At 50.4% G+C, this 115,343-nt stretch carries 88 protein-coding genes, 1 tRNA gene and 1 riboswitch (1 of these 90 cut by a window edge); of the genes, 46 read left to right on the forward strand and 43 right to left on the reverse strand.

Translation table 11 applies throughout. The features are described 5' to 3' along the window. Positions 1–2,328: the 5' portion of an FAD-binding and (Fe-S)-binding domain-containing protein gene (locus tag B4W65_RS01665; RefSeq protein ID WP_088653359.1), read on the reverse strand. 600 nt of this gene lie to the left of the window's left edge; the window shows 2,328 of its 2,928 coding nt (coding positions 1–2,328); it begins with the start codon at positions 2,326–2,328; its stop codon lies off the left edge, out of view. Between the two features lie 108 nt (positions 2,329–2,436). On the opposite strand from B4W65_RS01665, the gene B4W65_RS01670 reads away from it, so the two are divergent. The 7 genes from B4W65_RS01670 to B4W65_RS01700 all read left to right on the forward strand — a co-directional run bounded on the left by B4W65_RS01670 (position 2,437) and on the right by B4W65_RS01700 (position 8,574). Continuing rightward, entirely contained in the window at positions 2,437–3,249 is an 813-nt protein-coding gene (locus B4W65_RS01670; RefSeq protein ID WP_088653360.1) for an ABC transporter substrate-binding protein, read from the forward strand. Positions 3,250–3,321: 72 nt separating this feature from the next. Next, on the forward strand, positions 3,322–4,338 hold the full coding sequence (locus B4W65_RS01675; protein WP_088653361.1) for a FecCD family ABC transporter permease: 1,017 nt from the start codon (positions 3,322–3,324) through the stop codon (positions 4,336–4,338). Beyond that, on the forward strand, positions 4,328–5,158 hold the full coding sequence (locus B4W65_RS01680) for an ABC transporter ATP-binding protein (protein WP_088653362.1): 831 nt from the start codon (positions 4,328–4,330) through the stop codon (positions 5,156–5,158). The genes B4W65_RS01675 and B4W65_RS01680 overlap by 11 nt, the downstream gene beginning before the upstream one ends. A gap of 40 nt (positions 5,159–5,198) precedes the next feature. After that, positions 5,199–5,993 carry a cation transporter gene (locus B4W65_RS01685; protein ID WP_088653363.1) on the forward strand — a complete coding sequence of 265 codons (795 nt, stop codon included), beginning with the start codon at positions 5,199–5,201 and terminating at the stop codon, positions 5,991–5,993. Positions 5,994–6,057: 64 nt separating this feature from the next. Further along, complete coding sequence (locus tag B4W65_RS01690; RefSeq protein ID WP_088653364.1) at positions 6,058–7,383, forward strand: serine hydrolase domain-containing protein; 1,326 nt, start codon at positions 6,058–6,060, stop codon at positions 7,381–7,383. Positions 7,384–7,430: 47 nt separating this feature from the next. Then, positions 7,431–8,012: an NAD(P)H-dependent oxidoreductase gene (locus B4W65_RS01695; RefSeq protein WP_088653365.1), complete on the forward strand. Its 582-nt coding sequence runs from the start codon at positions 7,431–7,433 to the stop codon at positions 8,010–8,012. 31 nt (positions 8,013–8,043) lie between these two features. Beyond that, positions 8,044–8,574, forward strand: a complete 531-nt coding sequence (locus B4W65_RS01700; protein WP_088653366.1) for a DUF2867 domain-containing protein — start codon at positions 8,044–8,046, stop codon at positions 8,572–8,574. Positions 8,575–8,600: 26 nt separating this feature from the next. Here the strand turns inward: B4W65_RS01700 and B4W65_RS01705 are convergent, their stop codons facing one another. After that, entirely contained in the window at positions 8,601–9,476 is an 876-nt protein-coding gene (locus B4W65_RS01705) for a pirin family protein (RefSeq protein ID WP_088653525.1), read from the reverse strand. Positions 9,477–9,646: 170 nt separating this feature from the next. On the opposite strand from B4W65_RS01705, the gene B4W65_RS01710 reads away from it, so the two are divergent. The 11 genes from B4W65_RS01710 (at position 9,647) to cbiB (ending at position 22,407) form a co-directional block, all read left to right on the forward strand. Then, positions 9,647–10,870 (forward strand): ATP-binding protein, encoded by a 1,224-nt coding sequence (locus B4W65_RS01710; RefSeq protein ID WP_088653526.1) that lies wholly within the window; start codon positions 9,647–9,649, stop codon positions 10,868–10,870. A gap of 60 nt (positions 10,871–10,930) precedes the next feature. Beyond that, positions 10,931–12,445, forward strand: a complete 1,515-nt coding sequence (locus B4W65_RS01715) for an ATP-binding protein (protein ID WP_205741191.1) — start codon at positions 10,931–10,933, stop codon at positions 12,443–12,445. 62 nt (positions 12,446–12,507) lie between these two features. Further along, positions 12,508–12,716: riboswitch (cobalamin riboswitch) on the forward strand. A gap of 85 nt (positions 12,717–12,801) precedes the next feature. After that, on the forward strand, positions 12,802–14,712 hold the full coding sequence (locus B4W65_RS01720) for a TonB-dependent receptor plug domain-containing protein (RefSeq protein ID WP_088653368.1): 1,911 nt from the start codon (positions 12,802–12,804) through the stop codon (positions 14,710–14,712). 18 nt (positions 14,713–14,730) lie between these two features. Further along, positions 14,731–15,834, forward strand: coding sequence for a YncE family protein (locus tag B4W65_RS01725; protein ID WP_088653369.1), 1,104 nt, complete (start codon positions 14,731–14,733; stop codon positions 15,832–15,834). A gap of 106 nt (positions 15,835–15,940) precedes the next feature. Beyond that, a complete protein-coding gene (gene cobU / locus B4W65_RS01730; protein ID WP_088653370.1) occupies positions 15,941–16,447 on the forward strand; it encodes a bifunctional adenosylcobinamide kinase/adenosylcobinamide-phosphate guanylyltransferase in 507 nt (168 codons plus the stop codon). 53 nt (positions 16,448–16,500) lie between these two features. Continuing rightward, on the forward strand, positions 16,501–17,511 hold the full coding sequence (gene cobT, locus B4W65_RS01735; RefSeq protein ID WP_088653371.1) for a nicotinate-nucleotide--dimethylbenzimidazole phosphoribosyltransferase: 1,011 nt from the start codon (positions 16,501–16,503) through the stop codon (positions 17,509–17,511). A gap of 155 nt (positions 17,512–17,666) precedes the next feature. Continuing rightward, the gene (locus B4W65_RS01740; RefSeq protein WP_088653372.1) at positions 17,667–18,416 is read left to right on the forward strand and encodes an adenosylcobinamide-GDP ribazoletransferase; all 750 of its coding nucleotides are present in this window, start codon (positions 17,667–17,669) and stop codon (positions 18,414–18,416) included. A gap of 3 nt (positions 18,417–18,419) precedes the next feature. Continuing rightward, on the forward strand, positions 18,420–18,956 hold the full coding sequence (cobC, locus tag B4W65_RS01745) for an alpha-ribazole phosphatase (RefSeq protein WP_088653373.1): 537 nt from the start codon (positions 18,420–18,422) through the stop codon (positions 18,954–18,956). Next, positions 18,956–20,428, forward strand: a complete 1,473-nt coding sequence (locus tag B4W65_RS01750; protein WP_205741192.1) for a cobyric acid synthase — start codon at positions 18,956–18,958, stop codon at positions 20,426–20,428. The genes cobC and B4W65_RS01750 overlap by 1 nt, the downstream gene beginning before the upstream one ends. Before the next feature lie 6 nt (positions 20,429–20,434). Beyond that, positions 20,435–21,460: an aminotransferase class I/II-fold pyridoxal phosphate-dependent enzyme gene (locus tag B4W65_RS01755; protein WP_088653374.1), complete on the forward strand. Its 1,026-nt coding sequence runs from the start codon at positions 20,435–20,437 to the stop codon at positions 21,458–21,460. Next, positions 21,439–22,407 (forward strand): adenosylcobinamide-phosphate synthase CbiB, encoded by a 969-nt coding sequence (cbiB, locus tag B4W65_RS01760; protein WP_240509446.1) that lies wholly within the window; start codon positions 21,439–21,441, stop codon positions 22,405–22,407. The genes B4W65_RS01755 and cbiB overlap by 22 nt, the downstream gene beginning before the upstream one ends. Here the strand turns inward: cbiB and B4W65_RS01765 are convergent. Together B4W65_RS01765 and B4W65_RS01770 are read right to left on the reverse strand one after the other, a co-directional pair. After that, entirely contained in the window at positions 22,360–23,667 is a 1,308-nt protein-coding gene (locus B4W65_RS01765; protein WP_205741193.1) for an NAD(P)/FAD-dependent oxidoreductase, read from the reverse strand. The two genes, cbiB and B4W65_RS01765, sit on opposite strands and share 48 nt — an antisense overlap. Before the next feature lie 140 nt (positions 23,668–23,807). Further along, on the reverse strand, positions 23,808–28,007 hold the full coding sequence (locus B4W65_RS01770; protein WP_146697680.1) for a hybrid sensor histidine kinase/response regulator transcription factor: 4,200 nt from the start codon (positions 28,005–28,007) through the stop codon (positions 23,808–23,810). Positions 28,008–28,170: 163 nt separating this feature from the next. Here B4W65_RS01770 and B4W65_RS01775 point away from each other — a divergent pair, with 163 nt between their 5' ends. The 6 genes from B4W65_RS01775 to B4W65_RS01800 all read left to right on the forward strand — a co-directional run bounded on the left by B4W65_RS01775 (position 28,171) and on the right by B4W65_RS01800 (position 41,650). After that, a complete protein-coding gene (locus tag B4W65_RS01775; RefSeq protein WP_088653376.1) occupies positions 28,171–29,757 on the forward strand; it encodes a glycoside hydrolase in 1,587 nt (528 codons plus the stop codon). Between the two features lie 43 nt (positions 29,758–29,800). After that, positions 29,801–31,243 (forward strand): cadherin repeat domain-containing protein, encoded by a 1,443-nt coding sequence (locus B4W65_RS01780; RefSeq protein ID WP_088653377.1) that lies wholly within the window; start codon positions 29,801–29,803, stop codon positions 31,241–31,243. Between the two features lie 19 nt (positions 31,244–31,262). Next, positions 31,263–34,310, forward strand: coding sequence for a SusC/RagA family TonB-linked outer membrane protein (locus B4W65_RS01785; protein WP_088653378.1), 3,048 nt, complete (start codon positions 31,263–31,265; stop codon positions 34,308–34,310). 11 nt (positions 34,311–34,321) lie between these two features. Beyond that, positions 34,322–35,932: a RagB/SusD family nutrient uptake outer membrane protein gene (locus B4W65_RS01790; protein ID WP_088653379.1), complete on the forward strand. Its 1,611-nt coding sequence runs from the start codon at positions 34,322–34,324 to the stop codon at positions 35,930–35,932. Positions 35,933–36,054: 122 nt separating this feature from the next. After that, on the forward strand, positions 36,055–38,451 hold the full coding sequence (locus B4W65_RS01795) for a glycoside hydrolase (protein ID WP_088653380.1): 2,397 nt from the start codon (positions 36,055–36,057) through the stop codon (positions 38,449–38,451). Between the two features lie 46 nt (positions 38,452–38,497). Continuing rightward, on the forward strand, positions 38,498–41,650 hold the full coding sequence (locus tag B4W65_RS01800) for a glycoside hydrolase family 2 TIM barrel-domain containing protein (protein WP_088653381.1): 3,153 nt from the start codon (positions 38,498–38,500) through the stop codon (positions 41,648–41,650). Between the two features lie 66 nt (positions 41,651–41,716). Here the strand turns inward: B4W65_RS01800 and B4W65_RS01805 are convergent. Continuing rightward, a tRNA-Arg gene (locus B4W65_RS01805) sits at positions 41,717–41,788 on the reverse strand. A gap of 208 nt (positions 41,789–41,996) precedes the next feature. Between B4W65_RS01805 and leuS the strand changes: the two genes are divergently transcribed. The 3 genes from leuS (at position 41,997) to B4W65_RS01820 (ending at position 47,055) form a co-directional block, all read left to right on the forward strand. After that, the gene (gene leuS, locus B4W65_RS01810; protein ID WP_088653382.1) at positions 41,997–44,786 is read left to right on the forward strand and encodes a leucine--tRNA ligase; all 2,790 of its coding nucleotides are present in this window, start codon (positions 41,997–41,999) and stop codon (positions 44,784–44,786) included. A gap of 12 nt (positions 44,787–44,798) precedes the next feature. After that, positions 44,799–45,659, forward strand: a complete 861-nt coding sequence (locus B4W65_RS01815; protein ID WP_088653383.1) for a YitT family protein — start codon at positions 44,799–44,801, stop codon at positions 45,657–45,659. 82 nt (positions 45,660–45,741) lie between these two features. Continuing rightward, a complete protein-coding gene (locus B4W65_RS01820) occupies positions 45,742–47,055 on the forward strand; it encodes a peptidoglycan DD-metalloendopeptidase family protein (RefSeq protein ID WP_088653384.1) in 1,314 nt (437 codons plus the stop codon). Here B4W65_RS01820 and purN read toward each other — a convergent pair. Further along, on the reverse strand, positions 47,018–47,596 hold the full coding sequence (gene purN, locus B4W65_RS01825) for a phosphoribosylglycinamide formyltransferase (RefSeq protein ID WP_205741194.1): 579 nt from the start codon (positions 47,594–47,596) through the stop codon (positions 47,018–47,020). The two genes, B4W65_RS01820 and purN, sit on opposite strands and share 38 nt — an antisense overlap. Positions 47,597–47,769: 173 nt before the next feature. Between purN and B4W65_RS01830 the strand changes: the two genes are divergently transcribed. The 5 genes from B4W65_RS01830 to rprY all read left to right on the forward strand — a co-directional run bounded on the left by B4W65_RS01830 (position 47,770) and on the right by rprY (position 52,464). Next, positions 47,770–48,006 carry an acyl carrier protein gene (locus tag B4W65_RS01830; protein ID WP_088653386.1) on the forward strand — a complete coding sequence of 79 codons (237 nt, stop codon included), beginning with the start codon at positions 47,770–47,772 and terminating at the stop codon, positions 48,004–48,006. Positions 48,007–48,038: 32 nt separating this feature from the next. Then, positions 48,039–49,289, forward strand: coding sequence for a beta-ketoacyl-ACP synthase II (gene fabF, locus B4W65_RS01835; protein WP_088653387.1), 1,251 nt, complete (start codon positions 48,039–48,041; stop codon positions 49,287–49,289). A 66-nt stretch (positions 49,290–49,355) separates the two neighbouring features. Continuing rightward, entirely contained in the window at positions 49,356–50,042 is a 687-nt protein-coding gene (rnc, locus tag B4W65_RS01840) for a ribonuclease III (protein ID WP_240509447.1), read from the forward strand. Between the two features lie 185 nt (positions 50,043–50,227). Continuing rightward, positions 50,228–51,808, forward strand: a complete 1,581-nt coding sequence (locus B4W65_RS01845) for a sensor histidine kinase (protein ID WP_088653389.1) — start codon at positions 50,228–50,230, stop codon at positions 51,806–51,808. After that, positions 51,781–52,464 (forward strand): response regulator transcription factor RprY, encoded by a 684-nt coding sequence (gene rprY / locus B4W65_RS01850; protein WP_088653390.1) that lies wholly within the window; start codon positions 51,781–51,783, stop codon positions 52,462–52,464. Before B4W65_RS01845 ends, rprY begins: the two co-directional genes overlap by 28 nt. Before the next feature lie 113 nt (positions 52,465–52,577). On the opposite strand, the gene B4W65_RS01855 is transcribed toward rprY, so the two are convergent. From B4W65_RS01855 to B4W65_RS01890, 8 genes are all read right to left on the reverse strand, one after another. Then, positions 52,578–53,195, reverse strand: a complete 618-nt coding sequence (locus tag B4W65_RS01855) for a hypothetical protein (protein ID WP_088653391.1) — start codon at positions 53,193–53,195, stop codon at positions 52,578–52,580. A gap of 19 nt (positions 53,196–53,214) precedes the next feature. Continuing rightward, positions 53,215–55,002 carry a translation elongation factor 4 gene (gene lepA / locus B4W65_RS01860; RefSeq protein ID WP_088653392.1) on the reverse strand — a complete coding sequence of 596 codons (1,788 nt, stop codon included), beginning with the start codon at positions 55,000–55,002 and terminating at the stop codon, positions 53,215–53,217. 132 nt (positions 55,003–55,134) lie between these two features. Beyond that, positions 55,135–56,772 carry a chaperonin GroEL gene (gene groL, locus B4W65_RS01865; RefSeq protein ID WP_088653393.1) on the reverse strand — a complete coding sequence of 546 codons (1,638 nt, stop codon included), beginning with the start codon at positions 56,770–56,772 and terminating at the stop codon, positions 55,135–55,137. 24 nt (positions 56,773–56,796) lie between these two features. Further along, the gene (locus B4W65_RS01870; RefSeq protein ID WP_088653394.1) at positions 56,797–57,075 is read right to left on the reverse strand and encodes a co-chaperone GroES; all 279 of its coding nucleotides are present in this window, start codon (positions 57,073–57,075) and stop codon (positions 56,797–56,799) included. Positions 57,076–57,591: 516 nt separating this feature from the next. Continuing rightward, positions 57,592–57,960 (reverse strand): preprotein translocase subunit SecG, encoded by a 369-nt coding sequence (gene secG, locus B4W65_RS01875; protein ID WP_088653395.1) that lies wholly within the window; start codon positions 57,958–57,960, stop codon positions 57,592–57,594. Positions 57,961–57,964: 4 nt separating this feature from the next. After that, complete coding sequence (locus tag B4W65_RS17405) at positions 57,965–58,918, reverse strand: hypothetical protein (RefSeq protein WP_088653396.1); 954 nt, start codon at positions 58,916–58,918, stop codon at positions 57,965–57,967. 28 nt (positions 58,919–58,946) lie between these two features. Then, positions 58,947–59,456, reverse strand: a complete 510-nt coding sequence (locus tag B4W65_RS01885) for an LptE family protein (RefSeq protein ID WP_240509448.1) — start codon at positions 59,454–59,456, stop codon at positions 58,947–58,949. Then, positions 59,449–60,693 (reverse strand): sigma-54 interaction domain-containing protein, encoded by a 1,245-nt coding sequence (locus B4W65_RS01890; protein WP_088653398.1) that lies wholly within the window; start codon positions 60,691–60,693, stop codon positions 59,449–59,451. The genes B4W65_RS01885 and B4W65_RS01890 overlap by 8 nt, the downstream gene beginning before the upstream one ends. A gap of 156 nt (positions 60,694–60,849) precedes the next feature. On the opposite strand from B4W65_RS01890, the gene kdsB reads away from it, so the two are divergent. Together kdsB and B4W65_RS01900 are read left to right on the forward strand one after the other, a co-directional pair. Then, entirely contained in the window at positions 60,850–61,608 is a 759-nt protein-coding gene (kdsB, locus tag B4W65_RS01895; protein WP_088653399.1) for a 3-deoxy-manno-octulosonate cytidylyltransferase, read from the forward strand. Between the two features lie 26 nt (positions 61,609–61,634). Beyond that, positions 61,635–63,641: an alpha amylase C-terminal domain-containing protein gene (locus B4W65_RS01900; RefSeq protein ID WP_088653400.1), complete on the forward strand. Its 2,007-nt coding sequence runs from the start codon at positions 61,635–61,637 to the stop codon at positions 63,639–63,641. Between the two features lie 4 nt (positions 63,642–63,645). On the opposite strand, the gene glgP is transcribed toward B4W65_RS01900, so the two are convergent. From glgP to sufB, 14 genes are all read right to left on the reverse strand, one after another. After that, on the reverse strand, positions 63,646–67,881 hold the full coding sequence (gene glgP, locus B4W65_RS01905; RefSeq protein ID WP_088653401.1) for an alpha-glucan family phosphorylase: 4,236 nt from the start codon (positions 67,879–67,881) through the stop codon (positions 63,646–63,648). Positions 67,882–67,909: 28 nt separating this feature from the next. Continuing rightward, on the reverse strand, positions 67,910–69,259 hold the full coding sequence (locus B4W65_RS01910) for a glycoside hydrolase family 57 protein (protein ID WP_088653402.1): 1,350 nt from the start codon (positions 69,257–69,259) through the stop codon (positions 67,910–67,912). Positions 69,260–69,312: 53 nt separating this feature from the next. Further along, positions 69,313–70,608 carry a glycosyltransferase family 4 protein gene (locus B4W65_RS01915; RefSeq protein WP_088653403.1) on the reverse strand — a complete coding sequence of 432 codons (1,296 nt, stop codon included), beginning with the start codon at positions 70,606–70,608 and terminating at the stop codon, positions 69,313–69,315. A gap of 3 nt (positions 70,609–70,611) precedes the next feature. Continuing rightward, the gene (locus B4W65_RS01920; protein ID WP_088653530.1) at positions 70,612–72,552 is read right to left on the reverse strand and encodes an amylo-alpha-1,6-glucosidase; all 1,941 of its coding nucleotides are present in this window, start codon (positions 72,550–72,552) and stop codon (positions 70,612–70,614) included. A gap of 224 nt (positions 72,553–72,776) precedes the next feature. Then, complete coding sequence (locus B4W65_RS01925) at positions 72,777–73,766, reverse strand: GSCFA domain-containing protein (RefSeq protein ID WP_088653404.1); 990 nt, start codon at positions 73,764–73,766, stop codon at positions 72,777–72,779. 66 nt (positions 73,767–73,832) lie between these two features. After that, positions 73,833–74,696, reverse strand: coding sequence for a hypothetical protein (locus B4W65_RS01930; RefSeq protein WP_146697681.1), 864 nt, complete (start codon positions 74,694–74,696; stop codon positions 73,833–73,835). A gap of 323 nt (positions 74,697–75,019) precedes the next feature. Then, the gene (locus B4W65_RS01935) at positions 75,020–75,859 is read right to left on the reverse strand and encodes an alpha/beta hydrolase (protein WP_088653406.1); all 840 of its coding nucleotides are present in this window, start codon (positions 75,857–75,859) and stop codon (positions 75,020–75,022) included. A gap of 69 nt (positions 75,860–75,928) precedes the next feature. Further along, the gene (queG, locus tag B4W65_RS01940; RefSeq protein ID WP_088653407.1) at positions 75,929–76,879 is read right to left on the reverse strand and encodes a tRNA epoxyqueuosine(34) reductase QueG; all 951 of its coding nucleotides are present in this window, start codon (positions 76,877–76,879) and stop codon (positions 75,929–75,931) included. Position 76,880: 1 nt separating this feature from the next. Next, a complete protein-coding gene (locus B4W65_RS01945) occupies positions 76,881–77,198 on the reverse strand; it encodes an SUF system Fe-S cluster assembly protein (RefSeq protein WP_088653408.1) in 318 nt (105 codons plus the stop codon). Between the two features lie 26 nt (positions 77,199–77,224). After that, positions 77,225–77,650, reverse strand: a complete 426-nt coding sequence (locus B4W65_RS01950) for a SufE family protein (protein WP_088653409.1) — start codon at positions 77,648–77,650, stop codon at positions 77,225–77,227. Between the two features lie 44 nt (positions 77,651–77,694). Next, positions 77,695–78,915, reverse strand: coding sequence for a cysteine desulfurase (locus B4W65_RS01955; protein WP_088653410.1), 1,221 nt, complete (start codon positions 78,913–78,915; stop codon positions 77,695–77,697). A 1-nt stretch (position 78,916) separates the two neighbouring features. Then, positions 78,917–80,296 carry a Fe-S cluster assembly protein SufD gene (gene sufD, locus B4W65_RS01960; protein WP_088653411.1) on the reverse strand — a complete coding sequence of 460 codons (1,380 nt, stop codon included), beginning with the start codon at positions 80,294–80,296 and terminating at the stop codon, positions 78,917–78,919. Positions 80,297–80,298: 2 nt separating this feature from the next. Beyond that, complete coding sequence (sufC, locus tag B4W65_RS01965; RefSeq protein ID WP_088653412.1) at positions 80,299–81,048, reverse strand: Fe-S cluster assembly ATPase SufC; 750 nt, start codon at positions 81,046–81,048, stop codon at positions 80,299–80,301. A gap of 47 nt (positions 81,049–81,095) precedes the next feature. Then, a complete protein-coding gene (sufB, locus tag B4W65_RS01970; RefSeq protein ID WP_088653413.1) occupies positions 81,096–82,544 on the reverse strand; it encodes a Fe-S cluster assembly protein SufB in 1,449 nt (482 codons plus the stop codon). 282 nt (positions 82,545–82,826) lie between these two features. On the opposite strand from sufB, the gene B4W65_RS01975 reads away from it, so the two are divergent. The 10 genes from B4W65_RS01975 to lpxA all read left to right on the forward strand — a co-directional run bounded on the left by B4W65_RS01975 (position 82,827) and on the right by lpxA (position 93,452). Then, positions 82,827–83,645: an ion transporter gene (locus B4W65_RS01975; RefSeq protein WP_088653414.1), complete on the forward strand. Its 819-nt coding sequence runs from the start codon at positions 82,827–82,829 to the stop codon at positions 83,643–83,645. Positions 83,646–83,703: 58 nt separating this feature from the next. After that, positions 83,704–84,330: a 5-bromo-4-chloroindolyl phosphate hydrolysis family protein gene (locus B4W65_RS01980; protein ID WP_158522750.1), complete on the forward strand. Its 627-nt coding sequence runs from the start codon at positions 83,704–83,706 to the stop codon at positions 84,328–84,330. Then, positions 84,327–85,418: a toxic anion resistance protein gene (locus B4W65_RS01985; protein ID WP_088653416.1), complete on the forward strand. Its 1,092-nt coding sequence runs from the start codon at positions 84,327–84,329 to the stop codon at positions 85,416–85,418. Before B4W65_RS01980 ends, B4W65_RS01985 begins: the two co-directional genes overlap by 4 nt. 38 nt (positions 85,419–85,456) lie before the next feature. Next, positions 85,457–86,152 (forward strand): NfeD family protein, encoded by a 696-nt coding sequence (locus tag B4W65_RS01990; protein WP_088653417.1) that lies wholly within the window; start codon positions 85,457–85,459, stop codon positions 86,150–86,152. A 6-nt stretch (positions 86,153–86,158) separates the two neighbouring features. Then, on the forward strand, positions 86,159–87,487 hold the full coding sequence (locus B4W65_RS01995) for an SPFH domain-containing protein (RefSeq protein ID WP_088653418.1): 1,329 nt from the start codon (positions 86,159–86,161) through the stop codon (positions 87,485–87,487). Between the two features lie 12 nt (positions 87,488–87,499). Then, entirely contained in the window at positions 87,500–88,765 is a 1,266-nt protein-coding gene (locus tag B4W65_RS02000; RefSeq protein ID WP_088653419.1) for an SPFH domain-containing protein, read from the forward strand. 130 nt (positions 88,766–88,895) lie between these two features. After that, positions 88,896–90,143: an HD domain-containing protein gene (locus B4W65_RS02005; protein ID WP_240509450.1), complete on the forward strand. Its 1,248-nt coding sequence runs from the start codon at positions 88,896–88,898 to the stop codon at positions 90,141–90,143. 76 nt (positions 90,144–90,219) lie between these two features. Then, complete coding sequence (gene lpxD, locus B4W65_RS02010) at positions 90,220–91,254, forward strand: UDP-3-O-(3-hydroxymyristoyl)glucosamine N-acyltransferase (protein ID WP_088653420.1); 1,035 nt, start codon at positions 90,220–90,222, stop codon at positions 91,252–91,254. Positions 91,255–91,256: 2 nt separating this feature from the next. Beyond that, positions 91,257–92,657, forward strand: a complete 1,401-nt coding sequence (locus B4W65_RS02015) for a bifunctional UDP-3-O-[3-hydroxymyristoyl] N-acetylglucosamine deacetylase/3-hydroxyacyl-ACP dehydratase (protein ID WP_088653421.1) — start codon at positions 91,257–91,259, stop codon at positions 92,655–92,657. Continuing rightward, positions 92,658–93,452, forward strand: coding sequence for an acyl-ACP--UDP-N-acetylglucosamine O-acyltransferase (lpxA, locus tag B4W65_RS02020; protein WP_088653422.1), 795 nt, complete (start codon positions 92,658–92,660; stop codon positions 93,450–93,452). 110 nt (positions 93,453–93,562) lie between these two features. Here lpxA and B4W65_RS02025 read toward each other — a convergent pair whose 3' ends face one another. The 10 genes from B4W65_RS02025 to B4W65_RS02070 all read right to left on the reverse strand — a co-directional run bounded on the left by B4W65_RS02025 (position 93,563) and on the right by B4W65_RS02070 (position 105,327). Further along, positions 93,563–94,237 carry a hypothetical protein gene (locus B4W65_RS02025; RefSeq protein WP_088653423.1) on the reverse strand — a complete coding sequence of 225 codons (675 nt, stop codon included), beginning with the start codon at positions 94,235–94,237 and terminating at the stop codon, positions 93,563–93,565. Between the two features lie 11 nt (positions 94,238–94,248). Next, the gene (locus B4W65_RS02030; RefSeq protein WP_088653424.1) at positions 94,249–96,609 is read right to left on the reverse strand and encodes a leucine-rich repeat protein; all 2,361 of its coding nucleotides are present in this window, start codon (positions 96,607–96,609) and stop codon (positions 94,249–94,251) included. Positions 96,610–96,743: 134 nt separating this feature from the next. After that, positions 96,744–97,805 carry a 4-hydroxythreonine-4-phosphate dehydrogenase PdxA gene (pdxA, locus tag B4W65_RS02035; RefSeq protein ID WP_088653425.1) on the reverse strand — a complete coding sequence of 354 codons (1,062 nt, stop codon included), beginning with the start codon at positions 97,803–97,805 and terminating at the stop codon, positions 96,744–96,746. A 24-nt stretch (positions 97,806–97,829) separates the two neighbouring features. Beyond that, positions 97,830–99,263: a leucyl aminopeptidase family protein gene (locus B4W65_RS02040; RefSeq protein WP_088653426.1), complete on the reverse strand. Its 1,434-nt coding sequence runs from the start codon at positions 99,261–99,263 to the stop codon at positions 97,830–97,832. 72 nt (positions 99,264–99,335) lie between these two features. Further along, positions 99,336–100,379, reverse strand: a complete 1,044-nt coding sequence (locus B4W65_RS02045) for a DUF4837 family protein (protein ID WP_088653427.1) — start codon at positions 100,377–100,379, stop codon at positions 99,336–99,338. Between the two features lie 63 nt (positions 100,380–100,442). Continuing rightward, positions 100,443–101,699 carry a lytic transglycosylase domain-containing protein gene (locus B4W65_RS02050; RefSeq protein ID WP_088653428.1) on the reverse strand — a complete coding sequence of 419 codons (1,257 nt, stop codon included), beginning with the start codon at positions 101,697–101,699 and terminating at the stop codon, positions 100,443–100,445. Beyond that, positions 101,665–101,859, reverse strand: coding sequence for a twin-arginine translocase TatA/TatE family subunit (gene tatA / locus B4W65_RS02055; RefSeq protein WP_088653429.1), 195 nt, complete (start codon positions 101,857–101,859; stop codon positions 101,665–101,667). The genes B4W65_RS02050 and tatA overlap by 35 nt, the downstream gene beginning before the upstream one ends. 44 nt (positions 101,860–101,903) lie before the next feature. Next, positions 101,904–103,223 (reverse strand): RIP metalloprotease RseP, encoded by a 1,320-nt coding sequence (gene rseP / locus B4W65_RS02060; protein ID WP_088653430.1) that lies wholly within the window; start codon positions 103,221–103,223, stop codon positions 101,904–101,906. Between the two features lie 41 nt (positions 103,224–103,264). Then, positions 103,265–104,416 (reverse strand): 1-deoxy-D-xylulose-5-phosphate reductoisomerase, encoded by a 1,152-nt coding sequence (locus B4W65_RS02065; RefSeq protein WP_088653431.1) that lies wholly within the window; start codon positions 104,414–104,416, stop codon positions 103,265–103,267. Positions 104,417–104,448: 32 nt separating this feature from the next. After that, positions 104,449–105,327: a M23 family metallopeptidase gene (locus tag B4W65_RS02070; RefSeq protein ID WP_088653432.1), complete on the reverse strand. Its 879-nt coding sequence runs from the start codon at positions 105,325–105,327 to the stop codon at positions 104,449–104,451. A 141-nt stretch (positions 105,328–105,468) separates the two neighbouring features. On the opposite strand from B4W65_RS02070, the gene B4W65_RS02075 reads away from it, so the two are divergent. Both B4W65_RS02075 and B4W65_RS17410 read left to right on the forward strand, forming a co-directional pair. Then, positions 105,469–107,319: a right-handed parallel beta-helix repeat-containing protein gene (locus tag B4W65_RS02075; protein ID WP_088653433.1), complete on the forward strand. Its 1,851-nt coding sequence runs from the start codon at positions 105,469–105,471 to the stop codon at positions 107,317–107,319. Positions 107,320–107,735: 416 nt separating this feature from the next. Beyond that, entirely contained in the window at positions 107,736–108,092 is a 357-nt protein-coding gene (locus B4W65_RS17410; protein ID WP_205741195.1) for a hypothetical protein, read from the forward strand. Between the two features lie 384 nt (positions 108,093–108,476). Here B4W65_RS17410 and B4W65_RS02090 read toward each other — a convergent pair whose 3' ends face one another. From B4W65_RS02090 to B4W65_RS02110, 5 genes are all read right to left on the reverse strand, one after another. Beyond that, on the reverse strand, positions 108,477–109,397 hold the full coding sequence (locus tag B4W65_RS02090) for a toxin-antitoxin system YwqK family antitoxin (protein WP_088653435.1): 921 nt from the start codon (positions 109,395–109,397) through the stop codon (positions 108,477–108,479). A 13-nt stretch (positions 109,398–109,410) separates the two neighbouring features. Next, a complete protein-coding gene (locus B4W65_RS02095; RefSeq protein WP_146697682.1) occupies positions 109,411–110,226 on the reverse strand; it encodes a hypothetical protein in 816 nt (271 codons plus the stop codon). A gap of 177 nt (positions 110,227–110,403) precedes the next feature. Continuing rightward, positions 110,404–110,910, reverse strand: a complete 507-nt coding sequence (locus B4W65_RS02100) for a hypothetical protein (RefSeq protein WP_088653437.1) — start codon at positions 110,908–110,910, stop codon at positions 110,404–110,406. 181 nt (positions 110,911–111,091) lie between these two features. Further along, the gene (locus B4W65_RS02105) at positions 111,092–111,652 is read right to left on the reverse strand and encodes a hypothetical protein (protein ID WP_088653438.1); all 561 of its coding nucleotides are present in this window, start codon (positions 111,650–111,652) and stop codon (positions 111,092–111,094) included. Positions 111,653–111,663: 11 nt separating this feature from the next. Beyond that, positions 111,664–112,770, reverse strand: a complete 1,107-nt coding sequence (locus B4W65_RS02110; protein WP_146697683.1) for an RHS repeat-associated core domain-containing protein — start codon at positions 112,768–112,770, stop codon at positions 111,664–111,666. Between the last annotated feature and the right edge of the window lie 2,573 nt (positions 112,771–115,343).

Below are 115,343 nucleotides of genomic sequence, written 5' to 3' on the forward strand. Positions count from 1 at the left end.
GCGCCCGCTTTCCTTCAAGGGGGCCAGCACCACGCCATAGCCCAACTTTTGGAGCAATAAAACAGCCTTAATGCCGATGTCGCTGTCGTAAAAATTGGTAAACTCATCGGCCAGCAACATCACCCGTCCCCTGGGATACTCGTCGATGAGTCCCCCCCTGCGGTGCATCCAATGGTCGAGCCGCTCGGCACTGTAGGCGGGGAGACTGCGTTCGGGACTGATGCCGGCCAAACGCTGCAAACGCTGACGAACCCAGGGCCGGTTTAAAAATGGATTGATGAGTCGTCGAAAGGGAAAAACCATCCGGTTGACCAGAGGCAGGTTGGCCATCAGCCGATCGCCAAAGGCTACGCCCTCTTTGTCGTTGATCATTTGCATGAACTCGGCCTTCAGTCGCGCCATATCCACCCCCGAAGGACACTCCGATTTACAGGCCTTGCAACTGAGGCAGAGGTCGAGCACCTCCCGCAAATCGTCGAGCGAAAGTGCAGCATCGTGGTTTTGACCTTGCAAAAAGGCACGGAGCACATTGGCGCGACCGCGTGTCGAGTGCTTCTCTTCACGGGTGCCGCGGTAGCTGGGACACATGGTTCCGCCCATCAAATCGCCACGTATGCAATCGCCCGAACCATTGCAACGTTCCACAGCCGGGAGCAGGCCCCCCTCTCCGCTCCAATTAAAGACCGGCTTTTTGATTTTTTGAAGCAGGGTGTGTCGATAACGAAAGCCACTGTCCATCGGTGGCGTATCGGTAATTTTTCCTGGATTTAATATACCAAGCGGGTCAAAGACCTGCTTCACGCGCTGCATCAAGGCATAGTTTTCGGCCCCCACCATAAGGGGAATGAATTCGCCGCGAAGGCGGCCATCGCCGTGCTCGCCACTGAGTGAGCCCTTGTATTTTTTCACCAGGCGCGCAGTATCCAAGGCTATCTGTCGAAACAAACGCACATCTTCGCTTTGGCGAAGATTCAAAACGGGACGAATGTGCAGCTCACCCGAGCCTGCGTGGCCGTGGTACACGCAGGATTTGCCGTAAGCTGTCAGCAGGGCATCGAGTTCGGCCACGTAGGCTGGCAGATCCTCCACCCGAACCGCCGTATCTTCAATCAGCGACACGGGTTTGGCGTCGCCCTTCATGTTGCCCAAAACACCCAGACCGGCTTTACGCAAGGCCCAAACCCGGGCGATGTCATCTCCAGCCACTTGGGGATAAGTGTAGCCCATACCGCGCTGCCGCAAATCGCTTTCCAGGACCTGCGCCTGAGCGCGGACGGCCTCCTCGCTGTCGCCCGCCCACTCGATCAAAAGCAGGGCGGCGGGATCGCCTTCCACAAAAAAGCGGTTCTGCCGCTGGGTGGGATTATCGAGGGTCAGGTCCAGGACGTTTTTATCCATCAGCTCCACGGCCACCGCCTGGTGCTCCCGAACCACTACCACGTTGGCCTCCAGGGCTTCCTGAAGACTTGCAAAATGTACGCAGGAAAGCAATTTCACGGGAGGCGGCAGGGGCTGCAGGGCGACTTTTATGGCGGTGATAAAGAGCAGGGTTCCTTCGGAGCCGGCGATGAGTGCGGACAGGTTAAAGAGCGCCCCCTCTTCCTTAAAGGGCAGGGTGTCGAGCAGCGCATCAAGGGCGTAACCCGAATTGCGCCGGCGGATATCGGGATGCGGAAATTCCTTACGCAAGCGCTTCCGCAATTGACGATCGGTATAAATCTCCCGAAGATGACGGTAAATTTCTCCTTCCAAATCTTCCTGACGACACTTTTTATCGAACTCCCATTTTTGAAGGGGACGAAAGACCACTTCGTCGCCATTGGCCAGGCAGCCTTTGACTTCGAGCAGGTGATCGCGGGTGCTGCCGTAAACCATCGAATGGGCCCCGCAACTGTTGTTGGCCACCATCCCGCCCAAAGTGCAGCGGTTCGAGGTAGAGGTCTCGGGCGCAAAAAACAGTCCGTATGCGCCCGCCGCCCGGTTCAAATCGTCGAGCACCACGCCGGGCTCTACTTCGGCCCAGCCTTCTGCCGCATTAATTTCGAGGATGTTGTTCATGTGCACCGAAACATCGGCCACTATGCCCTTACCCACTACCTGTCCCGCCAACGAGGTACCCGCCCCCCTTGGTATCAGGGGCAGTTGATGCCGGGCAGCGGCCTTTACCAGCATGTTGACATCGGTAGCGTCGCGGGGGAGCACAAGGGCCCGCGGAATCTCTTTATAAACCGAGGCGTCGGTAGCGTACAGGGTACGCGAAACGGTGTCGGTGAGCACTTCTCCTTTCAAAAGACCAGCGAGTTCCCCAAGGGGGTTCGGATCATCCATGAGATCAGAAAGACTTTGGTTTGAGGTGCTAAAATAGCAATTAAAATGTAAATTTGCAGCGGTTTCCCAATTTGCAGCGCAACGCCTGTTGCAGAAAACAGCTTTTAAATGAAGATTTTACTATCCTTTTTGCTCGCGGTGCTGGCCTTTAACCTGAACGCGCAAAAACCGGCTGCCCGCATTGTGTCCCTGGCGCCTTCGCTGACCAAGAGCATTTATTATATGGGCGCGGCCGAACAGCTGGTGGGGCGCACTTCATATTGCTTTATTGCCGATGCCGACGACAAGGAAGTGGTGGCTTCGGCGGTCAGCGTAAATATTGAAAAAGTGCTGACGCTGAAGCCCGACCTGGTGCTGGCTACCGGCATTACCAATCCGGAGACGATTGCGCTGCTGCAACGGGCGGGCATTCGCACCAAGGTGTTTCAGACACCACGCAATTTTGAAGAAATATGCCTGCATTTTCAAGAGTTGGGGCGACTCACAGGTCGCGAAGCGGCAGCCGATTCCATAGTGGCCCATACCCGACAGGAAGTCGAACAAATCAAAGCTTCTTACGAAGGGCAGGCAGCCAAAACCTTTTTCTTTCAAATTGGGGCCAACCCATTGTTTACCGTGCTCGACCATACTTTTATGAACGACTACATCAGCTTTTCGGGGGGCATTAATGTGGCGGGGGGATTAAAAGCAGGAACGCTCAGTCGTGAGTGGGTACTGATGAAAAACCCCGAAGTGATTGTCATTGTAAATATGGGCCTGGTAGGCGAAGAGGAAAAAGCCATCTGGGAAAGTTATCCACAACTGCGCGCGGTTAAAAATGAGCTGGTGTTTTTTGTGGAATCGGACATGGCCAGCACACCCAACCCTCCGGATTTTCTAAAGACTTTACAAAGCATGCAGAAAATTTTGCAGGCCCGTTAATCCTAAAAAAAACGCCTGCATTTCAAAAGTCCTACAAGCACGCCTTACCATCTAAAAAACAGTTGCCCAAGCATGAAAAACAAATACCTGTCCTGGACGCTTTTCACCCTGCTGCTGCTCCTTCTTTTTGTAGGGGCGGCGCTGCTTTCGCTGACAACCGGCGAGGCGGCGATAGGACTGGGTGATTTGTTGCCCGTTTGGCGGGATGGGGAGCAAATGGAACATTTCATACTTACCCGGATTCGTTTGCCCCGCATCGTTCTGGCTCTGGCCGTGGGCGGTTCCCTGAGTCTGTCGGGCGCCATATTGCAAGGCATCTTCCGCAACCCGCTGGTGGAACCCTATACACTGGGGATTTCAGGGGGCGCCGCCCTGGGCGTAGCCCTCATTATTGTTACGGGCCTACACCTGAGTGTGGGGGCCTTTATGCTGCCGCTGTCGGGTTTCAGCGGGGCGGCTATTGTCATTGTATTGGTGGGACTACTGGGCTTTTTACGGGGTGGGACGGATGTGAACAAAATGCTGCTCATCGGGGTGATGATCAGCTTTGTGGCTTCTTCGGCCATGATGTTTTTGATGGCGGTAACCACTTCGGAGAACATCCACGGCATTGTGTTTTGGATCATGGGCTCGCTCGACGAGCCCAACCCCTTGCTGATCAAGATTACCTTATACACGGCACTCAGCGGCCTGTTGCTGAGCTACCTTTTTGCACGCCCCCTGAACGCCTTGCTGCTGGGGCAGGAAAAGGCGGCCTACCTGGGCATCAACAGCAAGACCACCATTCGCCTCTTGTTTTTACTTGCCTCACTGCTCACAGGCATTTGCGTGGCGGTGGCCGGAGTCATTGGCTTTGTGGGCTTGGTTATTCCACATCTGATTCGCCTGCTGGCGGGTTCGGATTACCGCTTTTTACTGGTGGGCTCTTTTTTGGGCGGAGGCATTTTTCTGGTCTTGAGCGATGTGGTGGCCCGCACCCTCATCGCCCCCAACGAGCTGCCCATCGGGGTGATTACCGGCATCGCCGGGGGCATCCTCTTCATCATTGTACTCAACAAAAACCGAAACCGTCGTCGCCATGCCCAGTAATTACCTACAAATAAAAGATTTGAGCTGCGGTTACGGGAGCGACTTTAATCTGCAGCCGATAACGGTGGGACTGAAACGCGGGGCGCTGGCGGGCATTATTGGGCCCAACGGCTCAGGTAAAACTACGCTGTTCAAGGGCATTTCGGGACAGTTGCCGCTGAAAAGCGGAAGCGTTTGGCTCAACAACTGCAATTTGCAAAGTCTCAAGCTGCGCCAAAAGGCCCGGCGCATAGCGGTGGTTTCACAATTTGTGGATGCGGCCGAAATCAGTGTGGAAGATTATGTGCTGCTGGGACGTCTGCCCTACCGGGCGCCCTTCCAGTTTTTTGAGCCCCAACCAGACGTGCTCCTGGCGCGCAAGTATATGCGACTGACGGGCATTTGGAAGCATCGCAAGAAATACCTCTCCCAGCTGAGTGGCGGCGAGCAGCAGCTCGCAGCCATTGCCCAGGCCCTTACGCAGGAGCCGGAGCTCCTGCTGCTCGACGAGCCCACTTCGCACCTCGACATTACCCACCAGGTACAGGTGCTCAACCTCATCCAGCGTCTCAATAAGGAACTCAAACTGACGGTGCTGATGATCATTCACGACTTGAATCTGGCGGCGGAATACTGCGACTTCCTACTGATGATGAAGCAGGGCGACATCCACAGCTGTGGCACGCCCCGGGAGGTGCTGACTTACGACAGAATTGAGCAGGTTTACAACACCGTGGTGGTTACACAGACCAACCCCCTTTCCGGGAAACCGGCAGTCTTCCTGGTCTCCGAAAACATCCTCAACGACATTAAGGCGCGCTACGGCAAAATCAAGCGCTGATAGGCGTCGCGAAATGACATCAACAGCTTGCCACACAGATATGAAAAAAAGCCTATTTGAAATCACCCATATGGATTGCCCCTCCGAGGAAAACCTCATCCGCATGAAGCTGGGAGAGGTGTCGGGTATTCGCCATCTTGATTTTGACCTGAGTGCCCGCCGGCTTACCGTGCATCATGAAGGTCCCGAAGCCACCCTGGAAGCGGCCCTGGAGAGTCTGCAACTCGGCAGTCGTCGCTTATCGACCGAGCACAGTCGGCAGACTGCATTCTCAGAAAACCGCCACCAAAAAAGATTGTTGTGGACCGTATTGCTCATCAATTTCGGCTTTTTTGTAATCGAAATAAGCACCGGCTTGCTTTCCAGGTCGATGGGCCTGGTAGCCGACAGTCTGGATATGCTGGCCGATGCCTTTGTGTATGGGATCAGCATTTATGCCGTTGGCGGCCCGCTCCTGCGGAAGAAAAAAGTAGCCCGGCTGGCCGGCTACTTCCAGTTGCTGCTCGCCACCCTGGGTTTTCTGGAAGTCCTTCGCCGCTTTTTGGGGACGGAAAAACTGCCTGATTTCAACACCATGATTGTAGTCTCTGTCCTGGCTCTTTTGGCCAACGGCTATTGCCTTTACCTCCTGCAAAAATCGAAAAACAAGCACGAAGCACATATGAAGGCCAGCCTTATCTTCACCTCCAACGATGTTATCATCAACCTGGGCGTGATTGCCGCTGCCCTCCTGGTACTCTGGACCCGGTCGGCCCTTCCGGACCTGATCATAGGCAGCATCGTTTTTTTGTTGGTGGTACAGGGTGCACGAAGAATCTTGAAATTAGGCAAATGAACCAGGACTGGGGTTTACTACGCAGATTATTTTCCGTAAATTGGGACCAACAAAATGTTCTCCCATGCCTACCCGTACATCCCTAAGTCTCCTTGTCGCACTGCTGACCGGTTTCACGGCCCTCAGCGCGCAAGCCTTGGACAAAGAAAAACTGGATCGCTATTTTGCTGTTCTGGATTCCAGCGAGCGCTTCCTGGGCAGTGTGGCCCTGGCGCAGCATGGTCAGATCGCTTACACCCGCTCGGTGGGCTTTGCCCAGCTCGAGCCACTGCAAAAGGCAGACGAAAATACACGTTACCGAATTGGCTCCATCAGCAAAACCTTTACCACCGTTCTTGTCATGAAGGCCATTGAAGCAGGTAAGCTGAGTCTGGACACCCCCCTTTCAACTTTCTACCCGGAAATAAAAAACGCCGCAAACATCAGCATCCGTCACCTGCTCAGTCACCGCAGCGGCATAGCCAACTTCACCGACAATCCCGCCTACCTTGCGTGGCACACCCAAAACCGGACCCGAAGCGAAATGCTGCAGCACATCTCCACCCTGGAAAGCATTTTTGAACCCGGCAGTCGGTCGGCCTACAGCAACTCCAATTACGTGCTGCTCACCCTCATCCTGGAAGAGCTTTATCAGCAGAACTATAGGGACTTGCTGGCACAACACATTACGGGGCCGGTGGGACTGGCCAACACTTTTTTTGACCCTGAGGCTTCGGCCGACAGCCTGGGCTCCCGCTCCTACCTCTTTAACACAACATGGGAAGAAAGTCCCACCACCCACCTATCCATCCCGCTGGGGGCTGGCGGAATCATCTCTACGCCCACCGATTTGCTACGCTTTGCCGAAGCCCTCTTTAGCGGAAAGCTGGTGCAAAAGGAAAGTCTGGATGCCATGTGCGCACTCCGGGACCAGCTGGGGCTGGGCCTGTTTGGCCTTCCCTTTTACGACCAACGGGGCTTTGGGCATACCGGAGGCATAGATGGCTGGTCCTCCGTTTTTGGCTATTTCCCGGACACGAAGACCGCCTTTGCCCTTTGCGCCAATGGCAGTCGCATCAACAACAACGATGTTTCCATTGCCCTGTTGAGCGCCGCCAACGGCAAGCATTTCGACCTTCCGACTTTCAGCAAGTACACCATAAATGAAGTGGATCTGGACCTTTATCCGGGCAGCTATGCCTCTGCACAAATCCCCCTAAAAATAAGCATCCGCCGAGAGGGCCAGAGGCTTATTGCCCAGGCTACGGGCCAGCCCCCCTTTCCGCTGGAGGCTACTGCCCTACATATTTTTAAATTTGAACAGGCGGGCATAGTGATGGAGTTTGACCCCGAAAACCAACGCCTACTTTTAAAACAGGCCGGTGCCGAATTCTTGTTTGAAAGGGAATAAAAGCCTACCATATAAAACGCCAAAACATCAAAAACATAAGCACTCCAATGCACAAGATACTCATCATCAACGGCCATCCCGATAAAGAAAGTTTTTGCACCCAACTGGCCCTCAGCTATAAAAAAGGTGCGGAGCAAAACACGGATGTGGTTTGCGACTTGCTTCATGTGGCCGAGCTGGACTTCGACCCGATTCTCCGGCATGGTTACCGAAAAAGGACCGAGTTGGAGCCGGATTTGCTGAGGGCGCAGGAAGCCATTCGCAGGGCCGATCACCTGGTCTTTGTTTATCCCACCTGGTGGGCGACCTTCCCGGCCCTGTTGAAAGGTTTCATCGACCGGGTATTTCTGCCGGGTTTTGCTTTCAAGTATCGGGAGAATTCGGTGCTGTGGGACAAGCTCCTGAAAGGAAAGACGGCACACTTGATTGTTACTATGGATGCCCCTGCCTGGTACTACCGTTTGGTTAATAAAAGTCCTGGCCACAACGCCATGAAAAAAGGCATCCTGGAATTTTGCGGGGTAAAGCCGGTCAAAGTGACCACGCTGGGACCGGTAAAGACTTCAAGCAACGACAAGCGTCAAAAGTGGCTCCGAAAAGCAGAACAACTGGGAGCCAACAAAAAGTGAAGCATACCTGACACTACAAAACTCCCGCCCCATGATTCAAAAAACGCATACCCTACCTGAAAATTCTCTTTTGAAAGAAGAGGATACGCCGCATCATTACATAGACACCTTTCAACTGCTGCTATTAAACACGCAAAAGACAAGCAGCGTGAACGAAATGCTTGCCCTGTTCCTCGCCAGTGGTCCTAAGTGGGCCGACCGCCTGATGACCCTAAGGAATAAAGTTGCCGGTGCCCTCGGCTTAAAAACATCTGACACACGGCAGGCTGCCCCTACCCTCCAAGACATAGAAAAATGCCAACCCGGCGACCGACTGGGCATTTTCAAAATGCTGGCCAGATCACCGCACGAAGTGGTCCTGGGCGAAAACGACAAGCATTTGGATTTTAAAGTTTCCTTTTTATGTACCCCGACCGATCAGGATAAACAAAGCTTCTCCATCACTACGCTGGTTCACTTCAACAATGTAATGGGGCGAATTTATTTTCTCCCGGTAAAACCTTTCCACTGCCGCATTATCCTGGCAACTTTAAAAAAAATGGAAAGTAAGTTTCTGAGTTAAGCCGGAAAAACGCACTCCAAGCATCTTCAACCCCGACCGGGATAGGGCACATAGTCGCTTTCACCGGGAGGCAGCGTAAAACGCTGATTGATCCAGTCTTCCCTGGCTTCAGCGAGCCGCTCCTTGCTGGAAGACACCAGGTTCCAATCGATGTAACGCGCCTCAGGGAAAGCTTCACCACCGAAGACATAAACCGTTGAACCTGCCTCCATTTCAAAGCTACATAACTTACTGTCCCTGGCAACCAAGAGCTGTTTCGGCGCATAAGTATTTCCGTCACTACGGACAGCCCCATCCAAAATATACAGGCCACTGTCGCCATACAGCTCGTCACCCAAATGAAGGGTCTGGGTGGTGCTGGCTTTGATTTCTATAAAGTACAGTTGGCTGTAAACAGGAACGGGAGACCGCAATCCCAAGGCCTCTCCGGCAATTAATTTAATCTTCAAGCCATCTCTTTCCAGTTGAGGGATGTCCCCGGCTTCAACATGGGTAAAGGAAGGCTCGATCTCCTCCTCTTCTATGGGCAAAGCAACCCAGATTTGAAGGCCGTGCAATACCTTCTCCGAATTTCGCACAGCATCCGGTGTCCGCTCCGAGTGTACCACCCCCTTCCCGGCCGTCATCCAGTTCACCGCCCCCGGTCGAATTTCCACCTCGCTGCCGATGCTGTCGCGATGCAAAACGGCCCCCTCAAACAAATAGGTCAGTGTAGAGAGGCCTATGTGGGGATGCGGCAAGACATCCAAATTCTCACCGGGCCCCATTTCTGCAGGCCCCATATGGTCGATAAACACAAAGGGCCCCACGGCTCTTTTCTGACGAAAGGGCAGCAAGCGCCCCACCAAAAAGCCACCGATATCGGCAGCACGCTCAGGAACAATCAAAGCAAGATTTGACATAGACGTATTTTTCAATTTCAGTCCAAGATAGCTGATAATTCCTTTGCCAACAAGCGCCTTACTTATTGCGCTCTGTATGAAAACAACCAAGATGTTTTGTCTCAAACGTTTTTGTTGTTTGTCAAACAACAAAAGTGTATTTTTACAAACAACAGATTACAATAAACGACATGATACTAGAAAAGGACATATTACAAGTCATTGAACAGCAAAAAGAACGATTGCTAGGCATATCGACTGGTCAAGCTCGCCAAATCGAAATAAATTTGAAAAACATCGCATCACATGCGTTGATCATCACCGGAATCAGGCGGTGTGGAAAAAGCACCCTCATGCATCAAATGATTAAAAAGACCGCTGAGGATAAGTCGCTGTATGTTAATTTTGAGTCCCCCTTTCTCTATAACTTTTCAATGAATGACTTTTCTCGCTTGGATAATATCATCCAGAAGACAGGTGCAAATTGGCTGTTTTTCGATGAGATACAAACAATCGAAAAATGGGAATTATATGTCAGACAGAAACTTGATGAAGGTTACAAAGTAGTGGTGACAGGATCTAACGCGTCTCTTTTAAGCAGTGAATTGGGCACAAAACTAACAGGAAGGCACATATCACAAGAGCTTTTCCCGTTCTCGTATAAAGAATTCATCACCTTTAAGGCCTTACAACCTGATAAAGAATCGGCAAAAGATTATTTACACAAGGGAGGTTTTCCAGAGTACCTTAAAACCGAAGATTTGTTCCAACTATCCAGCTTGTTCGACGACATTCTGATTAGAGATATTGTTGCTCGATTTGGGATTAAGGAGATAAAAAGTCTACAAAACTTAGCCTTGTACCTGATCACAAATGTAGGAAACAGGTTTTCCGCCTCAAAAATGAGACAACCTTTGTCCATATCATCCACAAGCACAATCACCAATTGGCTCACTTACTTAGAAAACAGTTACCTGTTTTCATTTGTGCCAATGTATAGCCACTCGCTGAAAGCCATGCTCGTGAACCCCAAAAAAGTTTACTGCGTCGATACAGGCCTGGTTCAATCTTTATCCTTAAAGGGCAGCGAAGATTGGGGACAGAAGTTCGAGAACCTTATATTCACCCACTTAAGAAGAAGGCATAAAGAAATATTTTATTTTGACAACAAAGGAGGGGCCGAGTGCGACTTTATTGTCATGCGTCATGGAAAAGCACTGAATATTATTCAGGTTTGCTATGAACTGACTCCTGACAATCTCGACCGTGAAATAAACGGGGCAATGGAGGCGATGTTTTTCTTCTCTTTAAAAACAGCCACTTTGGTTACATTTTCAGACAAGGACGAGATCAAGAAGAATGGCTGCACCATAGCGATTGTTCCTGCCCATGAGTTTCTGTGCGAAAAAGCATAGTCTGAATAAGGCGATACCATCCAAGGACTGTGAATATCCTGTTACTAAAAAACGGTGGTTTTGTACCCAACGGTTTTGTTGTTTCAATGCAGAGAGTCAGTTGTAAAAACTAAAAGTCTTTCAAGATACCGTGCAATAAACAACCCTCACTTTGATACAAACAAATTCAAAAACAACCCTCACTTTGATACAAAGTTTTGTATATTTAACCCTAAATTTAATACAAACCATCCGATGTTTAAGCGAGAAATATTACTTGAGTTAAACAAGTGGAAAGATAAAACATTTCGGAAGCCATTGGTTATAAGAGGCGCCAGACAGGTTGGCAAAACGACTGCCATCCATCTGTTTTCGAAACAATTTGATCAATACATTTATCTAAATCTTGAAAAAGCAGAAGAGCGGGAAATCTTTGAGCAAGCTTACCCGTTTTCCGATCTGATCACCTACCTTTTTATCTACGCGGGTAAAAAAAGGAATGGAGGGTCTACCCTCATTTTCATCGATGAAATTCAGAATTCTCCGAAAACAGTCGCCCTATTAAGATATTTCTATGAAGAAGCAAGCGATTTGTATGTTGTTACTGCAGGCTCATTATTAGAAAGTATCTTAGACAGAAAAATATCCTTTCCTGTAGGCAGGGTGGAATATATGGCCATACATCCTTGCTCTTTCAAGGAGTTTCTATATGCTACTGATCAGGAGCCTCTGGCTAACGAATTAGAAAAAGCAGAAGTACCTTCATTTCTGCATAACAGACTAATCGCTTTGTTTAAAAAGTATGCCACTCTGGGGGGAATGCCGGAGGTGCTGAAGCATTATGCCAGCGGTGTCGATATTTCTTCCCTAGCATCGGTATATGATAGTCTTATTCAATCATTTTCGGATGATGTGGAAAAATACGCAACATCTTCATCTCAAGCTCAATACATCAGGCATGTCATTAGCAATGCTTTTGCAGAAGGAGGAACCAGAATTTCTTTTGAAAAATTTGGCAACTCTGATTATCGGTCCAGGGAAATGAAAGAAGCCTTTCGAGCCCTGGAAAAAACCATGCTGATCAGATTGGTTTATCCCACCACCTCAATTGAAATACCTTCGACTCCGGCACTTACCCGAAAGCCCAGACTGCATGTGTTAGATACCGGGCTCATTAATCATGTCCGGGGACTGGTAGGTGATCTTGTGTTTAATGAAATCATAAGTGATACCCACAGAGGAATTATTGCCGAACACATTACAGGGCAAGAACTTCTTGCTTCCAAATTTTCCATCAGCAATGCATTAAATTTCTGGGTGCGGACTAAGAAGGGATCCAATGCTGAAATAGATTACATTATTCAGCATAAGGGGCAACTTATTCCTGTTGAAGTAAAGGCGGGGGCTATTGGAAAATTACGCTCTTTACATCAATTCATGGATCAGTCGCCCGGTAAAATTTCCGTGCGTGTTTATCAGGGTCCGTACCTCGTACAGGAAGCAATAACCATAGCCGGAAAAAAGTTTACCCTTCTCAACCTTCCCTTTTATTTGGTTCATCGCATCGAACAGGAACTGGATAAAATAATGGATTAGCCTGTTAATATACTGTTATTAAAAATCCCTCCCCAATTCTTCCGATTTAGAAAATAAGCCCTACATTTGCAATCGTATTTGGTTTTTGTACGGCGTTCGCCGCACAAAATAAAGAGGGAATCCGGTGCTTCCGTAAGGAAAATTCCGGAGCTGTACCCGCAGCTGTAAGTTCTATCAATGATTTGGACACCACTTTTGCCACTGTCGCAAGACGGGAAGGCTGTCAAAATCAGGAACGAGCCAGAAGACCTGCCAGATGGATTCAGTATTAATCAAAGCTTCGGGACTAAAGCTTGTGAAACCTGTATTTTTCATCTTTCACAAAACAACACCCTGAGCGCATTCGAAAACGTAAAATGCGTCATCTGTTTCTGTTTATCGGTCTGCTTACTGCCGACCTTATTTTTGCCGGAAATCCGGAACCGCTGGTCATCGACACCGTTCACCTCGAGGGCGTAACCCTGGTGAGCGACTACCAAAGATTTCAGCCGGGGGCCAAAATCGACCGCATCCGCAGCGAAAAGCTGCAGCACATGCCCGAGGCCGGTCTCGACCAGGCGCTCATGCGCCTGTCGCCCATTTATGTTAAGGGCAACGCGGGGGGACTGGCCACCATTCGTTTTCGGGGCACGGCCGCCAATCATACGGCCATCCGATTGGGGGGACTCAACATCAACTCACTCACGCTGGGACATGCCAACGCGTCCAGCATCCCCACTTACCTCTTCGACGGCATCCATTTGCAATACGGTGGTGCTTCGGCCATCAATGGCTCGGGCTCCATTGGGGGCACCGTTTATTTGGAACAGAAAAGCATGTGGACTAAGGGGCAGCGCATTAACCTCAGCAGCACCGCCGGTTCCTTTGGCGAACAATTTTACGGCAGCAAAATTTATATCGGCAACGGAAGTTGGGAATCGGTCACCAAGGCCTACTGGTTTCAAAAAGAGAACGATTTCTATTTCAATAACCCCTACCACGAGAACTATTACACCAATCCTCAGCCCGTAAGGGAAAAGCAGCAGGGAGCAGCCATCGAGAACAAGGGCTTGATGCAGCAGCTTAATTATCGCTTTGACCCTGCCGCAACCCTTCAAAGTACCTTTTGGTATGAGGACAGCTGGCACGAGGTGCAGCCCAATATGCAATCGAACAGTCCGACAGTCCCCGAACTGCACAACAAAAACTTCCGCTCCTGGGTGGGCTACGACAACCTAAATAATCCGGTAAGCTTTAAGCTGGGGGCAGGCTACGTGCACGATGAGCAGTTGTACCAGAAAAACGAGGATCAGCTGATCGTTACCGACCGCCTGGTCACGGAGGCCGCTGCCGGCTACAAGCTGGCGCCCGACAAGGAGTTGAAGGCGGGCGTCCTGTACAAGTACATTGTACCGGAGGTGTACGCCTATTCCAAAGACGTGATCGACTACGAGCAACAACTGGACCTCTACCTGTCGTACTACTTTGAGCCGGTGGAAAACCTCAAAGCCACCGTAAACGTGCGGCAAATGCTGGTGACCAATTTCAAGGCCCCCTTCACCCCTGCCTTGCTGCTTGAATACAAGGCGGCGGGCACATCAAAGCAACAGCTTTCGGTGACGGGCGGACTCTCACGCAGCTACCGCATCCCCACCTTCAACGACCGCTACTGGGGGGCACAGGGCAACCCCAACTTAAAGGCCGAGGATGGATTGAATGCCGAAGCGGGTTTCAGTTACCTCCGTCAGATGGGGCACAACCACCTTAAGGCCAAGGTCAATCTCTTTTACATGGATGTAGACAACTGGATTCAATGGAGCCCGGGCTCCATTGACTGGGAAGCCCGAAACATCAACCGGGTGGTCAGTAAGGGATTGGAACTGCAGTTGCAGAGCCTCTTTCACCTGGGTCCGCTCGAAACAGAGTGGGGCGGCAACTATTCCTTTAATCCGGTACACGACAAGGATCAAAACAACAAACAACTGATTTATGCCCCCAGGCATAGCGGCAATTTTTACGGCGACCTAAAGTGGAAAGCGGCGGGACTGTCGGCCGACGCCAGCTACACCGGCGAACGCCTGCACAACAAAGTGGGCGATTCACTTCCGGCGCATTTCCTGACCAACCTATCGATCTGGTACCGTTTCAATTACCGCCAACAAAGTCTGCGCCTAAGCGCACAAGTGCTCAACCTTGGCGACGTCGACTACCAAAATGAAGCCTACTACGCCATGCCGGGCCGCAGTTTCAAACTCAGTCTGAGCCTGGATTTATACAACAATAAATAACCATTAATACCAACAATCATGTACGCAAAAAACAGCTTTTTTGATTGGAGCAACAAAGCGCTTTGGAGCCTGGCCCTCCTGACCGCTCTGGGCTTGAGTGCCTGCTCCGACGACAACAACGACCAGCCCAAACAGGAAATCAACGAAGAAATATCCGGGGCCTATTTCCTGAATTTTGGCAGCTACGACAAGGGTGGCAGCAGCATTACCCGCTACGATTTTCGAAAGGATGCGCTCACCAACAATTATTTTGAGGCGCAAAATCCCCAAATGACCATCAAATCGAACATTCAGTACGGCGCCGTTTACAAGGACACCATATACTTAATGGGCAACTCGGCCGATGAGCTCATATCGGTGGACCTGCAATTCAAACCCACCGGCAATGCCGTGCGTGAGGGGATTGAAAAACCGCGCTTCTTTGTGGGCCAGGGCGACTACCTCTACATTTCGTGCTGGGGAAAAGATGCCGACTTCCAGGAAATGCCTGGCTCCTACATTGCCATTTACAATACCAAAACCCGTAAGGTGGAGGACAAGATTGCCCTGCCAGGGGGACCGGAAGGACTGGCCCTTGCCAACGGCAAATTGTATGCGGCGCTCAACTATAGACCGCAGGTGGCGGTGATCGACCTTAACTCCGAAGCAATCGATTATATCGACATGCCTGCTGTCAGCGCCTATTTTGTAAACGATGCCGACGATAATCTATATCTGGCACTTTCCAGCTACGACCCCACTGCAGAAACAGGCTTAGCCTACATCAACACCACAACCGATGAGCTGGAGGACAATTACGTGCTCCAGGGAGTCAGCACCACTTACGCCAGTATACTAACGGCCAACAGCGACGCCAGCACCCTTTACCTGGTTGCTGCCGTATGGGGAGAGCCAGGCAGCATCTTTGCTTTTGATACCCAAACCGGGGAGTTCTCAGAATTCATTGACAACCTAAACGGCGTAAACGGCATCGAAATAAACCCTTTCAACAAGGATATATATGTGCTGCAGTCCGGAAACGTAACCGAAGCGGGCAGTGTAAGTATTTATAACGCAGAGGGAGCTCACCAAAAGGACCTGAACATAGGCATCTCGCCCTACTGGACCTTGTTCCTCGACTAAGGCTCATCGCCACACAAAGACAACCAAGGATTTGATTATCTGTCCGATAAGTCCCGGGTGCCGTGCAACGGCACAGTACCCGGGATTTTCTTAAAACCACAAACCTATGGCAGTCACCTTTATCAGCGGGGGACAACGTTCCGGCAAGAGTTCCTACGCCCAACAACTGGCCGAAGCAAGCAGCAAGCAGCCGGTTTATCTGGCCACGGCCCGGCACTGGGACGAGGACTTTAGCCAACGCATCGAGCGCCACCAACGCGACCGGGGTCCACAATGGACCACCGTGGAGGAGGAAAAGCACCTGGGACGCGTCGCCCTGGAAAAACGCACCGTGCTGCTCGACTGCATTACCCTCTGGCTTACGAATATTTTTCACGACAACAGCTGCGATGTGGAAGCTGCCCTGCAAGTGGCCAAAAACGAATGGGAGCTCTTGCTGAAGAAAAACAACGAGCTGATTGTCGTCAGCAACGAATTGGGCATGGGCATCCATGCCCGGGACGAAGTCTCCCGAAAATTCACCGACCTGCAGGGCTGGATGAACCAGCACATTGCCCGTCGGGCCGACCGCGTAATACTTATGGTTTCCGGTCTACCCTTAATCATTAAATAAACGCAGGCAAAACACTACAAGCTAAATTTTTCAAAATCATCAATTTCCATCCCATGACCACCCAAAACATACAACAAGCGCTGCAACACAAAATTGACAACAAGACCAAACCCCACGGGGCTTTGGGCGAACTGGAAGCTTTGGCCTTTAAGGTAGGCTGCATCCAAAACAGCCTCTCGCCCCAACTGCGCCAACCCACCATGCTGGTCTTCGCGGCCGACCACGGATTGGCCGACGAAAAAATCAGTCCCTACCCCAAAGACGTTACCTGGCAAATGGCCATGAACTTTGTAGCCGGAGGCGCAGCCATCAGCGTTTTCTGTCGACAAAACGGCATTGCGCTGAAGGTCATCGACGCCGGCGTCGATTACGACTTTCCGACCGACAGTCCCATCGTGCCTTCAAAAATTGCGCGCGGCTCGCGCAACATGCGTAAAGAACCGGCCATGACCACCGGCGAGTGCGAAAAAGCACTGGCTGCCGGTCGCGCCTTTGTGCGTGCCGAAGCCGAAGCCGGATGCAACACCATTGGTTTTGGCGAAATGGGCATCGGCAACACCTCGCCCTCTTCGCTTTTGATGCACCGCTTTTTGGGGCTACCCATAGAAACCTGCACGGGAGCAGGTGCCGGCATGCGGGGCGAGCAGCTGAGCTACAAGCAGCAGGTACTCAAAGAGATTTCAGAAAAATACGACCCACAAACGCCCCTGGAGACGCTGGCGACTTTTGGGGGACTGGAAATTGCGATGATGGTGGGGGCCTACCTCGAAGCACGTGAGCAAGGCATGGTTATCCTGGCCGATGGCTTTATCTCTACCGTCAGTCTGCTGACGGCCTGTCAATTCAACCCGAAAGTAAGCGAGAATGTCGTCTTTTGCCACCAAAGCGATGAGCAGGGACACAGCCTCTTACTGAAGCACTTTGGCGCCCGTCCCATTCTGCAGCTGGGCATGCGTGTAGGCGAAGGCACCGGCGTTGCCGTTGCCCTGCCCGTGCTCCAGAGCGCTGTAAAATTCCTCAACGAAATGGCCAGCTTTGAAGACGCCGGAGTATCCAACAAGTAAATAGACCCTGCAGTCCTACAAAATTACCCACCCAAAACCAAAACAGCAGGCAGCCGACCCCGCTCGGTCTGTCTGCTGTTTTTAGCTGAGTTAAAAAAACGTCCTCAATTTTGTGTAGTTTTAAGGTTCCAAAACACCATAACCAAAACAGCGACATGCACATCTTTTTCACCGCACTGATGTTTTTCACGCGCATTCCCGTGCCGGCCTCGCTGCCCTATTCACCGGGACTGTTGAATAAGGCCCTGCGCTTTTTCCCGCTGGTAGGGGCACTGGTCGGTGCCCTGGGCGCAGGTATATTGTGGCTGGCCCTGCTTGTGCTGCCCCTGCCTTTGGCCCTCTTGTTGAGCATACTGGCGACCATTTTCATCACCGGGGCTTTTCATGAGGACGGTTTCGCTGATTTTTGCGACGGTTACGGGGGCGGTATGACCACCGAACGCATTCTCGACATCATGAAGGACAGTCGCCTGGGCACCTATGGAACGGTGGGACTCCTGGCTATGCTGGCGACCAAATACACCGCCCTGCTGCACCTCCCCCCTTCCGAAATCTTTGGGCTGCTGATAGCGGGCCACACCCTGAGTCGCCTCCTTCCGGTGCTGCTGGTACGCACCACCCCATACATCCGCGAGGATGCCCTCAGCAAGGCCAAGCCCATTGGCAATGAGGTCAACACCGCCTCCCTATGGATAGCGAGTCTGACTGCCCTCCCCTTTCTACTGCTCCTGCCCCTGCAACTTACGGTCCTGCTGCTGCCCGCAGCCCTGCTCGTTTACTGGCGTTTTCGCCACTACATCATGAAGCGTACCGGAGGCTACAGCGGCGATGTACTCGGCGCCCTGCAGCAACTTGTTGAAGTCACCCTGTACGTAGTCGCAGTTATTTATTACAACCATTTTTAAGCCATGCAACTCACGCTCTTACGTCACATCCAGACCCAGGCCCCGGAGGGACTCTGTTACGGACAAAGCGAACCGCCGCTGCCGGACGATTTCGAAAAGCAGCACCGCCAGCTGGCCCGGGCCCTGCAGAAGAAGAAATTCCACGCCATCTATTCCAGTCCCCTTAGCCGTTGCGCCCTGCTGGCCAGCGCCATTGCCGGCGACCAGCAGGTGGCCTTCGACGAGCGCCTGATGGAACTCAATTTTGGCGACTGGGAGGGCTTGCATTGGAGCGAAATTGAGCAAAAGCCCGAAGCGCAGGCCTTCTTCGACGACTACCTGCGCTGCGCGCCGCCCGGAGGAGAGTCTTTCGAGGATCTCATTGTCCGCATCGAAGCCTTTTTAAGAGACCTCAAAAAGAAACATCCCCGTCAGCAAATCCTCGTAGTGAGTCACGGCGGTCCCATCCGCGTGGTACACGGATTGGCCGAAAATTTATCGCCGGAGCACTATTTCAACCGTCAGGTGGCCTACGGACACCTGGCACAAATCTGCCTTTAATGACCAAACAAGAAACTTTGCGTCCCCTGATGTTTGTCGGTACCGGCTCCGATGTGGGCAAATCGGTGCTTACGGCCGCTTTTGGTCGACTGCTGCTGCAGGAAGGCTACCGACCGGCCCCCTTCAAGGCCCAAAATATGTCGCTCAACAGCGGAGCCAGTCCCGAAGGCCTGGAAATGGGCCGCGCTCAAGTGGTGCAGGCCGAGGCCTGCGGAATCAGTCCCTCCGTCCACATGAACCCCATCCTCCTCAAACCCACCGGCGATAAAGTGAGCCAGCTCGTACTCCTGGGCAAGCCGGCCGGGGACCAAAGCGCGCAGGAATATTTTAACCGGGGCGACCGCGACGCCCTCTTCGAAGTGGCCATGCAGTCGTGCCGCAGACTGATGGAGCGCTACAGTCCCCTGCTGATTGAAGGCGCCGGATCCATTTCGGAAGTGAATTTGTGGGACCGCGACATCACCAACCTGCGGGTGGCTGAGGCGGTGGATGCGGCGGTGATTCTGGTGGCCGACATCGACCGGGGCGGGGTCTTTGGCTCGGTGTATGGCTCCATTCAACTGCTGCCACCCAAGTACCGGCGCTTGATCAAGGGCATCCTCATCAACAAATTCAGGGGCGATGCCGAACTTTTCGAAGATGGCCGAAGCATGCTGGAAGAACTGACCGGCGTGCCCGTGATTGGCGTAGTGCCCTACTTTCGCGATATTTTTATTGAACAGGAAGATTCGGTGGTGCTGGACCACATGAAGCAGGAACCTCAGGAAGGAAAAATTAATGTTGGTGTGGTGGCCCTGCCCCACATGTCCAACTTCACCGACTTCGATACCCTGCAGCAAGTGGAGGAAGTGCAAGTCTTTTACCTGCGGGAGGCTAAGGCGGTAAAGGACGCAGACATCGTACTGCTCCCCGGCTCAAAAAGCACCATCGCCGACCTGCTTTATCTGCGCCAAAACGGCATGGAAGCCGCCATTCTACAGCACCACCAGTCCAACAAGCCGCTCTACGGCATTTGCGGCGGCTTTCAGATGATGGGCCAAAGCATTGCCGATCCGCAGGGTGTGGAGGGTACGGTCAAAGAAGTGCGGGGCATGGGTATTTTGCCGGTAAAAACGGTATTGGGGACGGACAAGAAGACCGAGGTCTGCCGGTTCCACTTTCTGGACCAGCCGACCGTGAGCGGTCGCGGTTACGAAATTCACATGGGCAGGACCACCGGCGGTGACGCACTTTGTCGCCTGGACGACGGCAGCATAGATGGCGCTCGTCTGAACGCGCGCTGCTGGGGCACCTACATCCATGGGATACTCGACAACGAAGCCGTCCTTCAGGAAATCCTCCAAATGGTGCGTCCCGGCATCCGGGTCAGGGCCAATTATGCGGCCCTGAAGGAAAAGGGCTTCGACCAGCTGGCCGACTTGCTGCGCAGGCACATCGACCTGCCCTATATTTACCAACTGCTTCAAAAATAAGTCACCATGTTGCAGGGCCACGGCAATAACCGCAATGCGTTTCCGGGAAAAATAAGCTGCGATTTCAGCTCCAATGTGCTGCCGGCAGCTCTGCCGGGCGACTTGCTGGAGCATTTGAAAGGGCGACTCGAAACATTGAGCGACTACCCCGAGGTGGATGCCGCGAGTGCCGCCCGCTGTCTGCAAACCCAACACGCCGCCAGCGGAGCAGGAGTCCTGGTGACCAACGGCAGTACCGAGGCCTTTTACCTCCTGGCCCACCTGTTCCGTGGTGCCCGCTCGGGCATTGTGCTTCCCTCCTTTGCCGAATACGAAGACGCCGCCCGCTGCTGCCAGCACCAAATCAGTTTCCTAAAGGCAGAAGCGGTGAATGTAAAGAACTGCCGGCAACTGGACCTCCTATGGCTGGGGCAGCCGAACAATCCCGACGGTCGCTGCTGGTCGCCCCACTTCCTGCGCAAATTGGCGCAGTCCCTGCCGCAGACCACCCTCCTGATCGACGAAGCCTACCAGGAACTCTGCTCAGACGCTGAGGGTCTGACCACCCAAGTCCTGCCCCCCAATATGGTGGTGGTACGCTCCCTCACCAAGATCTATGGTCTGGCGGGACTCCGGGCCGGCTATCTGCTGGCTCAGGGAAAGCTGCTGGAAAAGCTGCAGCCCCTGCGCATGCCCTGGAGCGTGAACAGTCTGGCCCTGGCGGCCATCACCTGGCTGCATGCCCATCCGACCGACCATAAGCCACAAATCGACACAACGCTGTCCGAAGCCCGGAAGCTGCAAAAAGCCCTGCGCCAAAGGCCGGAGCTGGAGGTAACGCCCTCTGCCTGCAACTTTTTTCTGACACGTACCCGGGTGGGCACGGCGGCGGACCTACAGCGCTATTTGGTGGCGGAGCACGGACTCCTAATCAGAAATGCCGATAATTTCCGGGGACTGGGACCGGGTCATTTTCGGGTGGCGGCGCAGACGCCCGCCGCCAATCTGCAACTGCAAAAAGCCATAGTGGATTGGTTGAATCAGCAACAATAAGCGAATTACTGCCCTGGCTGCTGCCGCTGTTGGTGGGCTATGGGGCCGACTTGCTGCTGGGCGATCCGCGACACTGGCCGCACCCGGTAAAGGGCTTTGGGCATGCCATCGGCAAGGCAGAAAGACTGCTGAACCGCGGTTCGCAACGCCTGCTGAAGGGTCTGCTTCTGGTGCTGGTACTGGTAACGACCGTTTTTATCGCCCTGCAGTATTGCACGGCCCTGCTTGCCCTGAGTCCCTGGCTCTACTACCCCGCTGCCAGTCTGCTCGTATTTTGGGGACTGGCCAACCGCAACCTCATCGATGAAGTGAAGGCGGTGGACAAAGCCTTAACCAATGGGGGACTCCCCGCCGGTCGCCGCCAACTCTCCATGATTGTGGGTCGAGACACAAGTCGCCTCGACGAAAACCAAATCCGGACAGCCGCCCTGGAAACCCTGTCCGAAAATCTGAGTGATGGCGTTATTGCCCCGCTGTTTTACTACCTGGTGGGTGGACTCCCCCTCATGTGGAGCTACAAAATGGTGAACACCCTCGATTCGATGTTGGGCTACAAAAGCGATCGCTACCGCCTCTTTGGGCGCGCCGCCGCCCGTCTCGACGATGTGGCCAACTTTGTCCCCGCCCGCCTCACCGCCCTGCTGATGGTAGTGGTTGGCGGCTCGACCCGCGCCCTGCGCTTCCTCTTTCGCTACGGACACCGCCACACCAGTCCCAATGCCGGCTACCCCGAAGCCGCCCTGGCGGGCATCCTGGACTTACGCTTTGGAGGGCCCTCCACCTACCACGGTCGGGTCCATAAAAAACCCTGGATCGGGAAACGATCCAGGGCCGTTTCGCAAAAAGATTTGCTTCGTGCCTGCGCCATCAATCAACGCAGCACCCTGGTGATGGTGGTCTTAGTCGTGACTATGCTGTTGTTGCAGGGTGGCGTTCTCCTCCCTTAACTTGTCCTCCGGCATCAATATCAAACGCAGCGAAGTGTTTTTGGTCAGGTACAACCAGGCCCAGTTGATGAAGATGACCAGGCGGTTACGCACACTCAAAATCAACATCAGGTGCAAGAACATCCACACCAGCCAGGCGGTGCAGCCCTTGAAACGAAAAAATGGCAAATCAACCACCGCCTTGTTGCGGCCAATGGTGGCCATGGAGCCCAAGTCGCGGTACTCGTACGACTTCTGGGCCTGCCCCTTCTCCACCCTTGCAAAATTGCGCGCCAAATTCCTTGCCTGATTAATGGCCACATTGGCCACCTGGGGATGCCCTTTGGGGTACCTGGGAGTTTCCATATAAGCAATATCGCCCAGCGCATAAACCCTGTCGAGTTGTTCCACCCGGTTAAAGCGATCGACTTTTATGCGGTTGCCCGGGGCCTCCACCTCAGCGGGTAAACCCGCTATTCGGTTGCCGGTCACACCGGCTGCCCAGATCACCGTCTTGGCCTCAAGACTGGTGCCGTTGCTCAGTTGCAGCGTACGCCCGTCGTAATCCTTCACAAAAGTTGAGGTCACCAGTTTCACCCCCATTTTTTCGAGGTAGCGGCGACTGGCCTCCCGGGAGGCCACGCTCATGTTGTTGAGCGTATGGGCACTGCCCTCTACCAGATAAATGGTAAATTTGGAAAAATCGATGCGGGGATAATCTTTGGGCAGTACGTTTTTACGAATCTCGGCAAAGGCACCGGCCAGCTCAACGCCGGTGGGCCCCGCACCCACAATCACCAGGGTCTGGTAATAGGCTTTTTGCTCGGCCGGAGCGGTGATGGTGCGCTCAAAGGTCATCAAAATATGGTTACGGATGTGTATGGCATCTACCGACGATTTGAGGGTGAAGACATGCTTGGCGATGTTGTTGTTCCCAAAAAAGTTGGTCTTACAACCCGCTGCAATCACCAGGTAGTCGTAGGCAAAGGACCCGATACCCGTATGTACCTTTTTCTGTTCGGTATCGATGCGATCGACCACCGTCAGACGAATTTGCACACTCATGTTGCCGTGAAAAATGTTGCGCAAGGGAAAGGAAATACTCGCCGGCTCTATTTGCGAAGTGGCCACCTGATAAAACAAGGGCTGAAACTGGTGATGGTTCACCTTATCGATGAGCAATACGTCAAAATTTCTTTTATCCAGTTGACGCACAAACTGGATGCCGGCAAAACCGCCGCCGATCACAACCACTCTGGGTTTCTGCTTCAAAGTCATCATTTCTGGTTTTAGCCTGCTTTATTCATAAGTTGTCGTTATGAGATAATTTATGAATAATGCAGGTTAGGACTAACTACTCCTTTAAAACAGTCGGATGCCGGCAAAAGTTGTGTTAAAAAAGAAAAATTTCTTTAATTAAATCAGATCCCTCCGGAAGCTTGATTGTACTGTGAAGGACTTACGCCAAATTCCTTTTTAAAAGTGCTTCCAAAATAACTTAAATCCTTAAACCCACATTGCAGGGAGACTTCAGATACAGTCGTTACTCCTTCGCTTAACAACTCCACAGCACGGGCCATTCGAAGTTTTCGGATCATCGTATTCGGATTGATGTCGAGCACTTCAGAGCATTTCCTGTACAACATAGAATTACTGATACCCAACTTCCTGACGATCAACTTAACCGATAGATCAGAATTGGCCAGGTTTTCTTCGATAAAGGCGCGTACCCGTGAAAGCAGCTCATCATCTTTCCCCGAAGCCGCCAACTCCAATCCATTGGGTTTAACCTGCAATTCCTTCTTGCGTCGACTGTTGGCCAGAAGCGCCTCCACCCTGGTCAACAAGGTATTCAAATTAAAAGGTTTCACCATATAACTGTCGGCTCCCGCCCGATATCCACTGGCTTTGTCGCTGTCGCTGCTGCGGGCAGTCAAAAGAATAAAAGGAATGTCTGAGGTCTTTTCACCCGACTTAATGCGCTTACATAAAGTAAGACCATCCAATCCGGGAACCACCAGATCCGACACAATCAAATCAACTCTTCTCCCCTGAATCAGTTCGTAGGCAGCTACACCATTATTGGTTTCCAGTACCTGAAACAAGGGTTCCAGGTTGCTTCGAAGCATACTCCTGAAATCGGCATGCTGATCAACCAATAAAACAGAAGGACGATCCTCGCTTCCGGCACTCAGGTTTCTTATTCGCAAGAGGGTTTCTTCCTCCACGCGTTCGGGCAAAAGCACCCGCATGGGTTCCCAGGCAGAGTCCGAGTCCCTGACCATCTCTGCCGGAGAAAAGCTGCTGCGGGAAACCGGCACCCTAAAACGCACCTCCGTGCCGCCTGTGGGGGGACTATGCAGCTCTATCTGCCCTTTATGTGCCTCTGCCATGGCTTTGGAGAGGGCCAGGCCAATTCCAAAACCACCCCCATTCTGCTGTTCTCCGCTAATCGAATGATGACGGTCGAACAACAGCCTTTGTCTTTCAGAAGAAATCCCATCCCCGCTGTCGCTCACCTCAAAACAAGCCCACAAAGCACCCTCCTCGCGCTCTCCCCACAAGCGCAACTGAACCTGGCCACCTTCGGGCGTAAATTTGAGCGCATTTGACAAAACATTGTATAAAACAACATCCAATTTCTCTACATCGAACCAAACTTCCTGCTCGGGAAAATCCAACAAAATGTCGAACATCATTCCTTTTCTTCTTGCCAAGGGGAGAAAGCTTTGTCCCACCTGCTCCACAAAAGATTTCAAGTCCCCCTTGCTCACACGTAAAGGCAGGGTATCCTCCTCCGATTTACTGAAGTACAAAAACTGCTTGTTCAGGCGATTCAGCCGAACTATGTTGCGCTCAGCCAAAGCTACATCCCGCGAATTAGGAGCCGAACGGGCATGCTTCCAATCCTCCAGCAAACACGACAAAATACTCAATGGCGTAAAAAACTCATGGGCCACATTGGCAAAAACGCCCTGTTTAAAATGATTCAAGGCATCTGATTTCTCTCGCTCTATATGCTCAACGGCCAAGGCCTGTTTAACTTTCTGGTTGTTCTGCTCCATTTTAAAAAACAACAAAATCACCAGACCCAAAACCAAACTGTAGCCCAGATAGGCCAGGCCAGTTTTATAAGGGGCTGGCTTAACCTTCAAAAACAATTCCTCTTCCTGAGGGCTCCAAACTCCATATCCATTAGCCGCTCTAATCTTTAAGACATAAGACCCCGGTTTAAGATTGGAAAAATCAAGGGTCCTTGCTCCCGCCCCCATTCGCCGCCATTCGGTATCCAAACCTTCCAGTTTCACGGCAAACATATGGTTCTGCGGCTGAGAATAAGAAAGTGCCGAAAAAGTCACCGAAAAATTATTGGTCAAGTGAGTCAAGACCAATGGGTCGTCCAGGCTGGTAAGTGGAACCACTTCCTCATTCATAACTTTTAACTCCGTAATTACCACCGGAGGGGAATAATCGTCCAGACGGACTGATTCCGGATCAAAAAAATTAAGGCCATTGTTGCCCCCAAAAAGCAGATTTCCATGCTCATCTTTAAAGCCGGCTCCCTTATTAAAAATATTGCCCTGCAAACCATTATCCTCCAAAAAATTATTGACCTCAACATCCACCCCGGACACTTGCAGGCGCGTTAGGCCTCTATTGGTACTGACCCAAAGAAAGCCCTCACGGTCTTGCTGAATGTCGTAAATATTGGCCCCCGGCAGGCGCCCGTCTAAGCTTCTAAAGGAATCAGAATCGGCGTGTTTCCAGAACAACCCACCGCCGGCAGTCCCCATCCAGAAATGCCCCTCGGCATCAGAGAAAATGGTGTTCACATTATCGGTAATCATGCCATTGGCCTCCCCTTCAAAAGCAGAAACACGCTCAAAAACCAAGGGAAAGTGACTGCGAATATCGGACACCAGGCGATTGAGTCCATGATCGTAAGTCGCTACCCACAAAACACCTTCCCGATCCTGCATAATTTTCGAAATCCGATTGCTGCTGATGGAATGCTTATCCCCGGGCCGATGCTCATAATGCATCACATTAAAACCTAAAAAGTTTTGGGAATCATAATGAACAATTTTATACAGTCCATTCTCGGTCCCTACCCAAATATGACCAAAGCCATCCTCATAAATATCCGATATCTCGCGGGCAGCAAAATCATAACCCTCTTCATCCTTATTCACAACCACCGATTGCCCACTTTGCGGGTCATAACGAATAATACCCATGTAGCGTGTCCCCAACCACAGGGTGCCCATGGCATCCCAATAGAAGCAAGTAACAGTATTGATATCTATAGGAAGATGCCGATAATCCGCCATCTGACCATAAGGCACAAAACGCTGCGAAGACAAATCATAAGAACCAAAACCCAGGCTGCGAACACCCAACAGAAGTCGTCCCTCGGGATCGCGGCTGAAAGCGGTAACCGACTGCGTTTTAAAATTGGGTGAAATATCGGGCAGGTGATAAGGTGTAAATAATCTTATTTTCTTATCGAGCTTATGAACACCTCCTCCCGAACTGCCCACCCACAAAAGCCCAGAAGCATCCACCAAAAGCGCATAGGCCTCATCGTCGGCCAGGCGCGTAAAACCCCGGTCACTTTTAAACACGTGCAAGGTCGGCCGGGCACCATTGGGATCATCCAATAAGCCCAAACCGAAGGGACTCCCAATCCATAAGTCTCCACCCTTATCCAACTTTAAATCGTAAACAACATCACCCGGCACTTTTCCTGAGTCCGGCATATAGTGCCTGTCCAAACGCAAAGAATCACCTTCCAGCCTGAACTTTACCAATCCACCTTCCCACAAACCCAACCAAAACACATCCCTGCTTTCCTCAACCAGGCTAAAGGGGGAAAAATGAGGAACCGTCAACTGCAGTTCTTTGTTGGTCCAAACCTGGAAAACCCCGGCAGACCGATCAATCAAAGAAAGCGCCCCTTTCCATGTGCCCACCCAAACGCGGTTGCCCGAATCAACATACAAGCGGGTAATCCAGTCGGAGTTCATCAATGAATCACTGCTGGCCACGTTGTAACGCTCCACCACTCCATGACCGGGATCCAGGACCTCAACACCATGGCCAGCGGTGCCTATCCAAATGAGGCCCTCTCGGTCAACCTGAACAGAGTTGATCACATCGGCCAACAACTGAAAAGGTTCGGCACTTTCCCGGTTAAAAAAATCAAAACGCTCCTCCATGGGATCAAAACAAGCCAGCCCCCTATCGGTGGCACACCAAAGCCTACCCGAAGAGTCCTCCGAAACCTCAAAAAACATGTTGGTTATCATGCCTTTATTGTAGTGACTTGCTATGGAGTATATTTCCAGATCATAGCCATCAAAACGAATCAAACCTTCGGTTGTTGCCAACCAAATGAATCCCTTCCGGTCTTGAAAAACGTCCTTAATGTTGTCTGAAGGCAAACCATTGCTGCTGTTGAGTTGCTCAACCACGTAACCCGAATTGGCCTGAAGAGAGAAAGCCGGGTTGCCCCACACAACCAGAAAAAGTAAAAAACTGCTAACAAAACCCCTCAAGCGTTTCCAAATCCAATGCAGTAAAAAAATCAAATCAAAAAAAATATCTGAACGATTTGTCATAACACACCAAAAAACACTGTTAAACAACACAATAACCCTCAAAGCGACAAAATCAAAAAACAAAAGTATGAATAATTTTCAACAAGCAATGAATAATTATCAATACCCACCTCGCCTACAATTAACGTTATTTGACACAGCAATAATCCGTAAAAAACAAACTATGCGACGACCAATCTGGCTGCTCTTCAGCCTTCTTCTTGTGAGCGCGTGCGCCACCAAACCAAACCCCAAAACGCTGCATCTTGATTTGAATACAGAATACCAAACCATTCATTCCTTTGGTGCTTCTGATGCCTGGAGGGTGCAGTTCGTCGGATCCCAATGGCCTCAGGATAAAAAGGAAAAAATGGCAGAATGGCTTTTCTCCAAAGAATTTAACAAACAGGGGGACCCTCTTGGCATAGGCCTGTCCTTATGGCGCTTTAATCTGGGAGCCGGCAGTATGGACCAGGGGACAAACAGCAACATCAACCATCCCTGGCGTAAAGCAGAGTCGTTTCTCAACCCTGATGGCACATTCAATTGGGAAAAACAAAAAGGGCAACAGTGGTTTCTCCATAAAGCGAAGCAATATGGCGTGGAACATCGTTTGGCTTTTGTGAATTCGCCCCCGGTGTACTATACGCTGAATGGCCAGGCTTACTCGGCACCCGACCGCACCGAATTAAACCTGCAATCAGAAAAAATGGAAGCGTATGCCCGGTACCTGGCCGAAATCTGCACACATTTCGAAGAAATCGGCCTGGGCTTCGATTATTTGAGTCCTGCCAACGAACCGCAATGGGATTGGAGCAAACCATCGCAGGAAGGAACGCCCGCAACCAATGCCAATCTCTATCAACTGACCTATTTGTTGAATAAAGAACTACAGGAAAGACAACTGCCGGTAAAACTAACGGTTCCCGAAGCAGCGGAATACAATTTTTTATATCAGTTTGAAGAAAAGTATCCCGGAGTCTCCAATCAATTCAAAAACTTCTGGGAAAAAGATGCGCCATTTTTTCTGGGGCACATGGACCAGGTGGCGCCGGTTTTTGCCGCTCACGGCTATTTTACCACCTGGCCGGTTGAAAAACTCATTAAAAGTCGCCAGACTGTAGGCAAAACCATTACCAACTCGTCGCAGGCTGTTGATTTCTGGCAAAGCGAGTTTTGCATATTGGAAGACAACGACGATATCGGCGGCGGACATGGGCGTGATTTAGAAATGCCTACGGCCTTATATGTTGCACGAGTCATCCATTTCGACCTGGTGCTGGCTCAAGCTTCTTCCTGGCAATGGTGGACCGCCCTGTCGCAAGTAGATTACAAAGATGGCTTAATCTATCTCGATAAGGGCAACAACGGCATTACAGACCACAGTGATCCCGAAAATGAGGCCTTAAAATCAGACGGAAACTTTCACGACTCGAAACTGCTTTGGGGACTGGGCAATTATTCCCGTTTTGTTCGGCCCGGAATGGTTCGGATCAAAAGCGTGACAGAGAAAAGGGAAGATCCTTTTAAAGCCGCATCCGACCTGATGATTTCGGCCTATAAAAATGAGCAAAACAAAGAGGTGGTAGTGGTCGCCGTAAATTACAGCGAAACAAACCATGCGCTACAACTGAACAGCAGCACAGACTTTTTGGCGGAAGTCAAAACCTACACCACTTCAAAGGACTACAACCTGGCTTACCAGCCTGCAAACATTAACCAACTGGAGGTTCCTGCACAAAGCATAAAAACCTTCCTGTTACAATACTGATCCCAATTTATAAACAAACAATGCACAACCAAACAACAGTTTTATGAAACGAACAATGCTGAATTGGAGCATCGCAACAGCACTCCTCCTGGGAATAACCCTGGGGGGATGCGACAACGATGAGGAGAAAACCTGGGTGACAGAAAGTGACCCGGTTTTGGATTTAAAAGCCGTAGAAATACATACACGGCAGGAACGCACCATTGTGGTGGAAGGCTTAGTGAGCGACGCGGTAGGCATAAAGACCATCAATCTGAGAATGGACGAATGGTTTCTGAACCGCGACATCAGCATTTCAAGCAACGACTCCTTGGTAAAGGAATACGAATTATCGTATGAATTCTTAATTCCAGAAGAAGCCGAGGACAAAGACAATCAGCTGACAGTTACCATTTATAATATGGGTAACCGCTCAACAAGCAAGAGCATTTCGGTGTATATGGATGGCGATTTTACGGCACCCCAAATAGCCGTTGCGAGTCCGGTCGACGGACTGACCCAGTCGCCCGACACGGAAATTCCTGTGGATTTCGATCTGACCATCACAGACGATCGCCAGTTGGGATATTTTTTGGTGGAGGAAGAAACGCTGGGATTCAGAGACAGTATTTCCTTTATGGGCAGCGGCAGCACAAGCTACCAATACACCAATACCGTAATACTGCCGGCTGAACTGGGGGAGTACTTCTTCAACCTTACTGTGGCCGATAGTGCCGGAAACACCATCACCTCAGGACGAACCGTCAAGGCTTCGTACGATTTTGACAAACTCTACCTGGCTGATGTGGCTACCGATGCCGATTTGGTGTCCGATTTATTTGGAGTTCCCATGCTGATTACCAAAACAGCCCCCTTTAATTTTGAAGCTCGCTACTACGCGGAGACTGCGGGGACCGAAGTACGCTTTATTCCTCAAACCAGCAGCTTTGCGCCACATTGCTACGGTCTGGATCCGGAGAATCCCAGTCAACTGATCAATGATCCGGCCAACGCGCTGCCCATTGTGCTTGAAGACAAGGGGTATTATAAAATTAAGCTGAATCTGGATAATCTAAGCTACTCGGTGGAGAGCTACGTGCCCTCTGATGCGCCCTATGAACCCCTTATGGAGCTGCCCGACGACGAGGATTACATCACCAACACCTATGTGGGTCATCTGGGTTTGGTTGGAAAAGGTTTTCCGGAATACCCCGATCAAAACTGGTCTCCGGGTGCCGCCATTCCTCTTAATCGCGATGCTGAAAACGACTATCGTTTCAACATCACCCTTGATATGGAGGGAGATGTAGAGTTTATTCTCTCCCCCGAACACCCTTGGGGCTGGTGGAAAGAACCCTTCTGGCGCTTCGACCGCAAAGTTGAACCCGAAAGGACCGTGCCCAACGGAGGAGATAACGTGGCCATGAACGTACCGGTAAGGACCCGCTACAAAATAGTCTTTGACTCCCACCTGAATAGAGCCAAAGCAGTAAAAGTGGAAGAATAACAATTGAAAACAACAGGATATGAAGACTAAAATAATGAAAGCAAGTTGGCTGCTGACCTTCTGGTTGGCCCTGGCCTTTGGGGCCCTTGCACAAAACAAAACCATCGAAGGCAGGGTGCTCACCGACACTGGAGAGGCCTTGATTGGTGTTTCGGTAGTCATTAAAGGAACCACCACCGGTGTCATCACCGACATCGACGGAAACTTTAATCTTCAGGCCGCACCTGAAGATGTCATCAATGTAAGCTTCATCGGTTTCGATACGCAGGAATTTGTTGTAGGCAGCCAAAGCTACTTCAACATCATCATGAAAGAATCTTTCATCTCGCTGAACGAGGTGGTGGCCATTGGTTACGGTACAGCCAAACGAAGCGACCTTACCAGTGCCATCTCCACGGTACAGGGCGAGGAAATAAAAAGCATGTCGGTAGGCAACCCGGTGACTGCCCTACAGGGTAAAACGCCTGGGGTCCAAGTCATCGGCGGAAGCGGTCACCCGGGAGCAAGTCCCAAAGTTATGATTCGGGGCTTTACCAGCCTAAACCTGGATACCGATCCTTTGTATGTAGTAGATGGGGTACCTATGGGCAACAACCTCAACTTTCTGAATTCCAACGAAATTGAGAGCATGGACATCCTGAAAGATGCTTCAGCGGCAGCTATTTACGGCAGTCGCGCCTCGAACGGGGTGGTGCTTATTACAACCAAAAGAGGGGCTGAAGGCACGACCAATTTCTCGGTCGACTTTTCTTATGGCTTGCAGGTATTCAACAAGCCTTTTGATATGGCCGATGGTACTGAGTACGGCGACATCATGAACCAGTCGCGCCAAAATGCGGGACTGAATGCCCCTTTTGACGACACAGCCGCCCTGGGTAAGGGAACAGACTGGTGGAGCAAGGGCGTAAACACGACCGCCCCCCAACGCAATTTCAGTTTTCAGATGAATGGGGGTAATGAAATCAACACCTATGCCCTCAGCATCAACTACTACGACCAGGAATCTTTCTACAACTCTGGAAACTGGCAAAAATTCACGGCCCGCTTGAACTCCGAATGGAAATTCGCCGAGTGGATTTCGGCCGGTTTGATGATGAACCCCCGTCGTGAACAATGGGACAATACCCCGAATTGGTACCAGGATTATTTGTTGATTGATCCGCTGACCCCGATCTATCGTCCCGAGGAGGAATGGGATGGGCTCAACGAATTCAGTATTTATGAGCGCTCTTACCACACCTATACCTGGAATCCCATTGCGCGGGATGCCCGCTCCTTTGGTGAAGGCGGCTACTATGCCATGTCCAGCAATGCATGGACCAGCATTAAACCCATAAAAGACCTGGAATTCCGCACGCAAATCAGCGGGGATTTCAAATTTGACCATGAAGACGACTTTGTCCCCGACTTCGTAATCGATGGGGCCCATGAGGCCAATACCATTAATTCGGTTTATCGTAGTCACGATTTCAACACCTATTGGAACTGGACCAGCACTTTGAGCTACAACCTCAAAGCCAATGCGCACAGTGCCACCTTTATGGGCGGCGCCACAATGGAAAAAGAACAAGGGCGCATACTCAATGTAAATCGCGAAGGCATTCCCAACAACAGTGAAGTACTGCGCGAAATCGATGCGGCAACAGTGAACCCCGAAGTGGAAGGCAACACCTGGGCCAACTCCATGCAATCCTTGTTGGGAAGAGTAAGCTACAACTACAACAGTCGCTACTACCTGACCGCCACCTACCGTCTGGATGGCTCTTCCAAATTTCTGCCCGAGAACAAATGGGCTACCTTCCCCTCCTTTTCGGCAGCCTGGAGAATTTCTGATGAGCCGTTTTTAGCTTCCGCGTACTTTATCGACGACTGGAAACTGAGGGCCGGCTGGGGGCAGTTGGGTAACCAGGGGCTTCCCTCAGACGCCTACCTTTCTTCTTTGGGTAAGGATTACTACATATTGGGCCAGGGCCAGGGCAACCTGGTAAATACCACCTACCCCAGTTCGATGAAGAATGAAGCCATCAAGTGGGAAACGGTGGAAGACATCAATATTGGCACCGACTTCACCTTGTTTTCAAATGCCGTTTACGGTTCGTTTGAGTACTACCAAAAGAAAACCAAGGATATGATTTTCCAGTTGCCCTATCCGGTGTATAGTGGCTATCCCAATGACGCACTCATTTGGTCGAATGTGGGCTCTATGAAGTCAGAGGGTTTTGAACTTGCATTGAACTATCGCAATCAAAAAGGCGATTTTCGTTACGACCTGGGGATTAACCTCACCTCTGTTGGCGTTGAAGTCACCGACCTCCCGGAATCCATTTCGGTGGTGTACGGCGACGAGCAACGTACCCGCATAGAGGAAGGTATGGAGCCGGCCTACTTCTATGGTTATAAAACAGACGGTCTTTTCCAGAACCAATTTGACATTAACGCCCACGCTAATGAGCATGGGATTCTGTTGCAACCTCAGGCCCAACCCGGCGACCTGCGTTTTGTTGATGTGGATGGCGACGGCAGCATCACAGGTGACGACCGGACCAAAATCGGAAGTCCCTGGCCCGATTTTACCGGCGGATTCAACGCCAATCTGGGGTATAGAGATTTTGATCTGGTAGCCAATGTTTACTTCAGCGTAGGCAACGACCTGGTAAACTGGTTGCGCAATGACTTGTACAACACCCAGGGATCGGACAACAATGTAATTTCGGGCTTGCTCGACAAGGCCTGGCATGGGGAAGGAACCAGCAATGAATTTCCCAGAGTTTCACATACCGATCTGAACCAAAACTTCTCCCGCTTCAGCGATTACCTGGTAGAAGACGGTTCTTTTGTACGTCTGAAAAACATTCAGCTGGGTTACACCCTGCCTTCGGACGCCAGCTCCCGATTGGGTCTCAAGAGCACCCGCTTTTATGTGTCGGGCCAAAACATCCTGACCCTAACCAAATTCTCAGGCGTAGAGCCGGAGATTGGGGGCGACAATGTTCGCAATATGGGCTTTGCAGGCTGGAATTATCCGATTCTGCCCACCTACCTGATTGGTATTAACGTAACCTTTTAATGACAATGAAAATGAAAACGAAAATAACTCATCTTTTGCTGGCCTTGCTGCTTTTAGGCGGCACTGCCTGTGAAGATTTCATCGAAATAGACAATCGGGGCGTACAGGACCTCGATAATTACTTTGCCACCGACGCTGAGGCGGAAGCCTTTGTCAACGGCATCTACAAGTCTTTTGCCATTTGGGACGAATGGTGGCAACAAATTTCACGCATTACCAACATCATGGCCACCGACGATGCCTGGATGGGCAATTTGGGCCAGGATCCGGCCGACCACTACGCCATGTCGCATTATTGGGTGGATGCATCGAGCGCTCCCGGCGCCCTTGCCAACTACTATCGCTTTAAGTACGAAAACATTGGCGCGGCCAACATTGCCATCAACCTGCTGCCCTCGGCCAACATTTCAGAAAACCTGAAGGCGCGGCTTATTGCTGAAGCTAAGTTTTTCAGAGCCTTCAGTTACTGGGAACTGGTGCAAAACTTCGGGGATGTGGTGTTGATTACACAACCGGAATCGACCGACGGCATCAACAAAACACGCGCTCCCAAAGCCGAAGTTTATGCACAAATAGTTAAGGACCTGAAGGATGCTGCTGCAGTCTTACCCCCCAGCTATCCCGATGCCGAGTTGGGAAGAGTTACAAGTTGGGCCGCTAAAGCACTTTTGGCACGCACCTACCTGTTTATGGAAGATTACACCAATGCTTATGCCTACGCCGACACCATTATTGAGGAAGGCCCCTTTATTCTGGAGCCCAACTTCGTGGACATCTGGAGTGTGTACAACCACAACGGGGTGGAATCCATTTTCGAGATTAAAGCCAGTGCCGACCAGTCGCAAAATGTAGGTAATCGCTTTTCGGTGGTTATGGCTGCCCGGGGCGAAATCTGGCCCGAAGGGGAAGGCGACAAGGTAATGGATGGTTGGGGCTGGTGTGTGCCCTCTTCCCACTTAGAGCAAGCCTACCTGTCTGAAGGAGATGAGATCAGACTAAAAAGCACCATTATTAAGGCAGGCGAGCCAGTGTATGGCGACGAAACCGACAATCCCAATTACCAGTTTGACACCAATTTGAACAAGTCGGGGCGTGTTTGGCGCAAGTACTATGTGCCCATCGCCATGCGTCAGGAATTAACTACAAAGGATCGCCACATTCCCTTACCCAAGATTCTGTTGCGCTTGGGAGAAATGTATCTGACCCGTGCTGAAGCCGCCTACTTCCTGAATCGTCCGGATCAGGCCAAAGCCGACATCGCTACCCTAAGGGCGCGAGTCGAGCTGGGCGATAAAAACCATCTTTCGGGCAACGACCTGCTGTTGGCTATCTGGAAGGAGCGTCGACTGGAAATGGCTTCAGAAGAACTGCGCTTGTTCGACCTGCGTCGTCAAACTCATCCGGCAAGTGGCAAAAAAATGATTGTTGAAGCCATGGGACCAAACGGCTACTTCGTACAGTACAATATGAACGAAAGCACCGATCCCTATGAAACCATCCATCCGGAGGAACGTCAGGACAAAGGGATCCAGTTTGTTGAAGGACGTCATGAGTTGTGGCCCATTCCACAATCTGAGATCGACCGCAGCAACAAATTGATCAGCCAAAACCCCAATTACTAATTTTATGTGCTCCACCTCAAAGGTGGAGCACTTCCCTAACAAGTTTTAGCGGACCGGCTCACAGCCGATCCGCTAAAACTTCTTTTTAAAACACCCAAATCCTTCTCTTCAAATGTACTCCCATGAAAAGACTACTACTCAGCTTATTAATCACAAGCTCTTTAGCCATTAACGGCCAGAACACGATCCACATCAATGTGGCCGAAAAACATCAAACAATTAGAGGCATTGGTGCTTCCGATGCCTGGAATGTAGATCCTGTAGGTAAATACTGGAGCAATGCCGTTAAAGAAGACCTGGCTCAAAAACTATTTTCGACGGCCAACAGCCCAAACGGTCAGCCCCTGGGCATAGGGCTCTCGCGCTGGCGCTTCAATATTGGAGGAGGCAGTATGGAACAAGGTAATGCCAGCAACATAGACCAACCCGAAAGGCGGGCCGAGCTGTTTCTTAATGAAGATGGCACCTACGACTGGTCGAAACAGGCGGGTCAACAATGGTTCCTAAACAAGGCCAAAGAGCACGGGGTGGAGCACCTGGTAGCCTTTGTAAACAGTCCTCCCCGCTTTTATACCAAAAGTGGCAGGGCCAACAGCAACGACTACGGCGGAAGCACCAACCTTAAAGCCGAACACTTTGAAGACTATGTCCAATTTTTAGTTGAAGTACTCAAGCATTTTGACCAGGAAGGTTTGCCGTTTTCGCAAATCAGTCCCCTTAACGAACCTCAATACCCCTGGCTGGAAGGTCAGGAGGGCACACCATGGACCAATGAAGAAATTAAAGAGCTGACAGCCAAACTCAATGCAGCCTTACTGGATCAGAATCTGGATGTGCAAATCCTTTTGGCAGAAGCGGAAAGCTATCGTGTATTGTATGAAGACAATACCAAATACAACCAGACCGACAATCAAATCAATTCTTTTTTTGATCCGGCCTCAGCACTCTATCTGGGACACCTTGGACAGCTGTCTCCCGGTATTGCTGCGCATGCCTACTGGACCGATACGTCGGATGACGAAATTATCAAGGTAAGAAAAAACGCTGCAGCAAGGGCTGCGGAAAAGGGCATCGAATTGTACCAAACAGAGTATTGCCTGCTGAGTAATGACTACGACAACTACCTAAGCAATGCCATCTTTCTGGGCAAGATGATTCATGCCGACCTGGCCATTGCGGGCGTATCCATTTACGATTACTGGACTGCCCTGGAACGAGAACGCTGGAGCCAAAAAAACAGGTTTTACCTAATTCGACTCCAACCTACGGGTGGCGATTACGGCAGTTTGGAAGAAGGGGGCACCATTACAGTCAATAAAAACCTATGGGTTCTGGGCAATTTCAGCCGCTTTATTCGCCCCGGCTACCAAAGGGTAGCAACCGGCAATACCGAAAATTTATCCGGAGTAATGAGCTCAGCCTATTTGGCCCCGGATCACTCCCAACTGGTGGTGGTACACGTAAATTGGGGAACGCAGGCTGCTGCTGTGCAGCACCAATTGTACGGTCTTCCGCAGGGCAAAAGGATCAAACAGATTACACCCTACGTGACAGATGCCTACAACAATTTGACCATAAAAACAGCCCTCGCAGGAAGTGAGACCTACACCCTCAGTGGCCAGTCGGTTACCACCATGGTGATCGATTTGGAGGAGGGGACCGGACAAGAAGAACCTCAGCCACAAACGCAGGTACTGCTGTCGGGCGAAAAAACCGCCGAGCCTATTGTTTACCACGATTTTGTGGAATGGACGAAAACCGAAACCGACAAAGTACCGGCCTGGTACATCCAACAAGCAGAAAACACCTACACCACATGGACCGCTAACCCCGATGCAGCGGGCATCAACACCAGCGCCTACAGCCTGATGGCCGAAACCAAAAGCAGTGTGGACTGGTGGGGCAATTTTTGGGCATTCCGTTTGGCCACTCCCCTTACAATAACAGCGGAAAACCGCTACCTACACCTCCTGCATTACCGCACCCAACAAAATTACGGTTGGAGTATACATCTGAATACCGACGGGCCTTATGAGGATGCCTCCCAATATCTGGGAACACTGCGTTTTGATGGCGACAACCTTAATGAAAATGAATGGGAGGATCTGGTGATTGACCTGAACCACCTTAAAGAAAACAACCTTCCTCTTGAAAAATTCATGCTGATAGTGGACAAAGCCTGGTTCGGGGAAAAAAACAGTCTGCCAGCGCGCTACTACTTCGACGAAATAATACTTTCCGATTCACCCTTTGCGCGGACTACCACCACGGCCCTTGCCTCAAAACCAATTTCAGACCAAGTAAGACTGAGCAACCCTGCACCAGGCCAGCTCACCATTGACATGCCCGACCTCATTAAGACGGAAATTTGGGATGCTACTGGACGATTGGTCCTCAGCAAAACGCACAACCAGGGGCCTACAGAAAGCACCTATACCCTGCCCGGCAGAGGGCTTTACCTGGTAAAGACAACCAACCGCAACAAGGAAGTTTTTCATACCAAAACCCTGGTATTTTAACAGTTATTCGTACTTTTAAGCTTTGCTAAACATTAACACAAAAATTATGCGTAAAACATGGCTTTTACTTCTGCTGGCGACCGGCATCCTTCAATGGGGTTGCCAGTCGTACAACGATTACGCAGGAGTGCCTTTTGAAGAAAAACAACCGGCCGACTGGGAAAATCCGGCCGTAAACGAAATCAACCGGGAAGCGCCCCGCGCGTGGTTTGTACCTTTTGCCACTCCGGAAGAAGTGGATGCCGACAACATTTGGGCCTCCTCCTTCATGCACAGTCTAAATGGCGAGTGGAAATTTATGTATTCAAACAATCCTTCGGAGCGTCCCTTCTATTTTTTCAAGGACGACTTTGACACCCGCAAATGGCCCTCCATCACCATCCCCTCCAACTTCGAATTGGAAGGCTTCACCTACCCCATTTATACCAACGTACAGTACCCCCATGCGGTGACGCCGCCTACCATTCAGGACCATTACAATCCCGTGGGCTCCTACAAACGGGAGTTTAGTCTTCCTGAAAACTGGGACGGCAAAGAGATTTACCTGCACTTTGGGGCAGTCAGCTCAGCCATGTACGTATGGGTCAACGAGCAACAAGTGGGCTACAGTCAGGACAGTAAAACACCAGCCGTTTTCAACATCACGCCTTACCTGAAAAGCGGAACAAACACCCTGGCGGTTGAGGTTTACAAATGGAGCGACGGCAGTTACCTGGAGGACCAGGACTTCTGGCGACTGGGAGGTATCACCCGCGATGTGTATCTGCAGGCCCGAAATGCCACCCACATAAAGGATTTTAGTGTAAGCTCTAATTTGGACGACGATTACAGCACCGGCCTCTTCGGCCTGGAAGTGGAAGTTGGCGGCGAACAAGCCGGCAGCTGCAGCGTGGAAGCCCTCTTGAATGATGGAACACAGACACTGGAAAGTTTCTCCGGAAAGGTCGAAAACGGAAGCGTCGCATTCGACGCCTCCTTCCCCGATGTCAAAAGATGGTCGGCTGAAACTCCGGCACTTTACGAACTGCTGATAACACTCAAAAACGACCAGGACCAAGTGGTAGAAGTGCTGCGCCAGGAAGTCGGCTTCCGCCGCGTCGAGATCAAAGGCAACACCTTACTGGTTAACGGAGAATACATCTACCTGAAAGGAGCCAACCTGCACGAGCATCATGAGGTGACTGGTCACGTAATGGACGAGGCCACCATGCTGGAGGACATCCGCATTATGAAAATGCACAACCTCAACGCAGTCCGCACCTCCCACTATCCGCAAGCCGAACGGTTTTACGAGCTGTGCAACCGTTACGGCCTTTACGTAATTGATGAGGCCAATATCGAATCCCACGGAATGGGTTATGGCGAACGCTCCCTGGCAAAAGATTCCACTTGGAAGGCAGCCCATGTATTCAGGGTACGCAACATGTACGAGCGGGACAAAAACCAGCCTTCCATCATCATTTGGTCGCTGGGCAACGAAGCAGGCAACGGAGTCAATTTTGATGCCGCCTACGACTACCTTAAAGCCGCCGACAACAGTCGGCCCGTACAATACGAACAAGCTCACGGAGGGAGAAACACCGACATTTTCGCCCCCATGTACGCCAGTATTGAACGCATGATTCGCTACGCCAACGAAGACGGAAGCAAACCCCTGATTCAGTGCGAATATGCACATGCCATGGGCAACAGCGTAGGCAACCTGCAAGATTACTGGGATGTGATTGAAGCCCACGAAGTGATGCAGGGTGGATTCATTTGGGACTGGGTGGACCAGGGTTTGCTTACCCAAGATGAGGAAGGTCGCCCATTTTGGGCCTACGGCGGCGATTTTGGTCCCGACACCGTACCCTCCGACGGCAATTTCTGTATCAACGGACTGGTGGATCCGGATCGGGGCATTAAACCGGCGCTGCTCGAGGTCAAGAAAGTTTACCAGTACCTCAAATTCCATCCCGAAAACCTGGCAAGAGGAATGATCGGCATTGAAAACAAATACGATTTCATTTCTACCGACCGCTTTGTGTTCAACTGGAACATAAAGGGCGATGGTGAAGTGGTGGCTTCAGGTATTTTTAACCAGGTACAACTGGCGCCCGATGAAAAGGTAAAGGTACAGGCCGATATGAATTTCGACCTGGTGCCGGGCACCGAATACTTCCTTACCGTAAGTGCCAGTCTGAAAGAAGACGACGGCCTGGTTCCTGCGGGAACGGTTTTAGCTGCCGAACAATTTGAACTGCCCATTTACCAGGCAGCTCCCGGCAAGCAGGAACAGCTTCCTGCCTTGCAAATCGATGATCAGGAAGCCATGATCAACATACAGGGTGAAGGCTTTTCGGTCAGCTTCGACAAAACAAAGGGACAACTGACCAGCTACAAACTGGGCGAGAAGGAAATGTTGATGAGCGGACCCGAACCCGTATTGTGGCGCGCTCCCATCGACAACGACTTTGGCAACGACATGCCGGTACGCTCACGCATGTGGCGCGAAGCCGGTGCCGACCGAAAGGTGGTGAAGGCAGAAGTTTCCACCCCGACTGAGGGTCAAGTTCAAATCGCATTTGATTTTGAACTGCCCAATAAGGAAGGCGAAACCATGGCCACTTACCGGAGCACTTATGTGGTAAAAGGCGACCAGAGCATTGAGGTGGACAACCATTTTGCCATGACCTCTGACGAGCTGCCGGAAATCCCCCGCATGGGCATGACCCTGATTATGCCACGCGAATTTGACCAGATGACCTGGCTGGGTCGTGGTCCCCATGAGTCGTACCAGGACCGCAAAACCAGTGCTTTTGTAGACCGTTACAGCGCGTCGGTGGCCGACCAGTACTATGCTTATGTGCGCCCGCAGGAAAACGGCAACAAAACGGATGTCCGCTGGATGAGTGTGACCAATGCTGCCGGCGAAGGGCTGTTGTTTAAGGGCAAGCAGTTGCTCGAAGTATCTGCCCACCACAATGTGTTGGAGGATTTTGAATCGCCACGCCGTACCGACGGCCGCTTGCCCGAAGGAGAACGCCCCGTTCAGCGCCACATTAACGATGTGGTGGAGCGTGACCTGACCGCAGTAGATATCGACCTGAAGCAAATGGGCTTAGGGGGTGACACCAGCTGGGGGGCATGGACCCACACCCAGTATCGTCTGACCGAAAAAGCCTACAGTTATGGCTTTACCATCGCTCCGGCCAAATAAGCCAGGTGACTCAGCAATAATTAGATAAAAAAAGAGGCTGCCCAATAAGTGGCAGCCTCTTTATTGTGATCCCGACGGGACTCGAACCCATATCGCTGGAACCGGAATCCAGTATTCTATCCATTGAACTACGGGACCGTTCAATTTGCGACTGCGAAAATAAGCAAATTTCTTAAACTCCCGCCTAAATCCATCCACAATTATTGCCGCTGTCCACACCAGCCACCTCCTTTCCCCCGATACCGACGGACCCATCAGGAAGCCGATGTGGAGCCCTCGCCATTCAAAAACTTTTCTTAATTTCGCAGTTTGAACAGAAACAAGACAATCTATTAGATACGCGGTTATGGAATACAATTTTAACGAAATTGAGAAGCGCTGGCAGCAATATTGGATCGACCACCAAACCTACAAGGTGAGTATCGACCCCGACAAGCCCAAATTTTATGTGCTCGATATGTTCCCCTATCCTTCGGGAGCGGGCCTCCACGTTGGTCACCCCCTGGGCTACATTGCTTCAGACATCTACAGCCGCTACAAACGTCTGAATGGCTTTAATGTGCTCCACCCCATGGGCTACGACGCCTACGGTCTGCCGGCCGAGCAGTACGCCATTCAAACCGGGCAGCACCCGGCCATTACCACCGAAAAAAACATTGCCCGCTACCGCGAGCAGCTCGATAAAATTGGCTTTTCGTACGACTGGGACCGGGAGGTGAAGACCTGCGATCCGGACTACTACCACTGGACCCAGTGGGCTTTTATTCAGATGTTCAACCACTATTACGACAAGCAGGCCGATAAGGCGCTGCCCATTGAGCAACTGCTGGCCCGTTTTGAAAAGCAGGGAACAGAGGGCCTCGAAGCCGCCGAGACGGAGGCCCTGAGCTTCAGCGCAGCCGAATGGAAGCAGAAGTCGGACCAAGAACAACAGGAAATATTGTTGAATTACCGCCTGGCCTACCTGGCCGACACCATGGTCAACTGGTGCCCGGCCCTGGGCACCGTACTGGCCAACGATGAAGTGAAGGACGGCTTCAGCGAACGGGGCGGTCACCCCGTAGAACAAAAACGCATGCGCCAGTGGTTGCTGCGCGTCTCGGCCTACGCCGAGCGCCTGCTTAAGGGCCTCGACACCATCGACTGGAGCGACTCCCTTAAAGAGATACAGCGCAACTGGATCGGGCGCAGCGAAGGCGCCGAAATGAACTTCCCGGTGAAGGATTCGGAGGTGGAAATGAAGATTTTCACCACCCGGGCCGACACGGTTTTTGGCGTTACTTTTATGGTATTGGCGCCCGAAAGTGAGCTGGTTCAACAGCTGACCCAACCCGAATACCGGGCCGAAGTGGAAGCCTACCTGGAAAAAACGAAGAAGCGGACTGAGCGGGAGCGTCAGACCGAAGTCAAGAAAATGACCGGTGTATTTACCGGGGCCTACGCCATCAATCCCCTGAGCAAGGAGGAAATCCCAGTTTGGGTGAGCGACTATGTGCTGGCCGGCTACGGAACCGGCGCCATCATGGCCGTACCGGCTCACGACAGTCGCGACTTTGCCTTTGCACGCACCTTTAACCTGCCCATTCCGCAGGTGGTGGTTCCCAAGGGCGAAGCACCGGGCGACACCAGCACCTGGGACGATTCAATAGATTCGAAGGAGGGTACGATGATCAATTCGGGCTTTCTGGACGGACTGAGCGTGCCTGAGGCCATTGAACGCACCAAGCAGCATCTGGTGGAGACCGGCATCGGCAATGTTAAAGTAAACTACCGCTTGCGCGACGCCATTTTCAGTCGCCAACGCTATTGGGGTGAGCCCTTCCCGGTGTATTACAAGGACGGCATGCCTTATATGCTGCGTGAGGACGAGCTGCCGCTGCAGCTGCCGGAAGTGGACAAGTACCTGCCCACTGAAAAAGGCGAGCCGCCTTTGGCACGTGCCAAAGGCTGGACCACCAAAGAGGGCTACCCGCTTGAAGTGAATACCATGCCGGGCTTTGCGGGTTCTTCGGCCTACTACCTGCGCTATATGGACCCCAAAAACAGCAAGGAATTGGTAAGTCCCGAAGCCAACAATTACTGGCAGGATGTGGACCTCTATATTGGTGGAACCGAGCACGCCACGGGGCACCTGGTGTATTCCCGCTTCTGGAACAAGTTCTTGTTCGACCTGGGCAAGGTGTGCAAGGATGAGCCCTTCAAGAAACTGGTGAACCAGGGTATGATTCAGGGTCGCTCCAACTTTGTGTACCGGGTAAAGGGCAGCAACACCTTTGTGTCGCTGAACCTCAAAGAGCAGTACAACACCATGGAAATTCACGTAGATGTGAATATGGTGCACAACGACGTGCTGGATATTGAGGCCTTCCGTGCCTGGAATCCCGAATACAAGGACGCCGAATTTGTGCTGGAAGACGGCAAATACCTTTGTGGCTGGGCGGTGGAAAAAATGTCCAAGTCGATGTTCAACGTGGTGAATCCCGACACCATTGTGGCGCAGTACGGAGCCGACACGCTGCGCCTCTACGAAATGTTTCTGGGCCCATTGGAGCAAAGCAAGCCCTGGGACACGAACGGCATCGACGGGGTGCACAAATTCCTCCGCAAGGTGTGGCGCCTCTTTGTCGACAAAGAGGGGCAACTGGTGGTCAGCGACGCACAAGCTTCGGCCGAGGAACTGAAGGTCCTGCACCGCACCATCAAAAAGACCTCCGACGATGTGGAACGCTTCTCATTCAACACGGCGGTAAGCTCCTTCATGATTTGCGTTAACGATCTGAACGACCTGAAATGCAACAAAAGGGCCATTCTGGAGCCTCTTTTGGTACTGCTGGCGCCCTTTGCCCCCCACGTTTGCGAGGAATTGTGGCACAAACTGGGTCACGAGGGCAGCATCTGCGATACCCAATGGCCCGCGTTCAATGCCGACCATCTGGTGGAAAGCAGCATCCAGTATCCGGTTTCCTTCAACGGCAAAATGCGCTTTAAACTCGAACTGCCCGCCGACTTGTCGCCTGCCGAAGTTGAAAAAGCAGTATTGGCCGATGAGCAGGCGCAAAAGTGGATCGCGGGCAAGGAGGTGAAAAAAGTCATTGTTGTTCCCGGGAAAATAATCAACATTGTGGTCGCCGGATAAACGGAGCACGCATTGAATACAACAAACATTAAAAAGGAAATCCTATCGTATCTGTTTATAACGATAGGACTGGTGGTGGGCACCCTGGGCTGGGCCGGCTTCATCATTCCCTCCGAGGTGGTGGCCGGAGGCGTAACGGGTATTGCAACCGCCCTGCACTTTGTTACCGGATTAGACATTGGGGTTATGGCGCTCAGCATGAATGTCATCCTCATTATTTTGGCCATGCGCATTATCGGAGCGTCCTTTGGCATTAAAAGCATTTACGCCATAGCCGTGTTTGCCACCCTGCTGTCTTTCATCAGTTATTACGTGAAGGAGCCCCTGGTGAGCGACCGCTTCATGGCCACGGTAACCGGGGCCATTCTGGCGGGGACCGGCAGCGGCATTGTCTTTCTGAACGGGGGCAGCACCGGCGGCTCCGACATCATCGCCCTCATCATCAACAAATACCGCAACATCACCCTGGGACGGGTGCTGTTGTATGTTGATGCGGTGATTATTGGCTCCTCCTTCCTGATTTTTCGCTCCATAGAAACCATGATTTTTGGTTTCGTGACCATGGCCATATTTTCCTACACCATTGATGTTATAATAAGTGGTACCAAGCAGACGGTTCAGTTCTTTATTTTTTCGGAAAAACACGAGGAGCTGCAGAAGGAAATCATCCACGGCGCCAAACGCGGATTAACGGTGTTGCCGGGTCAGGGCGGATACTCAGGCAAGGATGTTAAAGTATTGATGGTCATTGCCCGTAAAAGCGAATCGCAAATTATTCTGCGCCTGATTAAAAAAATCGATCCCAACGCCTTTATTACCATGGGCAGCGTAATGGGCGTTTACGGGCAGGGCTTCGACAGCATCAAAAACTAAGGGCGCAAGGGAAAGAACTTGCAAAAGGGGAGGCACCTTCTTATATTTACGCCTTCAAACGGCAAAATCCCCCGCTTACAACATGAAAAAAGTACTGATCGCCCTCCTCGTAGTCCTTCTTCTGGCCGTACCGGCATCCATATACATCCATCAATGGCGCCTGGCCAACGACGTGTCGGTGGTGCAGGATTCCCTGCTTATTGAAGATTTCCCCGAACCGCCCCCCCCACGAATGTTGTATGGTCTGGTAGAAGATTCTTTTTATACCGAGCAATACAAAGTAGCACGTAACCAAAACCTGGCTGCCATTCTATTGGCCCAGGATGTGGATTATCCCATAATTCATCACTTGGCGGAAAAAAGCAAAGATGTTTTTGACGTACGACGCATACGTACCGGAAATCCCTATACCATATTTTACAGTAAAGATACCCTGCGCAAACCGGCGTGGTTCGTCTATGAAATCGACCATACCGACTACCTGGTTATGCAGCTGAGCGACTCCCTGCAAAAGATCTATGTAGACAGCAAGCCCTTGGAATTGGTGCGCAAAGCCGGCTCGGGCATCATCGAATCTTCCTTATGGAATACCGCGCACGACAACAACCTGAATCAGCTTCTGGCTATTGAACTGTCGGAAATTTATGCCTGGACGGTCGACTTTTTCGGAATCGAAAAAGGCGATAATTTCCGGGTCATTTACGACGAACAATATGTAGACAGCACCAGCATCGGAATCGATGCCATCCATGCGGCCCATTTTCAGCATAAGGGACGCGATTATTACGCCTTTCGTTATCGGGAAGACAGTACTTTCAGCTTCTTCGACGAAGAAGGCAACAGTTTGCGAAAAGCCTTCCTGAAAGCCCCCTTGAAATTCTCACGCATCAGTTCACGCTTCAGTCACTCCCGCTTTCATCCGGTATTAAAAATCAGACGCCCACACCATGGCGTTGATTATGCAGCACCTTCCGGCACCCCGGTCTATGCCATAGGCGATGGCACCGTGACTCACCGCGGCTGGGATCCCAAGGGAGGCGGCAATTACATTCGCATTCGCCACAACAGCGTTTACACGACCGTGTACATGCACCTTCAGGGCTTTGCTAAAGGCATCCGAAAAGGGCAGTTTGTGCAACAGAGCCAACTCATTGGCTACGTGGGCAGCACCGGGCTGTCAACAGGGCCTCATCTCGATTTCAGGGTGTATCGCAACGGTTCTGCCGTGGACCCGCTTAAAATTGAAGCCCCGCCGGTTGACCCCATTGCGCAGGAAAACATGGCCGCTTACCTGGAATACATTGCGCCGCTGATGGATGAATTATTAAATCTGCAACAAAAGCCCTTGGAGAAACCGGCTATGGACGCCCCTGTTGTTGCAGCACCTCCTCAATAACACGCGGAAAGTGTTCGTATTCCAGGGCATGCACCTTTTGAGCCACCAGATCGGCATCATCGCCCGGATCAACAGGGCAACGGGCCTGGAAAATCACCGCCCCCTCATCGTAACGGGTGTTTACATAGTGAATGGTAATGCCCGTTTCCCCATCTCCATTGGCCACCACCGCCTCATGCACCTTGGCCCCATACATACCCTTTCCGCCGTAGGCCGGTAGTAAAGCAGGATGTATATTTATGATGCGTTGTGGAAAAGCCTCCACCAGCGCAGCAGGCACCAACCAAAGAAAACCAGCCAAAACAATCAAATCGGGTTGACAAGACCGTAAAAAATACAGAACTTCATTGTTGTCGTAAAAGGCGGTCCGATCAAACACTTTAGTACTAACACCCAGGCGCTTAGCCCGCTCCAACACATAGGCATCGGAACGATTGGTGAGCACATGACTCACGCTTACACCCTCCCTTCCGGCAAAGTATCGGATGATGTTTTCGGCATTGCTGCCTGAGCCTGAAGCCAATATGATTATATTTCTCATTTTCATAATGTTAACTTAATGCAAAATTCGCAAACCAAACCCTAAAATTATAAAAAAAGGGGCCCTCAAACGAATTTCGTTGCAGGAATATTTGATTTATTTTGGGCAAATCTTTTTCTTTGCACAGTTATTTTTAAAACTAAAACTGAATTATTAACTAAAAATTTAAAGCTATGTCAGACATTGCATCAAGAGTTAAGGCAATTATTGTAGACAAGTTGGGAGTTGACGAATCAGAAGTTACTCCAGAGGCTAGCTTCACCAACGACCTGGGTGCTGACTCTCTTGACACTGTTGAGCTGATCATGGAATTCGAGAAAGAATTCAACATCGCTATTCCGGATGATCAGGCTGAAAACATCGGCACAGTAGGTGATGCAATTGCATACATCGAAGAAAACGCCAAGTAAGACAATCACTTAGTATCACTGAAAACTTTTTTATGGAGTTAAAAAGAGTAGTTGTAACGGGACTTGGAGCGATTACTCCTCTGGGAAACTCGGTAGAGACCTACTGGGAAAACCTGATTAAGGGAGTAAGCGGAGCCGGACCCATTACTCGATTTGACGCCACCAATTTCAAGACTAAATTTGCTTGCGAGGTAAAGGATTTTGATCCTACAGAATACCTTGATCGTAAAGAGGTAAGAAAAATGGACTTGTTTGCTCAGTACGCCATGGGTGCGGCTGAGCAGGCAATCCAGGATTCCGGATTGAACCTGGAAACACTGGACCCCGACGAAGCCGGGGTCATCTGGGGAGCCGGTATTGGTGGGATCATCACTTTCATGGATGAAGTTAAAGCCTATGTAGAAGGAAATGGCACGCCACGTTTTAGCCCCTTCTTCATACCCAAGATGATATCCGACATTGCTGCCGGACACATCTCTATGAAGTATGGTTTCAGAGGCCCGAACTATGCCACTGTTTCCGCTTGCGCATCTTCATCTCATGCCATAGCCGACGCTTTTAACCATATTCGTATGGGAAAAGCAAAAGTATTCATTACAGGAGGTTCCGAAGCCGCCATCAACGAAGCAGGAGTTGGCGGTTTTAATTCAATGCAGGCAATGTCGACCTTTAACGAAGACCCGTCTCGCGCATCCCGTCCGTTTGACAAGGAGCGCGATGGTTTTGTTATAGGAGAAGGTGGCGGAGCACTCATCCTGGAAGAATACGAACATGCCTTGGCCAGAGGCGCTAAAATTTACTGTGAAGTAGCCGGTGCGGGAATGACCGCCGACGCCCATCACCTGACTGCTCCCCACCCCGACGGACTGGGTGCAGCAAAAGTAATGCAAGCGACTTTGAAAGACGGCAACATTGACATGAAGGACGTCGATTACATCAATGTACACGGAACAGCAACACCCAGAGGGGACATTGCTGAGATCCTGGCCATTGAAAAAGTATTTGGCGACCATGCTTTTGAACTCAACATCAGTGCAACCAAATCAATGACCGGACACCTCCTTGGAGCGGCCGGAGCCATTGAATCGATTGCAGCAATACTAGCCATCAATAACGGTATTGTTCCTCCTACCATTAACCACAACACGCCCGATCCGGAGATCAACAGCAAGTTGAATCTCACCTTAAACAAGGCTCAGGAGCGCAAGGTTAAGGTAGCCCTGTCGAACACCTTTGGGTTTGGCGGACACAATGCCAGTGTGGCCTTTAAAGCTATAGAATAAACTGTGTTCAGACATTTACTAATAGCATTAAAACTTCTTCCCCCTGAGGGGAAGGAGTTTTTTTGTTTGATCGAAAGGATTACCGGCCTTAAGCCTCGCGATACCCGTTTGTATAAGCAGGCTTTGTGCCACAAGTCGCTGATGCGAAAAACCGAAGCGGGGCATCCACTCAACAACGAACGTCTCGAATATCTTGGCGACGCCATCCTTGGTGCCATTGTTGCCGACGAACTCTACAAACGATTTCCCGAAAAGGATGAAGGCGCCCTCACCAAGATGCGGGCACGCATCGTGAACCGCAACCACCTCAACCGTCTGGCTATGGAAATGGGACTGGGACAGCTTATCCAAACCCAGCCCTTAAGCGATATTGCCCAAACCCACATCCCGGGAGACGGTCTCGAAGCCCTTATTGGTGCCATTTACCTCGACCACGGCTACCGAAAAGCCCGCAAATTTATTCTTAAGCGGGTATTCCTGCCCAACCAGCAATTGGAGCACGTATTTAAAAAAGACTCCAATTTCAAATCGATACTGATCGAATGGGGACAAAAAAGACGCTGCGACATCCATTTTGTGACGGAAGAATATCCCGACTTCGACTGCTGTGAGCCTGTTTTTATTGCGCAGGCCTATGTCAATAAGCAAGCCATGGGCGAAGGTAAAGGCAGCACAAAAAAAGAGGCCCAACAAAAAGCCGCCTGCGAAGCACTCGAACGAGTCAGCCAGGAAGCCGGTAAAGTTTTAAGTTGAGCCCTATTCTGCCCTCCCGCTGCTTGGTTTTACGAAGAAAGATCCCTATTTTAACCGGGATAAAAAACAAATCATTACATGCTCCACATCAGAAATGCCGCAGAAAGCACTGATTTACAGAGAAATGTAGTTAATTAATGTTAAACAAATAAGGGGTTAACACTTAAGCAGTTATTTTTGTAGGTATGAGCAGAAGGTTTATTCAACTCCTAATAGTGGTGGTCACCATTACCCTTATTGGTTTGATTTATATTCAAATGCTGTGGATCAGAAATGCCACAAGCATTAAGGAAGATCATTTCGACCAATTGGTGCGGCAAGCCCTTGATCAGGTAATACATCGCCTGGAACTGAATGAGACCTCCTACTTTGGTGCCCAGCTCGACCTGGATCCCGGAATGAGTCTCCCACCCCAGCTGCGCAATGAAAACCGTTATTTTTCGGGTAAAAATCAGTTCAGGGAGGACAAAAACAGAATGAAATACGACATTTCCCTGGATTTTTCCCTCACCGGAACCCACTTAAGCACTCGTTTCTACCAGAGCGATTCCCTGGTTTACAGTCACCAGGAGTGGACGCCCATGGAATACAACCCACAAAGCAAAGCAGACCCCCTTTCGTATGCCCTCAACAATTTTCAGTCGCAATTACGCTCTAAAATTGCGGAACAGGAGGCTCGCCTGATGAAAGGATTTTTTAGCGACCGCCCCATTCAGGAAAGGGTTACCCACGAAATGATGGACGTTACGCTGATGCAGGCTTTCTTTGAAAGAGGTATTTCACTTCCCTTCGAATTTGGCATCTACAATTCCCGTGGAGAGTTGGTCAATGCCACCAGCAAATTTGATCGGGAAGAATCTTCTGTAAGTTATCAGAAACATTTATTCCCCAACGACGTACACCCCAAACCTAACTACCTCTTGGTATACTTTCCCAAAAGACCCAACTTTATCATGGATTCGATGGGAATGGTATTGCCAACCGTGATTTTTACCCTGGTCATGATTTTCATGTCCATATTGACCATGGTCATCATTGTACGCCAGAAACGTCTGGACGAAATCAAAAACGATTTCATCAACAATATGACGCACGAGTTTAAAACGCCAATTTCCTCCATTTCGCTGGCCTCTCAAATGCTGAAAGACGGAAGCATCAGTAAAACACCGACTGTCCTGCAGCACATTTCCGGGGTAATTCAGGATGAAAGCAAACGCTTGGGCTTTTTGGTTGAAAAAGTCCTGCAAATGGCTATCTTTGACAAAGGTACGTCTCCCATGAAGCCCAAACGTACCGATCTTAACGAACTCGTACAAAACGCTGTAAACACTTTTCGCCTGAAAGTGGAGAATGAAGGCGGAAGACTGAATGAAAAAATTGAAGCAAAAAGCCCTTTTGCCGAGGTTGATGAGGTGCATTTTACAAATGTTATTTTTAATGCGCTCAAATACAGAAGGGGAAAACCCATCATACAGGTAAAGACCTGGAACCGGCCCACCGGGTTGGTCATTAATATTGAAGACAATGGTCTGGGAATTTCAAAAGAGAACCTGTCCCGAATCTTCGAAAAATTCTACCGGGTTCCGACCGGGAACGTCCACAACGTAAAGGGTTTTGGCCTGGGATTGGCTTATGTAAAAAAAATCATTGAGGACCACGGAGCCGAAATTAAAGTAGAAAGTGAATTAAACGTAGGAACTAAATTTGAAATATTTATACCCCTTAAAAGCAATAAGGAATGGAAAAAGAATATAAGATTCTCCTGACCGAAGACGATGAAAACCTGGGCATGTTGCTTCGGGAATATTTGGTAGCGAAAGGTTACGAAACAGATCTCCTGCCCGACGGTGAGGCGGGCTACGACGCCTTCATGAGCAAGAAATACGACGTGTGTATTTTTGACGTGATGATGCCTAAAAAGGACGGGTTTACCCTGGCCAAGGAAATTCGCATGGTCAACACCGAAGTACCCATCATTTTCCTTACCGCCAAGTCGATGAAGGAAGACATCTTTCAGGGTTTTAAAATTGGTGCGGACGATTACCTGACCAAGCCTTTCAGTATGGAAGAGCTCTTGTTCCGTATCGAAGCCATTTTGCGCCGTACCAAAGGGACCCTTGGGGGACAGGACGTGTTTCAGATTGGCAAATACAAATTCGACACCCAAAAGCAGCAGCTGATCGATGGAGAAAAAGTGGTCAAACTAACCACCAAAGAGTCTGAACTCCTAAAACTGCTGTGCAACAATGCCAACAAAGTCTTGGAACGGAACTTCGCTTTAAAAACCATTTGGGTGGACGACAACTACTTCAATGCCCGAAGCATGGACGTTTACATCACCAAACTGCGCAAGCACCTTAAAGACGAGCCTGCAGTTGAAATCCTGAATGTACACGGCAAAGGTTATAAGCTGGTTATGTAAGTCCGGGCGCTAAGGTCCAATACATAATAACATAAAAAAGAGAGGCCTGTCAGGCACTCTCTTTTTTTATGTCACAAAACTTTATCCGAATCCGGACAACACCCTCGTCAGCTTCAGTTCTTTTCCCGGGCCGACCAGCTGAAAATTAAGCCAAATTCCATCCAGGTGGTCCACAAATTATCAATACGTGTACTGTTGGAATGCAAATTGTTGGCGTAACGGCCCTCCAGGGCCAAATCCCAGGTGCCAATGGGAACAACAAATTCGAGACCGCCGGCCAAACCAAACAGAGCCGAACGCTCATTAACCACCGGCGCAGAACTTTCGCTCACAAATTGCACATAGGAGCCCAGATTAAAGACCACGGCAGTCTGCCTTATAGGAACACGCACTTTGGTCATAAAAGGCACCTGAAAATAACTGTAGGCCAGACTTCCATATTCTGCATCACTCCGCTGAAGACGGCTGTAATTCACTTCCGCCATCAAGCCCAGGTACTTTTCTCCAAAAAACACAAAACGACCGCCAATGTATGGGCCGCTGAAATCCTCACTGGCGTTTCGGTCCACAATGTAAGACGATGCCAAAGAATAACCGCCCCGGGCACCCAGCTCAGAATAGGATTTAAAACTATCCTGCGCCAAATTATTCTGCGCCACCAAGGACCCGAAAACAAAAAGACCAAAAACAAAAAGCAAGGGGCGTTTAAGTCCCCCGGTAAAAGCACGCATAAGCCACGATTTACATCTGTTAATCCAGTTTAAGCACAGCCAGAAAGGCTTTCTGTGGCACTTCCACATTACCCACCTGCTTCATACGCTTCTTACCCTTCTTCTGCTTCTCCAACAATTTACGCTTACGACTGATATCGCCACCGTAACACTTGGCAGTAACATCCTTCCGCAGCGCTTTTACAGTCTCCCGGGCAATTATCTTAGCGCCAATAGCGGCCTGTATCGCCACGTCGAATTGCTGGCGCGGAATCAACTCTTTCAATTTTTCACACATGCGCTTGCCCATCCCATAAGCATTGTCCACGTGAGTAAGGGTGCTCAGCGCATCTACATTTTCACCATTCAACAAGACATCCAGCTTTACCAACTTGGATTTACGGAAGCCTGTGGTTTGGTAGTCAAAAGAAGCATAACCCTTAGAAATACTCTTCAACTTATCGTAGAAATCAAATACAATTTCGGCCAGCGGCATATTAAAAACCAATTCCACCCTGTCGGTAGTTAAATAATGCTGTTTCACCAACTCACCGCGCTTACCCAGGCAAAGTGCCATCAAATTCCCAATGTAATCCGAATGCGTGATGATTTGGGCAGAAATATAAGGCTCCTCCACATAATCGATCAGACCAGGCTCAGGGAGACCAGATGGATTGTGGACCTCCACCACCTCACTCTTGGTGGTATAGGCCAAATAAGGGACGTTGGGCACCGTGGTAATGACATCCATATTGAACTCCCTGTCGAGTCGCTCCTGCACAATTTCCATATGCAGCAGGCCCAGAAAACCACAACGAAAACCAAAACCCAGGGCTGCAGAGGATTCCGGGATAAAGGTCAGGGAGGCATCGTTCAATTGCAGCTTTTCCATGGCGGACCTCAGATCTTCATAATCTTCCGTGTCAATGGGATAAACCCCTGCAAAAACCATGGGTTTAACTTCCTCAAAACCAGAAATAGCTTTGGCACAAGGTCGTTTTACGTGAGTAACCGTATCGCCCACCTTCACCTCTTTGCTCGTTTTGATGCCTGAAATAATGTAGCCCACATCTCCTGTTTTCAAAACGTCCCGTGGCACCAAACCCAATCCGAGCACGCCCACCTCATCGGCATAATACTCCTTCTCGGTATTAAAAAACTTCACGTAATCGCCTTTCCGGATCTCCCCGTTTACGATCTTAAAATAGGCAATGATGCCTCGAAAGGAGTTGAAAACAGAATCAAAAATAAGACCCTGAAGGGGCGCCTCCGGATCGCCTACCGGAGGAGGCACCAGCTCTATAATGGCCTGCAATATCTCCTCAATACCCATCCCTGTTTTACCGCTGGCATGAAGAATCTCGCTGCGTTTACATCCGATCAAATCGATGATTTGATCTTCCACTTCTTCGGGCATGGCATTGGGCATGTCCATTTTATTCAGTACCGGAATTATGGTCAAATCATGATCCACCGCCTGATAAAGATTGCTGATGGTCTGCGCCTGAATCCCCTGCGTAGCATCCACAATCAGCAAAGCCCCTTCACAGGCAGCAATCGAACGCGACACCTCATAGGCAAAATCCACGTGACCGGGCGTATCAATGAGGTTCAGGGTATAATCCACGCCCTCATAATCGTACCGCATTTGTATGGCCTTACTCTTTATGGTAATTCCTCGCTCCCGCTCCAAATCCATACTGTCGAGCGTCTGCGCCTGTAGTTCCTTATCGGTAACAGTCTTGGTATATTCCAACAGACGATCGGCCAGGGTACTCTTCCCGTGATCAATGTGCGCTATGATGCAAAAATTCCGGATATTCTTCATCGGCATAATCGGTTTCGTTACTTACAGAACATTGGCCCCTTGCGGGTTTGCAAAGATATTGAATTAGAAGGAAATTAAAAAGGGCCGGCAATCTTGCCGACCCTTTTTACTGAGATTATTATAAGATGATTCTTACATCATTCCGGGCATGCCGCCACCCATACCACCTGGCATAGCAGGAGCAGGATTATCTTCCTTCTTCTCTACCAAAACACACTCGGTAGTCAGGAACATACCGGCAATAGAAGCCGCATTCTCCAAAGCCACACGGGCTACTTTAGCAGGATCAATTACTCCGGTTTTGTAGAAATTCTGGTAGGCATCCACACGGGCATTGTAACCATAATCGTCTTTGCCTTCACGAACCTTCTGAACTACAACGGCACCCTCTTTACCGGCGTTGAAAACAATCTGACGCAAGGGCTCTTCAATGGCACGCTTAACAATTTCGATACCGGTAGTTTCGTCTTCGGATTCACCCTTCAGATTTTCCAAAGCATCAATGGCACGAATGTAAGCCACACCACCACCGGGAACAATACCTTCCTCAACGGCTGCACGGGTTGCACTCAAGGCATCGTCAACGCGGTCTTTCTTCTCCTTCATTTCAACTTCGGAAGCTGCACCTACGTATAGCACGGCAACACCACCGGCCAACTTAGCCAGACGCTCCTGAAGTTTCTCGCGATCGTAATCAGAAGTGGTATTGGCAATCTGTGCCTTGATCTGCGCTGCACGGGCATCGATGGCGTCTTTCGCCCCACTGCCATTAACAACGGTGGTATTCTCCTTATCGATGGTGATTTTCTCAGCAGTACCCAACATTTCGATGGTAGTGTTCTCCAACTTCAAACCGGTTTCTTCAGAAATAACGGTTCCGCCGGTCAACACCGCCAGGTCTTGCAGCATTTCTTTACGACGGTCGCCAAAACCAGGTGCCTTAACAGCAGCCACTTTCAACGAACCGCGCAGACGGTTAACCACCAAAGTAGCCAAAGCCTCACCGTCCACGTCCTCAGCAATAATCAGGAGGGGACGACCGCTTTGTGCGGTTTGCTCCAACACAGGAAGAATGTCCTTCATGGTACTGATCTTCTTGTCGTGAATCAGAATAAAAGGATTGTCCAGATCGGCTTCCATTTTCTCGGTGTTGGTAACAAAGTAGGGAGAAATGTATCCACGGTCGAACTGCATACCTTCAACCACCTCCACAGTAGTCTCGGTACCCTTGGCCTCTTCTACAGTAATGACGCCTTCACGACCCACTTTCTCCATAGCTTCGGCAATCAAACGGCCAATTTCCTCATCGCCATTGGCAGATATGCGGGCGATTTGTTCAATTTTTTCGTTGTCGTCGCCAATTTCGTGCGCCTGGGTACGAATGCTCTCTACCACCTTAGCCACTGCGGTATCGATGCCCTTCTTCAACTCCATGGGATTGGCACCGGCAGTAACGTTCTTAAGACCAACATTAACAATAGACTGCGCCAAAACAGTAGCGGTAGTAGTACCATCACCGGCATCGTCACCGGTCTTGCTGGCTACTTCTTTAACCATTTGCGCACCCATATTGGCGATGGGCTCATCCAGCTCCACTTCCTTAGCAACGCTTACGCCGTCCTTGGTAATGTGGGGAGCACCAAACTTTTTATCGATTACAACATTGCGACCTTTGGGCCCCAAAGTTACTTTTACTGCATTGGCCAACGCGTCGATACCTTCTTTAAGGCGCTCGCGGGCTTCCATATCAAACACAATCTCTTTAGCCATTTTCTTTCAATTTAAGTGTTCTAATTAAGCAATGTACAAAATGTCACTCTGCGAAATCAACAGATAGTCTTCCCCGTCAATGTTCAACTCGGTACCGGAATACTTTCCGTACAACACCACATCTCCGGCCTTCACCTCCATAGCTTCGTCCTTTTTAGCGGCACCAGTCAGAACCACCTCACCTTTCAGAGGCTTCTCCTTGGCAGAATCAGGAATAATGATACCGCTGGAGGTCTTCTCTTCCGCTGCCTGAGGTTTAACCAAAACCTTACCGGCAAGAATCTTTCCTTTTAAAGTTGACATTTCTAATATTGATTTAATTGTTAAACATTATAAGCTTATCACGGCCACTTCCATTTCACAAAGTATGCCAAAGCCAAAATCGCACAAAACCTGCCAACCCACCTGCCATTTTTACAGCCCCCTCGTCCCCGGCCAGCCAGCGCCGCCCAAAAAAAATGGCGACCAAGTCGCCACGCGGGTTTCAACCCGCTTTAAAGAACAGCGCGAAGCGCTGACCTATTTCTCTCAATAATAACCCAGGACTTCAGTCCTGGGACTACACAAAGATACACTAGGCCCCAGGCCCCAGATAAGGCTCGACCCAAAAAAAATGGCGACCAAGTCGCCATGCGGGTTTCAACCCGCTTTAAAGAACAGCGCAAAGCGCTGACCTATTTCTCTCAATAATAACCCAGGACTTCAGTCCTGGGACTATACACGACCTACACTCACTCGCTCCAGAGCTCTCCACGCACTCCCTGCAGGCCGGCGCCCCAGTCTCCCGGGCGCTCCCTGCCACTATGGCAGCAAAGGGCCTTACTCAGCTACGGCGCCGGAATCGGAAACTGCAGGCGCAGCCTCTTCCTCCACATCGGTGCCAATGGGGAAACCGGGCATGGCAGACTCAGTGGGCTGCATGTTTTGCATCTGGCTGTCAATAACCGACTGGCGACCCAGCTCGTGCTTAGGAATAACCATTACGGCCACAAAAGAAAGTACCAACAAGGCTCCGGCAAGCGTCCATGTTGCCTTTTCAAGAAAGTCAGTGGTTTTCCTAACACCCATCACCTGATTGGATGAGGCAAAATTAGAGGCCAAACCGCCTCCTTTTGAATTCTGTACCAAAACAATCAATATCAAAAGAATACTGGCCAAGATTACCAGAACGGAAACAAATTCGTACATATCTTTACTTATTACTGTTATTAATATCTTCTTCCAACGCTTTGATTCGACGCGCAAAGTAAACGCTTTTTTCGGGATATTTCAAACGCAGACGATCGAATATATCCATCGCCTTTGAAAAATGCCCCTGCTTAATGTAAATACCCGCAAGCGTCTCGGTCATCAAATCGTCACGCTCCTGCAAACTGGCTGCAGAAATATCCACATTTTCGGTTGTTGCTGAAGGCCCGGAAGGCAATCGACGCCTTTTGCGCCCTCCTTCCAAAAAATCATCAATCAAAGAACGCTTCTTCTGCACCGGCTCAGGAAGAGGAGCGTCAGCTGTCGCCTCCCGCTGCAAAACAGGTTGCTGTTTAAGCACCTTCAACCAGTCCGAAAACGAGCGCGCCTCATCCGCAGGAACTTTCCCTTCCTCCTCAAGCCGATACTCGCTCACAGTCCCTTCATCAAAGCCCAGAAAATCAGCACTCGGTAAAACAATGTTGTCCGGGTCGCTCTCTGCGCCTGCCCCGAAAGTCAATACGCCTCCCGAAGGCAGCTCAAATTCATCGGAGGCACCCAGGTAATCATCCACAGCGGGGGTGGACTGGGGGTTCTTTTCCCCGGGGGGCGCCAACTCCGTATCGGCCGACTCCGACTCCAGGGACTGGGGCTTCATCGGCGACTCCGGTGGTGCCGGAGTTTGTGACTCCCTTGGCTGCTCCACTTGCTTTGTTTCCTCCCGGACAGGAGCATGAATCAAAGCAAAAAGTTGCGCCCGGTCGGCAATATGCGCAGCAGCCAGCTTCAATTCATTGTTGTAGCGAATGTGACCCAGCAAATGCAAATTTTTAACCCACAGCATCCGTCCCGCTTGAAAAAAGGGATACTCTTCCAAAAGGAGTTTTAAACCATCCAGACTTTGTTCGTCCAGACCGTTTGGATTTTGTAGTGCTTGAGCAATTTGCTGTTTGTGCATAATTTTGAACGTTGGGACGGCCTATCGACTACCAATCTGAAAAAGCTCTGTTAAAAATATTTTCGGTCAGCTGATCCACAATATCGCGCACCAACTGTTCTTCAATAGCGGTAATGTTCTGACTGCTCTCAAAATCAGAAAAGGCGGAGAAAGACGACTCCCAATTTTGCTGAGGGTTTTTAAAATTCCGAAAACGCACCCTTACGGTAATCGTCATACGCGTTTCGGCCGACACCGCATTGGCCTGGATGGCCATGGGACGCAAATCGTAACCCGTAATCTCTCCGGAGAAATCCACATCCCCCATTTCATCATTAATGATCAGACGCGATTCGGAGGTAATCCGGTCCTTCATCGACTCGGTGAAGGTCTGACTGAGCAAGGGATTAATCAGCGGAGCCCGGTTTTGAAACAATTGCACCGAGGCCGTTTCCACATTCTCCGGAACCGAGGAGCCACGCATCGTCATCTGCACAGAACAGGCGCTCCATGTAAGCAAAAAAAGTAGGGCCAATGCCCCGACTGCTGTCTTAACCATTGATTGCATATTCTTTTATCTTACGGTATAAGGTTCGCTCCGAAATGCCCAGCTCCTGAGCCGCATTTTTCCTGCGCCCCCCGTGCTTCTCCAAAGCCTTCTCTATCAACTCCTTTTCCTTATCTTCCAGGGAAAGCGACTCCTCCACAAACTCCTCTGTATCCTCAATGGCATGTTCATCATGCCTTGAGGCATAAGCCATAGGAGCCGGGGCCGCAGAGGGTTTAATCAACTCACTTTCACCGTTGTACAGATTCCGGATGATTTGAGCATTCTCTCCTTTCAGGTTCAAGTCCCCACCATCCTGCAGCATATCCAGGACCAACTTCTTCAGATCGTTCATGTCCCGCTTCATGTCAAACAGCACCTTGTATAAAATTTCCCGCTCATTGGAGAAATCATTGTCCGAACGATGCTCACTTCCTGGAACGAGGGCCGGAAGGTTACCACCCGACATTGCCGGAAGGTAAGCTTCTAGTTCCGAAGCCGACAAAATGCGCTGTTCCTGCAGCACTGAAATCTGTTCGGTGATGTTTTTTAATTGTCGCACATTACCCGGCCAGCGATATTTTTCCAGAACCAAACGCGCCCCTTCGTCCAAACGAATGGCCGGCATACGATAGCGATCGGCAAAGTCCTGCGCAAATTTTCTAAAAAGCAAATTGATGTCCTCCACCCGCTCGCGCAAGGGCGGGATCTTTATGGGCACCGAATTCAGGCGATAAAACAAATCCTCTCTAAACTTACCGTCCTCAATAGCCTTTTCGAGCTGAACATTGGTGGCAGCTACAACGCGCACATTGGTCTTAATTATTTTTGAAGAACCCACACGAATAAATTCGCCCGTTTCCAAAACCCTAAGCAAACGCACCTGCGTGGCCAGGGGCAATTCGCCAATTTCATCCAGGAAGATGGTCCCCTCGTTGGCCTCCTCAAAATAACCTTTTCGATCGCTCAAGGCACCCGTAAAAGAACCCTTTTCGTGACCGAACAGCTCCGAGTCGATGGTCCCTTCGGGAATGGCTCCGCAGTTTACAGCAATATAGGGCCCATGCTTACGGGCACTGTGCTGATGAATAATCTGGGGAAAGACTTCCTTTCCGGTTCCGCTTTCACCAGTGATTAAAACCGACAAGTCGGTGGGGGCCACCTGCACGGCAATATCAATGGCCCGATTGAGACCGTAGGAGGACCCAATAATACCAAAGCGTTGCTTTATTTGCTGAACATCCTTCATAAGCCAAACTGCACTGAAAACAAGAGACTCCTGCAAAAATAGCAGGTCAACTGACAAAGTTACAATTTTAGCGCTAAATACACACCGGCCCTCCCTTATTTCCACCCAATTTTCGTAACTTGGTCATCCAGATAGACCACGATTCAAGACAATAAAATGAACAAAGACACCATTGCAGGCATCATACCGGCACGCTACGGTTCCACGCGGTTTCCGGGCAAACCCCTGGCCGACCTCAAGGGCAAGCCCATGATTCAACGGGTTTACGAGCAAGCCTCCAAAGCCCTCTCTGAGGTATATGTGGCCACCGACGACGAGCGCATTGCCGCTGCTGTCAAACAGTTCGGAGGCAAGGTGGTCATGACCAGTCCCGACCACCAAAGCGGGACCGACCGCTGTGCCGAAGCGCTCGATTTGATTGAGGCTGAAACCAAAAAGACCTTCGATGTAGTCATCAACATCCAGGGCGACGAGCCTTTTATCGAACCGGAATTACTCGAAACACTGGCCTGTTGCTTTCACAGCTCCATGACAGAAATTGCCACCCTGGTTAAACCCCTCAAAACCCCGGACGACCTGTGGGACGCCAACAAGCCCAAAGTAGTCATCAACGGCGACTACCAGGCGCTGTATTTTTCACGCTCGCCCATCCCCTATCTGCGCCACTATCCTAAGGAAGAATGGCACCTGCATCACAAGTATTTTTTGCACATAGGCTTGTATGCCTATCGCAGCGACATTCTCCGAGAAATCACCAACTTACAACCCTCCATATTGGAGACGGCCGAATCGCTGGAACAACTGCGCTGGCTGGAGAACCAGTACACCATAAGTGTACGTACCACCCGCCACGAAAGCATCGGCATTGATACACCGGCCGATCTCGAAAGGGTTTTGCAAGCCGGTCTGCTCTAGTAAGTCCCTACCAACACTACCTGCCCATGAAAATCATCGACTACGATCCATGGCTGCAAGCTTTTAGGCCGGCCCTGGAAAAAAGACGTCTCCGCTTTAAGGATGAAGCAGAATGGATTCGCAACCAATGGGGCTCCCTGAAGGCCTACGGCTCCTTACATCATCAACAGGGACTGCATTTGCGAGGCAACTGCTGGCACTTTTGCGAATGGGCTCCGCACGCCAGGGGCTTGTGGCTCGTAGGCGCCTTCAGCGCCTGGAAAGCCACCGATGCTTATCGTTTGCAACGGCGGGAGGGGGGACTCTGGGAAGGGACCTTTCCGCTTGATCTCTTGAAGCACGGCGACCATTACAAAATTTGGGTAGAATGGGAAGGCGGAGCCGGAATGCGCATTCCGGCCTGCGCCACCCGTACGGTACAAGACCCTGAAACACTTATTTTCAGCGCCCAGGTCTGGCAGCCCGAAGCATTTGCGTGGAGCGACCAAAACGTTGTATTTACACAGGAGGCTCCCCTGATTTATGAAGCCCATACAGGAATGGCCCTGGAGGAAGAACGCGTGGGCAGTTACCGTGAGTTTGCCGACCAAATCCTTCCCCGCATCAAGGCAGCCGGTTACAATGTGCTGCAGCTGATGGCGGTTCAGGAGCACCCCTACTACGGCAGCTTCGGCTATCACGTCTCTAATTACTTTGCCCCTTCGAGTCGCTTCGGCACACCGGAAGACCTCAAATACCTGGTCAACCAGGCGCACCTGATGGGCCTGAGGGTCATTATGGACCTGGTGCATTCCCACTCCGTGAAAAATGTGGAGGAGGGACTCAGCAGACTGGACGGGAGTGAGGACCTTTACTTTCATGGGGGAGATCGCGGACAGCATCCGGCCTGGGACTCCCGCTGCTTCAACTATGGGAAGGAAGAAGTGCGGCGCTTTCTGTTGTCAAACTGCCGCTATTGGATCGAGGAATTTCATTTCGACGGCTTTCGCTTCGATGGTGTGACCAGTATGCTCTACTTGCATCACGGACTGGGAAAGGACTTTGTTTCTTACGAGGACTATTTCAATGGCCAGGAAGATGAAGATGCCCTGCTCTACCTGGCCCTGGCCAATGCCCTTATTCACGAAATCAAGGAAGGCAGCCTCAGCATTGCAGAAGAAATGAGCGGGATGCCCGGCACCACCCAGCCGGGAGAAGAGGGCGGACTGGGTTTTGATTTCCGTTTATCTATGGGCGTTCCCGATTTCTGGATCAAGATCATCAAGGAAAAACGGGATGAGGACTGGGAGGTGGGACAGTTGTTCCACGAATTAACGCAGCACCGGCCCGAGGAGCAGGTTATTTCCTACGCCGAATCGCACGACCAGGCGCTGGTGGGCGACAAGACCATCATTTTCAGGTTGGCCGATAAGGAAATGTACGATTTCATGGCCAAAGATCGAAGCAACCTCATCATCGACCGGGCCATCGCCCTGCACAAAATGATACGGCTGCTGACCCTCTCCACGGCCCAGGGCGGCTACCTCAACTTCATGGGCAATGAGTTTGGTCACCCGGAGTGGATCGACTTTCCCCGCGAGGGCAACCAATGGTCGTACCGCTACGCCCGTCGGCAATGGTCGCTCTACGACAATGAGCTGCTGCGTTTCAGGGACCTGGGGCTGTTCGACCGGGCCATGATTGAACTGGCGCGCAACGGGCAGCTGACGGCACTGAAAGACACGCGCCTGCTGGTGGCCCAAAACAACGATCAGGTGCTCGCCTTTGAAAGGGGACCGCTTCTCTTCGTATTCAACTTTAATCCCGCCACCTCTTTTACCGACTATGGCTTGCCTGTCCCCGCCGGAAAGTTTAAACTGCTGCTCTCCACCGACGAAGCACGCTTTGGGGGCTTCGACCGGGTGGACCATAAAATGACCTATTTCAGTCGACCTTCAGGCTCCGGAAAAAGCCAACACCATCTCCCCTTGTACCTTCCGGCACGCATGGCGATGGTGTTGAAACGTTTGCCGCTGAAAAGCGTCTTCGACTAAGAGACTACAGCCAGCGTACCAAACCGAAGTCTTGCTTGTGGGGCAGCGCTTCATGTTTGGGAAACATACGGATACCAAACTTGTAGGATCCCGGGAGGTTCAGTTTGTAATCGAGTCGGTATTGAACCTGACTGCCCTCCCGCTTTTCTTCCGTGAAGGGCTCCACGTGCAAAATGGGTGGAAACTCATCGTCCCCCGGTTCTGCAATCACCATTTCCAATCCCAGCTCCACGCCTACCAAACGTTGTAAGTCAAGCAGGACTTCCACCACATAATGCTCGCCGATGCCCAATTCCTTATGCGCAATATCGGGCATGTTGCAGGAAAGCACCTGCACCGACGACCAACCGGCATAAACCCTGCGCTTCCAGCCGGCCAATTCGCGAACCAAACGACAATCTCCTGCCTTCAGGTTTTTCACCCGCTCAAACATTGGTTGGTAAAACCGATCGCCGTAATCGTTAATCATCCTGCGTGTGGTAAATTCCGGCGCAATGCGTGCAATGGAGTTTTTGACGTAAGCCACCCAACCGGCAGGAACGCCCAACTCATTCTTCTCAAAAAAGCGGGGAATGATCTCGTTCTCCAGAATGCTGTATATGGTCGTAGCATCCAGGTCGTCCTGAAAGACCTGGTTCTCGAAGGTCCGCTTATCGGTCAGGGCCCAACCGGCCTCCTCCTTGTAACCCTCATACCACCAGCCATCCAGCACACTAAAATTCAACACGCCGTTGAGCTCGGCCTTTTCGCCACTGGTGCCGGAAGCCTCCAGGGGCCGGGTCGGGGTATTGAGCCATACGTCCACACCGCTGACCAGGCGCTTGGCCAGTTCCATGTCGTAGTTCTCCAGGAAAATAATTTTCCCTATGAACTCGGGCCTGCGTGAAATCTCCACAATGTGCTTGATGAGTCCCTGTCCCGCGCCATCGGCCGGGTGCGCCTTTCCGGCAAAAATAAACTGCACCGGACGCTTGGGATCGTTAACGATGCGCGACAGGCGCTCCACATCATTGAATAAGAGGTGGGCCCGCTTATAGGTGGCAAAACGCCGGGCAAAACCAATGGTCAAAGCATCCTCGCGAATGGTATCCAACACATCCACGATGTGGGTCGGGTCTTCGTGGCGCTCCACCATCCCCGATCCCATCCGCCAGCGAATGTAATCGATCAATCTTTTGCGCAGAGCCACCCTGGCCTGCCACACCCGTTCATCAGGCACGTCGTAAATTTTTTCCCAACGCTGCTTGTCCGACACGTCCTTCAAAAAGTCGTCGCCAAAGGTGCTTTCGTACAATTGTCTGAATTCCTTTGCGGTCCACGTACCGTAATGCACGCCGTTGGTAACATACGAAATGTGCAATTCCTCAGGGAAATAGCCCTTCCAAAGATGACGGAACATTTTCTTGCTCACCTCTCCGTGCAACCAGCTGACACCATTCATTTCCTGGGAAGTCTTGGCCGCCAGCACACTCATGGAGAACTTCTCGTGCACTTCGGTCCCTTCCCTGCCCATGTCCATAAACTCCTCCCAGCTGATGTTCAACTTCTCCGGCACATGGCGCAAATAAACCCGCAGCAGGTCCTCGTCGAACTTATCGTGACCGGCGGGAACGGGTGTGTGGGTGGTAAACAGGGAGGAAGCCTTGACCAATTCCAGGGCCTCGGCAAAACTGTATTTTGCTTCCACCAAATCCACCAGACGTTCCACATTTATTAAGGCTGCGTGTCCCTCGTTGCAATGATAAAGATCAATCGGAGTATTCAGCTCTTCTAAAAAGCGGATGCCGCCAATACCCAGCAGAATCTCCTGCTTCAACCGGTTCTCCCAATCGCCCCCGTATAATTTGTGGGTAATTTCGCGGTCCTGTACGCTGTTCTCCGGAATATCGGTATCCATCAGGTAAAGTGGAATCCTTCCCACCTGTGCCTTCCAAACCACCGCCTGCAACTCCCTGCCCGGCAAATCGATATGCACCTTAAGGGGCTGGCCGTCGGCGCCCCGAACCTCCTCCAGGGGGAGACTGGCAAAGTCTTGCATCTCATAGCGGGCAGTCTGTTCGCCATTCACCGTTAGTGCTTGTTTAAAATAGCCGTAACGATAAAGCAAGCCGACCGCCATAATGTTCACACCCTTATCACTGGCCTCCTTCAGATAATCACCGGCCAAAATACCCAGTCCCCCACTGAAAATTTTCAGCACATCACTCAGGCCGTACTCCATACTGAAGTATGCAATGGAGGGGCCCTCCAGCATGGGCTGTTCCATGTATCTGCAATAAAGGGCGTATACGGCATCCAGCCGCTCCGTGAAATCGGCATCCCCGGCCAGGCGACTTAAATCCTCGTAGGAGACTTTCTCGAGCAATTGTACGGGATTCTTATGGACCTCACCCCACAACTCGGGATCAATCGACTCGAACAACTCCGTAGCCTGATAGTTCCAACTCCACCAAAGGTTGCGGGCCAGCTCATTGAGCACAGCAATACGTTCGGGCAGTTTCGACTTGACCACCAGCTTTTTCCACTGGGGTGCAGCACCGCTTACTGGCACCATGCGCACCCGTTGTTCCGATTGTTGCAGGGCGCTGAACTCCTCGCGGCGGTTGTTCACCTTATTCAGGGCAATGTCGTAGGCCTGATAATAATACTTAATCAGATTGTCCCACTCCAGTGCAGCGGCCATTGTGCGACACTTCTCGCGCGCTGCTGTCAACTGCCCTTCTCCGGCCGCTGAAAAAGAGCGAATTATTTCGACTATTTGGGCCACCGTTTCGCGGTGGTTGCTGTCGTTCCGCTGCACCACGGCCACTCCGTCAAAAACCGAAGCAGAGCGTTCAGCTGCCCAAATTCCAAAGCCGGCCAAAGAAGAAGTCAGGGTAGGAATGCCAAAGGCGATGCTCTCCTGAGGCGTATAACCCCAGGGCTCGTAATAAGACGGAAACACCGTTAGGTCCATACCAATAAGCAGATCGTAGTAGGGCAGATTAAAAATCCCATCGTTGCCATTGAGGTAACTGGGCACAAATATCAACTTCACCCGCTCCGCCTCATCGTTGTTCAAATGAATCTCCTGAATTTTATTGATGATGGGGTCGTAGCCCAAATCATTCAGTCCATGCGTCAAAAAGGGATTGGGCAAAGGCTCCTTACAATTGCCCTGGGTCAATCGCTCCATCAGATCTTTGCGGGGCCCATAAGTGTTGGCCGGTATCAGGAAGAAGAAGATCATCTCCCGCTTCAAATCTTCGCCATTGTTCAGCAACTGTAAGGCATCCAGAATGACATCGGCCCCCTTGTTGCGAAATTCATAACGACCACTGCTGGCCACCAGCAGACTGTCGTCGCTCACCGGGTGTCCGAGCACACAGGAGGCCACTTTGCGCAACTGCGCCCTTGCCGCCTTCCGCTTTTCATCGTATTTGGTGCCCTCCGGCACAAAATCATTCTCAAAACCATTGGGCGTAACCACATCCACGCTCCGTTTCAAAAAATGCGCACACTCATTGGCCGTAATGTCCGACACCGTAGTGAAGCAATCCACATTGGCCGCCGCCATTTTCTCGAGGGAGTGCTTGGCCACCACCCCCAATTCCTGCGCCTTCAAATCGGCATCGTAGCCGGCCATTTCATCGTAAACCGGAAATCCGTTGCCGGCCAGCGAACGCCCTACGGTAGTGGCATGCGTGGTAAATAAAGTGGCGACCTGCGGCAACTTATCGCGTAAATACAGCGCGCCGCTGCCCGTCATCCACTCATTAAAGTGCGCCACCACCTTATCGGCTGCCGTCAGGTGAAACTTGTAAAAACTCTCGACCACCACCCCGGCCGCATAGCCAAAAAGCAAGGATTCCACATAATCCCACTGCCCCGAAATACTGTCCACCTTGTAAGTCTCCCAGAGGTACGAAAGAATTTCGTTCTTCTGCGCCATATATGGCGAGAAATCGACCAAAAACACCAGGGGACTCCCATGCACCTTCCAGCGTCCGACTTTCAGGCGGATGCCCTCAAACTGCAGGGCCGCCTGCCAATCGGCATAGGCCTTTTCATCGGGAATAAATTCCGGATTGCGTTGGGGGCCACGCCAAACATCGGGTCCAATAAAAATAAGCTTGTCCTGAAACTGCTGCACCAGCGTATGTGCCCTGGAGGCCAGCACTGTGTGAATGCCGCCCATTTTATTGCATACTTCCCAACTTGCCTCAAACACATAGTCGGGCTTCAAATAACTGTCTACCATCTTTCCAAAGTATTAATTCATCCTAAAACTACGCTGTTGGTCCTGCCTTTTTTCGGGCGGCAGGCACTGCCTTTACCGAAGTCCGCCGTTTGCGCAACTTCCTGATTTCATCCTCCATTTTTCTGATTTTCTCCTCCCGGTCAGCCAATACTTCCGTCAGGTTGGCCAGTTCCTGATCGACATTGGACCGGGGCACCGCCGCATTCAAACGGATGCTGAAATCGCTGAGCACATTCATATAATTGATGAAGGCCTCATAGGGCGTTTCATAGGGATTGAAATAGGCATGCACATCGCCATCGGAGAAAAACTTGGTACACATATAATAAAAATGATCGCTCGTCTGCAGGTAATTCCACTCCTTAAGCAGACGCTCCTCTTTACACTGACTGATTTTTGGCAGAAGGGCATAGAGCTTATCGAAAGCTTCCTGCTGCATTTCATTGCCCAACCAGGCCGTAACATCCCTTTCCTCATCGGCCCAACTGATGGGGTAGGGCACATGCACCGCAGCCACCGGCTGCAGTGCCTCAGCCAGCTCCGAAGGGGTGGCAAAGGCCAGGCCTTTGTGCTTCAACACCTCTGCCGGCAAAGCCTCCATAAAAGCAAAAATACCGGTCGACTTATCCTGGTGCTCCCCAAAAGTCTCGTAATCCATAAACAAATTCACCACCTCCTCACGTTTATCGCCGGCCCGCAACCAGTCCACAAACTTTGGGGCAGTCAGGGGCCACTCGCACCAATTGCGATTGCCAAAACGGAAGGCCAAATCATCGCTGAGTTTGAAATTCTTCAACAAAACCTTTAAGCGGGGATTGATGCTGTTGCAATAAAGATAATTGGGACTCTTCCAGCCCAATATGTGCTTGGCCCCTTCGGTGAGCATGGCCTTAAAACCCATATCGGCCACCATCTCGCCCAGCTGATCGGAATAAATCAACTCCGTATTTCTAAAAACCGTTGGCCGTTGCCCAAAACTTTCCTCCATCAAGCGGGCGTGGCTCTCGACCTGCTCCACAAAGGCCTCCCGATTTTTCAGCGACACCAGTGAGTGGGCATAGGTTTCGGCCAGAAACTCTACTTGTCCGGTAGCCGCCAGGGCCTTAAAACTCTCCAACACTTCTGGCGCATAGAGCCGAAACTGTTCCATAGCCATCCCCGAAATGGAAAAGGCCACCTTAAACTTCCCCTTGTGCTTCTTAAGCAACTTCAGCAACATGGCATTGGCCGGGAGATAGCAACGTTCCGCCACCTTGGCCATGATGCGCTCGTTGGTGTAATCATCGAAGTAATAATGGTCGTTGCCAATATCGAAGAAGCGGTAGCGCCTAAAACGAAAGGGCTGGTGCACCTGAAAGTAGAAACATATGGTCTTCATAAAGCAGTATTTTAGTTTTGAATAATCCTTCCTTGAATAAAAGCACCGCGATTTCAAGCGCCCAGGCCCAGGGCCCGTTCATAGACCGCCTTAACATGTAAAGCCGAATTCTCCCATTTCAGTGCATCCACCTCAGCTCTTCCATGAGCCTTAAACATCTTAGCCATGCCCGGATAATTCAATGCCCCGTAAATGGCATCGGCCATGGCATCTACATCCCAAAAATTGGTTTTAATGGCATAGGTCAGAATCTCGGCTACGCCCGACTGATGGGAAATCAGCACCGGAACATTGCTCTGCATGGCTTCGAGGGGACTGATGCCGAAGGGTTCCGACACCGAAGGCATCACATACAAATCACTCATGCTCAACATATCAAACACATCATCGCCCCGCAAAAAACCCGTAAAGTGGAACCGGTCGCTGATTTTCAGCTGGGCCGCCCTGCGAATCATAGGTTCCATCATATCGCCACTGCCCGCCATCACAAAACGCACATTGTCCATCCGCTGCAGCACTCTGTGCGCCGCTTCCACAAAATATTCCGGCCCCTTTTGCATGGTAATGCGCCCCAAAAAAGTCACAATTTTTTCCTTCACCCCCTTGGGAGCCGGCTCCGCGCCATGGTTGTCGTGCGGTTCCACCGCATTGTAAACGGTGACCACTTTATCGGCGGGAATGCCGTACTTTTCGATCACAATCTTCCGGGTTAAATTACTCACCGTAATCACCATATCGGCTGCCTCCATACCCCGCTTTTCGATATCGAAAACAGCCGGATTCACACTGCCGCCACTTCGGTCAAAGTCGGTCGCATGCACATGAACCACCAGGGGCTTACCCGTAGCCTCCTTGGCAGCCATGCCGGCCGGATAGGCCAGCCAGTCGTGGGCATGGATAACATCAAAGGCATAATCCTGGGCAATGATATTGGCTACCAGCGCATAATCTCTGATTTCCTGCAACAGATTGGCGCCGTACTTGCCGGAAAACTCCACCAAACCTGCCTCGTTGACATTCAAAAACTCAAGTTGCTTCAACTTTTCACGGCGCGTATGCGCCCAAAACTCCTCCGGCTCCATATAAGGCACCAGCTTAGAACCCACCTCAATGTAATCGAGGGTCTGACTGAAATGCTTCAACTGCAACTGACGGTGTTTCACCGGAATTTGATTGGCGCCCACCAGGCGCATGACCGACTGATCCTCGTCGCCATAGGCCTTAGGCACCACAAAAAGCACCTGAACATCGGGGATCTGCGACAAGCCCCGGGTCAAACCGTAGCAGGCAGTACCCAGGCCCCCGGATATATGGGGTGGAAACTCCCACCCAAACATAAGTACCCTCATAGCCTAATTGTATTTTTCTATCAATTTAATAATCCGGATAACTGCAGCCACATTCCAGGCCATGCTCACTGCCCCCTTGCCCAGATGAGGCGGATTGCCGTTGTAACATTCCGACAAAGTGCTCAAACAATGATTGCCCAACTCTTCTTCAAATCCCTCCACCATGCGTTTAATAAAAGGCAAGCCCCCCCTCTTGTGGATATTCAAATAAGCCTCAGCAAAAAAGCCCGCCAGCCAGGGATAAACCGAGCCCTGGTGCAGAGCCAGGTCCCGCTCCCGCTGATTGCCTTCCAATACGCCCAAATATCTTGGGTCAGAAGGCGATAAAGTACGAAGTCCCCGTGAAGTCAGCAATTCCTTTTTCAACACATCCACCACCGACTTCGCTTTTTCGGCGTCGAGCGCCGAAAAACGCAGGGCTACTGCCAACACCTGGTTGGGACGAATGGAAGCGTCTTTTTCCTCCCCATCCACATAATCGTACAAACAGCCCTCCTCCTCATTCCAAAAATTCGCTATAAAAGACTCCTCTACCCGATCGGCCAAGGCCAGAATTTGCTGCCGCTCCTCCTTACGGCCATGGCGCTTGCACAAAGTAGCATAATAACGCAGCGCATTGTACCACAAGGCATTGATCTCCACAGCCAGTCCAGGTCGCCAGGTCACCGGCTGCCCATCCACCACCGCATCCATCCAAGTCAAAGGCCGCCCCTCTACCCGGGCATAGAGCAAACCCGAGGCTTCAATTCTGACACAACCATCTTTCAGACGCATGTAATGCTGCAGAATCTCCACCATGGCTGCCCCATAGCGACTGCAAACATCCAAATCCGGGAACTGCAACTCCAATTCCTGAATGGTGTAAAACACCCAAAGCGGCACATCCACATCCTTGGCCTCGGGACGCACGCCCAGATTGTTCTCTGCAATATAAATCCGCCGCACCTCTTCCACAGCGTGGTCCAAAATGGCCAAAAAATCTTCCCGACGTCCTGAATACGCCATCAGTCCGGGCAGCGCCACCAGCGTATCGCGCAAACGTTCCCGATACCAATGGTAGCCGGCCAACAATTTGATGCGTCCCTCCCTGCGCTGAATAAACTGCTCGGCAGCATTCAACAAGCTGTGCAACATGGTATCGCGCGGAATGCGCTTCTTCACCTCTTTGGTAAAACGCGCTTTGAGCCCCCCAGGCTTCACCGGAAAAGTCCCCGCAGAAAAAACCAGCGACTCTCCCTTCTTGATCTCCATTTCAAAATAACCCGGAGCAAACAAGTCCTCCTTAAAAGGATAGCCCCGGTTCTGTTCCTTAAAATACTCCATGCCCCGATACCAATCGGGCAGGGCCAAAAATTCTCCAGCCTTACTTACCTGTAAGTGTAAGTGGGGAAAACCCTCATACATTTGCAGGCGAATGCCGTTGGGCACTTCCTCGTAGCGGGTATTGGCCACCATATTTTGCTGAGTCAACTCATGCACACTCCTGAAAGCCAAAAAGGGTTTAAAGCGAATGAGCGTAGGCGAATGCGCCTCCTCCAGCGTCACCCGCAGCAATACCTGTTCCTCCTCCTCCACCAAAAGAATTTCCGTGCTCAACACCATACCGCCCACCCGGTATACCCTCCGGGGCGTTACCTCCATATCGTAACTCTCCAGATATTTGTGCCCCTTGGGTTCGTAGTGGCTGCCCTGGTACTTATGTATGCCCAAATTAAACACCTGCTGATGCTGCACCAGCGACAAGTCGAGCGACGAAAGCAAAACAAAGCGCCCTCCCCCAAAATGGGCTACGGGACAAACCAACATTCCGTGGTACTTTCGGGTGTTGCAGCCAATAACCGTTGTGCTGCAATAGGAGCCGGCACGATTGGTGCGCAACACCTCGCGATGCAGCGAATACTCCAAATTCACCAACTTGGTCTTGTCAAGCTTGAGATAAGTCATACAATACTGAATTACAAAAGATAAAAAACCCATGGTCGCACACACAGCATGCCGACAAAAGGTTAAAACAGAAAGCAACAAAAACAGTGGTAGAAAAGTACGTTTGGTTCTGAGAGTCAAATTAGGCAAAAAGACTCAAAACATCAAGAGCACTTACCGAAGAAATAAAAACGTTCGTGTAATTTAACGGAAATTAAACATTGACTCAAAAAGCAGGAGCCAGACTACTGTCTAACAAGCGCTTCCAAAGAACTAAAATCAAGATTCGGATAGCGTTTGACCAAATCAGCGATTTTTTTCGCTGTTTTTTTTCGAAAAGACTCAAAAGAAAGTGCTCCCGGATGGAGCGGCCGGTGCCTCAGTTCCGTCAAAAGCTGCTGTACCTCCCGATAAAAGGCAAGTGCCTCCTCGTTGAGCCAGGCCCCGGAAAAACGGTCCCAGATATAATCCACTGCCTGCGCCGAAGGATGCAACATATCGTCGGCATAAAAACGGTAATCGCGCAGTTCGTCCATCATCAACTCGTAGGCAGGAAAGTAGGCGTTACCTGCATGCTGCTCCAACAATTCCTCCACAGCCAGCAGAAGCACCGCCTTCGACAGCTGGTTGCCGTGGGCCCCGTCCTTCCAGTGCCTGACGGGACTCACCGTAAAAATCACCTGCAAATCAGGATTCTCCTGCCGCAAAGCCACCAGCAGCCTTTGCCAGCGTTCAACTACAGCCCGTACCGATAAACGGTAGCGCTGAAAATCCCTGGCCGGAAACTTGTGACAATTCGCCACCACCTGGTGCGCCTCGCCAAGAGCGTAGACCCAGGCCGTTCCAAAAGTCACCACCAAACAATGGGCCTCCTTTAAAAACGAATGCCCCTTCAGGGTAGCTGCATTAATGGCCTGCACCACCTTAGCGGCATCGGGACCGCTGAAACTGCCGTGGTGCTGAAAGCTGTGCCACAATCCGTCCCGCTCCACCAAATCGCCCAAAGCCACCTGTCGGTTCTCCAGAAAAGCCTCCAAAGCAGCGGCCACAGAAAAGGGATTAAAAAGCACTCCGTGCGGATTCACCAGCACCTTAAAACAGGCCTCCTCCATCCGCTGCCCCACATTCCCCGCAAAACAGGAGCCCATAAAAAGCACCCCGGAATGCACCCCCAATCGTTCCGCATCGGGAGCGGGAGTACAAACAATCGATGTTCTGAACGGATCCTTCTTCATAAAGCGAGGGGGACTTCTGTGCCCTCGCAAGATAACACTTTGCACCCACTCGCAAAACTCTTCCTCTTAAAAACACCGGTGGCGGAAGCCCTCTGCCCAGCGCGACAAATCTGCTGTGGCAATAAAAAGACTTGAAAAAAGAAAGCAACCCGGGAGGTCGCACAAGGCGGAGGGACTGCAGGGGCAAGCCTCCGACTGTTTCCGATAAAGCGCCTGAAGGAAGTGCAGCGTAAAAAGCCGGGCTGTCTGAGACGAAGGCGAGTTCCCGGCTTTTAGCCAGCGCACCGAAGGCGCCGGAAACAGACGGCAGCGCAGACCTTGCAATCCCGCAGCCACCAGAACCTCCCGCCAAACTCTTTCTCTAAAAAAGCCCGGTGGCGGAAGACCTCTGCCCAGCGCGACAAATCTGCAGTGGTGATAAACCAGCTTGAAAAAAGAAAGCAACCCGGGTGGGTCGCACAAGGAGGAGGGACTGCAGGGGCAAGCCTCCGACTGTTTCCGATAAAGCGCCTGAAGGAAGTGCAGCGTAAAAAGCCGGGCTGTCTGAGACGAAGGCGAGTTCCCGGCTTTTAGCCAGCGCACCGAAGGCGCCGGAAACAGACGGCAGCGCAGACCTTGCAATCCCGCAGCCACCAGAACCTCCCGCCAAACTCTTTCTCTAAAAAAGCCCGGTGGCGGAAGACCTCTGCCCAGCGCGACAAATCTGCAGTGGTGATAAACCAGCTTGAAAAAAGAAAGCAACCCGGGTGGGTCGCACAAGGAGGAGGGACTGCAGGGGCAAGCCTCCGACTGTTTCCGATAAAGCGACTGAAGGAAGTGCAGCGTAAAAAGCCGGGCTGTCTGAGCCGAAGGCGAGTTCCCGGCTTTTAGCCAACGCACCGAAGGCGCCGGAAACAGACGGCAGCGCAGACCTTGCAGTCCCGCAGCCACCAAGACCTACTGCCCCCAAAACTCTTCCACTTAAAAACACCGGTGGCGGAAGACCTCTGCCCAGCGCGACAAATCTGCAGTGGTGATAAACCAGCTTGAAAAAAGAAAGCAACCCGGGTGGGTCGCACAAGGCAGAGGGACTGCAGGGGCAAGCCTCCGACTGTTTCCGATAAAGCGCCTGAAGGAAGTCCAGCGTAAAAAGCCGGGCTGTCTGAGCCGAAGGCGAGTTCCCGGCTTTTAGCCAACGCACCGAAGGCGCCGGAAACAGACGGCAGCGCAGACCCTGCAGTGCCGCAGCCACCCAGACCTCCCGCAACGCGCCCTTATTTCAAGCGCTCCTCCATCCACGCCACAATGTCGCTAAAAACAAGATCCGCCACCGGCTCCCGATGCAACTCATGCAAAGCCCCCTCATAGCCCTTAAAACTACAGTTCTCCGGATACCGCGCAGCAAAACGCTCCGTAGCCCCGCAAGAAGTCAGCGGATCCGCCTCCCCGTGCAGTAAAAGCATCGGCAAGTGAAAATCCAAACCCTTCGTCATCAAGAAGCGCGCACTGTCGTTCAACTCATTAAATAAGCGGAGACTGATGCGACCGTGCATCAAAGGATCCTTATCCGACTCCTCCCGCTCCGCAGGCAAACTCGTCATCTGGTCCGACCGGATGCCCGTAGAAAAAGTCCACTCCGGCCACCACATATCCGCCCAGCGCCCAAGGCGCTGCAGCCAGGGCTTCGGCGGGTGTACCAACTCCAGCCAGGGAGATGTCACCACCACCCCTGCAAAATCCTGCCGACGAAAACGCAAGAAATTCAAAACCAGATTGCCCCCCATGCTGTGCCCGTATAAGAACCAGGGCACATCCTCAAAATTGCGCTCACAACGCCGCACCAGCATCGACACATCGTCCATCAACTCCGTAAGCGAATGCACAAAGCCCCGTGGGCCATGCGCCTTCCCATGTCCACGATAATCCAGCGCATAGACAAAAAAGCCCAGCTTAACAAAGCGACGGGCCCAATCGTTGTAACGGGCACCATGCTCACCAATGCCGTGCACCAACAAAATACAAGCCCGAGGCTTCCCCTCCGGCTTCCAATAATGCCCATGCAGCGGCATACCGTCGCCCGACACCAAAGTAAAAGTGTGATAAATCTTCCCCATCACCAGTAAAGTAAGTAGTAACAGGGGACAAATCTAAAAGAAATTCAGATACGCCAAACACCTTGGCCCCTAAAAACAAGAAACTTGAGCAAAAGAAAAGTTGCGCTGCCAACCACTGAATTTGGCTCTTTTTACCGCCGAACCCTTAAACAATCGGGAAAAATCCGCCTGCTCCATACTGCGCCAGCGGTCCACATCCATAGCCAGCAGCTCGGCAGAAGGCACAAAAGCCGGTTCGTCGTGGGCGCCGGGGCGGCGGTTCCAGGGACAAACTTCCTGACAAATGTCGCAGCCGAAGGTCCAGCCTTCGGTTTTACCCGCAAATTCTTCAGGAATATCCGCCGCCTTATTTTCAATGGTCAGGTAAGAAAGACAGCGGCCGGCATCTACCGTTCGACCGGAGAGAATGGCGGTGGTGGGACAAGCATCGATGCACAAGGTGCAGCCCCCGCAACGATCGTTATAAGCAGGCACATCCTCTGTCGGAAGATCGAGGTTCAGCACCAGCTCCGACAAAAACACATAGGAACCCAGTTTGCGATGAATCAGGAGACTGTTCTTACCAATCCATCCGAGTCCCGCCCGGGCGGCGAGACTCCTTTCGAGCAAGGGCGCAGAGTCCACAAACACCCGTCCCTCCAACTGCGGGTAAAGGTCCCGCTTGATAAAATCAAACAGCGCATTCAATTTGGCCCGGAGCACATCGTGGTAATCCTGCCCGTAAGCATAACGCGATATTTTGGGGAAACGCTCCGACAAGACGGGCTCGGCCGGCTTGTAATTGTAGAGCAGCGAAACCACCGTTAAGGCCCCCTCCACCAGGCGGGCCGGATTCGTTCGCTTTTCAAAGTGATTGGCCATATAGCCCATACCGGCATGATGGCCGGCATCGAGCCATGCCTGCAAGCGCTCCGCATCGCCCTCCAGTTGGGTGGCGCGACTAAAGCCCAGATCGGCAAAGCCCAGTCGCAGCGCCTCTTCGCGAATCTGCCTTTTCAGATGTTCGCCGGCCAAATGCATCTTAGAGCAAACCCAGTTCGAGCAAAGCCTCGTCCGACAACATATCCCGATCCCACGGCGGATCAAAGGTCATGTTCACCTCTGCCGAGGTCACCCCTTCCACACCAGCCACCACATCGCGCACCTCTTCGGGCAGCGATTCTGCAACCGGGCAATTGGGCGAGGTCAGGGTCATCACAATACGCACCTTCCCGTCCTCCTGCACATCCACCTCATAAATCAGTCCCAGGTCGTAGATATTCACCGGAATCTCCGGATCATAAACTGTTTTTAGGGCATTGATGATGTCTGTTTCCTTACTCAAAAATTCGTTGCTCATAGTAGTTTCCTTTTTGGGTCGCCCCCCTACCTGGCCAACTTGGTTTTATAAGCCAGCGCATACATGCGCATCTGCTTAATCATAGCCACCAAGCCGTTCGAGCGGGTGGGCGACAAGTGTTCCTTAAGGCCAATGGCATCAACAAAAGCCAAAGGGGCCTCTAATATCTCGTCGGGTGTTCGTCCGTTCAGCACCCTGATCAGAAGGGCGACAATCCCCTTCACAATAATGGCGTCGCTGTCGGCCATGAAATAAATCAGGCCGTCTTTTTCCCAAGCGTACAACCACACCTTACTCTGACAACCCTCTATCAAATTTTGGTTGCTTCGGTGCTCCTCCTCAAAATCGGTTAAATCGTTACCCAGCTCAATCAACAACGAATAGCGATCCATCCAGTCGCTGAGCATCGAAAACTCTTCAACAATTTCCTTTTCGCGTTCCTCAATAGTCATCGTCCCTTATTTAGTAAAGGCCAAATTTCACGATTTTTTGATCCCTACGCAAAAAGTTGGCGCACTTTCAGCAGGCCCTCCGCCAAAGCATCCACCTCAGACTTGGTGTTGTACAGTCCAAACGAAGCCCGTACCGTACCCGGAATCCCAAAGCGATCCATCAAAGGCTGAGCACAATGGTGACCGGTACGCACGGCAATCCCCATCTTATCGAGCAGCGTGCCCGCATCAAAGGGGTGGATGCCTTCAGGTAAAAAGGAAAGCAGGCTGCCCCGCTGAGCTGCCGTTCCATAAAAAATAAGATCGCCCAGACCTTCAAGTCGCTCCACCGCATAGGCAAAGAGTTCCTTCTCATAGGCCCCTATCGCAACCATCCCCAGCTGCTGCAAATAATCCACCGCAGCACCGAGTCCCACCACCCCCACATAGTCGGGCGTACCCGCCTCAAACTTATAGGGCAGTTCGTTGTAGGTGCTGCCCGAAAAGCGCACCTGTTGAATCATTTCTCCGCCACCCTGCCAGGGCGGCATGGCTTCAAGCAATTCGGCTTTGCCGTAGAGCACACCGGTGCCGGTGGGACCGTACATTTTATGGCCCGAGAAAACGTAGAAGTCGCAATCAAGTGCCGCCACATCCACCCGGGTGTGGTGAATGGCCTGGGCCCCGTCGATCAAGACCTTAACACCCTTGCTGTGCGCCAGCTCCACAATGTCTTTTACCGGATTGATGGTTCCCAACACATTGCTGATGTGGGTAATGGCCAACAAGCGTGTACGCTCATCGAGCAAAGCAGGCAAGGCCGCCAAATCGAGCTCCCCATTGTCGAGCACGGGCAGTACTTTAAGCTCCAACTGCATCCGCTCAGCCAGCAACTGCCAGGGCACAATGTTCGAGTGGTGCTCCATTTCACTCACCACAAGGGCATCGCCCGGCTGCATAAAAGCCGCCCCAAAAGAATGGGCCACCAAATTGATTGCCTCGGTAGTGCCCCGGGTAAAAATAATTTGACGACTCTCCGCCGCGTTGATAAAGTCGCGCACCTTTTCGCGTGCCGCCTCAAAAGCCTCGGTACTGAGGTTGCTGAGCGTATGTATCCCCCGGTGTATGTTGCTGTTGTACTCATAATATACGCGGTCCATCGCCTCCACCACCTGGCGCGGCGTTTGTGCGGTAGCACCGTTGTCAAAATACACCAAAGGCCGCCCGTTCACCGGGCGGCTCAGTATGGGAAAATCCTTGCGGATTTCATCAATGGGAAAATTCATTTCATTCGCTTTTTGCGCGACCGGTACCCAACTGGCCGCAAACCACACAGGAGTCGCATTTGTCGAGTTCGCCACGGAAGCGCTTCTCCACCAATTCCCGAATCTGCTCCTTCAGAGCGGGCACCTGAATTTTTTCGATCACCTCGTAGGCAAAGGCATACATCAGCAGAATATTGGCTTCTTCCTTACTGATGCCACGGGCCCGCAAGTAAAACATCGCGTTCTCATCGAGCTGACCCACCGTAGCACCGTGACTGCACTTCACATCATCGGCATAAATCTCCAACTGGGGACGGGTATTCATTTTGGCGTTCTCGGTCAGCAAGAGGTTGTTGTTGCTCTGATAGGCGTTGGTCCGCTGAGCATCCGGCGCCACCAAAATGCGACCGGTAAAAGCTCCGGTACTGGCATCGTCCATCACCCCCTTAAACAACTCGTTGCTCTCGCAATCGGGCACCGCATGATTGATGAACGAGAAATTATCTACGTGCTGGTTCTTGTCGATCACATACAAGCCCGAAATGTGGTTTTCGGCATGCGGTCCACCCAGGCGTGAAAAAATATTGTTGCGGGCCACCCCGGTGTGCAGAGTAAAATAGTTGGCGTTAAGCAAAGAGCGCGCCGCCTGATCGAAGTGGTAAGCACCGACCTGAACCGTTCCGTTATGCTGATTCTGCAGGTTGTAAAAGTCGAGCATGGCCGACTCAGCCACATGCCCTTCCGTAACGGTATTTACCACAAAACGGCTCATCGACATGGTATGGTCGCAAAACAAGACGCGTGCCTGGGCCTGCTCTTCCACCACAATGAGGTTGCGCTGGTTCACCATCAAATCCTGTTCGCCGGTCAACACATTCACCACCTGAATGGGCTTTTCTACCACCTTGCCCTTAGGCACGTAAATAAAAATGCCGTCGGTAGCAAAAAGGGTATTGAGGGCCACAAAACCGTCTTCCTCCACCTTGGCCAGCGATCCGTAGTAGCGCTTCAACAGTTCGGGATACTTTTTCGAAAGTTCGGCAAAACTGCCGGCCTCCACCCCGTCGGGCAAAGCCTCCACATTGCTGCCGGCCACAAACTTCCCGTTGACCGTAAATAAGGTGTAGGAGTCGAGCTCGTGCACATTGCACTCAAATTGCTTCAGCGCTTCCGAAGTCGCCCCGTTGAGTCCGTAAGCCTGCGTGTACCCGGCCTTAAACCAGGCCTGCAGATTGGTGTACTTGTAGGCCTCTACCTTCGAAGAAGGAATACCCAACTTCGAAAAGGCCTCCATCGCACCTTCCCTGGCTGCGTTCACCCCCGGTGCCGCATCCTTTTCAATCAACTCCCTGTTCTCGGCAAAAAGCCGCTGCAGGGATATGTCGTGTTCCGATAATTGCATACTTACTCCATTTCCTGTTTAATCCAATCGTACCCGTTTTTCTCCAGCTCGTAGGCCAGTTCTTTGCCGGCCGACTTTACAATTTTGCCTTTGTACAACACGTGTACGAAATCCGGCACAATGTGGTCGAGCAAGCGCTGGTAGTGGGTAATCAGGATGGTGGCGTTATCGGGACGGCGCAATTTATTAACCCCGTTGGCCACTATGCGCAAAGCATCAATGTCCAGTCCCGAGTCGGTCTCATCCAAAATGGCCAGTTTCGGATCCAGCATAGCCATCTGAAAAATTTCATTCTTCTTTTTCTCTCCACCCGAAAAACCCTCGTTCACCGAGCGGTTGGTCAGGTCCGAATCAATATCGACCAGTTGTTTGCGATCGCGCATCAGCTTCAAAAAATCGCTGGCCGACAGCGCAGCCTCGCCCCGGTACTTTTTCTGCTCATTAAGGGCCGTACGCATAAAGTTGGTCATGCTCACGCCCGGAATCTCCACCGGGTACTGAAAACTTAAAAAGAATCCCTCCCGGGCACGATCTTCGGGAGACAAATCAAGCAAATCCTTTCCGTTAAACTCCACGCTGCCTTCGACAACTTCAAAAGCCTCGTTTCCGGCAAGCACCGAGGCCAGGGTGCTCTTACCCGAACCGTTGGGCCCCATAATGGCGTGAATCTCTCCGGCCTTCACATCCAGATCAATGCCTCTTAATATTTCTTTGCCTTCAATCTTGGCATGTAAATTTCTTATCTTCAACATGATGGTATGTTTTACTTTTTCTTAATTATACAACAAGCTTTAACGACTTATCCTACGCTGCCCTCCAGGCTGATCTGAAGCAGTTTCTGCGCCTCAACGGCAAACTCCATAGGCAATTGATTGATGACCTCTTTCACATAACCGTTTACAATGAGGCCCACCGCATCTTCGGTATCGATGCCCCGCTGGTTACAATAAAAGATCTGGTCTTCCCCAATTTTTGAAGTCGTTGCCTCGTGCTCTACCTTGGCCGAAGGATTGTTGATCTCCAGATAGGGGAAGGTATGTGCCCCACACTTATCGCCCAGCAACAGCGAGTCGCATTGCGAGAAATTCCTTGCATTGTCGGCCTTCTTCGATACTTTAACCAGGCCCCGGTAGGAGTTCTGACTCTTACCGGCCGATATTCCCTTGCTTACAATCAGACTGCGGGTGTTCTTACCCAGGTGAATCATTTTGGTTCCTGTATCGGCCTGCTGATAATTGTTGGTCAGTGCCACCGAATAAAACTCGCCCACCGTATTGTTGCCCATGAGCACGCAACTCGGGTACTTCCAGGTAATGGCCGAACCGGTTTCGACCTGCGTCCACGATATTTTGGAATAATCGCCCTTACAGATGCCCCGCTTGGTCACAAAGTTGTAAATACCTCCCTTGCCCTCCTTGTTGCCCGGGTACCAGTTCTGTACGGTAGAGTACTTCACTTCGGCCCGGTCGAGGGTCACAATTTCAACCACGGCAGCATGCAGCTGATTCTCATCACGCATGGGCGCAGTACAACCCTCCAGGTAGCTCACATAGCTGTCGTCTTCGGCCACAATAAGCGTACGCTCAAACTGTCCGGTATTCATCGTATTGATGCGGAAGTAGGAGGACAGCTCCATGGGACAACGCACGCCTTTGGGAATAAACACAAAGGATCCGTCGCTGAACACCGCCGAATTAAGTGCAGCAAAGAAATTGTCGCCCGAAGGCACCACAGTACCCAGGTATTTTTTTACCAAATCGGGATACTCCCTGGCCGCCTCCGAAAAACTGCAAAAGATGATGCCCTTTTCGGCCAGAGTTTCCCTGAAAGTGGTTTTTACCGAAACGCTGTCGATGATGGCATCGACAGCCACTCCCGCCAAAATCTTCTGCTCGTCGAGCGGTATCCCCAGCTTATCAAAGGTCGCCCGCAATTCCGGGTCCACCTCATCCATGCTGTTCAGCTGCGGCTTCTTTTTAGGTGCCGCATAATAAATAATGTCCTGAAAATCAATTTTCGGAATTTTCAGATGCGCCCAATCGGGCGACTCCATTTGCAACCACTTGCGATAGGCGTCCAGGCGGAATTCCAACATAAATTCCGGCTCCTGCTTCCGCCTGGAAATTTCCCGAATCACCTCCTCGTTTAATCCCTTGGGAAGCACGTCCATATCAATATCGGAATGAAAACCGTACTGGTATTCGCGATTGGTTACTTCTTCCAACAACTTATCCTGTTCGCTTGCCATAGTATTTTTAATCAGTTACTTTCTTACTCATTTAAACAAGCCCCCCTGCAAAGAGTTCACCCCCTTTTTATCAGAAAAACCAGCGTTTTATAACTGCGGTCTATATGGATTTGAATTACACAAAAACAAAATCCGACAATAAGAGGAAGGGGCGAAGGGCAAAATTACAAAACTATTTAGATTAATTAAACTTAAGGGGAGAAGAATGTCTTAAATTAAGACCCCTTAACAATCGATTGACTACCACCGTCAAACTACCGGGAATTTATTAAATTTGTGTGTATGGAAACAAGACCAAGCCTGCGGCAACGACTCTACCGCATCATATTTGAAGCCGACACCCCTGCCGGCAAGCGCTTCGATATTGTACTGCTGGTGCTCATTGTACTCAGCATTGCCCTGGTTATGATCGAAAGCGTACCCCGCATCCACACCCGCTTCGGCTTCGAGCTCGAAGCCGGCGAATGGTTCATGACCCTGCTCTTTAGCGCCGAATACCTCTTGCGCATATACTGCTCCCCCAAACCCCGCAAATACATTTTCAGCTTTTTGGGCATCGTGGACCTCCTGGCCATTTTGCCCACCTATTTTTCGCTGATGGCCCCCGACGCCCAGGCCCTCATCGTCATCCGTGCCGTGCGCCTCCTGCGCATTTACCGCATCCTCAAACTCTACCACTTTGTGCGCGCCGGCAACCTGCTGGTACTGGCCCTGCACCGAAGCGCACGCAAAATACTCATATTTATGATATTCATCGTCATATTGGTGACCATGCTCGGCAGTCTCATGTATGTCATCGAACACGGTCAGAACGGATTCTACAGCATCCCTTTGAGCATCTACTGGGCCGTAATCACCCTTACCACGGTGGGCTATGGCGACATTGTTCCCCTGACCGATCTGGGCAAATTCATCGCCTCCTTCATTATGATACTGGGCTACAGCATCCTGGCCATCCCCACCGGCATTGTCTCGGTAGAGATGTCGCGCACCTTTAACGAAGCCACCGACGAGGACAAGAAATGCGCCCACTGTGGGGAACCCCGCCACGCCCCGGAAGCCAATTTTTGCCGCATCTGCGGCAAAAAACTGAGCGATTAAAAGGTTCAAATCCAGAAAATGCTTATCTTTAGACTTCAGCTTAACACCCCTTTTATCCGTGCCCCACGAAAAAGAGACACCCCCATCTGAAAAAGAACGCAACTGGCAAACCTTAGTTCCGGCCGGCCTGTTGTTTGGCCTGCTCTTTTTTGTACTGCGCTTTCCGCTCATCTTTTCCGCCCTGGCCGGCACCGCCCTCTTTTTTGCAGTCGACTACCTACTGAAAAAACGCCAGACTGCCCCAAACGAAAATCCCGCCGCAAGTAAGTCCCCCAACGACCTGCTGCAAAAGGCCCGACTGCAACTCAACCAGCTCGAGGACCAGATTCCACGCATCCAAAATCTCGAATTACAAGCACTGCTGCGACAAATCTGTTCCACCGCCCGCCGCATCCTGCAGAAACTCGACGAAAAGCCTGCCCTAATAAACGAGGTACGTCGCTTCATCACCTACTACCTTGAAGCCACCCACAACCTGCTCGCAAAATACCTGCGGGTACAAAACGACCCAGGCAGTCCCCAACAAAGCAGCGAGCGCACCCAAAGACTTCAGCAGACCCTCCAAACCGTAGCGACCTCCTTTCAGCGCCAGCTTGAAAAACTTTTAGGCAATGAGTGGGTCGATCTCGACATAGAAATGAAAGTTCTTGAGCAAACCCTTAAAGCAGAAAACCAACTACCATGAGTAACGCAGCACCCCAGCAAGACCAACAGGCAGTGGCCCGCGTCAACATTGACCAATTGCCTGCCGCCTTACGCGAAAAAGCCACCAGTCTGGCCACCAGCATCGACCTCAGCGACAGTCAGCAAGTACTCCAATACGGCATCGGCGCCCAAAGCAACATCGCCACCTTTTCCGAGTCGGTCCTCACCAAAGTGCGGACCAAAGACACCGGCTACGTAGGGGAAAGTCTCATGGATCTGGGCCAAAGAGTCAAAGATTTAAAAGCCGACCAGCTCGGTCGCAAATCCCTCCCGCTTATTGGTCGACTCTTCAACTCGCTGCAACGCTTCATCCAGCGCTACGAAAAAATCAGCACCCACATCGACCGCATCAGCGACCAGCTCGACAAGGCTAAAATGCAATTGCTGAAAGACGTGGCCATGCTCGATACCCTGTACGACAAAAACCTGGAGTATCTGGGCGATCTGGAAGTTTACATCGCCGCCGGAGAACTCAAATTGCAAGCCATCCGGCAAAGCGAATTGCCCCAGATGGAAGAGGCAGCCGCCCAATCGGGCGATGGCGCACAAATTCAACAACTGCACGACTACAAACAACTGGTGCACCGCTTCGAGAAAAAAATCTACGACCTGCGTCTGAGTCGCACCATCGCACTGCAAACCGCACCACAGATCCGCCTGATACAAAACAACGACCAATTGCTGATCGAAAAGATCCAAAGCAGTTTGCTCAACACCATCCCCCTTTGGAAAAATCAGGTCGTCATCGCCATCAGCATCTTCCGGCAAAACAAAGCCTTGCAGCTGCAAAAAGAAGTTACCCAAACCACCAACGACCTGCTCAGCCAGAATGCAGAGATGCTCAAGCAGAGCTCCATTGAAACTGCCCGCGAAAACGAACGCGGCATTGTAGAAGTAGAAACCCTCAAAAAAGTCAACCAAAACCTCATCAGCACCATTGAAGAGACCCTGGCCATACAGCAAGACGGTAAAAATCAACGCCGCCAGGCCGAAACAGAACTGCTTAAAATTGAGCAAGAGCTTCGGGAACGACTGATGGCCCTGAAAGCGCCTGATCAAAATGCTTAAGCCCCATAAAAACGCAAACCATTATACCCAAAACATAAATGGACCGACTCCTTTACCTTTACATAGCCAGTGGCGTATTTGGCCTGGGCGTAATTCTCGTTGATTTTTTCACCAACGCCATCAGCTCGTTTCAGACCGATGGTGGAGATGCCGACGGAGATGATGGCGGAGATGATGGCGACGAGGGCGAAGAAAACGCCCCCCGCATGCGGGAGCTCACCGATTTGGCCGAAGGGCCCGACAGCGATGGCGACAGTCCCCGCGACAAAGGCTCTTACATCACCGACTACCACCGACCCCGCACCAGCAGAGTGCTTAAATTCATCGGCTACCTGCGCACCCTGATTTACTTTTGTGCCGGCTTCGGCATCATCGGCAGCTTTGCCCTGCTCACCGGCGAAAGTCGCCTCTCCAGCCTCCTCTGGAGCATCCCGGTAGGCGGCATTACCGTACTCATCTTCAAACTGTTTAAGCGCATTCAAAACAAGCAGCTCGACTCCAGCTTCAGCGACCGCGATTTTCTCGACCAGGGTGGAGAGAACCTGCTGCCCCTGCGCCCAAAGGAAATGGGCAAGGTGCGCATCCATTTCGGCAAGCTCCAAATTGAGCGCTACGCCCGCCTGGCCGAAGGGGCTGCCCCCCTCCAAAAAGGCGATCCCATACGCGTAGTGCGCGTCGATCAGGAAGTGGTGTACGTACAAAAAGACGAACTTCAATTACCAACTCAAAACTAATATTTTATGGAAGATCTGTTCAACGCAGGCACTGGTGGCCTGCTGGAGGGACTCTTAGGCGTAGCCGCCTTCTTTGTCCTCCTGGGCCTCCTAAAGGCCTTCATCAAAGTGGCACCGCCCGACAAGCTGCTGGTCATCACCGGCCGCAAACGCAAAGAAAACAACAAAACCTTCGGCTTTAGCGTGGAACGGGGACGCAGCAGCGTCATCCCCTACTTTCAGAGCGCCGACTTTCTGGACCTCAGAGTACTCCCCATCAACGTACAGGTAGATGGCGTAAACTCTGCCAACGGCATTACCGTTGGCGCCGATGCCACCGCCTGCGTGTGCATCGACGACGACAACCCCTCCATGCTGTATTCCGCCGTAGAACGCCTGATGGGAAAAGACGTGAACGAACTGCAGGAGCAGGTGCGCCAAACCCTCATCGGCAACTTCCGGGGCGCCCTCAACAAGGCCACCCCGCTGGAAGCTATTGGCATGCAGGACAGCTATCAGGACGATGGTGACCCCAATCCCCATCCCGAGGGCGACGGTCCCGAGGGCGACCGCGCCCAATTCCGCAACGCCTTAATGATGGACATCAACAGCGACCTGGCCAGCTTCGGCATGAAAGTGGTTTCTGTGTCGTTGCAAAAAATATGGGACAGCTCCAACTACATCGGCAATCTGGCCCAAAAAACCCTTGCAGAAAAGCGTCAGGACGTTGAAATTGAAGAAGCCGCCCTGCGTGCCCTGGCCGAAAAAACCGAGTCCGACGCCAAACGTCGCATCGAACTGGCCAAAGCCAAAGCCAACGAGCAAATCATCGACGCCCGCGAAAAGCTGGAAATGTACAAAAAGGAAAGTGAAGCCAGCATTTTGCAGGTAATGTCCGAAGCCCACAACAACATTGAAGCTGCCCGCAACAAAAGTCTGCAACGCATTGAAGCGTTGAACAACGACCTGAAACAGTTGAAAAACGAAACCGACATCCTGATTAAGGAAAAAGCACAGAATCAGGCCGCAGACATCTTGAGTCAGGGCGATAAAGAAGCAGTAAAAATCATCGAAAGCGCAAAAAACAGCATCCTCAAAAAGAAAATGGAAGTCATTTCCAAAGCAAAGGAAACCGGCTGCTCCGTACTCTTTTTGCAGCAGCAACTCCCGCACCTGTATGATTCCTTTAAAAAGCACTCCGCCAGCATGGGCGTGGACTCCTATCTGTTGATGGATAAGGACAAGGGATTCAGCAGTGCAGTGAACCGGGGCCCCGAGTCCTTTGTGGGCTTCCTGGGCGAGTTTGAGAAAGCCACCGGCATATCGGTGAAAGGATTTTTTGCAACCCAACAATAAGAAAACAACACCATGATAGTTTTTGTAAGTGTATTTTTAGGTTTGATCATCCTGACCCTGGTGGTTCAGGTGGTCTCCAACATGCGCATAGTCGGTGGTAACGAACTGGGCATCATCTCCGGAACCGGAGGAAAAAAAGGTTTTCAGATGATCAGCGGAGGACGAATTTTCACCATTCCTTTGCTCCACCGCTTTGCCAAAATGGACCTCACGCCCCACACCATCGAGGTGGTAGTAGATTCGGCCATAGCCGAAGGGGTAGTTCCGCTCAACGTTAAAGCCACGGTAAGTTTTGCCATTGCGTCTAATCAGGCGGGCCGCGCTTTGGCCGCCACCCGCATCCTCCACATGGTCAACCACGAAGACGAACTCAAGTCGGTTGCCAGCAACATCATCGAAGGGCACTTGCGCGACTCCATCGCCACCATGACCCCGGTGCAGGTGATGCAGGACAAGGATACCCTGGTGGCCAAGATGATCAATGTATGTAAGAGCGATCTCGAAAACATTGGTCTGGAAATCACCACCATGAACATCGCCGACGTGGACGACCATCGGCTCTCCGGCGTAGAAGAGCCGGACCTCTACATTGCGCTTTTGAAAAGAGTGCAGACGGTAAACGCCGAGACCAAGGCCCGTAAGGCCATAGCCGAATCGCGCGCCAATGCGGTGGAGCAGGAAGAAGCGCGCAAAGCCGAAGTGGCCGTTCGCAACATCGAAAACCAGTACGAAGAGCTGGTGGCCGAGACCAAGGTGAACATTATGCAGGAAAAGCAGCTCGAAAAAGTAGGAATCGAGAAAGTGTTGCAGGATATGAAGGCCCAGGAAGGTGCACTGCTTTCGGAGATCGAAGCAGAAAAACAGAAACTGGAAATGCTTCGCCACAAATTCGAGGCAGAAATTGTGACTCCCGCCAAGGCCGAAAAAGAGCGCATGGTGCTGCAGGCACGGCAGCAAACCTTTGCCTTTTTAGGTAAAGCCGAAGGAGAAATCGAAGAGCTGAAAGAAACCATCGACATCATCAACCAAAATCCCGAAACAGGCAACAAAGTTTACCTGATCGAGAATTTTGAACGCTTGATTCGTCCCTTTGCAGAAACCCTCGATTACTTCCCGGCCAAGAACATTTCGGTAATCACCGGACTCGAAGGCAGACACGAACCCATTTCGGCCATTCATCCGAGTGCCGTGGAAGAAATGAAAAACAACCTGATCAGTTACACCACCGCAGGGGCCGTAAAGGGACAAACCCGCCCAGACAAAGACCTGGAAGAGTAAGTCCCCCCAGCTCCCTTTTCAAACAGCGTCGGCCAGCAGGCCGACGCTGTTGCATTTATGTCGGCTATAAGCCGCAAAAAATCTTAACTTTGCAGCGACAGCTTAGGGTTTCATTAAAGGAAATGCCGACTTGAAAACCATTAATAAAAAGAAAATCATCAACGATCCGGTCCACGGTTTCATCAACATACCGGGCGAACTGCTTTTCGACCTCATCGAACACCCCTACCTGCAGCGCTTGCGCTGGATCAAGCAACTGGGCATGACCCCCCTTGTGTACCCGGGTGCCACCCACACCCGCTTTCAGCATACCCTGGGCAGCATGCACCTGATGACGCAGGCAGTGGAGACCTTGCGGGCCAAGGGACAGGACATCAGTCCCGACGAGGCAGAGGCCGTTCACGCCGCCATATTGATGCACGATTTGGGCCATGGCCCCTTTTCCCATGTATTGGAGTCGACCCTCGTGCGGGGCATTCACCACGAGACCATCTCCCTGCTGTTTATGGAAAGACTCAACCAGTACTTTGGAGGTCGCCTGCAAATGGCCATCGATATTTTCACCAACCGCTACCCAAAAAAATTTCTCCATCAACTGGTCAGCAGTCAGCTCGACATGGACCGCCTCGATTATTTGTTGCGCGACAGCTTTTTTACCGGGGTATCCGAAGGGGTGGTGAGTTCCGACCGCATCATCAAAATGCTTTGCGTAGCCAACGATCAGCTGGTGGTGGAGGCCAAAGGCATCTACTCCATCGAAAAATTCCTGATTGCCCGTCGCCTCATGTACTGGCAGGTGTACCTGCACAAAACCGCCCTGGTGGCCGAAAAAATGCTGGTCAACCTCTTCAGAAGAGCCCGTCAGCTGAGCGCCGACAACGATCTGGGAGCCGTACCGGCCCACCTGCTCTTTTTCCTGCGCCACCAGCCCTCAGTAGAAGATTTCCGCCATCGTCCCGAAGTGCTCGATCACTTTGCCATGCTCGACGACAGCGACATCATGACCAGTCTCAAAAGCTGGACCCTGCACCCCGACAAAGTCTTGTCGACCCTGGCTGGGGGACTCCTACGCAGGGAGCTTCTGGCCATAGAGGTGCAGGACGAGACTTTTCCACCGGAACGCATCGACAAACTGTTGGCCGCCACGCAGGAGTATTACCAGCTGAGCTCCCCCGAAGAAGCCGCCGCCTTTTGCTTTGCCACCAGTGTAGAAAACAACACCTACAGTGTGCGCGACGACAAAATCAACATCCTGGGCCGCAACGGCCAAATAAGAGACATCTCCGAAGCCTCCGACATGCTCAACTTGTCGGTCCTCTCCAAAACCGTAACCAAGCAAATTTTGTGCTGCCCCAAAGCCCTGCGGAGTCCCGCCTGACCAGCCCCCGCCACCACCCCGCGCCCTGCTTTTTTTACCTGCATTATTTTCGTAGTTTTGCACAAATAATTTTTTCATGGAGTTTACTGCCGAACAAATAGCCTCCCTCATCGAAGGGAAAATAGAGGGAGACCCCAAATCGCTGGTGCGCGATGTTTCCAAAATAGAAGAGGGCCGGCCCCAAACGCTGAGTTTCCTTTCCAACCCCAAATACGAACAATACATTTATACCACCCAGGCCTCGGTAGTCATTGTCAACGACGACTTTAAGCCGGAGCAAGCGCTCAGCGCCACCCTCATTCGGGTGCCCGATGCCTATCGGGCGCTGGCCAAACTCCTCCAGTTTTATCAGGAAGCCCAACCCAAAAAGACCGGGATTGAACAGCCTTCCTACATTGCCAAATCGGCCACATTGGGCGACTTTGCCTACGTAGGGGCCTTTGCCTACATCGGCGAGGGCGTAAAAATCGGCAACAACGTACAAATTTACCCCCAGGCCTACATCGGCGACGGGGTAAGTATTGGCGACAACAGCATTGTTTATTCCGGAGCCAAAATTTACCAGGGCTGTAAACTGGGACAAAAATGCGTGATTCACTCAGGCGCCGTAATCGGCTCCGATGGCTTTGGCTTCGCACCCGGGGAAAACGGCCAATTCGAAAAAATACCACAGGTAGGTATTGTGGTGCTCGAAGATCAGGTAGAAATTGGGGCCAACACCACCATCGACCGGGCCACCATGGGCGCCACCATCATCCGTCGTGGCACCAAGCTCGACAACCTCATACAGGTGGCCCACAACGTTGAAATAGGAGAAAACAGCGTATTGGCTGCCCAGACCGGCATCGCCGGAAGCACCAAAATAGGCAAGCAAGTGATGTTTGGCGGTCAGGTAGGCATTGCGGGACACCTTAAAATTGCCGACGGTGTAAAACTGGCGGCGCAGACCGGCGTGTCCAAAAGCATCACCAAAGCAGGGACCGTACAAATGGGCTCTCCCTCCATGGATGCGATGCAATACAACAAAGCCTACGTGTTTTTCCGCAAGCTGCCCGAATTAAAGACGCGCATCGACGAACTCGAAAAGAAATCATCCAACCAACAACCATAAACATGGCTGAAAAACAAAGAACCATAGCCAAGTCGGTCACCCTAAAAGGGCCCGGCTTGCATACCGGAGTAAATGTTACCTTAAACCTGCAGCCCGCTGAAGCGGGCCACGGCTACAAATTCAGACGTACCGACATGGAAGGCCAGCCGCTGATCAAAGCCCTGGTCGATAACGTAAGCTACACCCAACGCGGCACCGTGCTGCAAGAAGGCGAAGCCAAAGTAAGCACCATAGAACACTGCCTGGCTGCCCTGCGCGGTTTGGGGGTCGACAACTGTCTCATCGACGTAGACGGACCGGAAGTGCCCATTCTCGACGGCAGCTCTAAGTTTTTTGTGGCTGCCATTAAAGAAGCCGGAATTGTAGAACAGGATGCCGAACGCGAATACTTCGAGATCCGTGAAAAAATGGTGGTGGAAGACCCCGAGACCGGCAGCTACATCATTGCCCTGCCCGACAATTGTTTTTCGGCCCAGGTCATGATTTCCTTCAACAAATCCCTGCATTTGGCCAACCAGTTTGCCACCATCGAAAGCCTCGATGCCTTTGAAGAAGAAATCTCGATGTGTCGCACCTTTGTGTTTTTGCACGAGTTGGAACCCCTACTCAAAAACAACCTGATAAAGGGTGGCGACCTCGACAACGCCATCATCATCATCGACAAACCCATAGAGCAGGAGGAACTCGACCGTCTGGCCAAACTGTTCAACAAACCCTCCGTAGAAGTAAAGCCCACCGGCATTCTCAACAACCTGGACCTGCACTTCACCAACGAACCGGCGCGGCACAAACTGCTCGATGTAATTGGCGACCTGGCCCTTTGTGGCAGTCCCATCAAGGGACGCATCATCGCCAACAAACCGGGACATAAAATCAACGCAGAATTCACCAAAATTCTGCGCAAGGAAATTCGCAAGCGCCAGCTCAAAATCGATGCCCCGGCCTACGATCCCAACCAGGAGCCCGTTTACGATGTCAATCAGATAAAGGGCATGCTGCCCCACCGCTACCCCTTCTTGCTGGTCGATAAAATCATCGACATTCAGGACAAGATGGTGGTGGGCGTAAAAAACGTAACAGGCAATGAACCCTTCTTTACCGGCCACTTCCCCGACGAACCCGTAATGCCCGGCGTATTGCTGGTCGAGGCCATGGCCCAGGTAGGCGGCATTCTGGTTTTAAGTCAACTCGAAGATCCCCATACCTACAGCACCTACTTTTTGAAACTCGACAACATCAAGTTCCGCAAAAAAGTGGTTCCGGGCGACACCCTCATTTTTAAACTGGAAATGATGACCGAGATCCGCCGGGGCGTAGCCAATATGAAAGGCATGGCTTTTGTTGGCGACAACATCGTGGCCGAAGGAGAGTTTATGGCACAAATCGCAAAAAACAAGCAATAAATGAAGCAACCACTGGCATACATCCATCCCGAGGCCAAAATAGCCCCCAATGTGGTCATCGACCCCTTTGTCACCATCGATAAAAATGTGGTGATTGGTGAAGGCACCCGCATCGGCTCCAACGCCACCATTCTGGAGGGCACCCGCATCGGAAAAAACTGCAACATCTTCCCCGGCGCAGTCATTGGCGCCATACCGCAGGACTTAAAATTTGTGGGCGAAGAAACCACCGTAGAAATTGGCGACAACACCACCGTACGCGAATTTGCCACCATCAACCGGGGCACCAAAGCACGAGGCAAGACTGTAGTAGGCAACAATTGCCTGCTCATGGCCTACGTGCATGTGGCCCACGACTGCATCATCGGCAACAACGTTATTCTGGTCAACAGCGTTCAGGTGGCCGGGGAGGTCGTCATAAACGACTTTGCCATAGTAGGGGGGCTCTCAGCCATTCACCAGTTTGTGCACATCGGGGCGCATGTAATGGTGAGCGGGGGCTCACTGGTCAGCAAGGACATTCCGCCCTATGTCAAGGCCGGACGCGATCCCCTTTCCTATGTAGGTGTCAACTCCATCGGCCTGCGCCGTCGCTCCTTCACCAACGAACAAATACGCGACATCCAGGACTGCTACCGCATGCTCTTCCAATCTAAGATGAACAACTCAGATGCCCTGGTGCGCATCGAAGCCGAGCTACCTGCCTCCAAAGAACGCGATGAAATCATCCTCTTTGTCAAAAATTCGCAGCGCGGCATCATCAAGGGCTACGGGGCCGCCAAACAGGAAGAATAAAACAAGCTTTACATCATAAAAAAGCGGGAGGTCAACCTTACAGTGGACCTCCCTTTTTTATGTTCACAACCTGCTGGCAAAGAAAGCAGAAAACCAGCTTTGCGAAAAACCTATTCTAAAGCAAGTACCAGCTTGTGGCTTTTGGTTACATTTCCTTTGTCATCGACAACCTCAACATACCACTCCCACGAACCACCTGGGAGGTCGATCAGTATTTGGGGATTTACAATGCCCTCAACTTTATGAGGATTAGCCTGATTGTCACCCAGTGGATCAATACACAAAGTATAAGTTACATTATCAGCAGGTTCTGAGGCTGTCCAGGAAAAGAAAACGGAATAAGCATTGCCGTCAGATGCAAAACTCATTACTTCCGGTATATTTAATTTTGCGGCAGTGGGTCCAACAATTTCTATAGGGTCAATGACGGTACTGAAATTCCAAATATCTCCAAACACCTCTTCTTCTCCATCACTTGCCATCACTTGCCAAAAATAAGTTGTATTAGCTTCTAATGGCGTCCTAAATGTATAAGAGTGTAATAATATTTTTGATGCAATCACAGATAGGGTTCCTTCTGTTTTTCCCATCATCAAAGTATATTCTATGCTGTTATTATCAGCATCAGTTGACGGATTCCATATAAGTGTTGGCATTAGCTCAACACAAGCATGACTGTCACCGTAATAATAGGAAGGTGCAGTAGGAGGAGTGTTGTCATCTTTACAACTAAAAGTGACAACACTCAACACAAGAATTGTTATAAATATTATATTGACCTTCATCTCTTCCAGTATTATTGATTAATAAAAAGTTTCACAGTCTCATTGAATCCAGCATTGTTTACAACGTTTAACAAGTAGCCGCCTTCAACTAATGAGGAAACATCGATTGAAATGAGTTCGCCTTCTGTGCTAATTGTTTTTGTAAAAACCTCTCCCCCTTGAAGTGAATAGATCGTAAGACCATAATCTCCTCCCCATATCTCAACTGGCAAAGCAATTTTAAGTATTCCATTGGTCACAGGGTTTTGATAAACAATTAAACCAGAAACAGAGAAAGTTAGAATATTGTCCGCGGAACAATGATTTGCATCAATAATAGTTGCTGTATAGGAACCAGATTTAAGTTTTGCCGTTTCTAAATACCCAGTTTCAGTAATGTAATGCATGTCATTAATAAATACCTGGTAAGGAGCTACTCCCCCTTCAATGGAAAATCTGGCTTTTGAACCATCAACTAAAACACGACTACTCATTGGTTCTACAGATGGAATTGTAATTGTATGCTCAGAGACCACATCGTCCTCAAGAGTAAGGACCAGATTGTAAGTACCACTCGCTAAATTTGAAATGGTAAGTGTTTTATTAGGTTTTATTGTATAGGATGCGTCCCTTTCAAATATAAAGCAGGCAATATTCTGAGTTGCGGTTGAGGATACTTCAAGATAACCATTCTCTCTACTCGCACAATCGGGTGAATACCCTTTAATTGTAGCTGTAACATCGGCTATCCATTGTGCATAAAGTGAAAGATTTCTGGCTGGCATAGTTAGGGTATTTCCCGCATTGTAAAGACTCCCACTACCATCCTTTTTGGTATTCCAACCGATAAACCGATAATCGGCTTTACTCGTGTTGCCTTCATCAGACAAAACAAACACACTGTCTTGAACCATAAAACGTCGCGAAGTAGAATACCCTGATGGGGAAGCACTCCAATGATAATAAGATAATACATAAGCGTTATCCAGCACCGCGGTTAACCGATCACCATTATAAGCAATACTCTCACCTTCTAAAACAATTCTTCCACTGCATTTAAAAGCTGAAAAATCAGGATGACCATGCAGAGGCAGGATAATGCTACCTAAATAATAACCAAAAGCATAAGTGTCAACTGAACGAAGTTGACTTGGTTCTTGAAATACGACACTTGATAGATCATTGTAATCAAACGCCTTATAACCAACAACTTCAACACTCCCAGGAATTATGACATTTACCAAATCATTATTTTCAAATGCAAATCTCCCTATTGATGTCACCTGTTTAGGTATAACCAAATCTGATAAGAAATTGGAAGCGAACTGTCTTTCCCCAATTGTTTTTAAAGTTGCGGGTAAAACCAAAGAAGTAATTCCTTTACCTTGAAATATTCCTTTAGTCATTCCCAGAAGGTCATACCAAATGCCATCTATACCCACAACCTCCTGACCATCAAGAATTTCAGGAATGATTATGCTCTTGTTACTAAAATCATACGAGCATGACTTAATAACTCCATTAGATACTCTAACATCATCGTCAATGAGCGTATAAGGCGAAGAATACAAATAGTACGAGCTTGTTAAGTCTGTGATTATATCGCCAGCGAAAAAGTTAGTCTTGTTGCTTCTGTACCCTATAAAATCCGGATGAGAGTTTGTTGGAAGGGTTATCCCTGAAAGCAAATCATTTCCGGCAAAAGCATAACTATGAAGCATGAAGATTTGACTTGGCTCTTCAAAAACAACACTTTTGAGATTGTTCGAAAAAAATGCCCTACTCTCTATTTGCTTTACACCCGCAGGAATATTAAGACTTTCAATCTTATTAGATTCAAAAGCACGGGTGCCAATAAAATCTACGCCATTTCCAATTGACAAACTAACCAAATCATTCCCGGCAAAAGCAAGCAAACCTATATATGTCACATTATCGGGAATGGTTACTTCTTTTAAGCGATTATCTTCAAATACAGAAATACCAATGCTTGTAATACTATTGGGAATCGCAATTCCTGTTAAGAGGTTACGACTAAATGCATAGCTTCCAATGGTTGTGACACTATTCGGAATAGAAACACTTGATATTAAATTGTTGTCAAATGCGTACGAGCCAATCTCTTTCAAAGTGTTTGGAAGTTCAACTGAACTTATCCTTTTCCCACTAAAAACGCCATCACTTGAAGTCAACTCTGCGTAAGAAATTCCCAAAACAGTTTTACCATCTAACACCTCAGGAATAATAATATCTGTTATTTCAAAGTTGTAAGAACAAGATTGAATGAAACCATTTTCATCAACAACCACATCATCGTCGGTAAGTGTGTAAGACTGTCCTTTAAGGACAATCGTACTAAAACTCAGGATTAGAAGTAAGGCAAGTTTCTTCATAATTAGGGATTATAATTATTCACATTTTAGGTCCATGCTTGTGCTACATCGACAAAAAAAGCATTTTGAATCAACCTTTCATTAAAAAAAGAATCACAACAGATTAATCCTTGGTCGCCTTTATATACATCATCTTACTCGTCGGCACCAAGACTGTTGGGGTCGTTGGCGTCCAGCGGATGGGCCTGCAATTCGGCATTCATCTTCCGGCTGTTGTACACATCGATGGCGGTGTAAATGGCCGAGAGCAGGGATTGCGGATCGGCCTGATCCTGACCGGCGATTTCATAGGCCGTACCGTGATCGGGGGAGGTGCGCACCACCGGCAGACCGGCTGTGAAGTTCACTCCTGTAGAAAACGATAAGGCTTTAAATGGCGCCAGACCCTGATCGTGGTACATCGCCAAAATCGCATCGTACTTTTTAAAGCCATCGGTTCCAAAAAAACCATCGGCCGGGAAGGGACCAAAAACGAGCAGACCATTCTTTTTGGCCTCGGTAATGGCCGGTTGGATCACCTCCTGCTCCTCCTTGCCCAAAAGACCGTCGTCCCCCGCATGAGGGTTGAGTCCCAACACCGCAATGCGGGGCCGGCGAATGGTAAAATCGTTCTTTAAAGTCGCATTCAGAATTTTCAACTTTTCCAGGATCAGTTCCTTACTGATGGCGGCACTCACCTCTTTTACCGGAATGTGACCGGTAACCACTCCTACCCGCAACAAATCACTGACCATCAACATCAAGGGCGTACCATCAAAAACACTCGCCAGGTATTCGGTGTGTCCCGGAAAAGCAAACTCGGCCGACTGAATCACCTTCTTGTTGATGGGTGCCGTAACCAACACATCTATGGCCCCGTTTTTAAGATCTTCAACAGCTATTTCGAGCGACTGAAAGGCGGCTTGTCCACCTACCTCTGTCGCCTTTCCCAGCTCCACCCGGGCATTGTCGTCGGTGCAATTCACCAGGTTCACCCTTTTGCTGTGTGCCTCTCCTCCGTCGCGCACGTTATTCATACTCAAAGGAGGCAGGTTTAAGGCTTTGCGATGATAGGCCGCTACCTTGGAGGATCCGTAAACCACCGGGGTGCAGATTTCCAGCATCCGGGGATCCGACAAGGCTTTGAAGATCACTTCATAGCCTATGCCGTTGATGTCTCCTTGTGTAATACCTACCTTTATTTTTTGTTCACTCATATATTCTAATTTTTAATCGCTGCGTTATTGTTGGGCACGGGCACTCAGGAAACGGTGCAGCAAGCGCACGCCAAAGCCTGTCCCCCCCAAGCCCCTATAAGTGTGTTTCCGCTCCAAAAAAGCCGGTCCCGCAATGTCGAGATGCAACCAGGGCGCGGAAACAAAATGAGCCAGGAACTTGCCCGCGGTAATGGCTCCGGCTTCGCGGCCGCCCAGGTTCTTCACATCGGCCACATCGGATTTAATGGCCTCGTCGTAGTCCTTCCAAAAGGGAAACCAAACGACTCTTTCACACACCGCTTCTCCGGCTGCTTCCAGCGCGCTCTGCGCTTCCACGGATGCGGTTCCCATACCCACACAGGCCTGAGAACCTATGGCCATTACAGCATTGCCCGTAAGGGTGGCCAAATCGATCACCAACTCGGGCTCGTAACGCCCGGCATAAGACAAGGCGTCGGCCAAAATCAAGCGACCTTCGGCATCGGTATTGATAATTTCGACCGTACTGCCCGAGTGCATGGTCAACACATCACCGGGCACAATCGCATTGCCCCCCGGCCTGTTGTCCGTTGCGGGCACCAGTCCCACCACATACAAAGGCACCTTTGTAGCTGCCAGCGCAACGAAAGCACCCACCACAGCCGCCGCACCGCCCATATCGCACTTCATGGTATCGAGGCTCCCCGGAGGGGTCTTCAGGTTGATGCCGCCCGTATCGAAAACCACCCCTTTGCCCACGAGAACAATGGGGCGTTCATTTACTGCGTGTTGGGGCTTCCACTCCAGCACCGAAAAGGTGGGTGGGTCCACACTGCCCCGGTTCACGCCCAGGATACCCCCCATCTTAAGTGCTTCGATTTTCTGTTTATTCAAGACCTCTGCCGAAAAGCCAAAGCGCTGTGCCAAATCCTGTATGGTCTCACCCAGCTTAACCGCAGTCAGGTAAGAAACCGGTTCATTCACCAAATCGCGGGTTACAAACACCGCCTCCACAAGCTGATTCAACTGCTCCACCTGCGCTTCACTCACCGGTCCCACCAACGCAATTTCAAGGACAGGCAAAGCCTCGGCCTTGGTCTTATACTTCTCAAAGCGATAACGGGTCAACGCCAAACCCTCGGCCCAGGCCAGAAGCTCATCCGCATCCCCGACCTGACCGACGAGTGCCACCTGATGACAATGTTCTGCGCTGAGCTCGGCTTCGAGCTCAGCCCCCCAACGGCGCAAATCTTCCAAGCGCTCTGCAGGAGCAACGGCAACATCAGGAACTGCCACGCCGTTAATGCCATTGGCCTGCTTTAAAATAACCTGACCGTTCCCCTTGTTTTTTTCCAGCTTGCGGACGACATAATCCTTCTCCGTCTTCGTCAAAGCATCCAGCCCTTCCGGCTTCTCACAAAGGAAGAGGGCAGCAAAGCCCTGGGGGACCGAAGTCTGCTTTTCTATCTTTACCAACATAGTTATTGTCTTAAATTTCAAAAGCTGCTCAAAACAAGTGCACGCTTCCCCATCTGGCCCAAGCAGCGCTTATTACTCGCTCACTTCGGCAAGGTCTTCGGCGCTGGGCGCATCTTCTGCCTCCCCATCGGCAAACTTCACCGAATGGAAAAGAGATTCCAGCTGCCAGACATAGTTCCGCTTCTTGGGCTCATCCGGGTAATACACATAGGCATCGGTGACAACCACCCGGTTGTTCGCCGCATCGTAATGGGCAAACAACACAAAGGGCCCACCCATCAAATCGCCAACCACCTTCCACAATCCACGCAACTCCACGGTGGAATGGCCATTTAACGTAAAACTCTTGTAAGTAATGAGCAATTCGTGCTCACTGCTCATATACGAACCCTCTGAGGGACCCGGCATATTCTGCCGCAAAACAGAATCCCGTTTGTTCAAAAGATACTCCCGCGAAAAAGTCCCCTCACCGATATAGGGAAAGCTGTAAATCATTAAGCCCTGACTCAGCTCACTGGTCTCGCTGCTGAGCCAGGTAAAAGTCTCCGAACTCTTGTTTTTTTGAAAGGAATTGGGCACCACCATCGAGAAATTCCACTGCTTCTCCAGGTTCTCCATCAATTCGGCCTCCGGATAACGGGTGTAGTAGGCCAGACTCCTTCGTCGTTCGGCACGAAGCAAAAATGCCACAATGCGCAGCTCATTTTCCTCCACCACTTCGATAAATTTCTCAGGCGTTTGCGCATCGATGTGCAACATGGCTTGTCCGCGTGCCCAGCTCGACTCACTGAAAAAACGCACCCCCTCCTTTTCTACATCTGCTCCAATATTCACCACCACCAGATTACGACGGGTACGCAAGGCACCGGTAAAAGCCCGGTGGGGAGTAATGGAAACATTGAATATGGCCTCCGGTTGTGGAAGTCCCTCCATGGGCTGTTTCAGAATGGTTTGCAAGGCATCGCCGGCGGGACCATTCCGCCACTTATCGTCCATAATTACCAGCACCTCGCCCATGGCCCCGGTAATGCTGGGTTTCTGATTGCTGCTGTTCTTGCAGCCGCTAAAAAGGGCCAGCAATAACATTACGAGGGAAAATACAGTATTCCTGTTCATAGCTTCTTCCTTTGGGGTTATTTATTAAGACGTACAAGATACAAAAACCATGCAGAACAAACCTCAGGGTTGTGCGATTTTGACATCATCCTCCTTTGCGTCTGCAGGGTTCTCCAACCAACTTCGATCAACGTGAAATAATGGCACTGCCACGGGCTTTTTCCAGATTTCCAGTTGCTGGCCGACTTTTAAATGACGCGACGACAAACGATTCCAATGTTGCACATCTTCTACACGCACGCCATAATTCATGGCAATGCGATGAAAAAACTCACCGCGACGTACCGTATGAATCACCTTATCCCGCCCTTCCCGCTCTCCAATAGGCGGAAGCGCAACAGTCGGAGGTGCTGCCTCTTCTTTCAGCAAATGTCGCTGCTCAAAAAACAAAAGCAATTTCTCCCGAGGCAAAGCCATTGCTACGGGCTCATCAATCACCGGAATATAATCGCGTAAAAAAACCGGATTAAGCAAGCGTAAAAGCTCCAGATCGACATCAATCAGCGCCGACAACTGCTCAAAAGAAACCGATACGCCCAAATGAACAAAGCCCAAATCTTCATACCGAAAGGGTGCCGGCGCAGGCAATATTCCGTAATCGTGGTAATGGTTCATGGCATAATTCACCGCAATAAAAGCAGGCACATAACCACGGGTTTCGGCCGACAAGTAGGGCCTGATTTTCCAGTAATCGCGTTCGCCACCGGCCTTAACGATGGCCTCATTGACCACCCCAATGCCTCCGTTGTAGGCGGCCAGGACCAAATGCCAGTCCTGAAAATTATCGTAAAGATACTTAAGGTACCTACAAGCTGCCTCGGTTGATTTAACCGGATCGGCACGTTCATCGAGGTAGGAGGTTACCTCCAAATCGAACATACGCCCCGCCTGGTACAAAAACTGCCAGAGGCCCACCGCCCCTGAGGAGGAACGCGCTCTAGGTTCCAGGGCCGACTCCACTACAGCCAGATACTTCAACTCAAGGGGAAGTCCCATTTTGTCGAGCTGCTCCTCAAACAAAGGGAAGTACAATTCGGCCCGACCAATAATGGCCGCCAGGTGCTCCTGGCGTTGCCGCGTGTATACATCGATGTAAGCCTGAACCTGTTCGTTGTAGATTAAAGAAATGGGGGTAGCAGCATCCAAACGCGCCATGCGGGAGGCCACCAGCTCCTCGGAGACAACCGGCACCTGCGCAGCTGAGTCCGACCCAAAACCCAAATGCAGCAAAAGAGCCAGCCCAAACAGCCGCCCCCATTCAGCACATTTGAGCCGAAACCACCAATCAGGCCTTCTTATCTTGGGATTTATCCGACTCATCTTCTTCGTTGCGTGCCTTTTTAAATTCCTTAAGGCCCTGTCCCAAACCTTTCATCATTTCCGGGATTTTCCGCCCCCCAAAAAGCAAGACTACGACAAGAACAATAATGATCAATTCCCAGCCGCCAGGAATTCCGAGGAAAATTAGTTGAGCCATCATACGCAAGTATTTAGTGGATGAACAAAGTTAAAAAACCTCAGAGATTATTTGAAAAGCCAGCGATACAAATCGTTGCCATTGGCAAAAATCAACAAACCAAAGAGCAAAATCATACCGGTCATTTGAGCGTATTCCATAAACTTATCGCTGGGCTTGCGCCGGGCCACAATTTCATAGAGTAAAAACATAACATGGCCCCCATCCAAAGCCGGAATGGGTAAAATATTCATGAAGGCCAAAATTATCGATAAGAAAGCAGTCATGTGCCAAAAAATCTGCCAGTCCCATGCCGATGGGAACAAGCTCCCGATGGTTCCAAAGCCCCCGAGCTGCTTGGCACCTTCAGGACTAAACACCAATTTCAACTGCTTAACATAGTCGCTCAGCACATTAACGCCCTTGCTTATTCCAGCAGGGAAGGCTTCCCAAAAACCATACTGCACTTCCTGTACGCCCAAAATCGATGCCGGATCCTTTACGAAAAACCCCATCAATCCATCTTCGTTGACCTCAACGGGCAAAGTCAAAGCTTCCCCGTTTCGGTAAACGGTAGCCTGAGTGGTTTTACCTGCAAGCTCACTCAGGTAATCTGAAAATTGGTGGAAATAAGGTACGGCAGCCGTATCGAGCGCCACAATGCTGTCGCCCCGCTGCAAACCAGCCCTGGCGGCACCACTTCCCGCTTGAACCGAATCCACAATGGTGGGGATCTGGTAGGAGGCCAGCACCCTGACCTCTTCGGCCAAAATCCGTTGATTAAAGTCGGCCGGAATATTCAAAACAAAGAGCGAATCGCCACGCTGCACCTGCATGGCGTGCCCCTCCTCCACCAAAATCATTTTCACAATGGAAGAGATCTCTTCTACCGGATTGCCGTCGATGGCTAAAATTTTATCTCCATCCTGCAATCCAATCTCATGGGCGACGGGATGAAAGTACAAACCATAACGTGCGTTTTCTGCCGGAATATAGGCATCGCCCCAGCGAAACAAGATCATCCAAAAAATCACGATGGCGGTAATAAAATTCACCACTACTCCGCCGACCATAATCAAGAGTCGCTGCCAGGCCGGTTTTGACCGAAACTCGTAAGGCTTCGGCTCCTGAGCCAACTGCTCTTTATCCATCGACTCGTCGATCATTCCCGAAATTTTAACATAGCCACCCAGCGGCAGCCAGCCCAGGCCGTACTCCGTGTCGCCCTTTTTGAATTTAAACAGCGAAAAACCCGCGTCAAAAAAGAGATAAAACTTCTCTACCCTGGTTTTAAACAAACGAGCAAAGAAAAAGTGACCAAACTCATGCAAAATCACCAATATGGAGAGACTCAGAATAAGCTGTAATACCTTAATAAAAAAATCCATTGAACCCAGTGTTTAATAATAGCTTGCAAAGATAGTGTTTTTTAACGCACCAGCGACGTGGCCAGCTCGCGCGCTTCGCGATCGCTCTCAACATAATCGTTAAAACTGCAATCGGATTTAAAACTGGCCCGGGCCAGGGTTTGTTCAATAATCGTCGACATTTCTACAAAACCTGCCTTCCCCTTTAAAAAAGCGGCAACGGCCACCTCGTTGGCCGCATTCAACACGCAGGGTGCATTGCCCCCTCTTTCCATCGCCTCATAGGCCATAGCCAGGTTGCGAAACACAGCCACATCGGCCTGCTCAAAAGTCAGCGCCGGAAAATCCATGAAATTGAAGCGGGGAAAACTATTGGGTAAGCGCTCCGGGTAGCCCAAGGCATACTGAATGGGCAGACGCATATCGGGCAAGCCCATCTGGGCTTTTATGGATCCATCAGAAAACTGCACCATACTGTGCACAATAGATTGCGGATGCACCACAATTTCGATCTGCTTGGGCTGCACATTAAAAAGCCAGCGTGCTTCTATAGCCTCCAGTCCTTTATTCATCAGCGAAGCCGAATCGATGGTGATCTTATCGCCCATCTTCCAGTTGGGATGGTTCAGCGCCTGACAGCGCGTAACCTTACGTAAAAAATCCACATTCTTACCCCGAAAAGGCCCGCCCGAAGCGGTCAACAAAATTTTTTCCACCGGGTTTTCGGCTTCCCCCTGTAAACACTGAAAAATGGCAGAATGCTCCGAATCGACCGGCAATACGGGCACCCCCTTACGCCGTGCCAAATCCATAATCAGCTCACCGGCCACCACCAAGGTCTCCTTGTTGGCCAGAGCAACGGAAATGCCGGCTTCCAAAGCACGGACCGTCGGCAACAAGCCCGCAAAACCCACCATCGAGGTCAACACCATATCGTTGGTAGATACCGCCGCCAATTGGGCAATCGCCTCCGTACCGGCAAAGACCTTAATGCCCTCAGGTTCCAGGAGACTTTTCAGCTGTGGATAAAGCGCCTCATTTCCAATAGCCACCATATTGGGCTGATACTTTAAAGCCTGGGTGGCCAATAAATCCACATTATTGTTGGCCGTAAGCACTTCTACCGAGAAGCGATCGGGATGCGCATCCACCACTTCAAGGGCTTGCGTACCAATGGAACCCGTAGATCCCAAAATGGCAATACGTTTCAACATAGTTTGTTCAGGTTTAGCAGCAAGCAGCCAACTCAGAAAGAAATGTAGTCGGTGGGATTTAAAGGTACCCCGTTGTACCACAACTCGAAATGCAAGTGCGGACCGGTGGTTAGTTCCCCGGAATTGCCCACCCGGGCAATGGCCTCACCAGCCTTTACAGACTGTCCCACTTCTTTCAATATAATTTCGTTGTGCTTGTAAATAGATATCAGGTTGTTGGGATGTTGTACCTGCACCACATAGCCCGTTTCCACCGTCCAACCGGTAAACACCACCATGCCGTCCATCACCGCGGCAACGCGCCCCCCTGGAGCAGAGACAATATCCACCCCGTAATGCCCCTTGGTTTCCCCAAAGCCATTCACCACCATGCCCTTAATGGGACTAACAAAAAAGGCGCTTTCCAGGGCCACGGCACGTCGGGGACTTTCTCTGGCCGACAGATTAAATCGCTCCTCCCGCTCTACCTGGGCGCGAAGCAGAGAATCCGCTTCAGAACGAGAAAATTCAGGGACAGGCGCAACACTGTTCGTTACCGGCTGCGCAGCATCGTCCGGCGCAGAATCATCGGGCATTTCACCATGCAATATGGCCTTAAAGCTGTTGATAAACTGATCCCTTTTATTGATCTCCACCAGCAGCGAATCCACCCGCTGGGCATTTCGAACAATCAACAAGCGCTGCTGAGCATCGGGATAACCCGGAATGTATTCCCGCAAACCGGTAAAGGCGATCAGCAGCGTTACCAAAACGACCAACAATACCGCAATAGTGCCGGCTGCCGTAAACACATTCAATCGCGAAAGGCGCATCACAAACAGCTCCTCATAACTCTGCTCATTAAAGATGGCCAGGCGATATTTATCTCTGAGCTTCTTCAGCAGCGTTTTTTTCTTCTTCTGATCAGTCATTCGCGTAGTATAATAAGGTGACAGCAAATTTATTAAAATTTACCAGAAGGGGAAATTTTAATAAAAAACAAAACCATCCGATAAAATTCATATATTACTACTCATTAAGCTTTTACCACTGTTTAAACAACAACTATCCAAATGAAAAAATTGAAGTCTTTGGCGCTTTGGTGCCTCACACTAATGTTGACCCTCTTCGGCAACAGCTGTCAAACAGCCCCTGAAGCCTCTGAAGTTAAAAAACTGGTTTACGGCCCCATACCTATGGTCTACGAACTGCCCGAAGTAAGCGGCGCCATCTATTATGCCGCACCCGAAGGAGATCCCTCAGCCGAAGGCACCACCATTGAAGCGCCCACCACCATTGAGTCGGCCATAGCCCGCGTCAGCACCGGCGACGCCATTATACTTCGTGGTGGCACCTACCGCACCGGCAATCTCACCTTTAACCAGGGCATTACCATCCAGCCCTACCGCGATGAACAACCCGTTCTTAAAGGCACCCTGGTTGCAGAAAACTGGGAACAGAACGAAGACGACGTTTGGTTTACCCAATGGGCCCACCTTTTCCCCGGCCAGCCCGAACCCTGGTGGGTACCGGAGCACAATCTGGAATTCACCCCGCTGCACCGTTTCAACAACGACGGCATTTTCATCAACGGCGACTACCTGCAGTCGGTCGGCAGCATTGCCGAACTCACCAACGACACCTATTTTGTTGATTACGAAGCCGGCCGCATCTATTTGGGCAACAATCCCACCGGCCAACTGGTAGAAATCACCGCCTTCCGTAAAGCCATCTTTCGTACGGTTGCTGAAGTGCACGGCAAACAAAACGACGGGAAGGGTCCCATCATCCGGGGACTGGACATACAACAGTACCCCGACACCATGGTACACATCGACGGTTATTATCCCCAGGGTATTTCCGCAGAACACGAGCATGGAACCGATGTTGTGGGCACCGTTTTTGACAACTGCTCCTTTACCAAGTGCTTCCGTATTGGCATATTTGCCATCGGAAACGATATGATCATGCGCAACTGTCGCATCGAGGACACCAACACCGAAGGCTTGTACGTAGTTGCCTCCAACGACGTATTGCTCGAACGCAACATCTTTGCCCACAACAACATTGAAAACTGGACCGGCTTCTTTCCGGCCGCGGTAAAAATCTTCAACCAAAGCCACCGCGTGGTGGCCCGTGAAAACCTCATCACCAACCACCCCAACTCCAACGGATTATGGTTCGACGTGGGCAACGAAGATGGCGTCTTTGTCAACAACCGCATCGAAAACGTGGGCAGTCCCGAGGGCCCCTTCCGCAAAGATCAGGTTTGGCCCAGCAGCAACGGCTTATTCTTTGAAATCTCCAGTGGCGTTTTGGTCGCAGGTAACACCTTTGTCAACAACAACCAGGGCATGCTGATTCTCAACAGCGACGACGCCGAGATATACAACAACACCTTTATCGACAGTCGCGTAGCCTTTGGCCGGAACGAAAGAGGCGACGAAACCGACCATTTTGGCTGGCACATACGAACCGGTCCTGCCGTTGATGCCCGCGAAAACCATGTCTTTGTCAACAACCTGATGATACAGACCCGCAACTACGACTGGCCCATGGTCCACGTATGGCAACCCGCCGCAATGTGCGATCGCCTGACCAGTCCCACCCTCAAAGCCATGAACAACAACGTGTACGTGAAGCAAAGCGAAGGCAACCAGGCGCCCCTGCTGCTCTGGACCCCGGCAGCCTCAGAAGAGAACTGCCAAAGAAGCTTTATGCAACCCTCCGACTTCACGGCCGTCTACCACTACTTTGAAGACAACAGTCTCCTGTTCGACAACTACCACGGCCCCCTCCTGATTAAAGACCAGGCCATATCGGCCGACTTTGAAGGACACCAGGCCGCCACCACCCTGCCCGAACAAGTACAGGCAGCAACCGGCTGGCCCGCTACCGAAACCCCCTTTGTCGGAGCCAGGTAAAGCAAGCTACAAGGAGGCAGAATTTAGTACCGCTCTAATATAGGAATCCCAAAAGCCATAATGGGATTTTGTTACCAAAGCCAAATTCTGTATTGTCTGTTACAATAAATGCATCATGGAGGTTGGCTATTTGCTTTTTATTTTTTGTCCTTCCTCCAATTTCAAAGGAATATTTTCGATTCACTATAAAATCTCCATATATCATCTTTTCTACAAAAAAAGTGTTTTGTTGGCTGTAGTGTACATTGCCTTGTCTAGAAAGGGCTGCAGAGTCAACGTGTCCGCCTTTACAATCCAGAAACAGGGTGGTATCGTTTTTTATCGGTAAGTGGTAGCAGTTNGCGGCGCAGGTCACCTAAATGAAGGTGCTTGGTTTCTAATATTATCTCGCGGCAGCGCGCCAGACAATAGTCGATTTGATCGCCTCCGGGATAAATGCGGGCCAGTACTTCCATAACCATGGTTTCGCGCTGGGCATAATCGGCCAGGTCTTTGCCAGCGGCTGCCATACGGGCAGGCAGGTTCTCACAATCGGCTTTTTGCTGATCATACAGGGCTTTGTCGGCATGAAGGTCTTTGCCGTAAGTGCCGACAATCTTTTAAATGACAATGAAAACTCCGTGGTAGAGCTTCAAAACCATGAACTGAACGAGCAACTCATGCTTATTAATCAGCTGGATGATGATGAAAAAAGCGCCCTGATTAAAATTATTAATTCGATGCTTACTAAAAAACGCATGAAGGATTTATTAGATGGGAAAGTGAATTTCTGAAAAACCGCTTTTGGCCGTTTTAGGTAATTTATACGCGCTGAGGATTGCCGTTTAGGTAATAACATAAAAACCACCGCGAATAGGTGGCTTTAATGTTTCTCGTTGATGATATCATTTGCTAAAGGACACGGAAAACCTCCTTTAAGATGAAGGATAATTCAAACACTGTTTTAGAATGCCTTGGTGTTGGCATATCTCACGATATTTACCGCTTACGATGGAAAACGAACTGCGCGATTTCCTCTTAGCAATTTAAATAATGCTAAGTCACGCATCGCCCCTTCAGAACTCTCCTATTTCTGTTCTGTCATAGTGTCCAAAATTAATATAATTTTTAATTTGGATAGAGTGTAATTTACACTCTATCAGTTTGCCATAAGTAAATTAATGCTCTAAAACAAAAGGATATGAAACATCGATAATATCCCGATTCTTCCTATAAGACAAGACTAATTCCCCATGATACTTAAATTCCCTAGAATTATTCACCGTATAACAAACCATATTATTATTCAAATCTAATTTCGTAAAATTCATTACTTCTTTTCTATATTCTTCTCCAGCTGGATTCTCAAGTTCAACAAAAACTTTATTCAATTTAGTTGAAACTAATAGGGATCTAAAATCTCCCCTATCTCTCATATCTTGCTCATAAACATAAATATTACATGACTCATATTCTTTTAAGTCTCCAAAAATTTTTATTTCAAATTTAATGGTATCGCTATTGAAAGAAGCTTCCTTTTTAATGGTCACCTTATTATAAGTGTCAATTAAACCTCCTTTCTCATTATACTTTTCATAGTATATCGTTTTATCATTTTTCATAAATGCCTCCATCTTCAACTGTCCATCAATATAAAACGATTTGTAGTAACCATTTTGTTTATCGGCCTTATAGAACTGGATTGATTTAGCAATACCGTTGTTATAATATTCTCTAAATTCACCATCTCTCAAATTATTCACCATAAATCCTGCCAATTTCTTACTTCCATTTGGATAGAAATCTATATAGTCACCATTAAGTTTTCCTTCCTTATAAAAGCTTCTATTCTGAACATTTCCGCTTTCATGGTACCATATCCATTCACCCACTTTCACACCATTTCTTAGAATACCGATACTTTCTAATTCACCTGAAGCAAAAAAGCTTTTAAATTCTCCATGAGGTATATCGTCCTTTATATGATATAAATATTTCAGAGACCCATCATCAAAGTACTCTTTCTTAGTCTTACTACATGAAACATTAATAAAAAGCAAGACTAAACTTCCAATTAACACTTTATTAAATTTATGCATATTATTTTATCTCTTATTCATCAAACACTCCAGGATCTTCTTTTAGCTCTCTTTTCCCTCCATAAAACATATGTCCAAAAAAGTACTTGACTTTTCCATCTGAATATAGGACTTTTTGATAAATATTATTTGACGAATCAATAAATGATTTTTTACTTATAACCTTCACTTCATCTATTTCATCTTTCTTCTGCTCAACAATATTTGCCGCTTTGCTTTTATTCTCAACAATTTTGCCCTCATTCATGAGTTCTTTATTCGTATTCTCCACTTGCATAATAATGTCATTATCTGTTGCAACATTTACTGCTGGTCGAGAAATTGCATTATCAATCATTGACGCTGCTTTATCAGCGGAAGAAGCCATATTAGTATTAAATGTTACTCCTCTGCCAATTTTACCATGTCCAGGATAACTAAACATTATACTCTTATCAAGATAACCGTATGGCACCCCTGGCAAAGAAAAAATTTGATGTTCCTTAAAACTTCTCCTATATTCTTCTGCTTGTGCACTATAATCAATAATTGTATAGCCATAAATTACAGGATCATGATCTCTTATCCAATCAACAATTATCTGCATCCAGCTTTTTCCGTCTTGAGTTTGGCCAGCAATATTCCTAAAACCATTATTCGCAGGAGTATTGGCGGTAGCAGAAGGCGGTGTAATCTCCTGCCATCCAAGACCTTCTCCTCTATTTTGAAAAACTCGACCGTTATTGTCTTTATAGGTATCCCCCTTCTCAGCTCCGCCAGAATTTGCTGTCTTTTGATCTACAGATTTATCTCCTAAGGGATCAATCAGCGCCACCGGATTCCCATCCATCGAAACATACGGGCTTTGCCACGGGAACACTTTNTCATCCTTGCTAAAACCAGGACGCATCCTTTGGCACAAAACCATTGTATGCGGATCTTATTGCAAAACCTCTTGAACTTTGAAAAACACTAATGGTTGGTGTTAGTCCGTCAAACAACAGCTATAACGACATTTGGGTGGAGGTCAGTCCTCCATTTCAATTACACCCATTTCAAAAATCTCCCACACGCCGTCCTTCTTTTCAAAAACAATTGCAAGATAATTTTGCTTATACGAATAGTCTTCTATATGCTTGAGGAGTTCGCTTATTATTACAGCTTTATTATCACTAATAACAATAGGATACCCAAGAACACAATAGTTTTCTTGTGGGGTCTGATATACAATCAAATCTTCAAAGTTTTCATTAAGCAAGTCATGAATAGAGGTACTGCATTTATAATCATAAGTTGCACATAAACTATCTATTTCATCAGTTGTCAGGGTAGGATCAGCAAATTCAAAAGCTCTTTTCAACACTCGCAAATCAACGCCATAATAGAAATGACCGAAAACGTTTGAAACCCCATCATCTTTAAGGGTTTCGAGCATCATATTAAATATCATTTCCTCATCTGTTACTTTATCAGTGGCAGTATTCGTACATGAGACAACGCAAGCAAACAAAACCAAAAAAACATACTTTTTCATGTATCTATAATTTGTTGTTAAGGGTCACATAAAACTTGCTACGCCAGTCATTTCGATGTGTTTCGACCCGTTCGACATCGTTCTTTTCACATCAACAGCCATTTCTGTCTTCCAAAACCAACCAGCCATATAAGTCGCCCCAAATATGTCAAATAAGCATAAAGCACAGCAGTTCCAATCTTCAATAAATGAGTATCCTTTGTTCTACAATTTCCCATGAGGATTCCTTCTTTTCGAAGAACAAAGCAAAGGGATACTGCTGAAAGACATGGGCGCGCAAAAATGATAGATAATGACTAATTGTAACGGCCTTATTGTCTCCAATTAATATTGGATACCCTACTCTATTAACATTCTCCCTTGAAAGACGATAAACGATTAACTCTTTATTGTCATCGCTTATAAAGTCATGAATAGATTTACTACAGTTATAATAGTATTCTACACATATACTATCAATTTGCTGAGTCGTTAATGAAGAATCGGCAATTGCAATCACCCTTTTCAAATCATCTAATGGAACATCCCAATTAAACTGACCAAAAACCTTTGAGAATCCGGAATGTTCTTGCATTGAATCAATCGTCGTCCTATTCTCTGAGACTTGGGCAATTTCTTTTAATGAATTAATCGTCGTATTAAACACCGCCTCTTCTTCAGATTCGTACGTTACAGCGTCCTTGGTTACATGAAAACATGAAACACAAAACATGATTAACCCCAAAAAAATAAACTTTTTCATTCTATGTCTTTCTATTCCTCATAATTTTCTTGCCATATATAATCGGTATTCGGTTTCTTCGTATGAAGTCTAGTTTTCCACCCCTCAGATTTCGTAAAAAGGGAATCCACAACTCCTTTATATGAAACGATGGAATCCTTCTCTACGTCTCTACTTGTTCCGGGAGTCCTTGTAGAGATACGCATTACTTCATTATCCAAATACCAAACCTCGGTAACACCATTGGCGGTTTTTATCACCGGTTTATTTTCAGCTTCACGCTCTCCTTTCACCGCCTTTATGGCCATATCCATAAATCTATCTCCACTCGAAAAAGAACCAATGCTTACTCTGGGATTCAACAAGCCTATTAGGTCAGTTGCCCAATTCTTGTTGTAGCGCCCAATGTAACCAATCCCTCTCCCCCCTCTAGGGCCTAGTCCCCCCGTAAACGGAAGTTCATCCACATCCCACAAGGTGGGATTCCCCTTTACATGAATGGATTGACCATCACCTCCAGCCTTTCTGTAAAATTGAAATGAAAATTCACCATTCCAATCGGTATAAGATCCGCTTCCATAAAGACTACTATCTAACCAATTGCCAAATCTTGCTAACATATTAACATTGCTTTCGTATTCCAAATTCCCTTGTGCCATACGAAGTTCACTGGTTACTAAGTCAGGGAAAAAATTGTTAACAACACTTATCGCATCAGTCTTTGACGCAAGATCTTGAATCAGATTCTGCCTTATGCCCATGATGCTTAGATCCGCTGCTGTTAAAGTAGGTGTAGTGCTACTCTTATCTCCGGGACAAGGAATTGGCCCATTACCATTACCACCTTTGGTCTGATGGCTATTCTCTTTTCCACCCCCTCCGGTACTTGCTCCCCACGGGTCAATCAACGTCACCGGATTCCCATCCATCGAAACGTACGGGCTTTGCCACGGGAACACTTTCGGGTCGGGGGTGAGCCAGCGGCCAATGCGTGGGTCGAGGGCTCTAAAGTAGGTGGTGTAGCCTGCGCCGCCCGACATTTCGGGGTCGCGCTCACTGCCCTGATAGCCGTATCGGTAGGCCTCTGACTGGAAGCTACGGCCTGGCATATCCATGCCATAGGGGTAGTAATCGGTCAAAGATACAATTTCTGCGTTACCTGTGCCAGCTNAGTGAGCCAACGGCCTATTCTGGGGTCGAGGGCTCTAAAGAAAGTGGTGTAGCCTGCGCCGCCCGACATTTCGGGGTCGCGCTCACTGCCCTGATAGCCGTATCGGTAGGCCTCTGACTGGAAGCTACGGCCTGGCATATCCATGCCATAGGGGTAGTAATCGGTCAAAGATACAATTTCTGCATTACCTGTGCCAGTTTTTTGTCCGGTTACTACAGCGCGTACTGTGCCCAGATGATCGGTGAGCTCAAAGCGCAGGTTGGCGGCCAATAAGGGCACGGGGGCGGTGCCTCCGGCGGGTTCATTTACCTGGTAGCTACCCAAACGGCCACTGCCGTACAACATAAAGTCGTTCAGGGTAAGGGTGCTGGCTTGGCCGGTCTCCTGATGCGTGTAGGTGGCCATTGGCACGCCCATGGCATCGNGTTACCTGTGCCAGCTTTTTGTCCGGTGACTACGGCGCGTACTGTGCCCAGATGATCGGTGAGCTCAAAGCGCAGGTTGGCGGCCAATAAGGGCACGGAGACGGTGCCTCCGGCGGGTTCGTTGACCTGGTAGCTGCCCAATCGGCCACTGCCGTACAACATAAAGTCGTTCAGGGTAAGGGTGCTGGCTTGGCCGGTCTCCTGATGCGTGTAGGTGGCCATTGGCACGCCCATGGCATCGTAGGCATAGTAGGTGGCCGTTGTGCTGCCATCTGCGTCTATCACCTTTTTGCTCAGTCGCTGCTGCGTAGCATCGTAGGTGTATTCGAGCGTTGGGCGACTCTGGTCGGTGGGAACTACACGTTTTACTTTGCCGTAGGCGTTGTACTCTATCAGGGCTACACCATCGTGGCGGTTGCTGATAACGCGCCCCTTGGCATCGTACTGGTAGTTCCAGCTCTGAGGGTTGGTTAAACTAAAGCTGCCCTGGTCTTCCATGTCGGTGGCTACATCAGGGGTGCTCACGGCATCGTTGATGTGCAACAAGCGGTTGTTGAGCTTGAACACCTGACCCTCTTTTACCTGCGTGGCATATTTATAGGTCATCTGGTCGAGCTGTAGGCCTTGTGCCATGGTACGACTCAAGGCGGTGATGTTGCTGTTGGCATCGTAAGCGACTGTTACGGCATAGTCGCTGCCGCTCATGCCTGATNGCCATCGTGGCGGTTGCTGATGATGCGTCCGTTGGCATCGTACTGATAGTTCCAGCTCTGAGGGTTGGTCAGACTAAAGCTGCCCTGGTCTTCCATATCTGTGGCTATATCAGGGGTGCTCACGGCATCGTTGATGTGCAACAAGCGGTTGTTGAGCTTGAACACCTGACCCTCTTTTACCTGCGTGGCATATTTATAGGTCATCTGGTCGAGCTGTAGGCCTTGTGCCATGGTACGACTCAAGGCGGTGATGTTGCTGTTGGCATCGTAAGCGACTGTTACGGCATAGTCGCTGCCGCTCATGCCTGATACGGCTTGCAGACTTTCGCCGGTGGCGGCTCTGCTGCCTACAAAGCGGTTGAGCAGGTCATAGCGGTAGGTTTGGGCCATTACATCACCGCCATTGCTTACCCCGGCCTGACTGAAGGCGGTGCGGGTTACGCTGCTGCTGATGTTTCCGCTATAAAGGTTTACGGCGCCGGAAAGGGCTTGGACCTGGCTTNGACAAGCTGTTATTGAGCTTGAACACCTGACCCTCTTTTACCTGCGTGGCATATTTATAGGTCATCTGGTCGAGCTGTAGGCCTTGTGCCATGGTACGACTCAAGGCGGTGATGTTGCTGTTGGCATCGTAAGCGACTGTTACGGCATAGTCGCTGCCGCTCATGCCTGATACGGCTTGCAGACTTTCGCCGGTGGCGGCTCTGCTGCCTACAAAGCGGTTGAGCAGGTCATAGCGGTAGGTTTGGGCCATTACATCACCGCCATTGCTTACCCCGGCCTGACTGNTGGCCTTGTGCCATGGTACGATTCAAATCGGTGATGTTGCTGTTGGCATCGTAACCGACCGTTACGGCATAATCGCTGCCGCTCATGCCCAATACGGCATCCAGACTCTCGCCCGTGGCGGCTCTGCTGCTTACAAAGCGGTTGAGCAGGTCATAGCGGTAGGTTTGGGCCATTACATCACCGCCATTGCTTACCCCGGCCTGACTGAAGGCGGTGCGGGTTACGCTGCTGCTGATGTTTCCGCTATAAAGGTTTACGGCGCCGGAAAGGGCTTGGACCTGGCTTGGGATTGCAGGTTGATCATCTGAACCTAGCTCAATGCGAGATGGCGGCGTTGGGGGATTGTCTTCACTTGTCCCCGTGGTGCTGGTGCCTCCTGGCACCAGCCCGGTACCTGCCCTGTTGTAGTCGCCCTCGTAATAGCCAAGTGCCTGGGCAAATACGTCTGAAGCAAAGCCTTTGCCTGCATCGTCCTCCGACATAATGCCGCCTGCAGGGTTGTTAATGGCCTTGAGCCATCCGTTGAGGTTATAGACATAGTCCACCTTCTGGATATAATCGCCCAGCTGGGTGTTCTTTAAGGGGCCGTGCAGGTAGTACTCATAACCGGCTAC

The sequence above is a fragment of the Geofilum rhodophaeum genome, from assembly GCF_002210225.1.
Lineage (GTDB): Bacteria > Bacteroidota > Bacteroidia > Bacteroidales > Marinilabiliaceae > Geofilum > Geofilum rhodophaeum.

What these genes read in the sequence shown, in the direction of transcription:
- B4W65_RS01670 (WP_088653360.1), top strand. Translation starts at nt 2,437, where the DNA reads ATGAAGATTTTACTATCCTTTTTGCTCGCGGTGCTGGCCTTTAACCTG.
- B4W65_RS01675 (WP_088653361.1), top strand. Translation starts at nt 3,322, where the DNA reads ATGAAAAACAAATACCTGTCCTGGACGCTTTTCACCCTGCTGCTGCTC.
- B4W65_RS01680 (WP_088653362.1), top strand. Translation starts at nt 4,328, where the DNA reads ATGCCCAGTAATTACCTACAAATAAAAGATTTGAGCTGCGGTTACGGG.
- B4W65_RS01685 (WP_088653363.1), top strand. Translation starts at nt 5,199, where the DNA reads ATGAAAAAAAGCCTATTTGAAATCACCCATATGGATTGCCCCTCCGAG.
- B4W65_RS01690 (WP_088653364.1), top strand. Translation starts at nt 6,058, where the DNA reads ATGCCTACCCGTACATCCCTAAGTCTCCTTGTCGCACTGCTGACCGGT.
- B4W65_RS01695 (WP_088653365.1), top strand. Translation starts at nt 7,431, where the DNA reads ATGCACAAGATACTCATCATCAACGGCCATCCCGATAAAGAAAGTTTT.
- B4W65_RS01700 (WP_088653366.1), top strand. Translation starts at nt 8,044, where the DNA reads ATGATTCAAAAAACGCATACCCTACCTGAAAATTCTCTTTTGAAAGAA.
- B4W65_RS01705 (WP_088653525.1), bottom strand. Translation starts at nt 9,476, where the DNA reads ATGTCAAATCTTGCTTTGATTGTTCCTGAGCGTGCTGCCGATATCGGT.
- B4W65_RS01710 (WP_088653526.1), top strand. Translation starts at nt 9,647, where the DNA reads ATGATACTAGAAAAGGACATATTACAAGTCATTGAACAGCAAAAAGAA.
- B4W65_RS01720 (WP_088653368.1), top strand. Translation starts at nt 12,802, where the DNA reads ATGCGTCATCTGTTTCTGTTTATCGGTCTGCTTACTGCCGACCTTATT.
- B4W65_RS01725 (WP_088653369.1), top strand. Translation starts at nt 14,731, where the DNA reads ATGTACGCAAAAAACAGCTTTTTTGATTGGAGCAACAAAGCGCTTTGG.
- cobU (WP_088653370.1), top strand. Translation starts at nt 15,941, where the DNA reads ATGGCAGTCACCTTTATCAGCGGGGGACAACGTTCCGGCAAGAGTTCC.
- cobT (WP_088653371.1), top strand. Translation starts at nt 16,501, where the DNA reads ATGACCACCCAAAACATACAACAAGCGCTGCAACACAAAATTGACAAC.
- B4W65_RS01740 (WP_088653372.1), top strand. Translation starts at nt 17,667, where the DNA reads ATGCACATCTTTTTCACCGCACTGATGTTTTTCACGCGCATTCCCGTG.
- cobC (WP_088653373.1), top strand. Translation starts at nt 18,420, where the DNA reads ATGCAACTCACGCTCTTACGTCACATCCAGACCCAGGCCCCGGAGGGA.
- B4W65_RS01750 (WP_205741192.1), top strand. Translation starts at nt 18,956, where the DNA reads ATGACCAAACAAGAAACTTTGCGTCCCCTGATGTTTGTCGGTACCGGC.
- B4W65_RS01755 (WP_088653374.1), top strand. Translation starts at nt 20,435, where the DNA reads ATGTTGCAGGGCCACGGCAATAACCGCAATGCGTTTCCGGGAAAAATA.
- B4W65_RS01765 (WP_205741193.1), bottom strand. Translation starts at nt 23,667, where the DNA reads ATGATGACTTTGAAGCAGAAACCCAGAGTGGTTGTGATCGGCGGCGGT.
- B4W65_RS01770 (WP_146697680.1), bottom strand. Translation starts at nt 28,007, where the DNA reads ATGACAAATCGTTCAGATATTTTTTTTGATTTGATTTTTTTACTGCAT.
- B4W65_RS01775 (WP_088653376.1), top strand. Translation starts at nt 28,171, where the DNA reads ATGCGACGACCAATCTGGCTGCTCTTCAGCCTTCTTCTTGTGAGCGCG.
- B4W65_RS01780 (WP_088653377.1), top strand. Translation starts at nt 29,801, where the DNA reads ATGAAACGAACAATGCTGAATTGGAGCATCGCAACAGCACTCCTCCTG.
- B4W65_RS01785 (WP_088653378.1), top strand. Translation starts at nt 31,263, where the DNA reads ATGAAGACTAAAATAATGAAAGCAAGTTGGCTGCTGACCTTCTGGTTG.
- B4W65_RS01790 (WP_088653379.1), top strand. Translation starts at nt 34,322, where the DNA reads ATGAAAACGAAAATAACTCATCTTTTGCTGGCCTTGCTGCTTTTAGGC.
- B4W65_RS01795 (WP_088653380.1), top strand. Translation starts at nt 36,055, where the DNA reads ATGAAAAGACTACTACTCAGCTTATTAATCACAAGCTCTTTAGCCATT.
- B4W65_RS01800 (WP_088653381.1), top strand. Translation starts at nt 38,498, where the DNA reads ATGCGTAAAACATGGCTTTTACTTCTGCTGGCGACCGGCATCCTTCAA.
- leuS (WP_088653382.1), top strand. Translation starts at nt 41,997, where the DNA reads ATGGAATACAATTTTAACGAAATTGAGAAGCGCTGGCAGCAATATTGG.
- B4W65_RS01820 (WP_088653384.1), top strand. Translation starts at nt 45,742, where the DNA reads ATGAAAAAAGTACTGATCGCCCTCCTCGTAGTCCTTCTTCTGGCCGTA.
- purN (WP_205741194.1), bottom strand. Translation starts at nt 47,596, where the DNA reads ATGAGAAATATAATCATATTGGCTTCAGGCTCAGGCAGCAATGCCGAA.
- B4W65_RS01830 (WP_088653386.1), top strand. Translation starts at nt 47,770, where the DNA reads ATGTCAGACATTGCATCAAGAGTTAAGGCAATTATTGTAGACAAGTTG.
- fabF (WP_088653387.1), top strand. Translation starts at nt 48,039, where the DNA reads ATGGAGTTAAAAAGAGTAGTTGTAACGGGACTTGGAGCGATTACTCCT.
- B4W65_RS01845 (WP_088653389.1), top strand. Translation starts at nt 50,228, where the DNA reads ATGAGCAGAAGGTTTATTCAACTCCTAATAGTGGTGGTCACCATTACC.
- rprY (WP_088653390.1), top strand. Translation starts at nt 51,781, where the DNA reads ATGGAAAAAGAATATAAGATTCTCCTGACCGAAGACGATGAAAACCTG.
- B4W65_RS01855 (WP_088653391.1), bottom strand. Translation starts at nt 53,195, where the DNA reads ATGCGTGCTTTTACCGGGGGACTTAAACGCCCCTTGCTTTTTGTTTTT.
- lepA (WP_088653392.1), bottom strand. Translation starts at nt 55,002, where the DNA reads ATGAAGAATATCCGGAATTTTTGCATCATAGCGCACATTGATCACGGG.
- groL (WP_088653393.1), bottom strand. Translation starts at nt 56,772, where the DNA reads ATGGCTAAAGAGATTGTGTTTGATATGGAAGCCCGCGAGCGCCTTAAA.
- B4W65_RS01870 (WP_088653394.1), bottom strand. Translation starts at nt 57,075, where the DNA reads ATGTCAACTTTAAAAGGAAAGATTCTTGCCGGTAAGGTTTTGGTTAAA.
- secG (WP_088653395.1), bottom strand. Translation starts at nt 57,960, where the DNA reads ATGTACGAATTTGTTTCCGTTCTGGTAATCTTGGCCAGTATTCTTTTG.
- B4W65_RS17405 (WP_088653396.1), bottom strand. Translation starts at nt 58,918, where the DNA reads ATGCACAAACAGCAAATTGCTCAAGCACTACAAAATCCAAACGGTCTG.
- B4W65_RS01885 (WP_240509448.1), bottom strand. Translation starts at nt 59,456, where the DNA reads ATGGTTAAGACAGCAGTCGGGGCATTGGCCCTACTTTTTTTGCTTACA.
- B4W65_RS01890 (WP_088653398.1), bottom strand. Translation starts at nt 60,693, where the DNA reads ATGAAGGATGTTCAGCAAATAAAGCAACGCTTTGGTATTATTGGGTCC.
- kdsB (WP_088653399.1), top strand. Translation starts at nt 60,850, where the DNA reads ATGAACAAAGACACCATTGCAGGCATCATACCGGCACGCTACGGTTCC.
- B4W65_RS01900 (WP_088653400.1), top strand. Translation starts at nt 61,635, where the DNA reads ATGAAAATCATCGACTACGATCCATGGCTGCAAGCTTTTAGGCCGGCC.
- glgP (WP_088653401.1), bottom strand. Translation starts at nt 67,881, where the DNA reads ATGGTAGACAGTTATTTGAAGCCCGACTATGTGTTTGAGGCAAGTTGG.
- B4W65_RS01910 (WP_088653402.1), bottom strand. Translation starts at nt 69,259, where the DNA reads ATGAAGACCATATGTTTCTACTTTCAGGTGCACCAGCCCTTTCGTTTT.
- B4W65_RS01915 (WP_088653403.1), bottom strand. Translation starts at nt 70,608, where the DNA reads ATGAGGGTACTTATGTTTGGGTGGGAGTTTCCACCCCATATATCCGGG.
- B4W65_RS01920 (WP_088653530.1), bottom strand. Translation starts at nt 72,552, where the DNA reads ATGACTTATCTCAAGCTTGACAAGACCAAGTTGGTGAATTTGGAGTAT.
- B4W65_RS01925 (WP_088653404.1), bottom strand. Translation starts at nt 73,766, where the DNA reads ATGAAGAAGGATCCGTTCAGAACATCGATTGTTTGTACTCCCGCTCCC.
- B4W65_RS01935 (WP_088653406.1), bottom strand. Translation starts at nt 75,859, where the DNA reads ATGGGGAAGATTTATCACACTTTTACTTTGGTGTCGGGCGACGGTATG.
- queG (WP_088653407.1), bottom strand. Translation starts at nt 76,879, where the DNA reads ATGCATTTGGCCGGCGAACATCTGAAAAGGCAGATTCGCGAAGAGGCG.
- B4W65_RS01945 (WP_088653408.1), bottom strand. Translation starts at nt 77,198, where the DNA reads ATGAGCAACGAATTTTTGAGTAAGGAAACAGACATCATCAATGCCCTA.
- B4W65_RS01950 (WP_088653409.1), bottom strand. Translation starts at nt 77,650, where the DNA reads ATGACTATTGAGGAACGCGAAAAGGAAATTGTTGAAGAGTTTTCGATG.
- B4W65_RS01955 (WP_088653410.1), bottom strand. Translation starts at nt 78,915, where the DNA reads ATGAATTTTCCCATTGATGAAATCCGCAAGGATTTTCCCATACTGAGC.
- sufD (WP_088653411.1), bottom strand. Translation starts at nt 80,296, where the DNA reads ATGCAATTATCGGAACACGACATATCCCTGCAGCGGCTTTTTGCCGAG.
- sufC (WP_088653412.1), bottom strand. Translation starts at nt 81,048, where the DNA reads ATGTTGAAGATAAGAAATTTACATGCCAAGATTGAAGGCAAAGAAATA.
- sufB (WP_088653413.1), bottom strand. Translation starts at nt 82,544, where the DNA reads ATGGCAAGCGAACAGGATAAGTTGTTGGAAGAAGTAACCAATCGCGAA.
- B4W65_RS01975 (WP_088653414.1), top strand. Translation starts at nt 82,827, where the DNA reads ATGGAAACAAGACCAAGCCTGCGGCAACGACTCTACCGCATCATATTT.
- B4W65_RS01985 (WP_088653416.1), top strand. Translation starts at nt 84,327, where the DNA reads ATGAGTAACGCAGCACCCCAGCAAGACCAACAGGCAGTGGCCCGCGTC.
- B4W65_RS01990 (WP_088653417.1), top strand. Translation starts at nt 85,457, where the DNA reads ATGGACCGACTCCTTTACCTTTACATAGCCAGTGGCGTATTTGGCCTG.
- B4W65_RS01995 (WP_088653418.1), top strand. Translation starts at nt 86,159, where the DNA reads ATGGAAGATCTGTTCAACGCAGGCACTGGTGGCCTGCTGGAGGGACTC.
- B4W65_RS02000 (WP_088653419.1), top strand. Translation starts at nt 87,500, where the DNA reads ATGATAGTTTTTGTAAGTGTATTTTTAGGTTTGATCATCCTGACCCTG.
- lpxD (WP_088653420.1), top strand. Translation starts at nt 90,220, where the DNA reads ATGGAGTTTACTGCCGAACAAATAGCCTCCCTCATCGAAGGGAAAATA.
- B4W65_RS02015 (WP_088653421.1), top strand. Translation starts at nt 91,257, where the DNA reads ATGGCTGAAAAACAAAGAACCATAGCCAAGTCGGTCACCCTAAAAGGG.
- lpxA (WP_088653422.1), top strand. Translation starts at nt 92,658, where the DNA reads ATGAAGCAACCACTGGCATACATCCATCCCGAGGCCAAAATAGCCCCC.
- B4W65_RS02025 (WP_088653423.1), bottom strand. Translation starts at nt 94,237, where the DNA reads ATGAAGGTCAATATAATATTTATAACAATTCTTGTGTTGAGTGTTGTC.
- B4W65_RS02030 (WP_088653424.1), bottom strand. Translation starts at nt 96,609, where the DNA reads ATGAAGAAACTTGCCTTACTTCTAATCCTGAGTTTTAGTACGATTGTC.
- pdxA (WP_088653425.1), bottom strand. Translation starts at nt 97,805, where the DNA reads ATGAGTGAACAAAAAATAAAGGTAGGTATTACACAAGGAGACATCAAC.
- B4W65_RS02040 (WP_088653426.1), bottom strand. Translation starts at nt 99,263, where the DNA reads ATGTTGGTAAAGATAGAAAAGCAGACTTCGGTCCCCCAGGGCTTTGCT.
- B4W65_RS02045 (WP_088653427.1), bottom strand. Translation starts at nt 100,379, where the DNA reads ATGAACAGGAATACTGTATTTTCCCTCGTAATGTTATTGCTGGCCCTT.
- B4W65_RS02050 (WP_088653428.1), bottom strand. Translation starts at nt 101,699, where the DNA reads ATGAGTCGGATAAATCCCAAGATAAGAAGGCCTGATTGGTGGTTTCGG.
- tatA (WP_088653429.1), bottom strand. Translation starts at nt 101,859, where the DNA reads ATGATGGCTCAACTAATTTTCCTCGGAATTCCTGGCGGCTGGGAATTG.
- rseP (WP_088653430.1), bottom strand. Translation starts at nt 103,223, where the DNA reads ATGGATTTTTTTATTAAGGTATTACAGCTTATTCTGAGTCTCTCCATA.
- B4W65_RS02065 (WP_088653431.1), bottom strand. Translation starts at nt 104,416, where the DNA reads ATGTTGAAACGTATTGCCATTTTGGGATCTACGGGTTCCATTGGTACG.
- B4W65_RS02070 (WP_088653432.1), bottom strand. Translation starts at nt 105,327, where the DNA reads ATGACTGATCAGAAGAAGAAAAAAACGCTGCTGAAGAAGCTCAGAGAT.
- B4W65_RS02075 (WP_088653433.1), top strand. Translation starts at nt 105,469, where the DNA reads ATGAAAAAATTGAAGTCTTTGGCGCTTTGGTGCCTCACACTAATGTTG.
- B4W65_RS02090 (WP_088653435.1), bottom strand. Translation starts at nt 109,397, where the DNA reads ATGCATAAATTTAATAAAGTGTTAATTGGAAGTTTAGTCTTGCTTTTT.
- B4W65_RS02095 (WP_146697682.1), bottom strand. Translation starts at nt 110,226, where the DNA reads ATGGATGGGAATCCGGTGGCGCTGATTGATCCCTTAGGAGATAAATCT.
- B4W65_RS02100 (WP_088653437.1), bottom strand. Translation starts at nt 110,910, where the DNA reads ATGAAAAAGTATGTTTTTTTGGTTTTGTTTGCTTGCGTTGTCTCATGT.
- B4W65_RS02105 (WP_088653438.1), bottom strand. Translation starts at nt 111,652, where the DNA reads ATGAAAAAGTTTATTTTTTTGGGGTTAATCATGTTTTGTGTTTCATGT.